The following is a 112,422-nucleotide window of genomic DNA, read 5'->3' on the forward strand; positions in this document are numbered from 1 at the left end:
TCAGAGTCACCTGCGGTTCGGTGAACGACGGCGCAACGATCGCGGCCAGCCGCGGTCGCAAGTTCGGCAGCAGCGCGAATCCCTCGGCCGCGCCGGCCAGCAACATCACCTCATCGTCGGACCGGTGGTGGCGGGCAGCGACGGCCCGAACCGCCGCGCGCTCGTCGGCAGCCGCCGGGTAGCCGGCCAGATCCGGCAGGCGGGCGGCCAGCCGCTCGACCAGCCACTGCGGCGGTCGGATGTCGCGGACATTGACGGCGAAGTCGAGCATCCCGGGTTCGGCGGCCTGATCGCCGTGGTAGCGCCCCGCCGCCAGCGGGGTCGGGTCCGGACTCGCCACCCTTGAAACACTAACGGTCCTGCCGACGGTGCAGGTGAGCACGTCGGAGACAATGGGACCGTGCCAGCCAGCCCTCCCCACATGGTGATCTTCGACCTCGACGGGACGCTCACTGATTCCGCGGCCGGGATCGTGTCCAGCTTCCGCCACGCGCTGCGCCATGTCGGCGCGGCGGTGCCCGACGGCGACCTGGCCGGCCGGATCGTCGGCCCGCCGATGCACCACACCCTGGCCGGCATGGGGCTCGGCGAGCACACCGACGCCGCGATCGCGGCCTACCGCGCCGACTACACCGCCCGCGGCTGGGCGATGAACAGCGTGTTCGACGGGATGGTGCCGCTGTTGGCGGACCTGCGCGCCGCCGGCGTGCGGCTGGCGGTCGCCACCTCTAAGGCCGAGCCGACGGCGCGACGCATCCTGGCCCACTTCGGGCTAGACGGGCATTTCGAGGTCGTCGCCGGTGCCAGCGTCGACGGCTCGCGCAGCAGCAAGGCCGACGTGCTGGCTCATGCGCTGGCGCAGCTGGCGCCGCTGCCGGAGCGGGTGCTGATGGTCGGCGACCGGGTGCACGACGTCGACGGCGCCGCCGCGCACGGCATCGACGCGGTGGTGGTCGGCTGGGGCTACGGCCAGGCCGACTTCGCCGACGACGCCGATGTGCCGCGCGTTGCGACCGTGGCCGAATTGCGGAGGGCGCTGGGTGTCTGACCGGCGGCTGCACATCACGTTCGTGTGCACCGGCAACATCTGCCGGTCACCGATGGCGGAAAAGATGTTCGCCCACCAGATCACCCAGCGCGGCCTGAACGACGTCGTGCGGGTCACCAGTGCGGGTACCGCCGGGTGGCATATCGGCAAGGCCGCCGACGAGCGGACCAACCGCGTGCTGCGTGCCCACGGCTACCCCACCGACCACTGCGCCGCCCAGGTCGACCTCGACCACCTCAACGCCGACCTGGTGGTGGCGCTGGCCCGTAATCATGTGTGGCCGTTACGGCAATTGGGCGTCGACGCGGGCCGGATCCGCATGCTGCGGTCGTTCGACCCGCGTTCGGGTGCCTACGCCCTCGACGTCGACGACCCCTATTACGGCGACCACGACGACTTCGAGGCGGCGTTCGTCGCCATCGAGGCCGCCCTCCCTGGCCTGCACAAGTGGGTCGACGAGCAACTGAACGGCCAGCAATGATGCGACGGCTGGGGTTTCTGTTGCGGCCGGGATGGCTGGCGCTGGCGGTGGTGGTGATCGCGTTCACCTATCTGTGTTTCACCGTGCTCGCGCCGTGGCAGCTGGGCAAGAACACCAAGACGTCGCGGGAGAACAAGCAGATCGAGCAGTCGCTGAGCACGGACCCGGTTCCGGTGAAAACCCTCTTGCCGCAGCAGGATTCGTCGGCGCCGCAGGCGCAGTGGCAACGGGTGACCGCGACCGGGCATTACCTGCCGGACGTGCAGGTGCTGGCCAGGTTGCGGGTGGTCGCCGGCGATCCGGCGTTCGAGGTCCTGGCGCCGTTCGTCGTCGACGGCGGTCCCACCGTGCTGGTCGACCGCGGCTACGTGCGGCCCGAGCAGGGTTCACGGGTGCCGCCGATCCCCCCGCCGCCTGCCGAGACGGTGAGCATCACCGCGCGGCTGCGCGACTCGGAGCCACCGGTGGCGGGTAAGGAACCGTTCGCCAAAGACGGTGTGCGACAGGTGTATTCCATCGACGTCGAGCAGATAGCGACGCTGACCGGGGTGCCGCTGGCCGGGTCGTATCTGCAGCTGGTGGACAACCAGCCCGGCGGGCTCGGCGTGCTCGGGGTGCCACATCTGGACGCTGGGCCGTTCTTGTCGTATGGCATCCAATGGATCTCGTTCGGCATCGCTGCGCCGATCCTGTTGGGCTACTTCGTCTACGCCGAGATCCGCGCGCGCCGCGCCGAAAAAGCGGCATCGGAGCAGGCGCCGAAGACCGTCGAGGAGAAGCTCAGCGACCGCTACGGGCGGCGGCGATAACCAACGCGCAAGCCGCGAACTGCACCACTCGCGACAGCTGCACCGCGCGGCGCAGGTCGGCCACCGTCGGCGCCGGCCCCTCGCCGAGGGTGGGCCGGATCTGCAGCCCGTATTGGTAGTGCGTGGGCCCGCCGAGGCGCACGCCCAGTGCCCCGGCGAACGCCGCCTCGACGACGCCGGCGTTCGGACTGGGATGCCGGGCGGCGTCGCGGTGCCACGCCCGCAGCGCCGGCGAAGGTGAGCCGCCGACGGCCGGTGCGCACGCCGCCACCAGCACCGCGGTCGCCCGCGCGGCCACATAGTTGGCCGCGTCGTCCAAACGTGCTGCGACCCAACCGAATCGGGCATAGCGCGGCGAGCGATGGCCGATCATCGAGTCCAGCGTGTTGATCCCGCGGTACACCAGCGCGCCGGGAACCCCGCCAATGGCGGCCCACAGCAGCGGCGCCACCTGCGCATCGGAGGTGTTCTCGGCGACCGACTCCACCGCCGCGCGGGCCAACCCGTCGGCGTCGAGCAGCTCCGGGTCGCGGCCACACAGCGACGGCAACAGCCGTCGGGCCCCGCCAATGTCGTCGCGGCTCAACAGCTCCGACATCGCCGATCCGGTGCGTGCGAGCGACGTGCCGCCCAGCGACATCCAGGTGGCCGCCCCGGTTACCGCAACGAACCACAGCGGACCCCGCCGCCCGGCCCAGCGCTGCGCCGTCGCACCGAGCAGGCCCAGCGCCCCGATCAGCACGCCCACATGCAGCGCGCCCGCAACCCGAGAATCGCGGTAGGTGGACCGCTCCAGCGCCGCGGCCACTGCGCCGAACCCAGCGACCGGATGACCGCGCCGCGGGTCGCCGAACACCACATCTGCCAGGTAGCCGGCCAGCACACCGACGAGCCGGGTCCGCCCAAACACCCCGGCAGCCTCTCACACGTGGTCTACTCGGGTTCATGAAGCGATCCGGTGTCGCCGACCTGCTGAACCCCGCCGCCCTGCTGCTGCCCGCCGCGAACGTGATCATGCAGCTGTCGTTGCCCGGCGTCGGCTACGGCGTCCTGGAAAGCCCGGTGGACAGCGGCAACGTCTACAAGCACCCGTTCAAGAGGGCCCGCACCACCGGAACGTATCTCGCCGTCGCCACCATCGGCACGGAACAAGACCGGGAGCTGATCCGCGCGGCCGTCGACACCGCGCATCGGCAGGTGCGCTCCCGACCGTCAAGCCCAGTGTCCTACAACGCTTTTGATCCGCGGCTGCAGCTGTGGGTGGCCGCCTGCCTGTACCGCTACTTCGTCGATCAGCACGAGTTCTTGCACGGCCCGCTCGACGACGCCAGCGCCGACGCCGTCTATCAAGACGCCAAGCGGCTGGGCACCACGCTGCAGGTGCGCGACGGCATGTGGCCGCCGGACCGAGTCGCGTTCGACGAGTACTGGAAGCGCACCCTCGACGAGCTGCACATCGATCCGCCGGTCCGCGAGCACCTTCACGGAGTGGCGTCGATGGTGTTCCTGCCCTGGCCGCTGCGCACGCTGGGCCGTTTCAACTTGTTCGCAACGACAGGTTTCCTGCCCCCGGAGTTCCGGGCGATGATGCGGCTGGACTGGTCGCAATCCCAGCAGCGACGCTTCGAGTGGCTGCTATCCGCGCTACGGGTGGCCGACGGGCTGATCCCGCACCCGGTATGGATATTCGGCTATCGGCTTTATCTGTGGGACATGCGATTCCGCGCGCGGCGCGGCTGGCGAATCGTGTAGCGGTTAGCCGAACATCACGAGCAGCACCATGGCGATCATGCACAGCACTGCCGTCCAAAACCACGGCTGCAGAAGGATGCGCTCGTTGGTTTCTTCGGTCTTGCGGGGACGGGACGTCGTACGTTCGGGCGTCAACTGCGAAGTCATACTAACTATCGTGACCGATTAGCCGACCTTAGTAAATGTGTTGCTGACCTCATCGTTCTGGGTTTGAGACCCAGGTCACATTTCCGAAAAGAGAGGCGGACCAGATGGCATTCCCTGCGCTCAACCACGTCGCAATCACCGTGCGCGACATCGAGGTCAGCGGCCCCTGGTACCGCCAACTATTCGGCACCGACCCGGTGCTCGACGAGCACACCGACGGCGGCTTCCGGCATCTGGTGTGGATGCTCGAAGGGGGCACGCTGTTCGGTGTCCATCAACACGAGCGTTCGGCTCCGGACGAGCGATTCAGCGAATTCCGCGTCGGCCTCGACCATGTCGGCTTCGGCTGCGCCAACCGCGCCGAGCTGGAGACGTGGCTGACCCGGCTGAACGAACTCGGCGCCCACCACGGCGGCATTGTGGACGCCGGCTACGGCTCGGGCCTGAGCTTTCGCGACCCGGACGGGATCGCGCTGGAGTTCTTCGCCCCGCCGGGCGCAGTGAAGGGGTAGCCCGCTGGCACGCCAAGATGAGGCCGTGGATCCCAGGCTGACGATGCGGGTGGAGGGACATCGGCGGATTCCGGTACTGGTATGGCGATTCGGCGAGCCGCGACTATGCATCTCGTCAGGCCCGCTCGGCGGCGGCATCGGCCCCCGGGACTGGTTGGTCAACGCAACGGTCGCTTTGGATTACGACCGGCTGGATCCCGACCGTCACCTGACCGAGATCGGCGCCGCGCTGGGCCTTCGCGGCACCGGCTGCGGTCTGCTCACCGCGGTCGACGTGACCCGCCACCACGTCGCCACCGACGGCGGCGTGCACGTGGCGGCCACCGTCGGGCTGTCCAGTCCGGCGTGGGCGGCGGCTCCCGACGGGCACTTCCGGCGCGAGGAGACCGCGAGCTACCGGCCGGGCACGATCAACGTCGTCGTGGCCGTTCCGACAAGGCTTTCCGAGGCGGCCCTCGTCAACGCCGTGGCAACCGCGACGGAAGCAAAGGTGCAGGCGCTGCACGACGCCGGGATACGCGCCACTGGAACGGCTTCCGACGCTATCGTCGTGCACTGTCCGACGGACGGGATCGCGGAGACCTATGGCGGGCCGCGCTCGGCGGTCGGCGCCCGGATCGCGCGAGCAGTGCATGCCGTCGTGCTCGCCGGCAGCCGATCCTGGATCTCGGGTCAGAACGGGGTGGGCGCGGACGGGATCGAACCGCCGACCGCTGGTGTGTAAAACCAGAGCTCTACCACTGAGCTACGCGCCCGTGCCGCGACAGGCTACACGGCTGCGCGAGCCGCGCCCAAACGCCGGCGATCGCTACGATCCTCACGCCTTCAGTGCTGCCAGCGCGTCGGTCCACAGCCGCTGATCGCGGGACTCGCCGGGCTGCTTCATCTCGGCGAACCGGATGACGCCGGACCGGTCGATCACGAAGGTGCCCCGGTTGGAATAGCCGGCGTTTTCGTTGAACACGCCGTAGGCCTGGCTGACCGCGCCGTGCGGCCAGAAGTCCGACAACACCGGGAACAGGAAACCGCTTCCGGCGGCCCACACCTTGTGGGTGGGCGGCGGGCCGACCGAGATCGCCAGCGCCACACTGTCGTCGTTCTCGAAGTCGGGCAGGTGATCACGCAGCTGGTCGAGCTCGCCCTGGCAGATCCCGGTGAACGCCAGCGGGAAGAACACCAGCAGCACGTTCTTGTCGCCGCGGTAGTTCGACAGGGTGACCGGCTGCTGGTTCTGGTCGCGCAGGGTGAAGTCGGGCGCCTCGGTTCCGACGCTCAGCATCAGCGCCGCCCAGCCCGCGACTTGGGCTGCACCAACCGGCTGGCGCTCCAATCCCCCAGGCTCACCGACGACGTCGGCATCAGGCCGGCGGTGGGCGCCGACTCGGCGATCTCGGCGGGCAGCACATGACCGGGTCGGCCGGTCTTGGGGGTCAACACCCAGATGACGCCGTCGTCGGCCAGCGGGGTGATGGCGTCCATCAGGGTATCCACCAGATCTCCGTCGCCGTCGCGCCACCACAACAGCACGACGTCGACTACCTCGTCGGTGTCTTCGTCGAGCAGTTCGCTGCCGCAGGCTTCCTCGACGTCGGCGCGGATGTCGTCGTCGGTGTCCTCATCCCAGCCCCACTCCTGGACAACCTGACCTTTCTGGATGCCCAGTTTGCGGGCGTAGCTCGGGGCGTCGTCCGCCGCCACCACCGTGCGCCTCCTTAGTCTTGTGCACCAACACGCCGTGCGATGGGCACTATCGTTGCACAGCAGTCGGCGTCACGAGTACGCAAGGCACGCCTTGACCGTTCTGGACTTGGTGTCGTTGAGCTGATCGACGCGCTGGTTGAACTCCGACGTCGGCGCGTGAGCCCGGATGGCCTTCGCAACGTCCCGGGTCGCATCGACATAAGCGTTCAGCGCCTCACGCAGCTCCTGCGACAACGGGTCGCTGATACTTCCGGCGACGACGTCGGCGCTGTTGTTGAGCGCGTCGATGGCCGGGCCTTCGGCCGCGGCGGTGTCGCCGCCCTGATTGAACGCCCCCACAAAGGCATTCACCTTGTCGATGGCTTCCTTGCTGCTGTTCGCAAACGACTCGCACGCCTTGACCACCGCCCGCGTCGTCAGCGACTGCTGGCGCTGCGTCTCGCGGATCCGTGAGGTCGCCGACGACGCCGACACCGATGCCGACACCGACGCCCGGTAGGCGGGGGCAACCGCGGTGTCGACGGTGGCGGTGCCCTCGGTGACGCTGGTGCACCCGACGATCGCCATCAACATCGCCGCGACACTGCCGAGTACCAGCAGGCCAATGCGCAATCGGACCAGCACACCGACTGACGTTACCGGTTCCGAAGGCCCCTACGCGGCAGGGGCTCGCGTGCGGCACGATAGAGGGACACAACCGAAAACAACACGGCGGGATGGGCCACAAGCTTGAACCGCCACACAAGGAGTAGTGCGTTGACTACCGAGTTCGTACGCCACGATCTGGCGAAAAACTCAAGTAACCCAAGCGAACACGACCGGGTGCGGGTGATCCGCGAAGGGGTGGCGTCGTATCTGCCCGACATCGACCCGGAAGAGACGTCGGAGTGGCTGGAGTCCTTCGACGAGCTGCTGGAGCGCTCCGGTCCGGCGCGGGCCCGCTACCTGATGCTGCGGCTGCTGGAACGCGCCGGCGAGCAGCGGGTCGCCATTCCGGCGCTGACGTCCACCGACTACGTCAACACGATCCCGACCGAGCTGGAGCCCTGGTTCCCCGGCGACGAGGACGTCGAACGCCGCTACCGGACATGGATCCGGTGGAACGCGGCCATCATGGTGCACCGCGCGCAGCGGCCGGGAGTCGGTGTGGGAGGCCATATTTCGACCTATGCCTCCTCGGCCGCGCTCTACGAGGTCGGCTTCAACCACTTCTTCCGCGGCAAGTCGCATCCGGGCGGCGGGGACCAGGTTTTCATCCAGGGCCACGCCTCCCCCGGCGTCTACGCGCGCGCGTTTTTAGAGGGTCGGTTGACTGCCGAGCAACTCGACGGCTTCCGCCAGGAACACAGTCACCCTGGCGGCGGCCTGCCGTCCTACCCGCACCCGCGGCTGATGCCCGACTTCTGGGAGTTCCCCACCGTCTCGATGGGCCTGGGACCGATGAACGCCATCTACCAGGCCCGGTTCAACCACTACCTGCACGACCGCGGCATCAAGGACACCTCCGACCAGCACGTGTGGTGCTTCCTGGGCGACGGGGAGATGGACGAACCGGAAAGCCGGGGCCTGGCTCACGTCGGCGCGCTGGAGGGACTGGACAACCTGACCTTCGTGATCAACTGCAACCTGCAGCGTCTCGACGGCCCGGTGCGCGGCAACGGCAAGATCATCCAGGAGCTGGAGTCGTTCTTCCGGGGAGCCGGCTGGAACGTCATCAAGGTGATCTGGGGCCGCGAGTGGGACGCGCTGCTGCAGGCCGACCGCGACGGTGCGCTGGTCAACCTGATGAACACCACGCCCGACGGCGACTACCAGACGTACAAGGCCAACGACGGCGCCTACGTGCGCGACCACTTCTTCGGCCGCGACCCGCGCACCAAGGCGCTCGTGGCCAACATGAGCGACGCCGAGATCTGGAACCTCAAGCGCGGCGGCCACGACTACCGCAAGGTCTACGCCGCCTACCGTGCCGCCGTCGACCACAAAGGCCAGCCGACGGTGATTCTGGCCAAGACCATCAAGGGCTACTCGCTGGGCGCCCACTTCCAGGGCCGCAACGCCACGCACCAGATGAAAAAGCTTGCGCTGGAAGACCTTAAGGCTTTCCGCGATTCGATGCGGATCCCGATCAGCGACGCACAGCTGGAGGAAGACCCCTATCTGCCGCCGTACTACCACCCCGGCTCGGAGGCCCCCGAGATCCGTTACCTGCTCGACCGCCGTCGCACCCTCGGCGGCTTCGTTCCCGAGCGCCGCACGAAGTCCAAGGTGCTGGCGCTTCCCGGTCGCGACACCTACAAGGCGTTGAAGAAGGGGTCGGGCAACCAGGAGGTGGCCACCACCATGGCTACGGTGCGCACCTTCAAAGAAGTATTGCGCGACAAGGAGGTTGGCCCGCGGATCGTGCCGATCATTCCCGACGAAGCCCGCACCTTCGGGATGGACTCGTGGTTCCCGTCGCTGAAGATCTACAACCGTAACGGCCAGCTGTATACCGCCGTCGACGCCGAACTGATGTTGGCGTACAAGGAAAGTGAAATCGGCCAGATCCTGCACGAGGGCATCAACGAAGCCGGTTCGGTGGCCTGCTTCACCGCCGCAGGCACGTCGTATGCGACGCACAACGAGCCGATGATCCCGATCTACATCTTCTATTCGATGTTCGGCTTCCAGCGCACCGGCGACGGGCTGTGGGCGGCCGGCGACCAGATGGCCCGCGGGTTCCTGCTCGGCGCCACGGCGGGGCGCACCACGCTCACCGGCGAGGGGTTGCAGCACGCCGACGGGCATTCGCTGCTACTGGCGGCCACCAATCCCGCAGTGGTCTCCTACGACCCCGCGTTCGCCTACGAGATCGCCTACATCGTCGAAAGCGGGCTGGCCCGGATGTACGGCGAGAACCCGGAGAACATCTTCTTCTACATCACCGTCTACAACGAGCCGTACGTGCAGCCCGCCGAGCCGGAGAACTTCGACCCCGAGGGCCTGCTGCGGGGCATCTACCGCTATCGGCCGGCCGGCGAGCGCCGCGCCAACACGGCGCACATCCTGGCCTCCGGGGTGGCGATGCCGTCGGCGCTGCAGGCCGCCGACATGCTGGCCGCCGAGTGGGATGTCGCCGCCGACGTGTGGTCGGTGACCAGCTGGAGCGAGCTCAACCGCGACGGCGTGGCCATCGAGCGGGAGAAGCTGCGCCACCCGGACCGGCCGGCCGGCCAGGCCTACGTCACCAAGGCGTTGTCGCAGGCGAGCGGCCCCGTCGTCGCGGTGTCGGACTGGATGCGCGCGGTGCCCGAGCAGATCCGGCCCTGGGTGCCGAACACCTACGTCACGCTCGGCACCGACGGCTTCGGTTTCTCCGACACCCGGCCCGCCGCCCGTCGCTACTTCAACACCGACGCCGAGTCGCAGGTCGTCGCCGTGTTGGAGGCGCTGGCCCGCGACGGCGAGATCGACCCATCGGTGCCGGTCGCGGCGGCACGCCAGTACAAGATCGACGACGTACAGGCCGCGCCGGGGCAGACCTCCGACCCGGGGGTGGCGTAACGGCTCGCCGAACGTGCGGCTGGCCGCACGCTGACTGCCGAGTGTGCGGCCAGCCGCACACTCAGCAAGCCGGTCCGGGCCGCGCTTGGCGAAAACATCCAGAAAAGCGGCGTAGCTTTTAGGGGTGGTCGACAAGGATAGTGGGCAGTTCGTGCTGCCGCGCACGACGCTGGGACTGCTGGACGCGGCGCCCGAGTCGCTGCTGCGGCGGCTCAAGCAGCTTTCTGGCCGGATAGCCACCGAGGCCGTCTCGGCCATGCAGGACCGGTTGCCGTTCTTCGCCGACCTGGAAGCATCGCAACGCGCCAGCGTGGCGCTGGTGGTGCAGACGGCAGTGGTGAACTTCGTCGAGTGGATGCGCGACCCTCAAAGCAACATCGGCTACACCGCGCAGGCCTTCGAGCTGGTGCCGCAGGAGCTGCGAAACCGAATCGCGTTGCGCCACACCGTCGACATGGTGCGGATCACGATGGAGTTCTTCGAGGAAGTGGTCCCGATGGTGGCCCGCTCCGAAGAGGAGGTCACCGCACTCACCGTCGGCATCCTCAAGTACAGCCGCGACCTGGCTTTCACCGCCGCCACGTCTTACGCCGACGCCGCCGAGGCCCGCGGCACCTGGGACAGCCGGATGGAGGCCAGCGTCGTGGACGCGGTGGTGCGCGGCGACACCGGCCCCGAGCTGCTGTCCCGGGCCGCCGCGCTGAACTGGGACACCACCGCGCCGGCGACGGTGGTGGTGGGCACCCCGGCGCCGGGCCGGGACGTGCACGCCAGCCAGGACGTCCGGGACATCGCCACCCGTCACGGCCGTGCGGCGCTCACCGACGTGCACGGCACATGGTTGGTGGCGATCGTCTCGGGCCAGCTCACGCCGACCGAGAAGTTCTTCGGCGACCTGATGGCCGCCTTCTCCGACGGCCCGGTGGTGATCGGGCCGACGGCACCGATGCTCACGGCGGCCTACCACAGCGCCAGCGAGGCGATCTCCGGCATGAACGCCGTCGCCGGGTGGAGCGGCGCCCCGCGGCCGGTGCTGGCCCGCGAACTGCTGCCGGAACGGGCGCTGATGGGCGACGCATCGGCGATCGCGGCGCTGCACACCGATGTGATGCGGCCGCTGGCCGACGCCGGACCGACCCTCACCGAAACGCTGGACGCCTATCTAGATTGTGGCGGTGCGATCGAGGCCTGCGCCCGCAAGTTGTTCGTTCATCCAAACACCGTGCGCTACCGCCTGCGCCGGATCGCCGACTTCACCGGACGCGACCCCACCCAGCCCCGCGACGCCTACGTGCTGCGGGTGGCAGCTACCGTGGGTCACCTCGCCTACCAGGCGCAGCACACCAGCAGCACAACCAACACTGTGACGCCGGTCACCACACCGGTGGCGAAGGACCTGGTCGAGCCCTCCGCCGGGCACCGCGTCGAGTGACCAAGTTGCGGCACGATATCAAACAGATCGCATCCAAAGCCGTTTTGTGGGGTCTCCACAAAAACCTAAGACAAGGTTCATAATCTGTTACACCCCGCAAAACCGTCTTCACAGTGTTCTCTTAAACACGTGATTGCGTTGCTTGCGCCCGGACAGGGATCGCAGACTCCCGGAATGCTGTCGCCGTGGCTGGAACTGCCCGGCGCGGCGGACCAGCTTGCCGCGTGGTCGACGGCCAGTGGCCTCGATCTTGCCGGGCTGGGCACCACCGCCTCGGCCGAGGAGATCACCGACACCGCGATCACTCAGCCGCTGGTCGTGGCCGCCACACTGCTGGCCCACCAGGAGCTCACCCGACGAGGGTTCGGCGCCGCCACCGTCGTGGCCGGCCACTCCGTCGGCGAGATCGCGGCCTATGCGATCGCCGGCGTGATCTCGGCCGATGAAGCTGTCTCGCTGGCCGCCACCCGCGGCGCGGAGATGGCCAAGGCCTGCGCCAACGAGCCGACCGGCATGTCGGCCGTGCTGGGCGGCGACGAAGCCGAGGTGCTGGCGCGGCTCGAGCAACTCGATCTGGTCGCCGCCAACCGCAACGCCGCCGGCCAGATCGTCGCCGCCGGCCGCCTGGACGCGCTGCAGAAGCTCGCCGAAGACGCACCGGCCAAAGCCCGGGTGCGCCCGCTGGCTACCGCAGGCGCCTTCCACACCGAGTTCATGAGCTCGGCGCTCGACGGCTATGCCGCAGCGGCGGCGAAGATCACGCCGGCCGAGCCCACCACGACGTTGCTGTCGAACCGCGACGGAGCACCGGTATCGTCGGGCACCGACGCGATGGAGAAACTCGTCGCGCAGCTGACCCGTCCGGTGCGCTGGGATCTGTGCACCGAGACCATGCGTCAGCGCAATGTCACGGCGATCATCGAGTTCCCGCCCGCGGGCGCGCTCGCGGGCATCGCCAAGCGTGAACTTCGCGGGGTCCCGACGCATGCCGTCAAGTCCCCCGCAGACCTGGACGGGTTAACGGAGCTCTAACGCCGGTCTCGCCGCCAGTACAACCGCATATCGCACGTTTCATCCAGTAACACAACACATTACGAAGGGAAGCTCACCGTGCCCGTCACTCAGGAAGAAATCATCGCCGGTCTCGCCGAGATCATCGAAGAGGTCACCGGCATCGAGCCGTCCGAGATCACACCGGAGAAGTCGTTCGTCGACGACCTGGACATCGACTCGCTGTCGATGGTCGAGATCGCGGTGCAGACCGAGGACAAGTACGGCGTCAAGATCCCCGACGAGGACCTCGCAGGGCTCCGCACCGTCGGTGACGTCGTGAACTACATCCAGAAGCTCGAGGAAGAGAACCCCGAGGCTGCCGCTGCCATCCGCGAAAAGATCGAGGCGGAGAACCCCGACAAGGTCGAGGCCGTCCGCGCCAGGCTGGAAGCAGAGAGCAAGTGACCAAACCTTCCACTGCTAACGGCGGTTTCCCCAATGTTGTGGTAACCGCCGTCACGGCGACGACGTCGATCGCGCCGGACATCGAGAGCACGTGGAAGGGTTTGTTGGCCGGCGAGAGCGGCATCCACGTCCTCGAAGACGAGTTCGTCTCCAAGTGGGATCTGCCCGTCAAGATCGGTGGACACCTCAAGGAGCCCGTCGACGACCACATGGGCCGGCTGGAACTGCGGCGCATGTCGTATGTCCAGCGGATGGCCAAGCTGCTGTCCGGCCAGCTGTGGGAGACCGCAGGCAGCCCCGAGGTCGACCCGGACCGGTTCGCCGTCGTGGTCGGCACCGGGCTGGGCGGCGCCGAGCGGATCGTCGAAAGCTACGACCTGATGAACGAGGGCGGCCCCCGCAAGGTGTCGCCGCTGGCCGTGCAGATGATCATGCCCAACGGCGCCGCGGCGACCGTGGGTCTGCAGCTGGGCGCCCGCGCCGGGGTGATGACCCCGGTGTCGGCGTGTTCGTCGGGTTCGGAGGCCATTGCGCACGCGTGGCGGCAGATCGTCATGGGTGACGCGGACATCGCCGTGTGTGGTGGTGTCGAGGGCGGCATCGAGGCGCTGCCCATCGCGGCGTTCTCGATGATGCGGGCCATGTCGACCCGAAACGACGATCCCGAAGGGGCGTCGCGCCCGTTCGACAAGGACCGCGACGGTTTCGTGTTCGGCGAGGCGGGCGCGCTCATGGTCATCGAGACCGAGGAGCACGCCAAGGCCCGTGGCGCCACGCCGCTGGCCCGGTTGATGGGTGCCGGCATCACGTCGGACGCCTTCCACATGGTGGCGCCGGCTCCGGACGGCGTGCGTGCCGGCAAGGCGATGCAGCGGTCGTTGGAGCTGGCGGGCTTGTCCCCCAAGGACATTGACCACATCAACGCGCACGCCACGGCCACGCCGATCGGTGACACGGCCGAGGCCAACGCCATTCGGGTCGCCGGGTGTGAAAACGCCGCGGTGTACGCCCCGAAGGGAGCGCTGGGCCACTCGATCGGAGCGGTCGGCGCTTTGGAGTCGGTGTTGACCGTGTTGACGCTGCGCGACGGCGTCATCCCGCCCACGCTGAACTACCACACCCCCGACCCGGAAATCGATCTCGACGTGGTGGCCGGCGAACCCCGTTATGGCGAGTACAAGTACGCCATCAACAACTCGTTCGGGTTCGGCGGGCACAACGTTGCACTCGCCTTCGGGCGGTACTGAGCACGACGTCCGGTGACGCTTCGGGCCGGAAACGGCCCGAAGTAGCGCCGGACTAGCACGAAAGGAAGTTTCGGAAGACCAATGGCATCGTTGGCCACGGGGAAGGGCTTCCCCAATGTCGTCGTCACCGGCATTGCCATGACGACTGCCCTTGCAACCGATGCGGAGACCACGTGGAAGCTGCTGCTTGACGGGCAAAGCGGGATTCGCACGCTCGACGACCCGTTCGTCGAGGAGTACGACCTGCCGGTTCGGATCGGCGGACACCTCGTCGAGGAGTTCGACAGCCAGCTGAACCGTATCGAGAACCGCCGGATGGGCTACCTGCAGAAGATGGCCACCGTGCTGGGCCGCCGGGTGTGGGACAACGCCGGCGCACCAGAGGTCGACACCAACCGGTTGGCGGTATCGATCGGCACCGGTATGGGTTCGACCGAGGAGCTGGTCTTCAGCTACGACGACATGCGGGTGCGTGGCATGAAGGCGGTCTCGCCGCTGGCCGTGCAGATGTACATGCCCAACGGCGCATCCGCGGCCGTCGGGCTGGAACGGCACGCCAAGGCCGGAGTGATGACCCCGGTGTCGGCGTGCGCCTCAGGCTCGGAGGGCATCGCGCGCGCGTGGCAGCAGATCGTGCTCGGCGAGGCCGACATCGCGATCTGCGGTGGCGTTGAGACCAAGATCGAGGCGGTGCCGATCGCCGGGTTCGCCCAGATGCGCATCGTGATGTCGACCAAGAACGACGACCCGGCCGGTGCCTGCCGCCCGTTCGACAAGGACCGTGACGGCTTCGTGTTCGGTGAGGCAGGCGCGCTGCTGGTCATCGAGACCGAGGAGCACGCCAAGGCCCGGGGCGCCAACATCCTGGCACGGATAATGGGCGCCAGCGTCACCTCCGACGGCTTCCACATGGTCGCCCCGGACCCCAACGGCGAGCGCGCCGGGCATGCGATGACCCGGGCGATCCAGCTGGCCGACCTGACACCGGCCGACATCTCCCATGTCAACGCGCACGCCACCGGGACCTCGGTCGGCGACCTGGCCGAGGGCAAGGCGATCAACAACGCGCTCGGCCCGGGTGGCGGGAACGCGGCGGTGTACGCACCGAAGTCGGCGCTCGGCCACTCGGTCGGCGCGGTCGGTGCGGTGGAGTCGATCCTGACCGTGCTGGCGCTGCGCGACCAGATCATTCCGCCGACGCTGAACCTGGTCAATCTCGACCCCGAGATCGACCTCGACGTGGTTGCGGGCAAGCCGCGACCCGGTGACTACCGGTACGCGATCAACAACTCGTTCGGATTCGGTGGACACAACGTAGCCCTGGCATTTGGCCGGTACTGATACCGAGGCGCCGCCTCGAGGAGGAGACCTGCGATGACGATCATGGCCCCGGAGGCGGTTGGCGAGTCGCTCGATCCCCGCGATCCGCTTCTGCGTCTGACCACGTTCTTCGACGACGACAGCGTCAAGCTGTTGCACGAGCGTGACCGCTCCGGGGTGCTGGCCGCCGCGGGCACCGTCAACGGGGTGCGCACGATCGCGTTCTGCACCGACGGCACGGTCATGGGCGGTGCGATGGGCATCGAGGGGTGCACCCACATCGTCAACGCCTACGACACCGCCATCGAGGAGCAGAGCCCGATCGTGGGTATCTGGCACTCCGGCGGTGCCCGGCTGGCCGAGGGCGTGCGGGCGCTGCACGCCGTCGGCCTGGTGTTCGAGGCGATGATCCGGGCATCCGGGTATATCCCGCAGATCTCGGTGGTGGTCGGCTTCGCCGCCGGCGGCGCAGCCTACGGGCCGGCGCTGACCGACGTGATCGTGATGGCACCGGACAGCCGCGTCTTCGTCACCGGTCCAGACGTGGTGCGCAGCGTCACCGGCGAGGACGTCGACATGGCGTCGCTGGGTGGGCCCAACACCCACCACAAGAAGTCCGGGGTGTGCCACATCGTCGCCGACGACGAGCTCGACGCCTACGAGCGCGGCCGCCGGCTGGTCGGATTGTTCTGCCAGCAAGGACATTTCGACCGCGCGAAGGCCGAGGCCCAGGACAGCGACCTGCATGCGCTGCTGCCGGAGTCGCCACGGCGCGCCTACGACGTGCACCCGATCGTGACCGCGCTGCTCGACGACGACGTGCCGTTCGACGAGTTCCAGGCCAAGTGGGCGCCGTCGATGGTGGTCGGGCTGGGCCGGTTGTCGGGCCGCACGGTCGGCGTGCTGGCCAATAACCCGCTGCGGCTGGGCGGCTGCCTGAACTCCGAAAGTGCCGAGAAGGCAGCGCGTTTCGTGCGGCTGTGCGACGCGTTCGGCATTCCGCTGGTGGTGATCGTTGACGTGCCCGGTTATCTGCCGGGTGTCGACCAGGAGTGGGGCGGCGTGGTGCGCCGCGGCGCCAAGTTGCTGCACGCGTTCGGCGAGGCGACGGTCCCGCGGGTCACCCTGGTGACCCGAAAGATCTACGGCGGGGCCTACATTGCGATGAACTCGCGGTCGTTGGGCGCCACCAAGGTGTTCGCCTGGCCGGACGCCGAGGTCGCAGTGATGGGCGCCAAGGCGGCCGTCGGCATCCTGCACAAGAAGAAGCTGGCGGCAGCGCCCGAGCACGAGCGCGAAGAGCTGCACAACAAGCTGGCCGAGGAGCACGAGCGGATCGCCGGCGGGGTCGATTCAGCGATCGACATCGGTGTGGTCGACGAGAAGATCGACCCGGCGCACACCCGCAGCAAGCTGACTCAGGCGCTGGCCGAGGCTCCGGCGCGCCGCGGCCGCCACAAGAACATCCCGCTGTAGTTCTCACCGGGAGCAGACGCAGAATCGCACTGCGCGGGCCTCCGGCGTGCGATTCTGCGTCTGCTCGCCACCCCCTAACGCGTGGTGTAGCCGCCGTTGGCGAAGATGGTCTGGCCCGTCACCCAGTGGCCCTCGTCGGCCAGGAACACCACCAGCGGCGCGATGTCCTCGATGCGGGTCAGCCGGTTGCCCATCGCCTGCGACTTGTGGAACTCGACTCGCTCCGGCGTCTCCTCCGGGTAGAAGAACGGCGTGTCCATCGGCCCGGGCGCGACGTTGTTCACCGAAATGCCGCGCGGCGCAAACTCTTTCGCCGCGGCGCGAGTGAAGTGCTCGACTGGGCTCTTGGCGCCCGCATAGGTGGAGTAGCCGTCGGTGAACGCGGCCAGCAGTGCCGTCACAATCGTGATCACCGAGCCGCCGTCGTTCAGCCGCTTCCCCGCCTGCTGCAAGAAGAAGTACGCCGCCTTGGCGTTGATGTCGAACATCGAGTCGTACTCGGCCTCGGTGGTCTCGATGATGGGTTTGCGCAACACCTTCCCGACGGTGTTGATCGCGATGTCGACGCCGCCGAAGGCGTCCGCCGCAGCGTCGAACAGTGCCGCCACGTTGGCCGGCTCGGTGAGGTCGCCCTGCACCTTGATCGCCTTGACTCCGGCGTCTTGCGCGGCCGCCACGGTCTTGTCGGCGTCGGGCTCGGACGACGCGCTGTTGTAGTGCACCGCGACGTTGACACCCCTCTCCGCCAACGTCGTCGAGATCAAGCCGCCCAAATTCTTGGCTCCGGCGGCCACCACTGCGGATTTTCCTGTCAGGTTGCTCATGGTCACAAATCTAGGCCGATCTACTACAAATGAGAAACAGTGATTGGTGGGCTTTTCACAAACAACGCTTGTGGCTAGGCTGGGCCGGATGTCGGACATTGCCGTCCCTGACCTTCGCCGCCTGAGTCATTTCGTCGCGGTGGTGGAAGCCTCCGGATTCACTCGGGCGGCCGAGACCCTGCACCTGTCCCAGCAAGCGCTCAGCAACTCGGTGCAGCAGCTGGAAAAAGAGATCGGCGCCGAGCTGCTGGTACGAGCCGGCCGCCGGATCTCGCTCACACCGGCCGGCCAAACACTGCTCGACGAGGGACGCGCGCTGCTTGCCGCTGCCAAAACCGTCGCCCGGCACACCCGCGCCGCCGCCAGCTCCCAACCCGACGAGTTCGTCGTTGGCCACTCCCCCGCGATCAGCAGCGGCGAGGTATATCGGCTACTGGAACCGGCGATCGCCGCGTCGCCCATGACATCGTTCACCGCGGTACAGCTCTTTCCGGACCGACTGGTAAGCGCAGTACAAGACGGCACAGTACAGCTCGGATTGCGCCGCGGCGTGGTCCCCCAGGAGCGGCTGGCCAGCGCCGTGGCCCGGTACGACACGCTTCGCGTCGCCGTGCGCAGCCAACATCGGCTCGCCACCCGTACGCACATTTCCATCGCCGATCTGGCGAACGAGGCCATCGTGCTGTGGGCACCGCCGGGGACGTCCTACTACAGCGATTTCCTCGTGAACGTCTGTCGCCGAGCGGGTTTCGAACCCCAGTACCGGGTCAGCCGCGTCCAGGGCTGCCCGCCGGAGGTGGCAGCGTTGACCGACGATGCCGTCGCGTTCGTCACCTCTTCACCGGGCCCGGTGATCGGTGGCGCCGTCACCGTTGTCGACATCGACGGTCCGGTGTTGGTGCCGTTGCAGGCCTTGTGGCAGCCGCATACCAGCTCGGCGGTGCGCGATCTGATCCTGGCGCAACAGTGACTACTTGACCAGCGCGGAAATCAGCGCCCTGCCCACTTTGGATTTGGCGCGACTGCGCAATCTGTACCAGGCATCGCCTGTGCCGATACTTGCCGGCTGATCGTCAAGCCGCAGAAGTCTTTCGGCGGTGCCGTGTGCGAAGCGCTCCTTGTCCTCGCGGGGTAGGTTGCACCGCGCGAGGAATTCCATCGCGGCGAAGTTGTCCTGGAATGGGTAGTCGACCGAGAACATCAGGTTGTCAAGACCCAACATTGCTCGGGCGCAATCGAACACCGGCACGTCGAACACCCCGCTGCTGGTGATGAAGACGTTGTTTCGCAAGTAGTAGCCGAGATGGTTGGTGGACTCCGCACCCCGCAGCCAACCCGCCATCGTCAGTCCCACGTTGAGCCTGGTGAAGCAATAGGGCAACAGTTCCCCCATGTGCCCGACGATGATCCGCAGGTTCGGATGACGGTCGAAGACACCGGCGCAGATCAGCCGCAGCAGATGCGTGCCGGTTTCCACCGGCCACCCCCAGGTCGGCACGAGGGCCGCATCGAACGGGGCGAAGTAGGTGTCGGTCACCGTTTGTGGCGGGTCGGTGGGATGGATGTAGATTGGGGCGCCCAATGATTCGGCTCTGGCGAGAAGAACCTCGTACGACGGGTCGTCGAGGTAGCGGCCGTTGGTGTGCCCGTTGATCAGCGCGCCTTTGAAGCCGAGCTCGCGAACGGTGCGCTCCAGTTCGTCGGCGGCATCGGCGGGCGCTTGAGTGGGCAGCATCGCAAAACCGGCGAACCGGGTCGGGTGCGCGGCGATCGCCTCGGCCAGCCAGTCGTTGACTTCGCGACTGACGGCGACGGCCAATTCGGCCTCGCCATCCGGGAGTATCTGGATACCGGGCTGGACATGCGAGAGCACTTGCAGGTCGATTCCCGCGGCGTCCATCAGCCGAACGCGCTCGGCCCCGACGTCGGTGAGCCGGGCTCGGACCGGTTCGTATTGCTGTTGCAACGACTCGGGATAAAGCTCCCAGACCCGTGGATGGACGAACGCCTCCTCCAGCGCCACCACTCGCGAAACCGGCTTGTGGGTCACCGGTGATCCCCCGGTTTGGTGGCGGTGACGGCGTGAGTGCGGATCAGCGGCAGACCCCACCAGGCACGCCAGCCGAGATCGCAGCGCTTGACGTCTGCCATACCGAGCTCGCGCAGTCGCCTGGCATACAGGCGGGTGAAGCCGATGTCGGCGATGACGACGCGCCCACCGGGGGTCAGCACACGGACAGCTTCGTCGATCGCGGCCCGCCGAGCGTTGTTGCCGGGCAGATTGTGGATCGCGAGGCTGCTCACGACGAGATCGAAGGAGCCGTCCGGGAATTGGAGGGTGGTCATGTCGCGGGTGTGCAGTTCGATTCGGTCGGCGACGCCCTCCGCGTCGGCGTTCGCCAGGGTCGCGTCCATCGAATTACCGGTCTGGTCGGCTCGCCAGATATCCACTCCGACAGCGCATCCGCGCGGGATCAACTTGGCCGCTGCCAACAAGACCGCGCCGCGCCCGCAGCCCAGGTCGAGGACGCGTTCGTCGCCGCGCAGCCCGACATCGGTGAGCAGGCGCGCCCAGACTTCGAACTTTCCACGCCGGCTGAATCGCATGATGCCAAGACCCGCGGCGATCAGCGCAACGGCAACCACACTTGCCGCGAGCCCGGGGGCAGTATGTCCGCTCGCCAGCCAGCCGATCGCCAAACCACAAGCGGTAAGGCACAACAGCGCATAACAGCCGAAGACCACGGGCGCCGGAATCAGCCGGTAGTCGCCGTCGACGCCGTATCGTCCTTGCGGGTGGGCAAGTTCAGTCATCGTCATCTCCATACGTCGCGGCCCGGTAGCTTCCGGCGAGTCGCTCGAGTATCGGAAGAGCTTTCGCCGCAGCGCGGTTCACCGCGGCGCGGCTCGGGGCTTTGGACGGTTCGAAAGCCCGCCGCACAGTGCCGGCGAGCTGGTCGGCCTTCTGTTCCAGCGTCAACGTGATCGACGGCGGGTGAAACGGTTCTGCGGCAAAGAAGCCGAAGACGATCGTGGGCAACGTGTAGTCGAGGTCTTCCACATTCAGGTCGGACCGCAGCATGTCCTCGGCCGCCAGCACACCCAGATAGTCGCGGTTCACACCGAGCTTGCTTTCCTCGAGTCGTTGATGACGCGCCGCGGAAAGAAAGCTGCCCAGGGTGTCGGAGTCGCGGGTGTAGAGGGCACGCAGCACTGGACGGTTCATCGCCTCGACGAACAACCGGCGCAGGTAGCGATGCAGCGCAACCTCGGCCGGGTCGTTGCGGACCGCGTCCACGATCGCGTCCGCCATCGCCGCCGCCTCGCGGGCGCTGACCGCGTGGAACACGTCCTCGCGAGACCGCCAGTGCAGATAGATCGTGCCCTTACCGACACCGGCACGGCGGGCCAGCTCGTCGATGGTCACGCGCCGATAGCCCCACGACAACAGCAGGTCGCGGCCGGTATCAAGAATCCGGTCGGCCCGTTCTCGCCGATCGGCACCAACGCCTTGTGCCGTCACGGAGTCCAGATTATGACCAAAATACGAATCTGGTCAACAGTCATTAGCCGACCCGGCCGAGGATCTGGGACATCACCTTGCGGAGGTGGTCTTCGGGTGATTGCGGGAGTTCGTCCGCACGCCAGGCGACGAAGTCGTCGGGGCGCACCAAAAGCGCGCCGCCGCGCGTGAGTCCCGTGACCTCCACCCACTCGTCGCTGCGGATGCACTGCACGGTCAGCGGAACGCCCAGGGACTTCGACACGATGGTGGCAGCTTGGGTCCATTCGTCGCCACCGGTGATTAGCGTGAATCCGGGACCGAGCAGGTCGAGGGTGGAGACGCGCTTCCCGTCGTCGACCACCCAGGCGTGCGGGACGCGGGTGCCCGGTTGTCCACGCAGTTCGTCGACCAAAGCGATGTCGGAACCTGCCGGTTCGTCGGAAACTACAGCCGCCGAGCGGTATTGGTAACCGGCGAGTAGCGCGAACATCGGCGCCTCCTCGTCCGGCGGTATTTGCGGCCGGCTGTCATCCAACTTCAGGTACGCCAGCGCCGGCCCGGTCAGCGACTGACGAGCATTGAACCGGCCCACTGGGTGTCGCTCGGTGTGGTAGGTGCCCAGCAGACCACGGCCCGCGGTGCCGTCCAAGACGGCCGCCAGCTTCCAGGCCAAGTTGTGCGCGCTCTGAATGGCGGTGTTGGCTCCGCCGGCCTTGAACGGTGGCATGGTGTGTGCCGAATCGCCAACGAGAAAGACTCGGCCGCTTTGGAATTGATCGGCCACCCGCTCGTACGGCTGCCATGCGGCGACGTCGACGATCTCGATGTCGATCCGCTCGCCTACTGCCTTGACCAGCATGTCGCGGCAGCGATCCGCGGTGAATTGTGCCGCTGTTTCGCCTTTGTCGGGAAAGTAGGTGGTGATGAACATGCCGAAGTCGTCGCGGACGGGTAGGAATATGCCTTCCACGTCCGGGTTTTCGACTTGTACGGCGTCGCCGTCGCCGAGCTGCGGGACGAACTTGCGCCAGGGCCCCCGAAAGTAGATGAAGACGACGTAGATGGGCAGTGCGCCGTAGCCGGAGGTCGGCACGCCAAGCGCGTCGCGGATCGGGCTGTGCACGCCGTCTGCGGCAACAAGGTAGTCGGCGCGCACCGTCTCCGAATCTCCCGAATCCCGGTCGCGCACAACGACGGTCACACCGCCGTCGTCATGGTCGAACGAGCACAACTCGGTCCCGTAGCGCACCTGGCTGCCGTTCCGGCGGATGTGCGCAAGCAGCATCGGCTCGAATTCGCTCTGTGGGCAGTATTGCCCGGCAGGTTCGGGACTCAGATCTTCGTACGGAGCGAAGATCGCGTTCACGTCAAACGCCTGCTTCTCATCCGCGCTGTTCAGCGCCGGCTTGGCGATCATGTCCGAAACACCTTCGGCCACCGCGTGGACCTCATCCGCCAGACCTAGTCCGCGCAGGATTTCTAGACTGCGAAAGCTCAGGTTGCGCGCCTTTGGATATATGAACACCTCGCGGCGCTTCTCGACCAGTAAGGACGGCACTCCATGCTTGGCGAGCAGGGCCGACGTGGTCAGTCCGGCCGCGCCGGCACCGACGATCAGCACCGGAACATGCGTGACGGCCATCGCCCACTCCCTTCTAGGCGGAACTGATTAGTTCCGTATATGGATTAGCGTGGCACGTCCCGCAGCAACGCGCAACTGTTACGGCGACGGCGCACCCGCGAGCGGCAACATCACGTCTTCGAGTACGCGCCGGACATAGACCCGGTCGATCGGCCGTCCCGTGATCACCCGCAGGACATTGAGACCCAGGGCGACGTCAGGTATCAGACTCAGGTCGCGGCCGGTCGGGATTTCCCCACGGGCCACCGCGCGGTCGAGCAGTGTCCGGATCGCATGCCGCGGCGGCGACAGCACAAGGTCGTCCATGGCAGCCGCCAGGACGGGATTGTGCATCGCTGCTGTCGCGACTCCGACAACGACTTGGATTGTGCTGGAATTAGTTTCATTGAACTCGGGCATGGCGGCAATCACTGCCTCGATGTCGCCGCGCAGGCTGCCAGTGTCGGGCGGCTCGACGGGCCCGAGTCTCCGTCTCCAATGGGCGATCGCTTCGGCCACCACCACGGCCTTCGACGGCCAGCGGCGATAGATCGCGGCCTTGCCGACGCCGGCGCGAGACGCGATGTCGTCCATGCTCAGCCGGTCGTAACCCTGTTCGGCCACCCCCGCCAGCGTCGCGTCGAGGATGGCCGCGTCAAGCGACCGATCGAGCCGCGCAGGACGCCTGCTGCGTGTCACCTTGCCGCCCCCCGTCCCAGCCGATACGGATCAGTTCCGTTCAGGGTATCAGCCGAAACGGCCCAAAAACTCCTCCGCCACACCCAGGACCCGATCGCGGTCGGCGGGCACCAGTCCGATGCGGGTTCGGCGGTCGAGGATGTCGCCGGCGTCCAGCGCGCCCTCATAAGTGATCGCGTATTCGAATTCCGCACGGGTGACGTCGATGCCGTCGCCGACCGGGTCGGTGGGCCGTTCGCAGGTGGCGGCCGCGACGACGTTCGCTGCTTCCGCTCCATAGCGGGCGATCAGCGACTCGGGCAGGTCGGTGGTCAGCGCGACGTCCGAGCCGGGATTTTTCAAAGCCCCGAGCAGCGGCAGGTCGTGGGTCCGGCAAGCGCCCGCCGTCAGTCCGCGTAACTCGACTGCGTGGTCCAGGACGTCTTGGGCCATGCGCCGGTATTCGGTGAGTTTGCCGCCGATGACGCTGACCACGCCGGAGTCTGACTCGACGATCGCATGGTCGCGCGAGACGTCGGCTGTCCGGCCTTCACCGGTGTCGATCAGCGGCCGCAGCCCGGCGTAGGTACCGATGACATCAGAGTCGTCGAGCGTGATTTCCAACGCGGTGTTGACTGTTTTCAGCAGAAAGCTGACCTCGTCCGAACTTGGTTGTGGCACATCGGGAATCTCACCGGGGGCATCTTCGTCGGTCAGGCCGAGATAGACGCGGCCCAGCTGCTCGGGCATGGCGAAGATAAAGCGATTGAGCTCGCCGGGTATCGGAATGGTCAGCGCCGCAGTGGGATTGCCGAACGTCTCGGCGTCAAAGACCAGATGTGTTCCGCGGCTGGGCCGTAACTTCAATGCCGGGTCGATCTCGCCGGCCCACACCCCGGTGGCGTTGATGACGGCGCGGGCCGTCACGTCGAACGATTCGCCGCTGCGCTGGTCGGTCAGCCGTACCGAGGTGCCGGTGGCCTCCGATGCGGCCACGTAGGTCAGGATGCGGGCGCCGTGCTGGGCGGCGGTGCGTGCGACGGCCACGACCAACCGGGCGTCGTCGATCAGCTGCCCGTCGTAGGCGAGCAGTCCGCCGTCGAGGCCGTCGCGCCGCACTGCCGCGCCCATCTCGATGACGCGCTGCGCCGAGATGCGCCGCGACCGGGGCAACACCGACGACGGCGTGCCCGCGGCCTTGCGCAGCACGTCGCCGGCCAAGAACCCGGCACGTACCAAAGCCCGCTCGGCGCGGCCCATCGACGGCAGTAACGGGACCAGCTGGGGCATCGCACGCACCAGATGAGGAGCGTTGCGGGTCATCAGGATTCCGCGCTCGACGGCGCTGCGCCGGGCGATGCCGACATTGCCGGTGGCCAGGTAGCGCAGGCCGCCGTGCACCAACTTGGAGCTCCACCGGCTGGTGCCGAATGCCAGATCGTGCTTTTCCACCAGTGCCACCGACAGCCCGCGGGAGGCCGCGTCCAGCGCGACGCCGACTCCGGTGATGCCGCCACCGATGACGAGCAGATCCAGCGGCGCGCCGTCGGCCAGGGCGGTCAGGTCCGCGGTGCGCCGCGCCGCGTTGAGTGCAGTCGACATCAGGACAGGTATCCGTTCAGGGCGTGGGTCAGCTCGGCGGCCAGCGCCTCGGCGTCCAGGATCGGCTCGACGATCTGGGCGGACTGGATCGTGGACTGGGTGATCAGCAGCACCATCGCGGCCAGCCGGCGCGGATCGCCGGGCCGGACGCTGCCGTCGCGTTGGGCGGCGCGCAGGTTGTCGGCGAGGCCGTCGATCAAGAGGCGTTGGCTGGTGCCGAGCCGCTGGGTGATGTAGACCATCGCCAGCTCCGAGCGCAGCACGGCCATCACCAGCTCGTCGCGGCGCAGCCGTTCGGCGACCGCCACCACCCGCTCGACCAGCGCCTCGCGGCCCTCGCCGCGGGCCGGCACGTCGCGCGCCGCGCCGGTGATGTGCCTGGTCAGCAGGTCGGCCAGGATCGAGCGGGTGTCGGGCCAGCGGCGGTACACGGTCGGGCGGCTGACGCCGGCGCGGCGCGCGATCTCGGCCAGCGCCACCCGCTCCACCCCGAAATCGCGCACACAGCTCGCGGCGGCCGCCAGGATCCGGTCATCCACCGCTGCGTTACTGATTGACAGCATGTGTAATACTGTAACGCATGCCTGACCCGTTGCTGCCGCCAATGAAATGGAATGCCTGGGGCGATCCCGCCGCGGCCAAGCCCCTATCCGAAGGAATCCGGTCGCTGCTCGAGCAGGCTCTCGGCGTCACCAATGCGCCCGTGGCCGAACTCGAACCCGACCAGGTGCAGCTGCGCCCGTCGGCGCTGGCCGAGTCCGACCGCGACGCGCTGGCCGCGATCACCTATTGCGTCACCGACGATCGCCACCGGTTGCTGCACGCCGGCGGCAAGTCGACGCTGGATCTGTTGCGCCGCAAGGATTCCGGTGTACAGGATGCCCCCGACGCGGTGCTGCTGCCTGGTTCTGAGGACGAGGTCACGGCAATCCTGGGGTACTGCGCGCAACACGGTATCGCCGTCGTGCCGTTCGGCGGCGGCACCAGCGTGGTCGGCGGACTCGACCCGATCCGCGGCTCCTTCAAAGCTGTTGTGTCACTGGATCTCCGGCGCTTCGACCAGCTGCTCGCTCTCGACGAAATCTCCGGCGAGGCCGAGTTCGGCGCCGGCGTCACCGGCCCGCAGGCCGAGCACCTGCTCGCCGAACACGGGTTCTCGCTCGGGCATTTCCCCCAGAGCTTCGAGTTCGCCAGCCTCGGCGGGTTCGCCGCCACCCGCTCGTCGGGCCAGGACTCGGCCGGATACGGCCGGTTCGACGACATGATTCGCGGTCTGCGCGCGATCACGCCGGCGGGCGTATTGGATCTGGGTCGGGCCCCGGCGTCGGCGGCCGGCCCCGATCTGCGCCAGCTGCTGATCGGCTCGGAGGGTGTCTTCGGCGTCATCACCCGGGTGCGGGTGCGGGTTCATCCGGTGCCCGAAGCCACCAGCTACGAGGCGTGGTCATTCCCCGACTTCGCCACTGGCACCGCCGCATTGCGCGCCGTCACGCAGACCGGCACCGGCCCGACCGTCATCAGGCTTTCCGACGAGGCAGAGACCGGCGTGAACCTCGCCACCACCGAGGCCATCGGCGAGCAACAAATCACCGGCGGCTGTTTGGCGATCACCGTGTTCGAGGGCACGGCCGAGCATGCCGAGAGCCGGCACGCCGAAACGCGGGCGGTACTCCAAGCGAACGGCGGCACATCCCTAGACGAAGCTCCCGCACGCGCCTGGGAGAAGGGCCGTTTTTCCGCGCCGTACCTCCGGGATTCGCTGCTGGCCGCGGGCGCGCTCTGCGAGACACTCGAAACGGCCACCACCTGGTCGAATATCGCGGTGCTCAAGGCAGCGGTCACCGATGCGCTGACGACTGAGCTGGCCGAATCCGGCACGCCCGCGTTGGTGTTGTGCCACATTTCGCATGTGTATGCCACCGGCGCGTCGTTGTACTTCACTGTGGTCGCCGGCCAACGCGGAAATCCGATCGAGCAGTGGCGCAAGGCCAAGGCCGCCGCGTCGGATGCGATCATGGCCGCCGGCGGGACGATTACGCATCACCACGCGGTGGGCGCGGACCACCGGCCGTGGATGCGCGACGAGGTAGGCGAATTGGGAGTTCGGATCCTGCAGGCGGTCAAGTCGACGCTGGATCCCGCCGGAATCCTCAACCCGGGCAAGCTCATTCCGTGACCCAGCGCCAGATCGCCCACGCGACACTGCTCACCAATCCGGCCTCGGGGCACGGCAATGCGCCGCACGCCGCCGAACAAGCGATCGCCCGACTGCAGCAGCGTGGCATCGACGTCGTCGAGATCGTCGGCACCGACGCCGACCACGCACGCCGGCTGCTGCGCGACGCGGTGGAGCGCGGCACCGATGCAGTGGTGGTCGCCGGCGGCGACGGCGTGATTGCCGACGCGCTGCAAGTCTTGGCGTGCACCGACATTCCGCTGGGAATCATCCCGGCCGGCACCGGAAACGACCACGCCCGCGAATTCCGGCTACCCACCAACGATCCCGGCAAGGCCGCTGACGTCGTCGCCGACGGCTGGGCGGAAACCGTTGACCTGGGCCGGATTCGCGACCAAAGCGGCACCACGAAATGGTTCGGCACCGTCGCCGCCGCCGGATTCGATTCACTGGTCACCGATCGGGCCAACCGGATGCGCTGGCCGCGCGGGCGGATGCGCTACAACCTGGCGATGCTCGCCGAGCTGTCTCAGTTGCGGCTCTTGCCGTTTCGGCTGGTGCTCGACGGACGCGAGGAGATCGTCACCGACCTCACCCTGGCCGCGTTCGGCAACACCCGCAGTTACGGCGGCGGAATGCGGATCTGCCCCAACGCCGATCACGCCGACGGCCAACTCGACATCACCATGGTGCATTCCGCGTCACGCCTGCGGCTGATCCGGTTGTTCCCGACGGTGTACAAGGGCACTCATGTCGAGCTCGACGCCGTAACCACCAAGCGGGCAACGTCGGTCGAGGTCGAGTCGCCGGGAATCAACGCCTACGCCGACGGCGAATTCGCCTGCCCGCTGCCCGCCGAGATCTCGGCTGTGGCCGGAGCGCTGAAAATCCTTAGCCCGGCGACGATGCAGAGCGCGTAGCGCGATGAGGAGGAGCCGGGCAAATCAAACTCAGCCCACGCCCCGGCTGAGCCAGGACACCTCGGCGCCGTCGCCGCCGTCGCGGTAGATCTCGAGCGCCTCGTCCCACGCCGTGCCCAGCGCCGAGTCCAGCTCGGCGGCCAGCGCGTCGGCGCCGTCGGCCATCATGGCCCGCAGCCGCATCTCCCCGACCATGATGTCGCCGTTGGCGCTCATCGTCCCGCTCCACAGTCCCAGCTGCGGGGTGTGGCTGAACCGCTGACCGTCGACACCGGGGCTGGGGTCCTCGGTGACCTCGAAGCGCAGCACCGACCACGAGCGCAACGCGTTGGCCAACCGCGCGCCGGTGCCGACGGGCCCGACCCAGTTGGTGACCGCGCGCAGCTGCCCGGGCATCGCCGGCTGCGGAGTCCACTTCAGGTTCGCCTTGGCATTGAGGGTCGACGACAGCGCCCACTCGACATGCGGGCACACCGCGGCGGGCGACGCGTGGATGTAGACCACGCCGGTCGTCGCGTCGGCGAACTGGTTCGACGCACGCATCTGCTGCTCCTTCGGCTCCACGAGGGACGTCTTCCCCAACGACCTGGTGAACCCGACGAGCAGTATTCGTGTGTCTTGCGTGTCTATTGTGCCTTGTGAGACCCCTGTTGCGCTAGTCTGCGCGGTGTTCTGATATCACGGCGTCGGACAGCGCCGGCCAAACCGGCAGCGACCACTCCCCGAAATCGCGGTCGGTGAGCACCACAAGCGCCAGCTCGGCCTCCGGATCAGCCCAGATGAAGGTGCCCGATTGCCCGAAATGGCCGTAGGTTCGCGACGAGTTTGCCGCCCCCGTCCAGTGCGGTGACTTGGAACCTTTGATCTCGAATCCCAGCCCCCAGTCGTTGGGCCGCTGCACGCCGTAGCCGGGCAGCACGCCGTCCAGGCCGGGGAACTGCACGGCGGTCGCCTCGGCGTGCATCGGCGCCGACACCGTCGTCGGGCGCAGCAGATCGACGGCGAACACGGCCAGATCGGCAACCGTCGACGTCACACCGAAGCCGGCGGCCTCCGCGCCGCCGTCGAGCCGGGTGGCGGCCATCCCCAGCGGCTCGAAGACCGCTTCGGTCAGGTACTGGGTGAACTCGATGCCGGATGCCTGTTCCACCGTCTCGGCCAACACCGTGAATCCCTGGTTGGAGTACATCCTGCGGGCGCCGGGCTTGGCCAAGATGTGGTCGGAGTGCATCGCCAGCCCCGAGGCGTGCGCGAGCAGGTGGCGAACCGTGGACCCGGGCGGGCCGGCCGGGGTGTCGAGTTCGACGACCCCTTCTTCGACCGCGACCTGCACCGCACGCGCCACCAACGGCTTGGTCACCGACGCCAACACGAACGCGCGTCCGGTGTCGCCATGGTTGGCCAAAACGCCCGACGGCCCGACGACCGCCGCGGCGGCCGTCGCAACCGGCCAGTCGTCGAGCGCGTCGAGTGCAGGCATCGCGCAGCAGCCTATCGAGGGCGCGGTTGACTCTGCGTCCACCATGCAGAAGTGCGAGTAGGTCACATGGTGACCGCAGAATCAACGCCAGTAAGTTCAGAGCCATGAGTCAGACAGTGCGCGGCGTGGTTTCACGGAAGAAGGGTGATCCGGTCGAGGTGGTCGACATCGTCATCCCCGACCCCGGCCCGGGTGAGGTGGTGGTCGACGTCATCGCGTGCGGGGTGTGCCACACCGACCTGACCTACCGCGAGGGCGGCATCACCGACGAGTATCCGTTCCTGCTCGGCCACGAAGCCGCGGGCACAGTCGAATCCGTCGGGCCGGGCGTGACCGCGGTGGCGCCGGGCGACTTCGTGATCCTCAACTGGCGCGCGGTGTGCGGCCAATGCCGCGCCTGCAAACGCGGCCGGCCGCACTTGTGCTTCGACACCTTCAACGCCGAGCAGAAGATGACGCTGACCGACGGCACCGAGCTGACGCCGGCGCTGGGCATCGGGGCTTTCGCCGACAAGACGTTGGTGCACCAAGGGCAAGCCACCTTGGTCGATCCGCAGGCCGACCCTGCAGTGGCCGGCCTGTTGGGCTGCGGGATGATGGCCGGCCTAGGCGCGGCGATCAACACCGGCGGCGTCACCCGCGACGACACCGTCGCGGTGATCGGCTGCGGCGGTGTGGGTGACGCCGCGATCGCCGGGGCGGCCCTAGTCGGCGCGCGGCGCATCATCGCCGTCGACACCGACGACACCAAGCTGGACTGGGCGCGCACGTTCGGCGCCACCCACACCGTCAACGCCCGCAACCAAGACGTCGTCAAAACCATTCAGGACCTCACCGACGGGTTCGGCGCCAACGTGGTGATCGACGCCGTCGGGCGACCGGAAACCTGGAAGCAGGCCTTCTATGCCCGTGATCTCGCGGGAACCGTTGTGCTGGTGGGGGTTCCGACGCCGGACATGCAACTCGAGATGCCGCTGCTGGACTTCTTCAGCCACGGCGGGGCGCTCAAGTCGTCGTGGTACGGCGACTGCCTGCCCGAGCGCGACTTCCCCACCCTGATCGACCTGTATCTACAAGGCAGGTTGCCACTGGAGAAGTTCGTCTCCGAACGCATCGGCCTCGGCGACGTCGAGGAGGCGTTCCACAAGATGCACAGCGGCAAGGTGCTGCGCTCGGTGGTGATGCTGTGATACAGCGAGTGGTCACCCACGGCACCTTCGAACTCGACGGCGGCAGTTGGGAAGTCGACAACAACATCTGGATCGTCGGCGACGACTCCGACGTTGTGGTGTTCGACGCCGCGCACACTGCGGAGCCAATTGTCGAAGCCGTCCGCGGGCGCAATGTGGTGGCGGTGGTGTGCACCCACGGCCACAACGACCACGTGACCGTTGCGCCCGAGCTGGGTAAGACGCTCGACGCGCCGGTGCTGCTGCACCCCGGCGACGATGTGCTGTGGCGAATGACTCACCCGGACAAGGATTTTCGAACGGTTGCCGACGGGGATACCGTGCAAGTTGCCGGTACGGAGCTGCGCGCTCTGCACACTCCCGGCCACTCGCCGGGATCGGTGTGCTGGCATGCGCCTGAGCTGGGCGCGGTGTTCAGCGGCGACACGCTCTTCCAGGGCGGGCCGGGTGCGACCGGGCGCTCGTTCTCCGACTTTCCGACGATCCTGCAGTCGATCTCGGGCCGGCTCGGCACGCTGCCCGGTGACACCGTGGTGTATACCGGCCACGGCGATACCACCACCGTCGGCGACGAGATCGTGCACTACGACGAGTGGGTGGCCAGAGGGCACTGAGCCCTTGGCGCGAGCATGCGCAGAATGTCACCCCTATCGGCGTGTCGGCGTACAAACGCACGGTCGCGCAGACGGGGGAGCCCAATTCGCGAGACAACCCGCGCAGCACTCATCCGCGCAGTTCGGCACGATTCGCCGCGGCCGCCGCGCCAACCAACCAAATGGTCCACGGGCGAAAACCCAGGCCGAGTATCTCTACCATGAAAGCCAGACATTCAAGGAGTGATACTCATGGGCACCGATCTCGTTGCCAGCGTTCCTGATCTGTCCGGAAAACTCGCCGTCGTCACCGGATCCAACAGCGGCCTGGGCTTCGGCCTGGCCCGCCGGCTCTCGGCGGCCGGCGCCGACGTCGTCATGGCGATCCGCAACCGCGCCAAGGGCGAGGCCGCCATCGACCAGATCCGCGCCACCGTGCCCGACGCCAAGCTGACCATCAAGCCCCTCGACCTGTCGTCGCTGACCAACGTCGCCGCCCTGGGTGAGCAGCTGAACTCCGAAGGCCGCCCGATCGACATCCTGATCAACAACGCCGGCGTGATGACCCCACCGCAACGCGACACCACCGCCGACGGATTCGAATTGCAGTTCGGCAGTAACCATCTCGGGCACTTCGCGCTCACCGCGCACCTACTCCCCTTGCTGCGCGCCGCCGGCAACGCACGCATCGTCTCACTGAGCAGCCTCGCCGCCCGCCAGGGCCGCATCCACTTCGACGACCTGCAATTCGAGAAGTCCTACTCGCCCATGCAGGCCTACGGCCAATCGAAGCTGGCCGTGCTGATGTTCGCCCGCGAGTTGGACCGCCGCAGCCGCGACGCCGGCTGGGGCATCGTGTCCAACGCCGCGCACCCCGGCCTGACCAAGACCAACCTGCAGAGCAGCGGCCCCTCGCACGGCCGGGCCCAACCGTCGATCATGGAACGGCTCTACAAGATCTCCTGGCGGCTGACCCCGTTTTTGTGGCAGGAGATCGACGAGGGCATCCTGCCTGCGCTGTATGCGGCGACCAATCCGCAGGCCGAGGGCGGCGCGTTCTACGGGCCGCACGGGATCTACGAGGCCGCCGGCGGCGGCGTGACAACAGCCAAGGTGCCTGCCCGTGCCCGCGACGACGCCGATGCCCGGCGTCTGTGGGAGGCCTCCGAGCAGCTCACCGGAGTCAGCTATCCCGATGCGTGAGTCGAGCATCGTCGTCCGGCCCGAGCCGCAGGAAAGCGCGACCTACACTCCGTCGTCGCGACTGCAGGCCGCCGGGCTCGCGCCGGCCATCGCGCTGTTCGAGCAGGCCGCCGCGGAGGTACCGCTGGCAGCGCCGCCGCAACCCATCGTCATTGCCGACTACGGCGCGGCGACCGGCCACAATTCGCTGCTGCCGGTGTGCGCGGCAATAGCGACGATTCGCGGTCGCACTCGCCCCGAGCACGCCGTCCTTGTCACCCACACCGACTTGCCCGGCAACGATTTCACTGCGCTGTTTCGCACCCTGTCCGAGGATCCGGACAGCTATCTGCACAAGGACGCGGCGAGCTTCGCCTCCGCGATCGGCCGGTCGTACTACGAGCAGATTCTGCCGTCGGGCAGCGTCACCCTGGGCTGGACGTCGTGGGCGACCATGTGGCTGAGTCGGACACCGACCGACCTACCGGACCACGTCCAGGTCGCCTACAGCAGCGACGACGCCGCCCGCGCCGCATATGACCACCAGGCCACCCAGGACTGGCAGGCCTTCCTGGCGTTCCGCGGTCGCGAATTGTGCCTCGGCGGGCGGCTTGTGGTGCTGACGATGGCCGTCGGCGACGACGGCGAATTCGGCTACCGACCGTTGCTCGACGCGATCGTGGCCGCACTGGACGATCAACACCGCGACGGCCTCTTGAGCGCGGAAGAGTTGCGGCGCATGACAATTCCGGCATTCGCGCGCGCCGAGAAGGACTTTCGCGCGCCGTTCGCACCCAAGGGCCGCTTCGAGGGCCTGTCGATCGAGCACCTGGAAGTGTTCGACGCCGAGGACCGGTTCTGGGCCCAATTCCTTGTCGACCACGACGCCGCCGCGTTCGGCGCACAGTGGGCGGCATTCGCAAAGACTGCGGTGTTTCCCTCGCTGGCCGCCTGGCTCGACGGCGGCCCCGGCGACCCGCGCGCCGCCGAGTTCGTCGACCATCTCGAAGCCGCGGTCGCCGAGCGGCTGTCGGGCGCCCCGGCGCCGATGCAGATTCCGCTCGCCTCCGTGGTGCTGGTCAAACACGGACGATCGCACTGATCAAAGCGTTTCAAAGCGCCTGCGCAGCGGGTAATAGTCCGGGTTATGGATGCTCAGGATGAGGAACAAACCGGTGGGGAAGACCGCGGCGCCAACCAACAGCAGAGCGAGGCCCCCGAGGTCACCGATGAACACAAGGAAAAGGCCGCCGAAATGCGGAAGTCCTACGACGACCAGCGCCCGACGGCGGTGATGCCCGGAACCGACCGGACGATCACCGGGACCGCCGTCAACGAGTGGCTGGACGACGAGGGCAACCCGAAATTCGGTGACCCCGACGAGAAACCACACGCCGACGACAATCCGCCCGAAACGCAGGAGCCACCCGACTAACCGGACTAGCCGCCCGGCGGCGCCGGCTGTGGCTGGAACCGCGGGATGCCCGGGATCCGCGGGATTGTCGGCACCACCGGCGCCTGTGTGGTGGTAGGCGCCCGTGTGGTGGTCTCCTGCGTGGTAGTTGTCGGCGCCTGAGTGGTTGTCGTCGGTGCGGTGGTGGTCGTGGTAGTGGGCGCCTCGGTCGTGGTCGACGACGGCGGTGCGGTCGACGACGGGGATTCGCTGCTTGGCGACTGGGTGTCCGTGGGCGACGACGGGGCCTGGCTTTCGGTGCCGGGCGCGGACGTTCCCGGGGCCGGCGTGGTGCTCACGCTGGGCGCCGGGGCGATCGGTCCGCCGCCGGAGGTGTGGCGCATCGCGATCATCACGGCGGCGATGATCGCCAGCACCACCAGCGCGGTGCCGATGACGACTACCGCCGGCCGGCGATACCACGGCACCGCGGGCGGGCGGGTGTCGACGGCCCGCTCGTCGCGGTCGAGGGTCGGCTGCGGGCGGGCGGACGTCGTTCCGGTGGTGGCCGCCGGGTATTCGCCGGTGCGCAGCGGCATGATGCCGGAGTCGTCGTCGGCCTCCGACCAGGCCAGCGCCGGTTCGGGGCTGGGCTCCGGCGCGATCTCGGCCATCGTGGTGGCTTCGACGACCGGTCCCGCCTGCGTGGCGGCCGGCGCCAGCGCGGTCGCGCTGTTGTCGGCCGGGCCGCGCACAGCCTGCAGCGCCGCACCGATGGCAGCGGTCATGTGCGGCCGCGGGGTGGTGATGACCGGTACCCGCAGGTGCTCGGACAGCGTCGTGGTGATCACCGGGATGCCGGCCCCGCCACCCACCGAAGCGACTGCGGCCAATTCACGAATGCCGTTGCGCTGCAACGCTTCCTGAACAACAGCGATGAACCCGGCCAACGGCCGGCGGATCGCCTCGTCGAGTTCGGTTCGGGTGACGCGGACATCGCCGCGATACCCGGGCAGCTCAGCAGTCAGGGTGGTCGCCGTGGTCGACGACAGTTCCTCTTTGGCGCGTTGGCACGCGCCACGCAACCGGGTGAACGAACCGATCGCCGAAGTGGCCCCTGTGTCGACCGCGCCGGCCGACGACAGATCCGCCATCACACGGGCCAGCAGCGCCTGGTCGATCCGGTCGCCGGAGAAATCGGTGTGCCGCACCGTAGGTGCGACGGGCTGATGGCCGGCGGCGTCGACCAGGGTGAGGCTGGTGCCGCTGCCGCCGAAATCGCACAGCGCGATGATGCCCCGGGTCGGCAGCCCGGGATTGTTCTGCAGGGCGGTCAACGCGGCCGTGGAATCTGGCAGCAGCGCGACCCCGTCGCCCGACCATTCGGGCACCCGGCTCACGGCGGCGTCCAGTGCACCCACCGCCGCGTGTCCCCAGTGGGCCGGATGGGTGACCGCGACTGCGTCCGGCAGGGCCCGCCCGTCGGTCGCTGTGTAGGCCAGTGCCCGCAACGCGTCGGCGAGCAGCGTCTCGCTGCGGTGCGTCGAGCCGTCGGACGCGACGATGCCGGCCGGGTCGCCCACCCGGTCGACGAAGTCGGTGATCACCAGCCCGGGCTCGGTCAGCTTCGGGTTCTCCGACGGCACACCGACTTCGGGTGGCCGCTGCCGATACAGGGTCAGCACCGGCTTGCGGGTCACCGCGCGACTTGCGGTGACGGCAGCGAGGGTGGTGGCCCCTACTGAAAGCCCTAGCGCCGATCGCAAGCGCGGCGGAGCCGGGCGCAGCGGGTCGGCGCGCGACAACCCTGCCTGCCGTTCTGCGTCTGCCATGTCGTCCTCCCACGGCGTACGCCCCGCACGCCGGGAACTAATGTAACGGGCTTAGCGGATGGTGCCCGCCCCGGCGATCAGCGGCAGATCCAGCGCGGTCACCCAGCCCGGGGACAACTCGTTGACGGCGGGCACCGCGTTGAGTGCCCGCATCCCGGTGGCCAAACATCCGGCGGCGGCCGCGTCGCGCCCGGAGCCGTCGGTGAACCGAAATGCCGTCTCCTGGAAGATGCTTGGCGTTCCCTCGATGTCGACGCGGTAGACGTCGTCCTTGGTGCCCGAGGGCCAGTCCGGTGCCGCGTCGTGGCCGATCCGGTTGACGTGTTCGAGTTGGATGCGCGTCTTGCCTTGGTAGATGCCGTTGATGGTGAACCGCACCGCAGCGACGTGTCCGGGCTGGATGACGCCCTTGGCGGTCTTGCGTTCGGTGGGCGTCACCCACTTGTCCCAGGTGGTGGTGATCTCGTCGAGCATGATGCCGGCGGCGTGCGCGATCATCGGGACGGTGGCGCCCCAGGCGAAGATCAGCACGTCGCGGTTTTCCAGCACGGGCCGGAACTCGGGCTCGCGGCCGATGCCCATCTCGTTTTCGTAGTCGCCGGTGTAGTTGGTGTAGTCGAGCAGCTCGGAGGCCCGCACCGTGCGTACTTCGGAGCAGACGCCCATCAGCGTCATCGGGAACAGGTCGTTGGCGAAACCGGGGTCGATGCCGGTGGTGAAGCACGACGACTCCCCCAGCTCGCACGCCTCGGTGATCGGCTGGATCCAGTTGGGCGGGTTCAGGTGCATGGTCGGCCACACCCAGGGCGTCATCGCGGTGGAGCAGACGTCGATGCCGGCGCGCAGGAATCGCGTCATCAGCGCGATGTTGTCCTCGGCGTGCGCGGCGGTCGGCCCGTAGTGGACCAGCGCATCCGGTTTGAGCGCGATCAACGCGTCGACGTCGTCGGTGGCGGTGATGCCGACCGGCTCGGGTAACCCGCAGATGTCGCCGACGTCGCGGCCGACCTTGGCCGGGTTGCTGACGCCGACACCGACCAACTCGAACAGCGGATGCTTGACGATCTCGGCGATCACCATCTTGCCGACGAAGCCAGTACCCCAGACCACGACGCGTTTGGACATCACGCCACCCTATCGCTCGCTGCGAAGCCCGTGGCAAACGCGCTCTGCGCCAAGGTTTTTAACGCCACCCCGGGAAATTTCACACGCATGCAATAGCATGCGACGATCACGAGGTCATAACGAAAAGCTCGCGTTTCTATCACGATCGTTCGTTCCCCGCCCGTCGCCTTTCGCCGTCAATACGCTCCCGGTATCTGCGGTCTTTGCCGGTTTTTCGTCGCGAAAGGGGCCTGAAGATGCCGAGCACACATTGCGTTCCCCTGCACCGCGGCCGGATCTTCGCGGCTGTCCTCATGACGTTGGCCACCACCGCCGGAATCAGCGGTATCAGCGCAGCCAACGCACTCCCGACGCTGCCAAAGGTTCGCTACCAGATCAGCGGTCCGCCTGTGGCCGAATACATCTCGTATCAGGCGGACGACGGTCAGCATCAGGAGGCCAACGTCAAGTTGCCCTGGTCGAAGCAGTTCACCGCGTTCGGCACCGAAGTGTTCGTGATCAGCGCGCAGGGACCGGGCGCAATCACCTGCACGATTTCACTGGACGGCAAGGTGGTCAGCAGCGCGACTGCGCACGGGCAGCCCGCGAGAACCGTCTGCACGCAATAGGACGAGCGAGCGGGCCATACTCGGTGAATGGCTTTCACAGTGTGGCTCGGTGGCGACCAGGGCGCCGCCGACTGCGGCGACGGCGACACGTATGAGTTCCTGACCGGCGGCGTGCTCGGTGTGCACTATGCGAAGCCGGGCCAGTGGTCCGACTACTACCCGCCCGGCGCCTGGACGCGCGTCGCGGCCGAGCCCAATCATCGTCCCGGCGAGCCGCAGGACCGGTCGATCGGGCCGGACTTCGAATAGGCGCCGTCGGCGCCCGAAGATGGTTAATATCCTGCGGGTGAAGACATTGGCTCTCGGCGTGGCGCTCACCTCGGTCGCGGTGGCCCTCGCCCCGGTCTCGCGGGCCGAGATGCTGGTCGGAAACTACGCGGTGCACACACCGCGCGATCCCGGCCACGCATGGATCTGGGCGGTCCGCCCCTGTAATACACCCGAGTGCGTGCACGTCCAGGCGATACCGCAGCCCAACGGGCAGGCAGCCCCCTACGACGGGGACGCGCACCTTGCTAACGGCCGGTACACGATGAGCGTCGACGTTCCTGATGGCGTGCGCTGCGTGGTGTACTTCCTTCCTTCGCACGACACCTACTCCTGGGATGCCGCGACGCTGACCGGCTCGGTGGAGTCCAGCTACGACTCGAGCTGCGGTGGCGGCCCGGGCGGCACGGAGTCCTACCCGTTCAGCCTGGTTCGCTGGTAGCTGCGACGCGCCGGCGCTTGATTGCAGACCCACAGCACTGGATTGAGTTCACCGAGGTCGACCGCCGGATACTCGCCGTAGACGCCGGCCGGATTGCCCTGCAGGACTTGAGCGTGCTGGCGATCGGCCCTGGCGCACAACGCATCCCGAGTAGCGCGCCGGGCGGCGGCAACCTCGTTGTGGTGTTCGACGACCCGCTTGCCGATCTTGATAGCCAGGTATACGACAACGCCCAGCACGATGAACGGCCACACCACCTGTAGCACCGCAACGACGAGCGCCACTGCGAACAACCAGCCGATGAGTTGCGCCATGGCCGGTCCTCCTCTCGTCAACTGCGAGAGTAGGACTGGGCACCGACAAGTCAGTCGGAGAAGATTTCGCGGTTGACCGTGTGCAGGTACGGGATGGCCAGGAACGGCGTGATGTAGAAGATGTCGTAGAGCCACCACCCGACGACCGGAAGCACTACCCCGGCGAATCGCACGTCGGCGTACATCGTCATGTTGAACACGTAGCCGATCCAGATCACCGCACCCATCCAGCAGGTGATGATCATCCACTGGTGGCCCCACCGCTTCATCTGCAGGAATCCGATCGCCGCGGCGATGCGCATCGTGAACACCGTGAGGATCAGCCCTACCTCCCAGCCCTTTTCACCGGGGCCGGCCGCACCGCCGATCCATAACTCGTTGTAGTGCCAGAAGTAGCCGGCGTCGAAGAAGTTGCCCCAGGCGGTCAGAATCACCCGGGTCAACAGTGCATGGTTGGCGATCAGGTCGATCGACCAGCCCAGCGTATTGAGCCCGGCGTCGAGGATGATCAGGTAGCCGAGCACGGTCACCATCACCGGCCGGACGGACAGGCCGGATTGCTGAGCACGCCGCTGCAGCCACACTCCGCGCAGGAACAGCGGTAAGCCGACGAAGCCGATGATCATCGTGCCCATCAACAGCGTGCCGGCGATCAGCCATCGGTCGGCCTGCCGCTGGGCCAGCCGAGACTCTTCCACCTGCTCGTCGTAGCCCAGTCCGTCGCGCGACGCCTCGTCGCCGTGCCGCAGGTTGAACGTCGGCAGATTCACCGTGCCTTTGTAGCGCTCCGACGGCGCGCATGTCAATGACTCTAATCAGTGAATATAGCCAAGCAGTGCCACTGCTTCACGTTAGATCGTTGTATAACAGGGCTCCTCATGCGCATACAAACTCTTCTTCAGCGCGCCCGTTGACTTCAATCAGTCAGTAGGTTAGAAAGGTCGCACGATGACACGAGTGCAGGACAAGCCGTCCGGCCGTGAGGCGCAGCGGCTGCAGACGCGGCAGCGCATCCTTGGCGCGGCGGTTGCCGAGTTCAAGCGGTCCGGCCTCGCCGGCGCGGACGTCGGCGCAATCGTGTCGGCCGCGGGCGTAGCGCACGGCACCTTCTTCTTCCACTTCCCCACCAAGGAACATGTGCTCCTTGAGGTGGAGGCCCGCGAAGAAGCCCGGATGGCAACCGAATTGGCCCGCTACCTCGACAAACCACACGACCTGGCCGCGACGCTGACCGAAGTGGTGCGGCTGGTCGCGGGGCTGGAGAAACGCCTCGGCGATCTTTTGTTCAAAGACTTTCTGGCGCTGCACTTCTCGTCGACCCGACCACCCAACGAGGAGTGGAGCGACCACCCGTTGATCGTGCTGGTGGTCGCCGAGATCGAGCGTGCCCGTGACCGTGGCGAGACCTATCCCGAGGTGGATGCCTTCAGCAGCGCGGTGTTCTTCCTGCTCGGCCTCTACGCGGTGCTGACCACCACTCACCACATGACATCAATTCGCGACGACCTGCTCGAAAAGTTCGTCGCCACCACCCTTCGCGGGCTTGAAGCGCGTTAACCGATCGAAATATGGAGGTCTGGTCGTGTGGCAAGACATCGTGCGCTACATCGCTGCCTGGGGCGGCACCGGCGCAGTGATCGCTTTCTGGTACTGGATGTTCGCCAACATCGGCACCTTCTGAGCCATGGCTGATGCGGGGGCGTTGTCGCTCGAGCGCAGTTGCGCGGTGACGGCGGTCGTGTTCTCCGGCGGGCGTCGCGACGACGCCCGGCTGGTCACCGGTGAGCACCGCAGCTTCGGATTGAGTCGGAACCGGCGCATCGTCCACGTGCCATACCCGACACCACCCGACTGGACGCGGCGAACCCTGACCTGCGGTGTGGCGCTGCAGTGTTCACCGTCGAAGGACCGGATCGCCCACTACCCGCTACATCAACTGTCGGCGCGCGAACGCGGCGCGCTCACCCTCGTCGAAGCCGGTGTCGGCCTGGGATGGATCGCCATCAGGTGGCCCGGCCTGCTACCGGAACTGCGGCGGATCCTGCCAGATCTCGAGATCGCGCCGCACGACCTCGACGCAACCGTAATGCTCGAGCACGCCATCGCCCTGGCCCGGTCGAGACAACCGTTGGCGTGTCATCCGCTACTGGGCGCCCTGCCGCTTGCCGCTCCGGTGCGCAACGGACTGATCTCTGCCGCACGCCGCCGGTTCGGCCGGATGCCGTGGAGCAGCACGCGCAAGGACACCCCGCGTGCCTATTCCGTGCCCGTCGGCGGCGACGGCGGCGTACGAAACCCCAACCTGCCGCCACCAAGCCGGCCCGAGGACGACGACATCGAAATCCGCCCGGACCAACGCCCGGGCATCCCCTACCCGGAGTGGAATGCTTGGCGGAAAAGCTTTCTCGCCGACCACGTTGCGGTCCTCGAACGCAAGTACACCGCGCAGCGGCAGACCAAACCGGTCACTGCCGATCTGCAGCGGTGGTTCGAGGAACACACCCACCGCGCGATGACCAACCGTCTGGAGGACGGCTGTGATCTCGACGTCGACTCCTACGTCGGTCACTACATCGACACCATCACCGGACAGGCATCGGAACCCCGGGTGTTTCGCGACCTGTTGCCGGCCTGCCGCGACGTCACAACGGCTCTGCTGCTGGACGGCAGCTCGTCGCTGGGCGTGCACGGCGGGCGGCTCTTCCAATTGGAACTCGCGTGCGCTGACGCTCTGTCGCGAGCGATGACGCTCGCGCGCGAGCGGCATGGCATCTTCGTGTTCAGCGGCAACACCCGCCACCACGTTGATGTCCGCTGCCTCAAGGACTTTGGCGACAGCCACTTCGTCGCGCCGAGCGGCGTGGGTCTGGTGACCGGTGGCTACACCCGGCTCGGCGCCCCGCTTCGCCACCTGACCAGCCGGCTGCTGGCGCAGCCATCCGAACGGCGGCTGCTGATCGTCATCGGCGACGGGCTGATGTCCGACGAAGGCTACGAGGGCCGCTACGCCTGGGCCGACGTCGCCCACGCCGCCGAGGAAGCACGCCAAGCCGGGGTCGCCGTCTACTACCTCGGCGTCGGCCCCACTCGCGTCGACCCGCTCCCCGAAGTGTTCGGACCCCGCCGCTCCCAACGTATCCGGCGCGTCGACGAACTACCCCGCGTGCTGGCGCACGTTCATCGAGAGTTGGTGGCCGCATGACTGATCAGTTCTATTACGCCAATGGAAACGAAGTCGCCTTGTTCGAGCGGGCCTTCGAGCGACGGCTGCCGGTAATGCTCACCGGGCCAACGGGTTGCGGCAAAACCCGGTTCGTCGAACACATGGGCCAGCTACTGGAGCGCCCGGTCGTCACGATCAGCTGCCACGACGACCTGACCAGTTCCGACCTGGTCGGCCGGTTCCTGGTCACCGGCGGCGACGTCGTCTGGACCGACGGACCACTGACGCGAGCGGTGAAGGACGGCGCGATCTGCTATCTCGACGAGGTGGTCGAAGCGCGACACGACTCGCTGGCCATTCTGCACTCGCTGACCGATCACCGCCGCTCCTTGTACCTGGACCGCGCCGGCAAGGTGGTCCATGCGCCCGACTCGTTCATGCTGGTCTGCTCCTACAACCCGGCCTACCGCAGCTCGCTCAAGGAACTGAAACCCTCGTTCCGGCAACGGTTTGTCACGATCGCGATGAACTACCTGCCACCCGAGCGGGAAGCCGAGGTGCTTGTCACCGAATCGGGCATCGACATGTCGGTCGCCCACCGGCTGGTCGGATGCGCAACCAGCATCCGCACCGCCGACGACGTGTTCCATTTCGAACCGCCGTCGACCAGGGTGCTGGTCACCGCTGCCCAACTGATCGCCGCCGGCGCAACCGAAATCGAAGCCGCCGAGGCGTGCATCCTTGCGCCGCTCTCCACCGACGGAGCGATCACCGACGGTCTGCGTGAGGTCGCTGCCGCCAGCCTCCTTGACGCGCAATCACTGTGAGAAGGGAGCGCCACCCAATGAACGAACAAGACCAGCGACGCAAGCGGGCCATGATCGTCTTCCAGATCTTCATCTACGGCTACCTGCTGCTGATGTTCGCCATCCAGCTGTACATGTCGTTCGCCCGTGGCTGGTGGCACCTGTGAACGTGCCAGTGGCGCAAGCACACTCACAGAGCAGCTACGACCAGCACCACGAGGAGAGCCGCGCGGCCCAGCGGCGCGCCGACAAGTGGCTGATCTCCGGAACCGTCCTGATGGGAACCTGGGCCCTCGGCCTGGTCGGGTTGCCGGTCTTTCTGCGCGGCGTCTGGCTGCAGCGCCAGGCCCAACGTGCTGGGCTGTCGGTTCGGCCGATGATCGTGACGCTGATCGGCTATCTGGTCCTGATCGACAGCGCGCTCAACAGCCTGGGCTGGTCGCTGGACCTCGTCGCCAACCACACGCTGATCGACCGCGTGCTGATGACGGGGTGGGGCAACATGTTCGACGCCGGCTACTTCTGGCACTACAACGAGTTGTGGATCGGCGGTGCGGCCGGCCCCGGTGAAAAGGCTTGGGAGGTAGGGCTGATCCTCACCGTCTTCAGCATGCGAATGGCCGCCGCGATCGGCTTTCTGCAGATGAAGCGGTGGGGCCACCAGTGGATGATCATCACCTGCTGGATGGGCGTAGTGATCTGGATTGGCTACGTGTTCAACATGACCATGTACGCCGACGTGCGCTACGCAGGCGTGGTCTTCCCAGTCGTCGGCTGGTGGCTCTACGACATCTTCTACATCACGCCGTTCCTGGCCATCCCCTACCTGCACACCGTCAACCGCGAAATCTTCTCCGACTAGAAGGAGTATTGCCGTGACTACATCCTCAGACGACCTTCCGTTGGGCACCACACCGACGTTCGCGCGCATGCACAAGTGGCTCAAACGCGGCGTGTTCGTGTGCCTGGTCGCTCTGGTCATCGAAGGCGCCTTCACCCTGCCGTTCATGGCGGTCTACTACGGCTGGCCGACGCTACCGCTGCGCGACATCTGCAGCGAGCTGATGAAGGTCCGCTACTCCGACGACTCCCTGGAATGCAAGTACCCCTACCCGCTGTCCGGCGCGCCGTTCGGCGGCGCGCCCGAAGCCGCCGGCCAACACACCGCGCGGGACAAGTGGGGAGTCCAACCCGTTCCGCAGTACCACCGGATCGGGTTCCGCGAACTGGTCAAGATCCACGACCAGCGACTCGCCCGCCAGGGCGAGTCCTAACGTGCGCGCTGCTGCAGCCAGGCAACAAGCTGAAACGGCACGGCAACAAAGATCGTGCCGCCGATGAGATTGCCCACCGTCGTGACGCACAGGTTCGTGGCCAGACCATGACTGCCGAAGCCCCAACTGATCACGGTGTGCGGCGCCGAGGCGTGGAAAGCCGACAGCAGCAACGGCAGTCCGATGAAGCCGACGTTGGCGATGACGTGTTGGGTGCCGCCGATCACGAACGCGAACGGACCGTAGAACGCGAAACCCATTCGCGCAACGTCGCTTCGCGCCTTGAAAAACAGGCACATCGAGGTTTGCAGGAACCAGGTGCACAACACGGCGAGCAGAAGTGCGGTCCACAAGGGCTGACCGGACTTCAGCACGCCGACGGCTGCGGCCCGTTCGGCGAAACCGCCCAGGTACGGGCCGCCGGCCGCCGCACAGATGGTCACGAACACTAGTGCACCGATTGTGTTGCCCGCCAAGCCGATCAGGATGATCCGGCCGTAGCCGGCGACGCTCAGGCGCCGCTGCAGCACGGCAAGTAGCCCGGCGGACATGTCGGCGGTGATCAGCGACATGCCGGACACCAGGATCAGCGCGAACGACATGCCGAACGCCAGACCCATCAGCAGGCTCGCTACCCCAGGCGTTTTGACTCCCGTGCTCACGACCAGCGACAGCAGCACCCCGAACGCCACCATCGCGCCGCCGACCAGCGAACGAATCAGGAATGCCCACGGGTGAGATGCCTTGTCGACCGCCATGTCGGCGATGCGGCGCACCATGGCGCCGACACTCAACAGCTCGAACGGGTCGTCCGTCGGGCCGGGGCCGGGCGCCTCCGCAGGGGCGCGAAAGTCTTGCGGCAGCGAAACGATCTGAGACATCAGTGCACCTCTCGGAACCCGGTGAGCGCGTTGAGGACTCCGCCGATGTGCTCGTCGCTGAGTTTTTCACCGTCGAAGACGTGGTTGAGCAGAGTCCGCAGATCACGCATCTGCTGCAGGTAGATCAGGCAGGGCGGGCAGTCCCGAAGATGCTTGGTCACCACTGCCGCCCACTGGTCGGGCGGTGAGTCGAGAAGGTCCTCGACGAGCAGGACGAAGTCGGTGCAGTCGATCGCCGGCACCAGGTGGTCTTGGTTCACGGGCATTCCAGAAAGCGCCTCTCCAGTTCGTTACGCAGGTTTCCGCGGGCGCGGTACAGCAGAGCGCGCTGGGCCGGCCCGGACACGTCCACAATCTCGGCCGCCTCCTCGGGCGTCATCCCGACGAGATCGCGAAGGATCACGAGTTGACGTTGCCGCGCAGGCAATGCCGCCACCGCAGCTCGAACCTGCCCCACCAGCTCTCGGGTCACGGTCTCGTCCTCGGGCAAGAACCGCCTCGACGGCGGCACGCTCCAGTGGCCGGCATCGGGATGCCCCGGCGGATGCATCCGCCCGCTCAGCGGATCGGCGGCTTCCTGAGCCAGCAGCTCGTGCTTGCGGATCCGTGATTCATGGCGACGGTGCCGCGACGCGGTGTTCTTCACGATGGCGAACAACCACGTCGCCACCGACGAGCGGCCCTCGAACGAATGCGCCGACTGCAGGATCTGCAGCCACGCTTCCTGTACGGCCTCCTCGGCAGCCGCGGGTGAATCCACCATCGTGCGAGCGAAATTCACCATCTGCTGGTGAAAATCGCGCACCAAGTCGGCCAGCGGAATACCGCCCACGTGCGGCTCGGTGTGCTCGAGGGGAACAGACACCGACGTCATGCGCATCGACCGAGTTCCCATCTCAGTTGGGCCTCGGACGGGGACTGGACCGGAATAAAGGCCGCTTCCCGGTAGCGCCGACTTGCCGAGGTACTGCTGGCATATCCCTTGCCGCCAGCGGTCCTGATCTCCAATGCGGCACTGGCGCTGGCGATTTCGGCCGCATCCAGCCTCAGCGAAAGCAGGTCCTTCTTCGGCGGCTGATTCGGGGTGCCCACCGCCGCGGCAAAGCTCGCCAGCGTCGTCTCGGCCAGCGCGAGCCTGCCCACGAGTGAGTCAACCTCGGCGGCGAACACCGAATTGACCCCGGCCAACCCGAGCCGGCTCTGCTCCAAGCTGGTAGAAGCCAGGCCCAGGCACATCGCGGACTGCAGGACCAGGAAGCTGGGCCGGACCGCGCTGAGAAAATCCGCGAAGTCGGTCGACAGCACCTGCTCATTTGCGATTCGGACGCTCTTCAGCTTCAGATACGACGAAGCGGTGCTGCCGAGCCCCAAGAGATCGAACCGGTCTCCCACGGTGATGCCGGGCGTGTCGAGTGGCAGTGCGACGACGAGCTTTTCGCCGTTCTCACAGCGCGCCGCCGTCACCAGCAGGGAGTCAGGGTAGAGGTTGCTGGCCCACCTGATGGGGCCATACAGTTCGTATCCCCCGTCGACCTGTGCTGCCCTGAGCTCAAGGGCTCCGCAGCCTGCCGCATCCTTGAACGCGGACGCCATGGCCGTCACACCGAGCGCCTGCCCCTGCAGCAGCGGCCCGACTACCGTTGTGCTGTAGGCGGTTTCGGCGGTCAGCAGGTATTCCACCACCATCCTGTTGGCCCATACGGAGAACGCTGTGCTCATGCACTGCGCGGCGATCTCGCCGATGACCGTTGCCATCGCAGGCAGCCGACCATCGGTGTTGCCCGGAGCGCCCAGACCGAGCAGTCCCGCCTCGCCGATGGCCGCGAAACTGCGCCGCGAGCTCTCCTCGCCGAGATCCAGAGCCGCCGCGTGCGCGGCGATGTCGGAAAGCAACGCGTTGTCGAGGCCACTTGCCGGTGTGCCGGCGGTCGCTGTCGGGGCTCTCATGAGGTGGCGAGCGTCGACTCGACGATCGCAGGACGCCGGAATGTGTTGACGACAGGCGACCAGGTGATGGCGTTGTCGTGAATCTGCTGAAGCGTTTTCTCGTCGGTGTCGCCGGCGAGGGTGACCTTGCAGCGGACCTCGGTGAAGCCCGGGATTTTGTCGTCCGGCGTGTCACCGACGCCCCACACCGCCGAGATGTCGATGTCGCCTTCCATCTCGACTTCGATCTTTGTCAGCGTCACGCCGTGGTGAGTGGCGTTGGCCAGCATGCCGACCGAGATGCAGGAACCCAGTGCGGCCAACGCCGTCTCCGACGGATTGGGGGCCGAGTCGTCGCCCAGCAGGGCGGGCGGCTCGCCGACCAGCACCGGCGACAGGTTGCGGACGTACGTCAGGTTGCGGAAACCCGCCTCGCACACGGTCTTGGCTTTCAGGGTCTTCCTGCCGGTGCCGGGCTCAGCTCTGGCGCTGCACGAAAGCCGGTCAAGGCCCGCGGCGTCGATGACAAGACCATCGGTCATGAACGTCCTCCCAGTGACGTGATTTCTGCCTTCCGTCGGTTTAGTGGTCGGCAAGCACCGTTGCGTGATGGCGGCTGAAAATCATTAACCGCCGGGACACGAATCGTCACACCACCGAAACGCACCGGGCGCGGGACGTCTACGTGCACGTTCGGTGCGGTCGACGCAGATCGTGCGCTCGGTCTGCAGCGTCGTCGAGCTTTTGAATCGCGCTGAAGAAATGCCGGTCCTGCAACAGTGATTCGATGCAGGGCATCGCAGCGGGGTATGGCACGATAAAAGCCATGCGAGGACGTAATACCGCTCGATTCCTTTGTGGTGCAGTCGTATCGACGGGGGTGCTGCCGGGCCTCGCCGTTCCGTCGGCATCCGCCCAACCGTGCCCCGACGTGCAGGTGGTGTTCGCCCGCGGTACCGGCGAGCCGCCCGGCGTTGGTCCGACGGGCCAGGCTTTCGTCGATAACCTGCACAACCGCATCGGCGCAAGGTCGTTCGACGTCTACCCGGTCAACTACCCCGCTAGTGACGAGTGGGCGACCGGCCTCGACGGTATTCGCGACGCGGGCGCTCACGTCCTGTCGATGGCGAATACCTGCCCCAACACCAAGATGGTGCTCGGCGGATATTCGCAGGGCGCGGCCGTTACGGGCTTCGTCACCTCGGCCGCAGTTCCCGACGGCGTCGACCCGGCGACCGTGCCGAAACCGCTGGACCCCAAGGTCGCTGACCACGTCGCCGCCGTCGTGCTCTTCGCCATGCCCAATGTCCGGGCGATGAACTTCCTCGGCCAGCCGCCGGTCGTCATCGGCCCGGCCTACCAGGCGAAGACCCTCAAGTTGTGCGCACCCGAGGATCCCGTTTGCTCCGACGGGATGAATTTCGCGGCCCACGACACTTACGCAGGCGACGGGGCGATGATCGACCGCGGCGCGGCGTTCGCCGCGAATCGCTTGGGCCCGCCACCGCCAGGCCAGAACGCACCGCCTCCGCCGGCACCGGCACCCCCGCCACCGCCGCCGGCCGACGACCAGGAACCAGGTGCGTGAATCTGGTTGTGCGGGCTGGCCGCAGCGGCATCGCTGACCGCTGACGGGGTCGGCCCGCCGGCGAAAACCCTGCGACTGATTTCGCGGCGCGCTATGGTGCTGGCACGTTGCTGAAGGGTTGCTCGTTGCAGGGAACTTCGTTCGGAAAGTACCGGCTCATCGAATTGCTGGGCCGCGGCGGCATGGGCGAGGTGTGGCGAGCCTACGACACGTCGATCGACCGGATCGTCGCTCTGAAGATCCTGCCCGCCGAGATGTCCAAAGACGGGGTGTTCCAACAACGGTTCCGGCGGGAAGCTCATGCGGCCGCGCGGCTGAACAGCCCACACGTCATCCCGATCCACACCCACGGGGAAATCGACGGGCGGCTCTTCGTCGACATGCGGCTGATCGAGGGCCGCGACCTACACTCCGTTCTCGCCCGCGGTCCGCTGCCGCCGGAGCGGGCTGTGCGCATCGTCGAACAGGTCGCCAAGGCTTTGCACGACGCGCACAAGGTCGGGCTGCTGCACCGGGATGTCAAGCCCTCCAACATTTTGCTCGACCACGACGACTTCGCCTATCTGATCGATTTCGGAATCGCCCGCGCCACGGGCGAACTGGGCTTGACGGCGGCCGGCGACGTGGTCGGCACCTACCATTACATGGCCCCGGAACGGTTCAACGCCGGACAGGTCGACGCCCGCTCGGACATCTACTCGCTGGCCTGCGTGCTGTACGAATGCCTGACCGCACGGCACCCGTTCCCCGGTGACAGCCTCGAGCAGCAGATCACCAACCACCTCTCGACTCCCCCGCCGCGGCCGTCGATCACCAAGCCCGGATTGCCCGGCGGCTTCGACTCGGTCATCACCCGCGGCATGGCCAAAGACCCTGCCGCGCGGTACCGCACCGCGGTGGAGCTGGCGCGCGCAGCGCGGGAGGCCATCACCACGCCGGTCGTTGCGCCACACCCGTCGGCGCCGACACAGCCGAGGATTCCCCACCGCGAACAGGCGCGGACCCCACCACCGCAGGCGCCGCCAACGCCGTGGTGGCGCCGCAAACCCGCCGTCATCTCGACAGCCGCCGCGCTCGTCGTCGCCGCGGTTGTCGCCGGCGTGGTTCTCGCTGTCGGCCATCACGGCCCGGCAGCCAACGGCCAGGTGACGCTGCCGTTCACCGGGCTGCGGGAACCGCAAGGTGTGTCGGTGGATATCGGCGGCACGGTGTACGTCGCTGACACGCCGCACAACCGGGTGCTGGCATTGGCGGCCGGCTCGACCAGCCCAGCCGTGCTGCCGTTCGACGGCCTGAACTACCCGACCGGAGTCACCGCGGACAACACCGGCACGGTCTACGTCACCGACGCCGGCAACAAACGCGTGGTGGTGCTGCCGGCCGGCTCGGGCACCCAGATCCAGCTGCCCTTCAGCGATCTCGGCAACCCGACCGGTATCACGGTGGACAGCAGCCGCACTGTCTACGTCACCGACACCGCCAAGAACCGGGTGGTCGCGCTGCCGGCCGGCTCGAACCGGCAGACCGAGCTACCGTTCTCCGGCCTCAGCGCTCCCACCGGTGTCGTCGTGAACAGCAGCGGAACCATCTACGTCGCCGACGGCGGCAACGACCGGGTGCTGGCATTGCCGTCGGGCTCGAATACCCAAGCGGCACTGCCCCTCACGGGCCTCAAAGAACCCGGCGGTGTGACGGTGGACAATCAGGGCGCCGTCTACGTCACCGACAGCCAGAACAACCGCACGCTGAAACTCCCCGTCGGATCGACGACGCAAGTCGAACTGCCCTTCACCGGACTGGACAATCCGTGGGGCCTGGCGGTCGACAGCAACGGCACCGTGTACGTCGCGGGCCACAGCAACCAGGTGGTGGCGCTGCGGCAAAACTGACCGCCGCGCAGCACCCAGCGCGCCATACAGGAAGATGTCCTGGTGTTCGGGCTCGTCGTCGTCGTAGCGCTGTTTGCCACCGTCGTCTTGGGGACGGTGCTCGGCAAGCGGTATCGGGTCGGTCCCCCGGTCCTGCTGATCCTGTTGGGCGCCCTGCTGGGCCTGATCCCCCGCTTCGGCGGAATCCGGCTCGACGGCGAGATCGTGCTGCTGCTGTTCCTGCCGGCGATCCTCTACTGGGAAAGCATGAACACCAGCTTCCGCGAGATCCGGGCGAACCTGCGCGTGATCGTGTTGATCAGCGTCGGCCTGGTGATCGCCACCGCGGTCGCGGTGTCGTGGACAGCGCGAGCGCTCGGCATGGAGTCACACGCCGCGGCGGTCCTGGGCGCCGTGCTGTCGCCCACCGACGCCGCCGCGGTGGCCGGGTTGGCCAAACAGCTGCCGCGCCGGCCCCTTACCGTGCTGCGCGCCGAGAGTGTCATCAACGACGGGACCGCACTCGTGCTGTTCGCGGTGACCGTCGCCGTCGCGACCGGCAGTCCCGCGATCGGCCCGGCCGCCTTGGTCGGCCGGTTCGTCGGGTCCTACCTCGGCGGTATCGCCGCCGGGCTGCTGGTCGGCCTGGCGGTGACGATGCTGCGCCGCCGACTCGACGCGCCGCTCGAGGAGGGAGCCCTGAGCGTGCTGACGCCGTTCGCGGCGTTCCTGCTCGCCCAGTCGGTTCACTGCAGCGGTGTGGTCGCGGTGTTGGTGTCCGCTCTGGTGCTCACCTACGTCGGCCCGAGGGTGATCCGGGCCCGGTCTCGGCTGCAGTCGTTCGCGTTCTGGGACATTGCGACCTTCCTGATCAACGGTTCGCTATGGGTGTTCGTCGGGGTGCAGCTGCCGAGCGCGGTTCGCGGCATCGCCAACCTCGACGGCGGCCTGGACCGCGCGGTGTTACTGGCGCTTGCCGTCACTGGTGTCGTCGTCGCGACCCGGATTGCCTGGACCGAAATCACCACCGTGCTGCTGCGCACGCTGGACCGCCGCGAGGTGCAGCGCGCCCGTCGCGTCGACTGGCGTCAGCGCGCGGTGTCCAGCTGGGCGGGATTCCGCGGCGCGGTGTCGCTTGCCGCAGCGCTTGCCGTCCCGCTGACCACGCGCAGCGGCGCGCCGTTCCCGGACCGCAACCTGATCATCTTCGTGGTGTCGGTCGTGATCCTGGTGACCGTCCTGGTGCAGGGCAGCACGCTGCCGATCGTCGTTCGCTGGGCCCGGCTGCCCGAAGACGCTGCGCGCGCGGACGAATTGCAGCTCGCCCGCACTCGTAGCGCCGAAGCCGCCCTCGAAGCACTGCCTCAGGTGGCCGCCGAACTCGGGGTCGGCGACGAGCTGTTGGGCCGTTTGCAAAAGGAATACGAGGAACATGCCGCGCTCGTCATGGCCGACGCCTCGGTGCCCAACGGCGCGGCCGAGCAGAACGATCTGGTGCGACGGGTCCGTCTGCGTGTGCTCGAACACAAACGCCGTGCCGTGACGGAGCTTCGGGACCGAAATCGCATCGACGACATCGTGCTGCGCGAGCTGCAGACCGCGATGGACCTCGAAGAAGTACGACTTCTCGATCCCGCCGACACCGAATAACCTCGAATACCCTGCACTGTGGTCCGGATATAGTTCGGCGATGACTTTGCAGCAAAAGAGCAGCCAGGCAATGAGGATTTCACTGATGGCGGCCACCGGAGCCGCTGTGACGGCCGCACTGGTGGCCGGCTGCCACAGCAATTCGAAGTCTTCGACAGCCACCTCGGGATCAGCCACGCCGACCGCAACCAGCCACGCCTCGGCGCCGGCGCAGGCCACCGACTACACCAAGCTGCTGATCGGGCCGAAAGACATCAACGCACCCGACACGTTCACCGCCGGCCCGCCGACACCGAACCCGAATGGCCAGCAGGGGGCGGCGATCACATTCACCGACGACGACGGCAGCCACGTCATCCGGGACACCATCGTGATCCTGCCGGACCCCGCCGCCGCGGCGAACGCGCTCGATGCGGCGAAGGCGGCGCCGCCCGGTGCCATTACCGGACCGCCCGTCGCGACGGACGTCGGCGCCGGCGGTACGACGATCTCGGGGGATGCACCCGACAAGTCAAAGGGAATCACGGTGTTGCTGTTCACCGAGGGCAAGGCGTTCGTCACGCTGGAATTCGACGGCCCCGCCGGTATGTCAGCGCCGCCGGATTTCGTCAGCGACGTCGGCAAGAAACAAGACGACGCGATCAAGCAGAGGCTGCACGCCTAAAGGCGTTACCGCAACGGCACTTTCGCGGCGATCTGCTTAGCGAGGTCGACGGCCGAGTTTTTCGGGTCCGGGCTGCAGGTGTTGACGTCGACGATGACGTTGTTCTTCAGCGCCAGCGCACGTCCGCAGGCCCAACCACCCTCCTTGGCATCTTGTTGCGTCGCAACCACGCTCAGTATGTCGTCGGCGTTGGATATCGGTCCGGCGGTCCACTCCGTCCCGGACTGGATGTGGCGGTACTGATGGCAGGCCGGCCATTGTTTGGCCGAGTTGTTGAAGAAGGCGGCGGCCTGCTTGGCGGTCGGAAACAACACCACCGCCTCCTCGGCGTAATGGGTGAAGTTGTCGCCGTCGTTGAACGCCTGATCGCGGATCGCGGTGAATCCGCTGTCCGCATAGACCTGGGCCTGCGCCGAGCTGTCGACGGCCAGGCATTCCCTGGGTTCCATCAGGGCGCTGTCGTCGGACATCGCGTCGTGTTTCCTGGTGAGTTTCAGTTCGGTGGCGCCCATGATGGGGTTGATCTGCTCGGGCGGGAGCAGCAACCCGTCCAGCTCGCGCTCGACGACGGGACGCGGAATGAGCGTCGTAGTGGTGGTGGTCGTCGTCTTGGCGGCCTGGTCTCCGCCGCCGCAACCTGCGGTGAGAATGCAGATGGCTGCGACGGCGAACGCTGTCGCCAAATAGCGCATCTGCGCACCCCCATTCCTGCCGTTGCAAAAACAGATTTCTGCTGCGCCGACCAGAACTTGCGTGCCGTCGAGCCTACCGCGAACTGTGGGGGCAAATGCCAGCGAATCGCCGAATATCCCCGTCCGCCAGGTGCTCTCAGCGGGTTCGAATTATGTGCGGGAAACGCCTTGATTCCCGCCGTCGGATTGCGATTCGTCAGGAGTCCACGCTGTCGGCGGGGCGGGCTGACCAGGGAACAAGAAGTCGACGAACGCCGCGGCCGTGGGTTGCGGCTCGTGGTTGGCCAGGCCGGGTCGCTCGTTGGCCTCGATGAACGCGTACTCCTCGCCGGTGACGTCGGGAACCACCAGGTCGATGCCGGTCACCGGGATACCGATCGCCTCGGCCGCCGCCACCGCCACCCGGCACAGTTCGGGGTTCACCTCGGCGGTGACGTCGCGAATGGTGCCGCCCTGGTGCACGTTGGCGGTGCGGCGCACCCGAAGCCGGGTTCCTTCGGGCAGCACGTCGTCCATGTTCCAACCCGCGTCGACGACCGTCGCCTCGGTGACCTCGTCGAGCGGGATGCTGGATTCGCCGCCGGTGGCCTCCGAGCGCCGTCGGCTCTCGGCCGCGACCAAATCCCGCACGCTGCGGTCGCCGGTACCGATGACCTCGGGCGGCAACCGCAGCGCGGCAGCCACCACCTTGCCGTCGATCACCACCAGGCGAAGGTCGTCGCCGGCCACGCGCTGCTCGATCAACACCTCGGGGTGTTGCTCGCGCGCCCGGGCCAGGGCGTCCGCGAGCTTGTCGGGCCCGTCCTCGGCGGTGATGCCGACCGTGATTCCCTTGCCCTGCTCGCCGCGCGTCGGTTTGACGACGACCTCGCCGACCTCGGCCAGGAACGCATAGTCGTCCTCGTCGAAGGTGGCCAAGCGGGCTCGCGGCACGGTGATGCCCACCTCTTTGACGAGCCTGCGGGTTAGCCGCTTGTCGTCGCAGCGGCTCATGGCGATCGCAGAGGTGTACTCCGACAGCGACTCGCGGGTGATCACGCTGCGGCCGCCGTGGGTCAGCCGCATCTCGCCGGTCTCCGCGTCCAGGACCTCCACCTGGATGCCGCGGCGCAGCGCCTCGTCGGCGATGATCCGGGCATAGGGGTTGAGGTCGTCGATCGTCTCCGGCCGCGGGGTGAACAGCGGCTCGTTGATCGGGTTCTTGCGCTTGATCGCCATCACCGGAACTCGGCGGAAACCCAGCTTCTCGTAGAGCGCGATGGCCGCGTCGTTGTCGTACGCGACCGACAGGTCCAGGTAGGCGCGGCCCTTGCGGCGGAAGTGCCCGGCCATCGCCCGGGCCAGGGCTGCGCCGACCCCGGGAAGCGCCGCGGCCGGGTCGACGGCCAGGGTCCACATACTCGACCCGCGCTCCGGATCGGAGAACAGCACCTCGTGGTCGACGCCGGTGGCGGTCCCCACCACGGCGCCGTCCTCGTCGCGCACCGCGACCAGATAGGTCACCGCCTCGGCATGCAGGTGGTTGTCCCAGGTGACGTCGACCGGCGCCGGGACCATTCCGCAGCGCACGTAGACGCGGTTCATCGCGTCGGCGTCCGCCCGGTCCTCCAGCGTGCGCACCGTCACGCCGGGCGGCGACGTGCCTTCCTCGTGGGAGTCGGTGAAGCGCAGCCGATATGTGTGGCTGGGATCGATGAACAACTCGCTCGGCGATTGCGCGACGACGACGTGTGGCTCGCGCGGGTAGATGCAGATGTCGCGCCGCCCAGGCTCTTCCCGGCGCAGCGCTTCGGCCAAGCTGTCGGAATCGGCGAAGGTCTGGCCGAAAATGAGTCGGCCCCAACCCAATTCGAGTTCGACGTTCTTGGCCATCGCGTCCATCAGGTGAGCCGGCGCAGTGTCATGCAGGCCCAGCGTGATCGCCTCGTCCGAGGGATCGACGGTGCTCATTCGCCTTGTCTACCCACTTCGCTCAGAGGCCGAACTGGTCGTCGATGATGCCGAGCCAGATCCGCGCGGCGTCGATCGCGACCTTTTCGCTGATGAAGGCGTGCTGAGTTCCGGTGTACATGTCGCGGAATGCCCGCTCGAAGCGGCTGCCCTCACGGATCGCGGTGGTGCCGGCCGCCAAATGTGCCCATTCCGCGCAGCTTCGGGCGGTGTCGGTGGCGTGCACGGCGGCCACCCGCATGTCGGCCCGCAGGGTCGGGGTCAACTGTCCACCGGAGGCGACGGCAGCCTCGGCCGTGCCGAACGCGTCGAGAACCAGCAGACGGGCGGCGCGCCACGCCGCGACGTGCTGGGCGAGGCCTTTCTGGAACGTCGGGCGGCTGGCCAGCGACTCCCCCATGTCGCTCATCCGGTATTTGGTGGCCGCCAGTTCGGTGACGTCGTCGAGCATGCTCTTGGCGACCCCGAGCGCCCACGACGCGTGACCAGCGGCGGTCACCGACATCAGACCCATGCGGGTGGCCGGCGACGAGCCGCGGTACGGCTCGCGGCGAAACAACGGGAATGTCCGGCTTTCCGGCACGAACACGTCCTGGGCGCTGTAGTCGTAGGATCCGGTTCCCTTGAGCCCCTGGACATACCAGCCGTCGTCCAGCGAGATGTCGTCGCGCGCAACGACGGCCACCTGCATGTCGGGTACACCGTCGCTGACCCAGCGCATTTCGCCGTCGTCGAGCGGTAAGAACCCGGCCGCAATGTATTGCGAATGTCCAATGCCCGAGCCGAAATTCCACGACCCGCTCAACCGGTAGCCGCCGTCGACGGCAATCCCTTGCCCGTTGGGGAAGAATTGGCCGCCCAGCGTGACGCGGTTGTCGTGCGCGCTGAACACCTCGGCGAAACCGTCGTCGGGCAGATAGCACGCCGCGGCGAACGTCGACGGCAGGTTCGCGATGCCCACCCAGCCGAACGACCCGTCCTGCCAAGCCATTTCGATCCAGGTCTCGATCATCTCGGCGAACGACGGTTCGACACCGCCGGCCGCGGCGGGATTGAACGCCGACAGCAGCCCGCTGGCCCACATCCCCTCGACAATCGGGGCGGTCAGTGTGCGCCGGCGCTCCGATTCGGCGGCCTCGGCGCGCACCAGCTCCCGCATGCCCCGGGCCAACGCCACAAGTTGGCCACTCTTTTCGGCCGTCGACGTCATCGGGCGGCTAGCCTTCCAGCGCCTTCGCGCAGCCGGCCAGGATCGCGTCGAAGCTCGAGCGGAGCAGCCGCGCGCTGACGGGCTCCATCAGCCTGCCGCCGAAATACGCCGGGTGGGTGTAGCGGGTGAGCCAGTCGACGTGCGTGCCGTCGCCGCGGGGAGTGAACGTCAGTGTGCCGCCGTCGTGCACGAACGGCGGAAACGAACGGAGGATGAGGTAGGAGTAGCTGCGCGGCGGGTCGTAGGCAGTGATCTCTTCGCGAAACCAAGTGCCCAGCCCAATTACCCGTCGCACCGCGCCCTCGCCGGGGGCCGTCGCGCCTTTCTCCCAATAAGACCGGAAGATCGGCGGAGCGGCGGTCAGACTGGCCGGGTCGGCCAGCCAGTCGAAGACCCGTTCGGTGGGCGCGGCGATTGTCCGTTCGACTCGAAGCTCGACCATGAGGCCTCCTGTCTGGCAGTAGCCGTGTCGGCTATGACATTACGACGGTCCGGGATCGGCAAACGCTGCAGAGGCGGCGGGCCCGCCGCGGGCGACCACGAGCGGCATCGACGTGGCCGCATCGGTGCGCAGGATTGTGTGCACCACTTCGATGAGGTCTTCGACGGGCATCAATTTGCCGGGCATGCAGCCGCGCGACATCCACAGCGGCACAGCCTGTTTGGCGAGTTCGGGATCCCAGCCCACGCTCATCCCCGTCTGCGCGTCGCCTTCACCGCCCGGGCACTCCCCCACGATCAGGCAGGTGAAGCCAATCTCGGGGTGTTCGGCGCGCCAGGCTTCCACGAGTCGCTCCAGCGCCGCCTTGCTGACGCCGTACGCGCCGAGGCCCGGCCACGGCGGCCCGAAGGTTCCCGCGTCGGACGAGAGGTAGACCGCCTTGCCGACGGAGGCCATCAGATGCGGCATCGCCGCCGCGGTCGCCAGCGCCGCGCCGATGACATTGGTGTCGAAGACGCGCCGCCACGTGGCGGCGTCGGTGTCGACCATGCGGACCAGCGGCCCGACGGCGGGCGTGTACACCAAGTGGTCGATGCCGCCGAGTGCTTCGGCGGCATTGTTGATCGCCGCCCGGCAGGACGCCTCGTCGGTGACGTCGCACTCGATGGCGGTCGCGCCCGGGCCGGCCTCCTTGGCCGCGGCTTCGATGCGTTCGCGACGCCGGGCGAGCAGTGCGACCTGAGCGCCACGCTGCGCAAGGCCGACGCCGATGCAACGCCCGAGTCCGCTCGAGGCGCCGATCACTACTGTCCTTGACATATTCGCCCTCTCTTGTAACGCCTGCTGCAGGCACAGCGTACAGATCACGATGGGTGTCAGTACCGTGAGCGATATGAAATATCTGGACGTCGAGGGAATCGGCAAAGTCAGCCGGATCGGACTGGGCACCTGGCAGTTCGGCTCGCGGGAATGGGGGTACGGGGACCAATACGCCTCGGGTGCTGCGCGCGAGATCGTGCAGCGTGCTCTTGCGTTGGGAGTCACGCTCTTTGACACCGCTGAGGTGTACGGATTCGGCAAGAGCGAACGGATTCTCGGCGAAGCGCTCGGCGACCAACGCACCGACGTGGCGGTGGCCAGCAAGATCATGCCGGTCGCGCCGTTCCCCGCGGTGGTCAAGCAGCGCGAGCGCGCCAGTGCGCGACGGCTGCAGCTGGACCGTATCCCGCTCTACCAGGTTCACCAACCGAACCCGGTGGTCCCCGATTCGGTGATCATGCCCGGGATGCGCGATCTGCTCGACAGCGGCGCCATCGGCGCGGCCGGCGTGTCGAACTATTCGCTGGCGCGATGGCAGAAGGCCGATGCCGCGCTCGGCCGGCCGGTGATCAGCAACCAGGTGCATTTCTCGCTCGCATACCCCCGGGCGCTGGACAACCTGGTGCCGTTCGCCGAGCGAGAGAACCGCGTCGTGATCGCCTACAGCCCACTGGCGCAAGGACTTCTGGGCGGCAAGTACGGCGTCGACAACCGGCCCGGCGGTGTCCGGGCGATCAACCCGTTCTTCGGCACCGAAAATCTGCGCCGCGTCGAGCCGCTGCTGCAGACGCTGCGCGCCGTCGCCGCCGACGTCGACGCCAAGCCGGCGCAGGTGGCGCTGGCCTGGCTGGTCAGCCTGCCGGGCGTGGTTGCCATTCCCGGCGCATCCAGCGTCGAGCAACTCGAGTTCAACGTCGCGGCCGCCGACATCGAGCTGCCCGCGGATTCCCGCAATGCGCTGACCGACGCCGCCCGCGCGTTCCGACCGGTCTCGATGGGCCGCTTCGTCACCGACACGGTCCGCGAGAAGCTTCTGCGTCGCTGACGATGCTTGACCGCAATGTGCTGGGCGGCCCGCTGGAACAGTGCGGCACCGAACCGCTCACCGGCTTCTACCGCGACGGCTGCTGCGCCACCGGGCCCGAGGACATCGGCCTGCACACCATCTGCGCCGTGGTGACCGCCGAATTCCTGGAGCACCAGCGCTCGATCGGCAACGACCTGGTGACGCCGCGGCCCGAGTACCGCTTTCCCGGCCTCACGCCAGGCGACCGGTGGTGCGTCACCGCGCTGAACTGGCTTCGCGCCCACCACGACGGCTACGCAGCCCCGGTGGTGCTGGCGTCCACCCACGAGCGCACGCTGGAGGCGGTGTCGCTGGAGGTGCTGCGGGAGTACGCCGTCGACGTGCCCGACGACCTGGGCGAGTTGTAGGGACGTCGCACCCGGCGCGAGCCGGGACCGGTAAACTCGCCGTCAATTACGCAAGGAATGACCTCGGCACCTACGCCGAGTTATGGAGGATCATGAAGCATCTTGTATCGAACGCGTTGCGCGCGGCGGTGTTCGCAGTCCCGGTGGCGGTGATGATTTCGGGTGCACCACTTGCCAGCGCAGTCACGGACATTGAGGACAACTGTCGGGGTGCCGGCGGTGACTACACGTCGCAAGAGGTACAACCGCATTTTGGCGCCGCCCCGGTTCGCATCGAGACGTGTTGCACCGCAGGGCAATGCGTTACGTACCGAGATGGCGTAAAGGGACCCACTTACGGAGGGGGTTAGTCCGCGGGACGCTCCTTACCGCTATGCCGCGTTCATTCGACATCTCCGCCGAATCGCCCGCCAGCGTTGAAGAGATCCATGCGGCGTTCGCCCGTGAAGACTATTGGCGGGCGCGCATGGCGGCCGCCGATGCCACCACGACGCTGGACGCGCTGGTAGTCGATGCCGACGGCACGGTGACAGTGCGGGTCACCCAGCACGTGGCCCGCCAGCTGTTGCCCGGACCAGTTGCCAAATTCGTTCCGGGCGACCTGAAAATCCGGCATAACGAGACATGGGCGCCTGTCGGCGACGGCCAGGTACGCGGGCAGGTCATTGTCTCGATTCCCCGGGGGTTGGGGTCAGGCCACGCGGAAGCCTGGCTGACCCCCAGCGGCGACGGCTCCCAGTTGCGCTTCGCCGTGAAAGTGGAACTCAAAATCCCATTGGTCGGCGGCAAATTCGAGAAGTTGATCGGCGAGAGTCTGGCCGTGAGCATTCCCGCGGTGGAGCGCTTCACCACTACGTGGATCGCCGAGCATGGCGGCAACTGAGACAGTGCAACCGCTTTATTTGCTGGCGGACAGCCAGCTGCTCTTCTGGAAGCGGCACGGCCGACTGCTGCTGGATGCAGCGCTCGATGGATTTGCTTGGGACACACCGTTTAGCGCGGCCTACATCGGTGCCTCCAACGGGGATCGTCCGGAGTTCTACGAGATCTTCGAAGCGGCGGTCGACGCGATCGGCATCACCGACCGTCGCATGATCGATTCGTCGTTCGCGCCCGACGACCGCGAATTCCTGGAGCGCGCCGAGTTGATCGTCCTCGCCGGCGGCGATGTGCGTCGGGGCTGGAACACATTCGAGAAAACCGGCATGAAGGATGTGATCCTGGACCGCTACGCGCAAGGTGCGGTCCTGGTGGGCATTTCGGCCGGCGCGGTCCAACTCGGACGGTATGCAATTGTCGAGGAATCCGAGTTGCTCGATGTGTTCAGGCTTGCCCCGGTGGTCATAGACACGCACGACGAGCGATCCGAATGGGCGCGGTTGTCACGCACGATCCAGTCGCTCGAGGGAGGGGCCACCGGGGTCGGACTGCCCGCCGGCGGTGGCGTCGTCGTGCACCCGGATATCACCATCGAGCCGCTCCGGCGTCCCGCGCACGAATTCCGTTTCGACGGCACCGGCGTCACGCACTCGCTGTTGTACGCCGAAGAAGACACCTGACTGGCTCGGCGGTGCACACTTGTCGCATGGAGAAACGCACCGGTGGACCTGAGCCCGAGCCGCGCCGCACGCTGAACGGCATCTCGGATGTCCGTGCGTTCTTTCACACCAACGCCGTACCGCTGTATTTCATCTCGCCGACCCCGTTCAACCTGCTCGGCATCGATCGCTGGATACGAAACTTCTTCTACCTCACGTACTTTGACTCGTTCGAGGGTGAACATCCGCGGGTGTTCGTACCGCGGCGGCGCAACCGCATGGATTTCGACTCCATGGAGGATGTGTGCAATTACCTGCTGCGCGATCCCGAGACGCTCGATTTCATCGCGCATCGGGGGCCCGGTGGCAAGGCCTGCTTCGTGATGCTCGACGAGGGAACGCACGCTCTGGCACGCGAGGTCGGACTCGAGGTCATGCAGCCGTCGGCGGAGCTGCGCCACCGCCTGGGCTCCAAGATCGTTATGACGCGGCTGGCCGAGAAGGCCGGGGTGGCCAGCGTGCCGCACGTGATCGGGCGGGCCGGCTCCTACGACGAGCTGTCAGCGCTCGCGCACGATGCCGGCCTGGGCGACAACCTCGTTGTGCAGGCCGCGTACGGCGACGCCGGCACCACGACGTTCTTTGTGCGCGGTCAGCGTGACTGGGACCGACACGCCGATGTCCTGGTCGGCCAGGAACTCAAGGTGATGAAGCGGATCCGCAATGTCGAGGTGTGCCTCGAGGGCGTCGTGACCCGGCACGGCACCATGGTCGGTCCCGCGATGACGAGTCTCGTCGGCTACCCGGAGCTGACTCCGTACAAGGGCGGCTGGTGCGGCAATGACGTGTGGCGCGGTGCGCTGACACCCGAACAGACGCACACCGCACGGGAAATGGTGCGAAAGCTGGGCAACCGCCTGCGGCGCGAGGGCTACCGCGGCTACTTCGAGGTGGACCTCCTGCACGACCTGGACTCCGACGAGCTGTACCTCGGCGAGGTGAACCCGCGGCTGAGCGGCGTCAGCCCGATGACGAATTTGACCACCGAGGCCTACGCAGACATGCCGCTCTTCCTGTTCCACCTGCTCGAGTACATGGATGTCGAGTACGAGCTCGACATCGACGAGATCAACGCGCGCTGGGAGCGGGGCTACGGCGGTGACGACGTCTGGAGTCAGCTGATGATTTGGGAGACCTCGCCGCATGTCGAGCTGATGACTGCGACGCCGCGCACCGGTGTGTGGCGGCTGCACGACGACGGGCGCGTCTCGTTTGCGCGCTCCGCCAACGACTGGGCCACGCTGAGCGACGAGTCGGAGGCGTTCTACATGCGGATCGCGGCCCCCGGCGACGTGCGCTGCAAGGGCGCCGAACTCGGCGTACTCGTCACCCGCGGGCACATGCAGACCAAGGACTACAAGCTCACCGAACGCTGCCGGCGCTGGGTCGAGGGCATCAAGGGGCAGTTCGCCTCGACACGGCTGACGCCGGGTGAGCCGATCGTGCCGCGGCTCGTCGCGCGGGCGTGATTGTTGCGCCCCTAGTCGCGGGGGCCTGGTGTTGCTGGCCAGCTGGCTCAGCCAGGCACAATAATGAGCTTGCCCCGCTTGGCGAATCCGTTTTGTTCGAGTTGCGTGAGGGCTGAGATTGCTTGCGATAGTGGCACCGTTTTGGCGATGGGTAGCCGCAGCACCCCTTCGCCCGCGGCCCTCGCGACCGCCTCGATATCGGTTGTGACCGCCTTGGCGATCACGACGTGGAATGGGCCAGGCAGGACGCTCCTGATCATGTTCGCTGGACTCGGCTTGACGCTGACGATACGACCGTTGGGCGTCAACATCTTTCGGGCATTTTTGACCGGTAACGTGCCGGCGGTGTCCAGGACGACATCGAATCGGCGTGTGAGGGCGGTGGGATCGAAGTCGAAGTCGACGATCGGATCGATACCGAGCTCGCGCGCCTCGTCCGCCGAGCCGGCCCGGCAGCTTCCCGCCACGGCCGCCCCGTGTGCCAACGCGAGTTGTACCGCCGAGCGACCCACTCCCCCAAGGCATCCGTGCACGAACACCGACTCGCCACGCTGCAGCTTGCCCTTATTGAACAGGGCTTGGTACGCGGTCAGACCGGCAGTGGGAACGGCGGCCGCCGCCTCGAACGTCAAGGCCGCGGGCTTCGTGACGACACCCTTCTCTTCGGCGACGACGACGTCGGCGAACGCGCCTGACCACTTGATCGGCGGTCCCCCGAGCACTTCGTCACCCACACGCACCCGGGTCACGTCGTCGCCGACAGCCTCGACGATGCCGGCGAAGTCGTAGCCCATCCCACGTGGGAAGGTTCGGCCGGTCACCATCTTCATCGCGCCGTTTCGGATCACGAAGTCCATCGGGTTAGCAGCGGCCGCGCGCACCCGGACGAGAACATCGTGGGCGCGGAGTTTCCTGGGCTCGAAGTCTTCGAGCCGCATGACGTCCGGTCCACCGTAGCGGTGGTACTGAATTCGCTTCATTGTGGGCATGTGAGTTCTCCGATTAGTGGTGTCGTGTGTCAACGGGATAGGGGCATTGCCAGAACAGATTCGAGGAATGCCAACGTTGTGTGATGCAGCGGAGCCGCGTTGAAGTGAGCAGACCCGTGGTCGCCGTCGACGATCTCCACCAGGTCCGCCCGGACCCCCACGGCTGCGAGTGCGCGATGCAGGCGTCGGCTCTGCTCGATGCCGACGCGACGATCCCTGTCCCCGTGGGCAATCAGGAAGGGTGGCGCGCCGGGATGTGCCAGGCGGCACAGGTTTCCCCGCTCCACCACCTGCGGTTGGCTGGATGGCACGAATCCGAAGAAGCGCGCCAGTGTGCTGTCGGGACCTTGCATTCGTTCGATGGCGTCGGGGTGTGCGTCCTCATCGTGTTTGAGGAAATCGGTGGGTCCGTAGTGCTCCACGACAGCGGTCAGACCGCAGGACACCTCCGAGGAGGGTTCGGTGCTGCTCACCAGGTCGCTGTCGTCTCCGGCGAGCGCAACGGCACTGATGAGGTAGGCGCCTGCGCTGGAACCGAAGCCCACGATGCGCTCAGAATCCAAGCCGTAGCGATCGGCGTTGGTCCGCACCCAGCGCACGGCCGTAGCGACATCTTGGATGGCGGCAGGAAAGACGGCCTCGCCACTGAGCCGGTACTGGACCGACACCACCGCCAGCCCGGCCTCGAGCAGAAATCGCCATGGGCCCATTTGCTTGCTGCCGGTGAAAAAGCCCCCCGGATGTGCGTACACGATCACGGGAACCGGTGCGGCCGCAGGCTGGTGCGGGATGTGCAGATCCATGGTGAGTTGCCGAAATCCGATGCGAGTGGCGTACGGGCGATCCAGGTAACTCGCTACCCCGGGGAAGACTTCGACCGGTGCCAGAGTGTCGAATTCGGGCCGGAGCACTGCCGAGAGCATCTCGGCAGGGATATCGACTGGCATGCCGGGAATGTGCAAGGGATGACTCCTCTCGAAATACGCTGCAGTAGAGGCTATTTGCGCCTCATGACCCATGCGGCGCGGGCTCGATGAGAGCGCGGCCGAGCAGCCAGCCGAACATCTTGGCCGACAGGGATCGCGGAATCAGGTGTTTAACCAGAAGATCCCCAGCGCTGTTGGTGAGGCCTGGGATGACGCGCGCCCGTGCGCCCAGGCTGTTCAACGCCGCCTCGGCAACCTGCGACGCCGCCATTCTTGGGCCGCTGATCTTCTGAGGGTCAAGGCCAAAGGATTTTTCGGTGATTTCGGTCTTCGTCATCCCAGGCGAGAGGACCAGGACGTCGACGCCGTCTTTTTTCAGTTCGTAGTGCAACGCCTGGCCCAGTGAGGAGACGTACGCCTTGGCCGCGGCGTAGTTGGCCACGTAGGGCACGGCGCTGGCGTCGAGGCTGGACGCCACCAATACGATGGCTCCGCGACCCCGCCGGACGAACGCATTGCCGAAAACGTACGCCATCTGCAGTGGCACCACCGCATCAAGGGTGAGGACTTCGAGTTCGTAGGCAAGCGAACTGTTGACCAGTGGTCCTGCAGAAGAGATGCCGGCATTGGCCACGACTAACCCGACGTCGAGATCATTGACCCGACGGGCCAATTCGTCCACTGCACCCTCGGCAAGTAAATCCAGGGCGAGCACGACACTCTCGGTGCCGTGTGCACGGGAGAGCTCGGTGGCCAAGGCGTCCAGACGGTCTTTGCGGCGCGCCACCAAGATGACGTTGACGCCCGCCGCACTGAGGTGGCGTGCGAATTGCTCTCCGATGCCTGAGGACGCCCCGGTCACGAGTGCGTACTGTCCGTAGGCTGCGCGAAGATCCTTCATTCCGATTCCTGTCTGCGCCGAGGGTCCTATTCCGGCGCCGAGAGCACGACACCAAGTGTCATCACACTACACCAATACGGCACTTGGTGTCATCACTCGTCTTCGCGCTTTAGAATGCGGATATGGGTCGGTGGGAACCCAACGCGGCCGAGCGATTGGGAGCCGCGGCGGTGGAATTGTTCGCCGAGCGCGGATATGAGGACGTCACGGTCGTCGAGATCGCTGAGCGCGCGGGATTGACCAAACGGACGTTCTTTCGTCACTTCGCCGACAAACGCGAGATTCTATTCCGCGGCCAGGATGCCTACCGCGACATGTTCGCCGACGCCATCGCCGGTGCGCCCGACGAAGCCAGCCCCATGGAAGCGATCGGGGCCGCACTGACCGCGTTCGCCGCCGAATTCACAGACGACCGCCGCGAATTTGTGGCCAAACGTCAAGCCGTCATCGACGCCAATCCCGAACTCAAAGAGCGAGACCTGCTCAAATCCGCCGCCCTGACAACGGCGATAGCTGACGCGCTGGTCGCGCGCGGGGTAGAACCGCCTGTCGCGAACCTGGCCGCCAACTTCGGCGCACTCGCCCTCAACGATGCCTTCCAAAGTTGGCTGCAACCCGGAAATCGGAAATCCATGACCACGCTTGTCCAGCAAGCGCTCCGAGACCTCGACACCGCAATAGCAGCGCTGCGCAGAGGCCCTTGACAGTACTAGCGCGAATCCAACGAGATCACCGTGCCTCCGCTGAACTAGCCGAGATGGCCCCGATTGCCGCTGTTTAACCACTTACCGGCACTCCTGCTAGGGCGTGAGTTCTAGCGCGGCAGCGACGATGGGCTTGGCCCAGTCCGGTGTGGCGGCCAAATCGGACGGCCCGGCAATCCGGCCGCGCTGCATGTGCAGGACCAAGAGCGGCTTCGGTGCCTGCCCGGCTGCGAGGTCGGCGGTCGCAGAGTTGTCATACACCCGTAGTTCGGTGAGCACAGGGAGCAATGTCACGAGATTGATCAGGCTGTGGCGATAGCGACGGCGGATGTCGGCTTCGGGAATGTCATGTCCGCCGGCGCGGACCCTTTGTCGCACCCGCTGGATGTGGGCGTCGGCGCTGCAGAGTCCTACGTAGAAGACGCGGACCTCGATGCCACGCTCGGCGGCCTGGGCCAGCAGTGCGCGAATCGTGTTGCCGCCGAGGGTGGTCTCAAAGGTGAAGTCGAGGTCTTGGTCAATCGCCCGCTCGAGCAGCTTTCGACCCTGTTGCCACGCCGCTGCGTTAGCCTCGGTCTGGCCCAATCCAGGGTTGACCGCCATGATCTCGCGGGCGGCCTCATCGGGGTTGTAGTACTCACCGCCCTTATCGCGGATGGTCGCGCCGACGATGCTGCTCTTGCCGGCGCCGTTGACACCCGCCAACACGTGGATCTGTGCGGGGATCCTGGTTTTGCGAACCATGGGCCGCGACGGGTCACCGCCGCCGCGCGCCGCGCGCCGCTTTCACCGCGGCGGCGCCCAGTTCCTCCGGTGTGGCGTCGAATGCCGCAGCGACTCCCGCCTTGGCCTTCGGTGTCTGCATGGTGGCCAGCAGCTTGTCGAAGCGCTCGGTGAGATCGTCGAGCACCGGTGTGGCCGATGCGGTCAGAGCCTCGAATTCGGCGTACGACAACAGCACCGCCCTGGGGGTGGCGTGCTTGGTGATCACCACAGCCCCATTGGCTGCGGCCTCCTCAAAGACGGTGCCGAACTCGTTTTTGAGACGGCTGGCGGTAACGGTGGGCACATCGACCAGCTTGCCGTCGCGGTTGCGGAACGAGACTGCGGACATGGGTGCTCCCGTCGGTAGTATCAGCGCGCCACCCAGTCTAGCTGTTTTGTCTAATCTGGTCGATTAGGACATATCGTCCACTAGGTCGGGGACAGGCTCCGCGTCCGTCAGCCAGTGGCGCCCGACCCGGCGGGCGGTTTCCCACTTGGGGATGCTCACCGCATCATCCTGGCCGAGGTCTTCCGGCGTCGGGCCGATGCGTTCGGCCAGTGGAGCCAGCGCGCCCAGATCGAAGTTGTACACCTCGGCTGCTGCCAGGCCCAGCATCTGACGGGTCTCCTCGATGGGCACGTCCCAGAAGGAGCGACGCAGCCAGTCCCGGGTGTGCGGCCACGTCCCCTCCGGATGGGGAAAGTCGTTGCCCCACAACAAGTTCGATACACCGATCTCGTAACGCCGCGTCAGCTCCCTGCGCTCGGTGGTGGTGGCCCCGATGAAACAGTTGCGGTCGAAGTACGCCGAGGGCGGCATCGTCAGATCGCCCTCCATCTGATGGCTCATCTTCTTGGCCGAGTGCTCGCGCAGGTAGCGCGTGTCCATCAGCCAGAGAAGATCATTGGCCCAAAACGCACCGCACTCCGTGACGCCCCATCGCAGCCGAGGGAAGCGCTCAAAGACGCCCGACCACAACGCGAACCACATCGGCCGGGCCCCCCACCAGCGCACCTCGGTGACATAGATGCCCAGGTGCCCGCCGTACTCCTCCTGCGGGGCAGGACCGGAATGGGTATGCACCGGCATCTGCAGGTCCTGGCAAGCGGCCCAGACCTTGTCGTAGCGACGGTCGTGATAGGGCGGGTAGCCGACCCAGCGCGCCGGGATCAGGATCCCGCCCCGCAGCCCGGACTCTGCGGCCCGGGTGATTTCGGCGACCGCCGCGTCGACGTCCGCCAGGATCGGCACCACCGCGACGCCGGCACGCCGCTCCGGATTGTGGCTGCACAGCTCGGCCAGCCAGCGGTTGTGGGCCCGCGCCCCCGCCATCGCACGGCCCGGGTCGAGGTCGCCCGACTGGCCGAGCCCGGCGCCGAACGGCGCCCCGGCGACCCCGGTCACCGCGTCGGCGTCGGGAAAGATGACTTCGCCGACCACTCCGTCGCCGTCAAGTTCCTTGTCGCGCAGGCCGACATCCCATCCGCCGGCAATACCCTCGCCGTGCTCGGAGAACCACTGCTCGGCGAACTCCTCGTCGATGAACCCGCCGGCCCGCGCCGCCGCCTCCTTCTCGGCCAGGTAGGCCTCGAAGTCCTCCCGGTATTCCGGGTCGACGTACTCGCGGTACTGCTCGGTCGGCAGCTCGGCGTGACAGTCGGCGGAGATGATCAGGTAGTTGTCCACTTCGGTCCTTTCGCTACCAGGCACGGATGGGGTCGGGTTCGAAGACGGTGCTGCGCGCGTCGGCGGGCACGGCCGGCAGCGGCTCGGCGACCTCAGCTATGGTCGGGCCGATGCGCTCGACAAGCGGGGCAAGCGCCTCGAGGTCGAAGCCGTATACGGCCGCCGCATTCCCGCCGACCATGGCCGCCACCTCGTCGGTCGGGACGCAGGAGAAGGTGTGCCGCAACGCTTCTCGCGTGTAGGGCGCGGTGCCCTCGAAGTGTGGGTAGTCGCTTCCCCACAGGATCTTCTCGACGCCGATCCGGTGGCGCTCGGCACATTCGACGGGTCGCATGAAGCTGGCGCCGACGTAGCACTGGCGGGCCCAATACTCGCTGGGCTTAAGGGAAAGCGTGCCGGCGGTGGGCCCGGCGAAGCGGGCGATCGCCGAGCTCGCCCGCGCGTAACGCGCCGCCGCGACGTCGAGCGAGTCGAGGGTCGCCGGTATCCACCCCGCGCCCTGCTCGGTGAAGACCACGGTGAGGTCGGGATAACGATCCAGTGCGCCACTGAAGATCAAGTGCCACAACGCCCGATGGGCCCACCAGTGCGTCTCGTACACCCACACCGCGAACGAGCTGCCCCACCCGTCGGTGGGGCTCGGTCCGGCGCTGCCGCCGTGGTGGTTGACCACCACGCCCTCTTTCTCGCACGCCGCCCACAGCGGCTCCCAGTGTTCGGCGTAGAGCGGGGGGATGCCGGTACCGGGGACGACGCCGGGCAGCAGGACACCGCCGCGCAGCCCCAGTTTCGCAATCTGCGCTATCTCGGCGACGGCCTCGTCGAGGTCTCCGAGCAGGATCTGGCCTACCCCGGCGCGCCGCTCGGGCGAGGCGGAGCAGAAGTCGGCCAGCCAGCGATTGTGCGCCCGCAGGCCGGCCCAGCGCAGTTCGAGCTCCCGGGCGGTCTCCGGTGGCGGCGCCGCCAGGCTGGCCTGAGGAAAGAACGGCGGCACCGTATTGGGGTAAATGACCTCCCCCGCAATGCCTTCGCGATCCAGGTCGGCGTTGCGCCGGTCGCTGTTCCAGTTGCGTTCGGCGTCGGGCTCGGTGAGGTCGCCGAACGGGTTGACGTATGTCTTTGCCCAGCCGTCGAATTCGTCCCGGTATTGCGGGTCGAGGTACTCGCGGTAGTCGAGCAGGTCCGCGCCCGCGTGGCAGTCGGCCGAAATGACTGTGTACCGCTCCATGGTCTACACCCGCGCCGGCTCGGGCCCGGGGGCGGCCAGCAGTGCCACGTCGTCGTAGCGCTGGTGAACGTACGGCAGCAGCCATTCCGGCGGCACTTGCGCTGCGATCCGCCCCACTTGGACAGTGCGCCTGCGACACCAGGTGATCGACGTGATCTGGCGAATCACGATGTCGGCCACCGGATCCAGCGGCGACTCTCCCAACTCGAGTGTGCCGTCGATGTTTTCCAGCAGCTCGTAGTGGCGGTGGTATTCGCCGTAGACCAGGTGGGGGTCGGTGATGCCGCTGCCGTCGGGGGCACGCAGGAACTTGAAGTAGAACTCGGTGTTCACCTGGTCGGGCGGTAGCTCCGCCGGGCCGGTGATCTGCCCGTTGAGTCTGATGAGCTGATAGTCCAGCCGGTCGACGGTGGCGCTCACGTGGTCTTTGTCGCGTTCCACCTCGATGTGGGCTAATTTCTTTGGCTCGCCGAATGTTTCGCGCCCGCCAGTGACCGACTGCTCGGTGGACTGCGGCATGAACAGCGGATAGTCGCCGTGGATTTCGCCGTGGCGGGCGGTCACCGAAAACACCGCCGACCCGAACGGCGGTCTGCCCTCGATCCGGACTCGCTGAAGCTGAACCCGCACCAAAGGCTCGGCCGCCGGCTCCAGTGGCTTGGGCAGTACGGCTGCGACGATCTCCGGATCGGTGAGGTACGTGACGGTCACCGCTTCGGTGGCGATGGGCGCCTTGGTGGCGTCGATTTCGTGATCAACCTGCGCCTCGGGTGCGCGGGGACCGTAGCGAATCATGGTGCTGCTCCTTCGGTTTGCGCCTCGGCGCTCTGTCCGAGAACGTCGACCAGGTAGTCGGGGTTGCTGCGGGCGAGGATCGATGCCGCCTTGCGGCTCACGACGTCGTCGGCCGGGGTAGGCGGCCCCATCATCCAGAAGCGGTTCGCCCGGATACCTTCCACCACTTGGTCGGCGACCGTCTCCAGCGGAGTGAATTCGACACGTGCGCCGGCGTTTTCGAAGCGTGCCACGACGTCTGCCAGCGTGTGTGCGGGTGTGCGACGTTCTTGGGTTGCGGCGTAGCGTTCCGGTCGGTATCGCCACGACTCCCAGATGCCGGTGTTCAGAAAGCCGCTGGGAAAAAGGACGTGCGCTTCGACCCCCGTTCCCGTCATCTGCAGGTGGCTGTAGAGGCTTTCGGTCAGGCAGAGCACCGCGGCCTTGGTCATCGGGTAGACCGCCGTGGCCGGTCCGCCCATGGCTCCCTTGGCAATTGGCGCGAATCCGCCGTTGCCCGAGCAGGTGTTGACGACGTGTCCCTCGCCCTGCTCGAGCAGGATCGGCACGAAAGCCTTGATGCCATGGATGACGCCCAGCACGTTGACGTCGATCCCCCAGCGCCAATCGGCGAGGTCGTGTTCCCACATGTAACCCTCGGAGACCGCGCCGGTGCCGGCGTTGTTACAGACCACGTGCACGGCGCCGAAGCGATCGAGCGTCTCCTTGGCGAGCGACTTGACCGAGGAATAGTCGGTGACGTCGGTAACGACTCCGACCGCCTCGATGCCCTCGTCGGCGAGTGCCCGGGTTGCCTCGTCAAGCGGTTCTTTGAGGACATCGGCGAGCACAACCTTCATGCCCTCCTGGCCGAAACGGCGCCCCATGGCCCGGCCGATGCCACCGGCGCCACCGGTCACGACCGCCACTCTGTCCTGAAGGTCAGTCATTGTGGTCATCGTCACATGGTCGCGGATATCACCGCAAGCAGTCGCATTATGCGACCATTGCTCCTATGGCGCCGCGTCCCTCCCCTCAAACCGAGCGAGTAGTGAAGCTGCTCGAGCATTTGGCGGGTGAGGGAAGCCGGGGCATGACATTGGCGGACGTATCGCGCCACTTGAGCGTCCACAAGGCCAGCTGCCACTCGATGCTGTCCGAACTGCTTCAGGCCGGCTGGCTGCTGCGCGACCCGGTTCGCAAGACCTACCACCTCGGTCCCGCGCTGGTACGGCTCGGCCGAGAGGCCGAAAGCCACTATCCGGCCCTGGTTTTGGCCCGCTCTGCGATGGCGGAGCTTTCGGCCGCGACAGGCGCGCACTGTATCGCGTTCTCGGTCAGCGACGACCACTCCACCGTCGTCGATCAAGTCCGAAGCCCTCACGGCGGCGGTCACCCGATGCCCATCGGTACCCAGTTCCCGCACCGCCCGCCCTATGGGGCGTCGATCGTTGCCTGGGCCGGTCCGGATGCTCAGGAGCGCTGGCTGGCTGCATTGCCCGAGGACGTCCGCGATCGCTATCGCCAGGCACTGGCCGCCGCCAGCCAACGCGGCTATGCCGTTGGGCTGCATATCCTTCCGGACCTGCGCCTGCGGGAGCTAGCTCAGATCGTGCGTAGCGCCGAAGTACGTTCCACTCGGCTGAGCCAGCTGGCGCAGGCGTTGACCGACGAACTCATCCATCAAGAGGAGTGGTTTCCGGTCAGCCTGGACCCGAACCGCACCTACGAGGTGAGCCACATCGACTCGCCGATCCTCGAGCAGGGGTCACGCATCGCCCTGATGCTAAGCCTGGTCCCCAGCGCCGAGCCGATGAGCGGTGCGGCAGTCACCCGCTTGGGGGTGCAGCTCTGTTCTGCGACGCGCCGACTAAGTGCTGCCTTGACCGGATAATTTGAGAGCTTTATGCGAGCATCGGGTCGATCGCTGATCGGGGCACAAGCACCTGCGGCGCCCCGGCTGAGTCGGGCAGCAGCGCACCCTGGTCGAAGAAGAAGATCACCCCGTCGTTGACCACCGCGAAATTCTGGTAGTTGTCCGGGTTGTACAGCGCGCCGGGTGCGATCGGCAGGGCCGGAGGCGGCGCCGTCGTGGCCGCTGCCGGCTGTCCCGGCTGCGCCGGCGGCGGTGGCGGTGCCTGCTGTTTCTGCAGTTCAGCCTGGACGATCGGCCCGACGGTCTTGAGCGGATCGTCGACCCGCCACAACGGCGTGTGTTCTTTGTCGTCCGAAGCGGCCGTGTAGGTGATCTCCTTGCGATAGGTCTGGTCCCAGTTGAACGCCTTCCACGTCGTCTTCGGGCTGCCGACGTTTTGGTACACCTTGAACACGACGGCCTGCGTGCCGCGCGGCGGAATCGCCGAGTTGTATTCCGTCGGCTTGATCTTCAGCTCATACGGTGTATCGCGGGGCGCGCCCGACTTGGCCGTGTTGAGGAATCCGTCGCGGGTCTGGGAGATGTATTCGGCGACCGACTTCTGGTCCGGGTAGTCCAGCGGGATGCTGATGTCGACGTTGTACCCGGCGTCGGACTGCTGGATCTCACACGTGCGGCCGGTATTGGCGCCCTTGAGTTCGGCGCAGTAGTCCTTCGGGGCAGCTGCGGCAATGCCGGACGAGCCGAAGATGGCGGCGGCAGTGACGAGCACGGCCATGCTGACGAAGCGCATAAGTCGAATCCCTCCAAGCAAACGCAACACCGCGCCGCGGACGAGAGACGGGCGGAGTTACCGCTGCATACCGTAGTCGAAACCCCAGCTTCGGGTGACATGGCGCATTCCCGACTGGAACAGAACATTACATCACTAGATGTAGGATGATGTCGTGCGCACGCAAATCACCCTTACGGACGAGGAGATCGAGCTTCTCGATCGCGCCGCCAAAGCAAGCGGTGCGTCGCGCTCCGAACTCATTCGTCGGGCAATTCGCGCCACGTACAGCAGTGGAAGCAAAGAAGACCGGACGGCCGCGCTGAAGCGAAGTGCCGGCAGCTGGCGTAGACGCGACTTCACCGGCGCCGAGTACGTCGACGCGGTTCGCGGCGACCTCAACGAACGCCTCAGCCGGCTCGGTCTGGCGTGAAGCTGCTCGACACCACGATCGCTGTCGACCACTTGCGCGGCGAGCCGGCCGCTGTCGAGTTACTCGCGACGGTCCTCGAGAGCGGCGAAGTCTTAGTGGCAAGCGAATTGGTCCGATTCGAGCTCCTTGCAGGCGCACGTGACAACGAACTCGATGCGCTCGAGGAGTTCTGCTCCGCCCTGCGTTGGGCCGCGGTAACCGAGGAAATCGCCCGCGTTGCCGGGCAGCTGGCCCGTCGCTACCGGAGAAGCCACAGCGGTATCGGTGCTGTCGATTACTTGATCGCTGCCACCGCAATCGTCATCGACGCCGAACTGGTCACGACGAACGTGCGCCATTTTCCGATGTTCACCACGTTGGAGCCGCCGTACTGACCTCGTCCGCGCACTAGTGCGGCGAATACGTTTCAGCGCGCGGCCTTCGGTGAAACCTAGCCAGATGGACACCAGCGCTTTCATCGAACGGCTCAACGAGGATCTGGCCACCGAGTATCAGTCGATCGTGCAGTACACCCAGCACATCGCAACGATCAAAGGACCCGAATACCACTCGATCACCGAGGAACTGGATAGGCACGTGGCCCAGGAGCTACAGCACGCCAAGATCCTTGCTCAGCAGATCGATTTCCTCGGCGGTACGCCGACCGTGAAAGTGCCCGACGTGCCCGACGTGACCGACGGCGCGTCGGCGTTGAAGGCCGATGTGGAACTGGAACGTCGTCAGCTCGACCGTTACCGCCAGCGCGTGATGGAGGCGACCGACTTGGGATTGCCGGATGTGGCTGAGGCACTACGGCCCTTGTTGCAGCAAACGCAGGACCATGTGCGGGAACTGGAAGACGCACTCGGCAGCTGAATTGTCTTCGAGCCCATCGACTTATGCCTGACGAATTCGGCGACGACCGCATCGACGAGGTCACACCTGGCGACATGATCGCCCTCGACCGTGGTTCTGGCGAACGACTCTACAAAGTGGTGTTCAAGGACTCGGGCGACGACGGCTACGTCGTCACACTCGAGGACGACGGCGGGGAAACCTTCCAGGTCGAACTAGCGGCGGGCACCTTGGTACGGCGGTCTCTGGAATCGAAGTGGGAATCACCGCAAAGTCCTACACCGCACGCCGAAGGCTAGCCTCCGTGGATCGACAGCGACGCCATGCGTGGGTAGAGGATTGCTGGACCGAGCCATCGCGCAACAAAACGGCGTAGTGCGACTCCGTCGCGCTGCTGCGGACCGGGATCGGTGAGGAGCGATTGCACGGTGCGCAGCGTCATTTCGGCAAGGTCACGCAGCGCGGCGGCGTCGAAGCCATGAAGCTTCCAATCGACGTCGAGACGGTGAAAGACCGACATGCAGAATGCGATCGCCGTGTCGGAGGTCAGCGAGGTGACTGCTTCGCCCTCATCTCGCCGGGTCAGTAGCGTCTCCAGCTGCGGATCGCCGGAGAGGTTCTCGACCCCGAACGCAACGCATTCGACCAGCGCAGTGACCGGATCGCTAAGCCCACTGGCGTGGTCTGCGACCTGGTCGATGAATCCGTTGACGGCGCGCATTGAGCTGGCGATGAGCAGCGCGTCAGCATTGGGAAAGTAGCGGTACACCGTCTGGCGAGTGACACCGAGCCTGCGGGCGACGTCGGCAAGGCGTATCGCCGATCCGTGCTCAGCGACCTCTTCGTCTACCGCAGTCAGAATTCGCGAAATCGCTTCCTCGTCCGATGAGGGTGTCACACCTGCCCAGCCACGACTACGCATCCGCCGTCACAAGCCTTTCGCAGGTGAATTCGATCGGCAAAGTTGTCGGACCGGTCATTCCCAGCAGGGATTTCCACGGTGCCGGACCGACGCGATGGGTGGCGGACAGGCGGCGGGTGAGGACTGTGAGAGCTTCCGCCAGTTCGCGGCGTGCGAGGTTCGCCCCGAGACAGTAGTGCGCGCCACCGCCGAAGGTCAGAATTGCCGGTACGTCCTTGCGCGCGATGTCGAAGCGATCAGCATCGTCGTAGATTGCTGGATCGCGGTTGGCCGCAAAGGTGTTCGCGAGCACGAAAGTCCCTGCCGGAAACAGGTAGCCACCGAACTCGACGTCCCCGCCGGCGACTCGCGGCACGATGCAGGCCGCGGGCGAGTGGCGCATGCTCTCCTCGACCGCCTGCATGGCAAGTTCTGGATGCTCGCGCAGCTTCGCCCATTGGTCCGGATGCTCGCAGAGCACCTGCACCGACGCGGCTAGTTGGTTCCGCGTCGTATCCGTGCCCGCCATCAAGAAGCCGGCCACCAGCATGCGCAGTTCGTCGAGATTGAGACGGTCACCGTCGCTTTCAGCGCGGATGAGTTCGGAGAGCAGATCATCGGTCAGGCTCTTTCGGCGCGCGGCCACCATGTCGTCGACGTAGGCGTCGAGTTCACCCCATGCGCGCATGATCGCGGACTCGTCGAAGGTGGCATCCGGCTGGAAGTTGAGGGCTTTGAAGATCTCCTCCGTCCAATCCGCGAACAGCTGCCAATCCTCGCGAGGCGCACCGAGCAGCGCGCACATGATCGGGGTGGGATAGGGACGCGCGATGTCGGTCACGACGTCGCACCGTCCGGCGTCCGCCACCCGATCGATCAGTTGGTTCACCACCTCGCGGATCGTGTCTTGTAGACGTGATGTCGCGCGCGGAGTGAACGCCTTGGAAACCAGTTTGCGTAACCGGACATGTGGGGGTCCATCCAAGCCCAGGAGACTGTTCGCCATCTTGTCGTACAACGGCCCCGAGATGATGCCCTGCGCTGCCAGGGTGATACCGGGCGGCACACGGAATCTGTTGTCGCGCAATATGTCCCGAGCCAGATCGTAGGACAGGATTTCCGGACCGAGTGGACCGATGGCAATGGGCGCGCACGATTGCGCCCTTCGGACATCCTCAAGGATGTCGTGCGGAGTGGCGGTGAGGCCGTAATTCAGCGTGGGGAGGCCAGCGTCGAAGACGTTGGAAGCGGTGCTGGTCACGTTCATCATGTCTCAACTTCCGTTGCGCCCAGCCAGGCGATGGTACGGACATGTATGCCATAAATGTATGACCATCACTCAAATATCGTCAATTGGACCGCGTATTCCCAGGTAAACAGACCTAACGCTTGGCTAAGGCCATACGATTTGTGGCTTGGCGTTGTATCACGACAGCCGGGGCGACTTCGCCGGCGCGAGACGCGCGCAGGGCTGTTAGCTAGCGATCGGCCGATAAGATGGCCGAACCTCCTCATATATGAACCGTGAGGGGGGATGCGCCGGTGTTCAGATTGCACCCGACGAACGAAGGCGCTCCATTGCGGCCGCGTCGTAGCCTGCCAGGGCGCCGAGCAACTCTTCCGTATGCTGCCCAACGCGCGGCGCTGCTGGCGGTGCGAATCCGTCGTCGGGATTGGTCTTTATGCACGTGCCCACCATCGTCTTCGAGGTCCCGTCAGGCTGTGCTTGCTCATAGACGAGTCGGCGAGCCTTCGTGTGGTCGTCGTCGAACAGATCGGCGCCCAAAAACGCTGGCGCACCAGCGATATCGGTCGCGAGAAAGAAGTCGGTCCATTCCCTGCGAGTGCGGGCCTTAAAGATCGCCGTCAACTCCTCGCGCAGCCGGGCCTCTGCCTCGACATCTGCACCCGGCTCCCGGCGCCCCGGTTCATAGAGATCCATCCTGTCGAGTGACTCGCAGAATCTCCGCCAGAACTTGTCCTCCAGGGCGTTGAACACCACGTAGTTGCCGTCGCTCGTTTCGTAGTACTGGTAGCGAAGCGAAGCGCGGATTCCCTCGCCGTAGGTGGGTTGACCGTTCGCCAGCGCTGTGAGGTGTTGAAAGTTCCAATTGATCGCAGCATCGACCTGCGCTACTTCGACGTACTGCGGCTTGCCGTCGCGTCCGGCGGCGTGCAGCGCGGCAAGTACGCCCATTGCTGCGTACAGCGGCCCCGCCAGAACACCTGTCGTCCCTGTCGCCGCCCCCGAAAGGCGTGGCGTTCCATCCGCATCGATGATCGGCGGGCTTAAGCCGGCGAAACAGTCGAAGGAAAGCCCGTGTGTGGCTAATCGGGTGTAGGGCCCATAGCTGCCCATGCCGTTGAGCATGCAGTACACAACTGTCGGGTTGACTGCGACGATGTCGTCGTAGCTGAAGCCGAGCCGGTGCGCAGTTCCGTAGCGTAGCCCGTCGATCACCACCGCCGATGTCGCGGCCAGCCGGCGGAATGCCTCTTGACCCTCAGGGGTTTTCAGGTTTATCGCCACACTCTTTTTGCCGCGATTCCAGTGCGAGTCCTGCAGTTCGCCGCCGGAAACCGCCGCTCCGCGGAAACCGCCGCCGCCAGGCGGCTCCACCTTGATCACCTCTGCGCCGAGGTCAGCCAGATGCCCGCCCAGTGCATCCGCGGAGAAGAGGGACACCTCGAGGACTCGTACATCTTTGAGAAGTTCCATCACGCGACCTTTCCAACCCCAAGTCCCAACGCGGATCCGCGCCACGTCATCGAAGGTGCAGCGCCCTGCTACATCATGGTGATCGACTTAAGTTCGGTGTATTCCTCGAAGCCCCAGCGCCCCTGCTCTCGGCCAAGGCCACTTTGCTTGAACCCACCGAAAGGCCCCCCGCCGTTGAACATGCCGCGCACCGGCAAAGACCAGCCGGGGCCCTGCCCTCCCCCTGGATTGGCTCCTAGATCGACACCGGGTGCGACAGTCTGCACCATGATGGTGCCAGTTCTGACCTGCCTCGCGACGTTGAATCCCTTTGCGGCGTTGCGAGTCACTACCAGGCCTGCCAAACCGTAGATGGAGTCGTTCGCGATGCGGATGCCTTCGTCTTCGGAGCGATAGGTCATCACCGCCAGTACGGGCCCGAACACCTCCTCCTGGCATAAGCGCATGTCGCTGCGGCAGTCGACGAATGCCGTCGGTTCGTAGTAGAAGCCGCGTTCGAGGTGTTCGGGACGTTTGCCACCGACCACCAGCCGCGCGCCGTCTTGTAGGCCCGCCTGAACGAAGGATTCAACTCGTTGACGCTGCTGATCCCTGATAAGCGGACCGACGACAGTGGCTGGATCACGCGGGTCGCCGACCGTGATCATTGGGGCCATGGCTTTGAGGCCCTCGACATACGCGTCGAGCAGGTGCTCGGGCAACAGAAGTCGCGAGGTGACGGTGCATGCTTGTCCGGCATGCATCAGCACCTGCCCGAATCCTATTCCCGCGACGTCGCTTTCGGTGACGTCGTCGAGGACGATGTGCGCGCTCTTGCCGCCGAGTTCCAGCTGTGCGCGTTTCATGGTTGCCGCCGATAGTTCGCGGATGCGTCGACCGGTCGCCGTCGAACCGGTGAACCCGATCATGTCGACGCCTCGGTGCGTACACAGCTCCTCTCCCGCGTCGGCACCGCCCACGACCACGTTGAACACTCCCGGCGGGAGGCCCGCTTCCTCGCCAACCTTGGCCAGCTCCAGGGCGTTCATCGGAGTCCATGGGTGGGGCTTCAGTACCACAGTGCAGCCGACGGCCAACGCGGCCAAGCACTTCTGAATGTTGATCGAGAAAGGAAAGTTGAATGGCGTGATGACGCCGACCACCCCGACCGGTTCACGCACCACCGTCACGCCGCCCAGGCCAGTCGGCGAAACTACAGGCCCGCCCGGTGTCTCCACCCACGTCACATCGTGTTCGACGAACTCGCCGTAGTAGTGGGCCGCCTCGATGGCGCGGCCAACCTGAATCAGGTCCGTGATGAAGCCGGTCGAGCCGATCTCGGCGACGACTAGCTCCCTAAGCTCTGCTTTGCGCTCATCGAGGATCTCAGCGAACCGCTTGATGATCTTCGCCCGCTCCCGGACGGACATCCACGGCCACGGGCCTTCGTCGAAAGCCCGCCTGGCAGCCTCGATCGCCATTGCCGCCTGCTTTGGTCCACCATCGACGACTCGGCCGATCAACTCCTCGGTGGCCGGATCGATGACATCGATTGTGCCGAGGGCGTTGTCGCTCAACCACTTACCGTCGATGAAGCTCTGGTACTCCCGCATCATCCGAATCCGTCAGCCGTTGACTACGTCAGCGCCGGATACGGAGCAGGCTCAAAGTCGAAGACCCGGCGAGCATTACCCTGCAGCACCTTGTACTTGTCGAGGTCGGACCGGCCGTCGAGTGCCTTGTGAGCGGCCTGAAGGGAGTTGGGCCAGAGGCTGTCGGTGTGCGGGTAATCCGTTTCGATCATCACATTGTCGACGCCGATGAAGTCGAGATTAGCCGCCCCGAAGTCGTCCTCGATGAAGCAGCCGTACATGTGGTCGCGGAAGAGCTGGCGCGGAGACTCCGGGAAAATTTCAGGATCGGTGGGCACCGGGGTTAAGCGCATCGTGGCGGGGTCAACCGCCCAGTTGTTGGCGCGCAGGTACTGGTAGTCGGCGGCGACATGTTCAGCACGCTCGATGAGGTACGGGATCCAGCCGATGCCGCCCTCGGCCAGCACGATTTTCAGATCCGGGTATTTCTGCAGCTTGCCCGAGAACAGCCAGTCGGTGGTTGAGTTCGCCAGATTGAGGTTGATGTTGACCGCCTGAACGCCGAAAGGTGCGTCAGGTGATGTGGTTGGGCTAACCGAGGAAGATCCGATGTGTGTGCACAGCGGCATCTTCGTCTCGTTTACCACCGCGAAGAAATCGTCCCATGCTCCCGAGTGAATGGACGGAAATCCCAGCGGGTGCAAGTTCTCCGAGAAGGCGATGGCTTTGACGCCCTTGCCGGCGCACCGCAGCGTCTCCTCGACTGCCAGTCGGGTATCCCACAACGGGACGATGACCATGGGGATGTAGCGACCGGGCGCCGCCGCGCACCACTCATCGATGACGAAGTCGTTGTAGGCACGCACGCACTTGAGCCCGAGGTCGCGGTCACCGAGGTGGGCGAACATCTGGCCACAGAACCGGGGGAAGAACGGAAAGTTCAGTCCCGCGATCACGTGATCCTCGTCCATGTCAGGGATGCGGGCAACCGGGTCGAAGTAAGCACGGGGCATCTCGTCGTAATTCACTGGCAGCGGGGAGTACTCGGCCGGCCTTTGGTGAGCCGCGACCAAGATGCCCAACACCGACGCGCGCGCTTGGTCGTAGATCCATGTATCGACGCCGTCGATGCGCTCCACGTGTGGCACTCGATCGCGGTCGGCGGCCGATGCGCGGTCGACCCATAGGTTCGGGGGCTCGATGATGTGGTCATCAACGGAGATCATCCACTGAAGATCTTGCTTGTCCACGGGTTCCTCCCTGATTTCGCTAATACGTTGGCTGCGAGACGATATCGGCGGTCGCATGCCGCCTCTCACCGGCCGATGCGGGCACCCGGCGTGAAGACGACGGGCAGGGCGCGATAGCCCCGGGTGACTGAGTTCCCGTGAAAATCAACTTTTGCCCCAGGGGGGATGGCGTAGTCGGGTATCCGATTCAGGGTCTGTTCGACGCCCACCCGAAACTCGAGCCGGGCGAGATTGGAGCCCAGACAGCGATGGACGCCGGCTCCGAACCCGAGGTGGCGGTTTGTCTGCCGGTCGAGAATGCACTTATTCGGCTCGTCGAACTCGCGCGCGTCGCGGTTGGCGGCCGCATAGTTCACGACGACTGTCTCACCGGGACAGAACTTGTGGCCGCTTAGTTCAACCTCTTCCGCGACTGAGCGATGCAGTCCGTGGACCGAACCGGCAAACCGGATGAATTCCTCTATCGCCGCGGGCATCAACCCGGCTTCGCTTACGAGTCGGTCGCGATCCGCGGGATGGGTGCCCAGATAGAAGAAGGCGAACGACATTGCACTGGAGGTCGTTTCGAGCCCCGCTTGCACCAGCAGCATCACATTCGCGACAACATCGTCGAAGCTCAATTTCTCGCCGTCGATCTCGGCGGCGAGTAGGACGTCGATCAGGTCATCACGCGGCGGTTCACCACGACGCTTGTCGATCTCCTCGCGTATGCGGAGGTACAGATTGGTCATCGAACTGTTTCGGATCTCTTCGCTCTCACCATTGATCGCGAGGTCGGCTGTCTCGATGTAGAGCGGCACGTCCTCAACGGGCATGCCGAGTACGTACCGGAAGAACACGATTCCAGGTTGCTGCCATGCCACGTCTGCGAGATCGCCGCTGCCCATCTCGATGAAATTGTCGATCAACCCATCGGTGACCGCGCGCACCTGGGGTTCCAGCTCCTTCATCCGGCCCGGAGAGAAATACGGATTGAGAACCTTGCGAAGCTGTTGCTGCCGTGGGGGATCCAAGGTGATCACGATGTCGCCGAACGACATCGGGTTGCCCTCGAGTCCCAGGGGCTTGCTGGAGAAGCTGCGCCAGTTCCGCAAAATCTCGTAGCAGTCGTCGTAGCGGGTGGCGATCCACGCGCCCCCCGGCGTGGCGCCCAGGAATGGCACGTCCTGGTGACTGAACGGTCCGTTCTCCCGCATCACCGAGTAGACCTCGTAGAGGAATTCTTGATCATTGAAATCCTCGTGACGAAGGTCGAGGTTCCGGGCGTGTTCCTCCGGTGATTTGCTCACCATGGGTAGTCCTTTCCGTCCCCGCCGACCTCGAGACACCGCCAGCGCTCAGCCCGGCCGGACAGCCACCACCGAGGGGCCGACCACATTCCAGGCACGCCGCAATCGTGCCGCCGTCCATGTGCCATCTGCCCCGGCCCTCGGATTTCTTCGCACACACCGAAATTCGCTTTGGCAGCACAGTAAATCGTCGACCGCCGCGGAGTCAAGTCGCACTCGATAACTACCTGAACGCACTTCGGATCGACGCGCCCGCGTAGTGCGCGCGAACGGGCGGCACGCGTGCAGGCTTCCCCTCAGCCGACGGCTGCTCGCTAAAATATGTGTGATGACCACAGGCGCGCGGCGGCGAGTTCGCGACAAGGACGGCAAACAACGAGCCCTCCTTGAAGCAGCCGCTGAGGTGTTTGCCGAAGCGGGATACGCGGCCGCGGCGACGAAGGAGATCGCCCGTCGCGCGAACTGCTCGGAGGCGATGCTGTTCCACTACTTCGTAGACAAGCGAGGCATCTTCGAGCAAGTCGTTTCTCGACAGATCGCGGACCTGGTCAGCGAGGCAGAAGAGCAAGTCGTAGCGGACCTGCCTACGCGCTTCGAGGACTATATCGAGCAGCTTTTCTTTGCGAGATTAAGGATCGATGACCGGGACAGCGGCGTTCCCGGCTGGGACATCTCCGGTCGGGCGTTGTCAGATCCCGACTTCTCGCTGCGGGTGCTGCAACCCAATCACGCACGCCGTACGGCCGTGATTGCCGAAGGTCTTCGCCACTACCAGGCCGCGGGGCAGATCCGGGCCGACGTCGACGCCGACCTGTTCGCCGAGCTGCTGGCCAATTTCATCATCTTCACGACGAGCCTCGGACCACGCTGGTTTGGTACGGCCGAGTCAGATATCCACGCTCAGATCGAACTGGGTTCGCAAATCCTCGCCAAAGGGGTAGGCACGTCGACTACGAAGCCGCCCGCCAAACGCCGCGGGCGGGTCCAACGGTCCCCCAAGGTGCGTGCGGCCGACTGAAAGCCCCAACGACTCAACCGCGGCCAGAGTTATCGAGTCGCACTTGACATGTTAGCTTTCCCGTCGCTAGCGTCGTTGCCAACCAAGCCGCAGCCATGCGGATGCAGAACACCCTGCTCGATCGGCACGAGCGTGAGGACAGGAAGCGGCGTGTGTGCACTCATCGGGATGAGTAACTCACTTCAGCAGACATTGACGCGGAAAGCCGCACGATGACCGCTCTGCGTGGGGTTCGTGTCGTCGAGTGGGCGACGGAAATTTCGGGCCCGTACTGCACCAAGTTGTTCGCCGACCTCGGAGCAGAGGTCATCAAGATAGAAGCCCCAGGCGGGGATCCGTTCCGCCGCAGAACGTTTGGCGCTCAGAGCGACGCCGATGCGCTGTTCAAGTTCTTGAACGCCGGCAAGCGTTCAGTAGTTGGCACTTCGCTGGCCGACCTGGAGGCGCTGATCGTTTCCGCCGATGTGTTCGTCGATTCTCTCGGCCCTGGGGCACTCGACCGCGACGCCCTCCTACGGCGCGCGCCACACCTGGTGATCGTGGCATTGACTCCGTACGGATTGACCGGACCGTACCGGGACCGACCCTCGACGGAGTTCACGATCCAGGCCGAGAGCGGAACCCTGGCGTTGCGAGGCCGCCCGGACCAACCGCCCATTCAAGCGGGTGGTCGAGTATTCGAATGGGTCATGGCCAGCTACGCCGCCGTCGGGGCGCTTGGCGCATTGCGGCGGGTCCAACTCGGCGGTGCTGGTGAAATCATCGACTGCTCGTTGCTGGAGACTTGCCACCTCAGCGCCAGCGGATTCGCCGACCTCTACCACGAGTTGGCCGGTCGTCCCCCTTTGACCGTGCCGGCCCGACAGGTTGAAATCCCTTCCATCGAACCGACCGCGGACGGATGGGTGGGCTTTAACACCAATACTCGCCAACAATTCGAGTCGTTCCTGGCGATAATCGACCGACTGGATCTGCTCGACGATGACCCTGCGTGGGCCCTCGCCACGACGCGGTGGGAACGGCGGGAGGAGTGGAATCAGATTGTGCGGGAATGGACGACGCAGCGTTCCACAGACGAGATCGTCGCGTTGGCCTCCGATCTGCGGATCCCCGTCTCACCGGTCAACAATGGCCAGACCGTGTTGGACCACCCTCAGTTCGCGGCGCGCGGTGTGTGGAGCACGTATGCCGACGGCAGCTTCACCCACCCGCTGGCGCCCTACCAGATCAATGGCCGACGACCCGCCCCAACAGCCGGTGCTCCTTTGCTCGGCGAAATGGCAAAAGCGCCCAGCCACAGCAGGATTGCGACTGCTGCCGACCGTGCACCGCGACTTCCTCTGGAAGGCGTACGCATTCTCGACGCGACAGCGTGGTGGGCAGGCCCCTCCTCGACGCACATTCTCGCCGCACTAGGCGCTGAGGTCATTCACCTGGAGTCGACAAAACATCCTGACGGCGCGCGGATGGCCGCCGCAGCATTCGCCGATCAGACTCAGTGGTGGGAACGGTCGGGGATGTACCTGGCGACTAACACCAATAAGCGAGGGCTCACCCTCGACCTGTCCTCTCCCGAAGGCCGGGGGCTGTTTTTCAGACTCGTCACGCACTCGGACATTCTGGTCGAGAACTTCTCGCCCCGCGTCTTCGACAATTTCGCCATCACGTGGGAGGCCGTCAGTGAGCAGAACCCCCGAATAGTGATGGTCCGCATGCCTGCGTTCGGCCTCGACGGGCCGTGGCGCAACAATGTCGGTTTCGCGCAAACAATGGAACAGATGACCGGAATGGCTTGGGTGACTGGCCACGAGTACGACCAGCCGCGAATCCCGCGCGGCCCCTGCGACCCACTGGCAGGAATGCACTCCGCATTCGCGATGCTCGCAGCACTCCGGCAACGTGACCAGACTGGCCAAGGATCATTCATCGAAGTATCGATGGTTGAGTCCGCGCTCAACGCAGCCGCCGAGCAGGTTGTCGAATTCACTGCGTACGGCAACCTGATATCGCGACTAGGAAATCGCAGCCGTGACGCCGCCCCACAAGGGCTCTATCAATGTGCGGGGACCGAGCGGTGGCTGGCGATTTCGGTCGCCACGGACGAGCAGTGGCGCCAACTGAAGTTGGCTCTGTGTGAACCGGATTGGGCGAGTGACCCCACGTTGGACAACCACGAAGGGCGTGTGCGGGCACACGATGTGATCGATAAGCATCTCGAGGAGTGGGCCGGCCACCACGATTCCGCGGCCGCGGCAGAGTTGCTCGTTGAATATGGTGTTCCGGCTGCGGATTTGGGGGACGCCAGGGTCGGTTCGATGCACCCTCAGCTGGCCGCACGAGGCTTTTTCGAGAGCCTCGACCATCCCGTCGTGGGGCGGCATCACGTGCCGGCGATTCCCTTCAAGTACCGCAGCGTTGACAAGTGGTATCGGTCAACAGCGCCGACGTTGGGGCAGCACAACGCGACCATCCTCGGCGACCTACTCGGTCTCGACGTCTCTTCGATAGCGGCGCTGGCAGAGCAGGGTGTCATCGGGATCAGACCGGGCGGATTGGACTGAACGGTGAAGCTTCGAGTCGACGCAGAGTTGTGCCAGGGCCACAGCCGTTGTTACGCAAGGTATCCCGAATTGTTCGACGTCGACGACGAGGGGACCGCCTTCGTCACCGTGGAAAATATTCCTCCCGGATGGGAAGACCGGGCGCACAACGCAATGGCGAACTGCCCCGAGCGTGCAATACATATCGTCAAGGAGTCGCCATGAAGACCAATGGTGCAGTTCTGTGGGGGCTGAACGAGAAGTGGTCGGTCGAAGAGATCGAACTCGATCCGCCGCAGGAAGGCGAGCTGCTCGTCCAGTTCGAAGCCACCGGCCTGTGCCATTCCGACCACCACATCCGCACCGGTGACATGTTCGGAGTGAGTTTTCCCTTGATAGGTGGACACGAAGGGGCAGGCATCGTTCAAGAGGTTGGTCCGGGAGTGCGCGATGTAGCGGTGGGAGACCACGTGGTCACATCTTTCCTGCCGGCGTGCGGTCGCTGCCGCTGGTGCGCCACGGGTCGTCAGAATCTCTGTGATTCCGGCGCGACCATCCTCGCGGGAGTCCAGGCCGACGGCACCTTCCGGCGCCGAACCAAAGGACGGGGCATCGGAGCCCTCTCGGGCGTCGGCAGTTTCGCGCAATGGGGCGTGTTGTCGGAAGCCTCAGTGGTCAAGATCGACAACGATGTACCGCTATCGCGCGCATGCCTTCTCGGCTGCGGCGTAACCACCGGCTGGGGTTCGGCCGTCAACACCGCGAACATCAGTCCCGGCGACGTGGTACTCGTGGTTGGCTGCGGAGGCATCGGCAGCGGCGCCATTCAGGGCGCGCGGCTGGCGGGTGCGGAGCAAATCGTCGTAGTCGATATTGAGCCGAGCAAGCGCGACAAAGCTTTTCAGTTCGGAGCCACTCACTTTGCCACCTCGATGGAGGAAGCAACCCAGTTAGTTGGCGAGATTACGCGTGGAGTCATGGCAGACTCGGCCATTCTTACGCCAGGCGTGCTCGAAGGCGCGATGATCAACGACGCGCTCAACGCGGTGCGGAAGGGCGGTGCCGTGGTGGCCACCGCCCTGGCATCGATGTCCGACGTGACGCCGACGCTGCCGCTGACGTTGTTCACGCTGTTCCAGAAACGCCTGCTGGGCAGCCTGTACGGCGAAGCCAACCCGCGGGCCGACATCCCTCGACTGATCAGCCTCTATCGAAGCGGCAAGCTATTGCTCGACGAAGCCGTCACCACCGAGTACAAGCTCGACGACATCAATGAGGCCTACGACGACATGCTCGCCGGCCGCAACATTCGCGGGGTGATCATCCACGAGCACTGATGTGTCGAGAGGCAGATCCGCATCGTCTTCCAACCCGCGCAGTTGATTCACCTACGCGCAGTGAAAGGATTCGTTTCATTGTCTTCGCCAGCCGATATCGTCCGCCACTTCTGCGCTTTGATGGAGAATCGGGACGCCGAAGCGTTACGTCCCCTCCTCGCCGAAGGGGCTGTTTATCAGAACGTGGGAATGCCTGCCTTCACCGGACCGGACGCCATCGTGGAGAACATGGCGGCCCAGTTCGCTATGTTCCCGGACGCCTACGCGTTCGAGATCGTGAACCTCGCCAGCGAGGGTTCCGTGGTGCTCACCGAACGCCTGGACTACATCCAGACTCCCGATGGACGCAAGCCGGCCATCCCCGTAATGGGAACCTTCGTCGTCGATGGCGACGGGAGGATCACACGCTGGACCGACTACTTCGACCTGAATCTGACGATCAAGCTGCTTCAAGGCGAGGACATCAGCGCCCTGGTGCCCACGACCGCATGAGTTGGCACGTCGATGATTTGAACCTAGCTGAGAATGAGGAGCCATGCGGGTACCAAGGGCCGTCGCCAAATTCAATCGTCGAGTCACCAATCCAGCGGCTCGGTCGATCACGCCGTGGCTTCCGTTCCAAGGGACGCTCGAACATGTCGGACGCAAATCAGGCCGGCGTTATCGAACGCCGCTGTTGGTCTTTCCCACCCCCGACGGCTTCGTCATCCTCATCGGGTACGGGCTGCATTCGGACTGGGTGAAGAATGTTTTGGCCGGCGGACAGGCGGTATTGCACAGGCGCGGCAGAAGTATCGCGCTGGTCAATCCCCGTCTTGTGAGTAAGGCCGAGGGCGCAGCGATCGTTTCGGGGTCATCAGGGATGTTCTACCGCCTGTTCCCGTACAACGAAGCGGCGATGGTGTTGACCAAGGCAGATTCCACGCAGTGTTAAGCATCAGCCGAGGTCATACACCTCTGCGGTGGGGCGGGCGGGGCTCGAACCCGCGACCAACGGATTATGAGTCCGCGGCTCTAACCAACTGAGCTACCGCCCCCTGCATCAGCTAGGTGCAGAGTAACCGGCGCGGCAGAACCGGAAGCCGAGGGGATAGCCCCGGGCCGCGGCCATGCCCCTCGGGGCTACCCCAACCGTCCCTGATCGGGAACGCTCGTCGACACCGCCGCATACGCCGACGCCAGTGCCTCCAGGACCGTCTCGGTCAGGGTGTGTTCGTGTTCATGTTTGTCCAGCGTCGCCACGATGGCCCTGAACAAAGCTTCGGCCGCGTCGTGCTGCGCTTGTTTTGCTGACATATTTTCTGGTGGCCCAACTTTCGGTAGTGCGGTTCGCACCGCAGTGTTTCACATCCCGAAAGTTGCCGCATGCCAACGACATGTAGTCCTGGCCTCATCCGGCGCCCGCCGCGAATAGGCCGTCAGCTGAACACCGTCTGCCCGTCCGCACCGATCAGATACTCCTCGGTGCCCTGCTCCACCCGCGGCGCGTCGGCGCCCAACGACACGGCGACCTTGTTGCTGGCATTGCGCATCACGTCGAACGTCAGCTCGACAGCCTCAGTTTCGGAGAAATGTGCACGCACCGCAGCTGCCACGCTGCGGTCGATGTGGGCCGGCGACCAGATCAGCGCGTCGACATACCGCAGCGCCGCCTTCTGACGATCGGTCAGCAGCGTCGACGCCTCGAAGCGCTCGATGTCGCCGTACAGCGACTCCGACCCGCCGGCCTCCAGCGCCGTCGTCTCCCGCAGCGACTTGCACAACCGGCAGTTGTGCTGCGCCGCCCCGCGCAGCCGGACCAGCTCCGACGTCAGCGCATCGAGCTCACGCATCCGCGCCACCGCCGGCAGAAATCCGTTGAACACGGCGTCGGCCGGATCGGTGGAGTGATCCCAGGCAATCGGCTCGGATACCCATCCGAGATGCTCCTGGCCTACTCCCAGCACCTCCAGCCCGGCCCGCACCCGAGGGACGAAGTCGGCGATATACATCTGCACCACGACGCCAAACGTCTTGTCCCCCAGCGTGGATGACAATCGCGACCGGTGCTCGTCGCCGATCATCGACACGTCGATGCTGAATTGTTCGGCGAATTCGGCGACCGCGGGTTCGACATCTGACACGTCCGTCTCGGTCGGCAGCGGCGGCAACGACAACGCCCTCGCGCAAACACCTCGTACTACAGCTCCACCGGATAACGCCACCAACGGCGCCAACAATCCGCCCATCGCAGAATTATTGCGCCTGGCTGACCGACGACATGTGAAAGTCCGGAATCCGCAACGACGGCATCGCCGCCCGGGTAGCCCAATCACCCCATTCCCGTGGCAGCGTCACCTCGCTGGCGCCGACCTGGCTGGCCCGCCGCAGCAGATCCAGCGGGCTCTCGTTGAACCGAAAGTTGTTGACCGCCGCGACTACTTCACCGTCGGCGACCAGATAGACGCCGTCGCGGGTCAGCCCGGTCAGCAGCAGCGTGGTGGGGTCCACCTCGCGGATGTACCAAAATGTGGTCAGCAGCAGCCCGCGCTCGGTCTCGGCGATCATGTCGGCGAGCGTGGAGTGGCCGCCGGTCATCAGCAGGTTGTCGGCGGCGACCGCGACCGGGGCGCCGAATTCGGCCGCCGCCGCCCGCGGGTAGGCCAGCGCATTGATCACGCCGTCGCGCAGCCAATCCACCCGTCGGATGTCCATGCCGTTGTCGAAGATCGACACCGTCTCCGACGAACTGGTGGCGGCGACGAACGGCCCACACCCCAGCCTCGGTGCAAAGGGGTCGGAGTACAGGGTCAGCGGCATGTCGGTGAGCCGCTCCCCCACCCGGGTTCCGCCCCCGGGCTTCGAAAATGCGGTGCGGCCCTCTTGCGCGCCGCGGCCGCTCATCGTCCAGCCCAGGTAGATCATCATGTCGGCCACGGTCGACGGCGGCATGATCGTCTCGTAGCGACCCGCGGGCAACTCCATAGTTCGCTCGGCCCAGCCCAGCCGGGTGGACAGCTGCTCCAAAAGCAAATCCGTTGGCACATCGGCAAAGTCAGGCGTACCGACGCCGGCCCAGGCGCTGGCTCCGCCGCGCTTGGCGTTGATCTCCACCGATCCGGTGGGCTGCGTGTAGCGCCGGCGCAACCCGGTGGACGTCGCCACGAACGTTGTCTGCAGCTCATGGCGGGCGAAGCCGTACAACTGGTCCGCGCCGCCAAATCCCCGCCGCAACGCCCCCGCGACGTCGGCGAACACCTCGGCCCCGGTCGCGGGAACCGGGGCATCCCAGTCGTCGGGCACGCCGGTACCGGGCAGCAGCGGGGCCGCATCGCGGGACTCCGGCGCCGAGCGGGCGGCCTCGGCCGACTCCTCGACCAGCCCGGGGATCAGCGACGGGTCCACCTCCGCGGTGCTGAGCGAGCCGACACGGGCGCTGTTACCTTGACGCGCAATCGAAATCACCGTTGTTTTGCGGCTGGTCGACACCCCGTTGGTGGTCATCGAGTTGTTCGCCCAGCGCAGCGACGCCTCACTGCGGTCGCTGACGATCACGATCGTCTCGTCGGCACGCTTCGCCGCACCCAACGCGGCATCGACAACCTGCTGAGCACCGATCATCGGCCTGCCTCCGCCCGAGTGTTGAGCACGTTGACTCCGCGGAACAATGCCGACGGACAGCCGTGGCTGACGGCGGCCACCTGGCCGGGCTGGGCCTTGCCGCAGTTGAACGCCCCGCCCAGCTGCCAGGTCGACTGTCCACCAACGGCTTCCATCGAATTCCAAAAGTCGGTCGTGGTGGCCTGATAGGCAACATCGCGCAGCTGACCATCCAGCCGCCCGTTGCGAATCCGGAAGAAGCGTTGGCCGGTGAACTGAAAGTTATAGCGCTGCATGTCGATTGACCAGGACTTGTCGCCGACGATGTAGATGCCGTCGTCGACCCGGCCGATCAGATCGGCGGTGGAGAGCTCGTCGGTGCCCGGCTGCAGCGACACGTTGGCCATCCGCTGGATCGGCACGTGGTGCGGCGAGTCGGCATACGAGCAGCCGTTGGACCGCGGCTGCCCGAGCCGCGGCGCGAACACCCGGTCGAGCTGATAGCCGACGAAGATCCCGTCGCGCACCAGATCCCAGCTTTGCGCGGCCACGCCCTCGTCGTCGTACCCGATGCTGGCCAAACCGAATTCGGCGGTGCGGTCAGCGGTGACATTCATCACCGGCGAGCCGTAGCGCAGACTGCCGAGCTTGTCGGGTGTGGCGAAAGATGTTCCGGCATAGGCGGCTTCGTAGCCGATGGCGCGGTCGTATTCGCATGCGTGCCCGATGGACTCGTGGATGGTCAGCCACAGGTTGGTCGGGTCGATCACCAGGTCTTTACGGCCCGGCGTCACGCCGGGCGCCTTGACCTTCTCGGCCAGCAGCGACGGGATCTGGGCCAGCTCGTCGCTCCAGTTCCATACCTCGTCGCCGGCCACCACCTCCCAGCCGCGGGCCGTCGGCGGCGCCAGCGTGCGCATGGTGTCGAAGCCGCCCGCCGCGGCGTCGACGTTGACCGCCTCCAATCGCGGCAGCAGCCGCACCCGCTGCTGGGTGATCGTCGACCCGAACGTGTCGGCGTAGAAGGTCTGCTCCTTGACCGCGGTCAGCCCGGCGGTGACGTGGTCGACCCCGTCGGCGGCCAGCAACCGGCCGGAGTACTCCGCCAGCACGGCGACCTTGGCCGCGGTGGACACCGTGAACGGGTCGACTTCATAGCTCGACACCCAGCTGGCGTCCCGGTACACCGGCTCGGAGGCCAGCTCGATCCGCTCGGCGTTCAGCGGCGCCAGCGCGGTGGCCACTGCTACCGCCCTTCGCGCGGTCTCGGCGGCGACGGGCGCGGACAGCTCGGCGTGCGAGGCGAATCCCCAGGTGCCGTCGACGATCACCCGCACCGCCAGGCCGAGCTCGCGGCTGATGACCGCCGTCTCCAGCTCGCCGTCGCGCAGCCGGATGACTTCGGTGATGATGCGGTGAATCCGCAGGTCCGCGTGGCTCGCCCCTGCTGCGGTGGCCGCCGACAGCGCGGCATCGGCCAACTCATGGCGGGACAGGTCGAGAAAGTCCTCGTCGATTCCCCGGTTCGGCGTCACGACTCCACCGTAGCGAGCGGCTTTAATACACCCATGGCGCGACGGTCGACTGCGCTGGGGTATGCCCTACTGGCACCCAGCCTGTTCGGCGTGGTCACGTTCCTGCTGCTGCCGATCCTGGTCGTGGTGTGGCTGAGCTTGCACCGCTGGGATCTGCTCGGACCCATCGAGTATGTGGGACTGGGCAACTGGCGCTCGGTGCTCGGCGACTCGACGTTCGGCAACTCGCTGCTGGTGACGCTGATCTTCGTGGCGATCGTGGTGCCGGCGCAGACCGTGCTCGGGTTGGCTGCCGCGGGGTTACTGGCGCGTGAGCTGCCCGGCACCGGCGTGTTCCGCACGCTTTACGTGCTGCCCTGGATCTGCGCGCCGCTGGCGATCGCGGTGTTGTGGCGCTGGATCCTGGCGCCGACCGACGGGGCGGTCAGCACGGCGTTGGGGCATCGCATCGAATGGCTATCCGATCCCGGTCTGGCGTTGCCGGTGGTGTCGGCGGTGATCGTGTGGACCAACGTGGGCTATGTCGCGCTGTTCTTCGTGGCGGGGATCCTGGCGATTCCGGCCGAGATCCATGCCGCGGCTCTGACGGACGGTGCGACGGCTTGGCAGCGGTTCTGGAGGATCACGTTGCCGATGCTGCGGCCCACGATGTTCTTTGTACTGGTCACTGGAATCGTCAGCGCCGCACAGGTTTTCGACACCGTGTACGCGCTGACCGGTGGCGGTCCGGCGGGGCGCACCGACCTGGTTGCGCACCGCATCTACGTCGAGGCGTTCGGTGCGGCGGCGATCGGGCGGGCCGCGGTGATGGCAGTGGTGTTGTTCGCGATCCTGGTCGGCGTCACCGTCGTCCAGCACCTGTACTTCCGGCGGCGGATCAGCTATGACCTCGTCTAGGGCCGCGGCCGTCTACGCCGGACTGGGGCTCGGCGCGCTGATCACGTTGGCGCCGTTCGCTCTTGGGTTGCTGACGTCGTTCACGTCGGCTCGACAGTTTGCGACGGGCACACCGCTGTCCTGGCCGCGCCCGCCCACGCTGGCCAACTACACCGACCTGGGCGGCGCGGGTTTTGGCCGGGCGCTGGCGGTCACCGCGTTGATGACCGCGGTGATCCTGCTTGGCCAGCTGAGCTTTTCGGTGCTGGCCGCCTACGCGTTCGCCCGGTTGCGGTTCCCGGGCCGCGACGCGCTGTTCTGGGTCTACATCGCGACGTTGATGGTGCCGGCCACCGTGACTGTGGTGCCGCTGTATCTGATGATGGCCCAAGTGGGTCTGCGCAACACGTTCTGGGCTCTGGTCTTGCCGTTCGTGTTCGGCTCGCCGTACGCGATCTTCCTGTTGCGCGAGCACTTCCGCGCGATTCCCGACGACCTGATCAACGCGGCGCGCCTGGACGGCGCCAACACGCTCGACGTGATCATGCATGTCGTGGTGCCCGCGAGCAGGCCCATCCTGGTCACGCTGATGCTGATCACGGTTGTCTCGCAGTGGAACAACTTCATGTGGCCGCTGGTGATCACCAGCGGCGCCAAGTGGCGGGTGTTGACGGTCGCGACGGCCGCGCTGCAGTCCCGCTACAACGCCCAGTGGACGCTGGTGATGGCGGCGACGACGGTGGCGATCGTACCGCTGATCGTGCTGTTTGTGGTGTTCCAGCGGCACATCGTGCGCTCGATCGTCGTCACGGGGCTCAAATGACTGTCGAGATTGCGCTGAGGGCTGTGGTTTTCGCCGATTCACGACCCTGGACGCAATCTCGATGACCGCGCCCAGGCGTTCCACGCTGGTGGCCGCGCCCAGGCGTTCCACGCTGGTGGCCGCAGCAGTGGTACTGGTAGCGGTGCTATTGGCCGCGTCGGCGGTGCTGCTAGATATTTCGGCCACGCCCCGCGGCGGCCGCACCGTCGTGACCGTGCGACTGTGGGACGAGCAGGTCGCCGCGGCCTACCGCCAGTCATTCCAGGCGTTCACCCGCGCCCATCCCGACATCGAGGTGCACACCAACGTGGTGGCCTACGCTACCTACTTCGACACGCTGCGCACCGACGTGGCCGGCGGCAGCGCCGACGACATCTTCTGGCTGTCCAACGCCTACCTCGCCGCGTACGCCGACAGCCGGCGGCTGATGAAAGTCGAGGCCAAGCCGGATTGGGAACCCTCGGTCGTCGGGCAGTTCACCCGCGACGGAACGCTGTGGGGTGTGCCGCAACTGACCGACGCCGGCATCGCCGTGTACTACAACGCAGACCTGCTGGCGAAGGCCGGCGTCGACCCTTCGCGGCTAAGCACCGTGCGATGGAGCCCCGACACCAGCGACACGCTGCGGCCGCTGCTGGCCGGGCTGACTGTCGACGTCGACGGGCACGCCGCGGGCACACCGGGTTTCGATCCGCGGCGGGTGCGCCAGTGGGGCTACAACGCGGCGAACGACCCGCAGGGCATCTACTTGAACTACATCGGATCCGCCGGTGGCGTGTTCCAGACCGGCGACCGGTTCGCGTTCGACAATCCCGGTGCCCGTGCCGCGTTCAATTACCTTGTCCAATTGATCAACGACGATCATGTCGCACCACCAGCCTCGGACACCAACGCCAACAACGACTTTTCCCGCAACCAGTTCCTGGCCGGCAAGATGGCACTGTTTCAGTCCGGCACCTACAACCTGGCGGCGGTGGCCGGCCAGGCCGGTTTCCGCTGGGGAATCGCGATGCTACCGACCGGTCCGAAGGGCCGGGTCAGCGTCACCAATGGCATTGCCGCTGCCGGTAATTCGGCGTCCAAGAATCCCGACGCGGTACGCCAAGTGCTGGACTGGATGGGCAGTAAACAGGGCAACGAATACTTGGGCCGCAGGGGCAGCGCCATTCCCGCCGTGCGGTCGGCTCAGCGGGTGTACTTCGACTACTGGGCGGGCAAAGGCGTCGACGTCACACCGTTTTTCGCGGTACTGAACGGACCGCGGATCCCGGCGCCCGGCGGCGCCGGCTTCCCTGCCGGCTACCAGGCTCTTCAACCGTACTTCGACGAGATGTTCCTCGGCCGCGGCGACGTGGCGACACTCTTGCGCGAAGCCCAAGACGCGGCCAACGCCGCCGCCCGCCGTTAGGCGCCGAGCATCAATTCCGCTGCCAGTGCAGCGCCGCACACCACGGCCGTGATCGAAAGCGCCACCCAGTCAGCCAGCTTCGGCCGCGACGGGACCGCCGAGATCTGACCGGTGCCGCCGCGGGCGGTGATCGCATCGCCCATCTCGTCGGCGCGGCGCAGCGTCACGGTGACGGCCGTCGCGAGCAGGTCGACCAGCTCCACCCAGCGGCGCCGCCGACGCCCGCGCCGGGTAGCCGGTACCTGCCTGGGCCGCAACCGGCGAGCGGCATAGAGCACCCGGAACTCGTCGATCAGCATCGGGAACGCCCGCAACGCGAGCGCCAACGCGACGGCCCACTCGTCGACCGGAATCCGCAAGAACCGCAGCGGACGGCCCAATGTCGCGACAGCAGGTGCGATTTCGGCGACATTCGTGGTCCAGGAGACCATTGCGCCCAAACCGAGCAACACGATCGACAGCGCGGTGACGCGCAAGAAGTTCAACAGCCCGCCGAGCCCCAGGTCGACGGTGCCCAGGTGGACCACCGGGTCACCGCCGGCCAGCGCCGCGGTGATGCCGCCGAACGCCAGCAGAATCCATAGCCAGGGCGGCACCGACGGCAACGCGCCACGCGGAATGCGGGCAGCCCGGGCCGCCGCCAGCACCAGGGCGGCCACCAGCGCGATCGACGCCCATCCGGGATAGAACGTCATCAGCACCGAAATGCCGAAGACCACAATCAGTTTGGTGCCGGCCCACAGGTCGTGGATGGGCGATCCGTGCGGCACCGGGCGCAACAACACCACCGGGCGCGACGGCCGACGTGTTGGCGCAGCAGTCGTCATGACACTCCCCCCGCCGTCGCCGACGCCGCCTCGAGCATGCCGTCGCGCAAATGAAGTGTGCGCGGGCACAACTCCTCCATGCCGGCGAAATCGTGCGAGATCACCACCACCGTCAGGCCGTGCTCACGGCGCAGATCCTCCAGCAGTCGCAGCAGTCCGCGCTGGCTGACGGCGTCCAGCCCGGCGAGCGGCTCGTCGAGGATCAACGCCCGCGGTGACCGGGCCAGCAGGCCGGCCAGCACCACGCGGCGCATCTGGCCGCCGCTGAGTTGGTCGATACGCCGTTGTGCCAGCGTGGCATCCAATCCGACGACGGCCAGCGCGGTCGCGATCCGGTCGTGGTCGTCCGGTGAGAAACCGGCCGCCGAGGCCACTTCCCGATCCACCCTGCTCCGCATCAACTGCAGTCTGGCCGCCTGGAACGACAGCGCCACCGCGCCGACCTGCTCGTGGGTGGGTCGCCCGTCCAGCAGGCAGGTGCCGGTGGTGGGCACCGTCAGCCCGGCCATGATCCAGGCCAGCGTGGACTTGCCGGATCCGTTGCCGCCGTGGATCAGAACCCCGTCGCCCTGATACACCGAGAAGCTGATGTCGCGCAGCGCGGTCTTTTGCCACGGTGTGCCGCTGCCGTATTCGTGGCCCACGCCGGCCAGTTCGAGCACCGGGGTGGCGTCCGCGTGGTCGATCGGCACGCTGGCCTGTGGCGCGGCAGTTGTCTCGACCATCTCGGTGTTGTCCGGCGAATCGCTGAGATTGATTGTGCGGTCGGCGGATTGGGCCTCGTCGTGGTAATGCGTGATGTGAATCAGGGCAGTGCGATGCCGTTCGGTCAGGCCGGACATGATGCCCAGCAGTGCTTCGCGGCCCTGCTGGTCGACCATGCTGGTGACCTCGTCGGCGATCAATAGCGCGGGCTCGCGTGCCAGCGCGGCCGCCATGGCCAGCCGCTGCAGTTCGCCGCCGGACAGGCTTCCGGTGTCGCGCTCGGCGAGCCCGTCCAGCCCGACCTCGGCCAGCAGCCGGTCCACGTCGGTGGTGGTGCCCGGCGGCAGTCCCCAGACCACGTCGTCGCCGACGCGGGTGCCCAGCACCTGACTTTCCGGGTGCTGCATGATGACCGCGGTTCCGCCGAGCCGACCCAACCCGACCGCACCCGGACGTTCGACGCTGCCCGACGTCGGCTCCCGCCCGGCCAGGATCAGCATCAGGGTGGTCTTGCCCGAGCCGTTGGCGCCGGTGACCGCAACGTGTTCGCCGACGTCGACCTCCATGCTCACCGGCCGCAACGCATCCTGCTGGGTGCCCGGGTAGCGATAGCGCACCCGGTCCAGCCGCACGGGAACCGGTGCGATGGGCCCGGTTTCGGCCAGCTCGTCGAGCTTGTGGACGTCGGGAACGCCACGCATCCGGTCCAGCACCCGCGACAGCGCCCACCAACCGATCAACGACACGATCATGATCATGATGACGAAGTTGGCCAGGAGCAGCCACGGCCAGTAATGCGCCGCGGCCGCGAAAAATCGCTTGAGCTCCGCCGAGGGCTGCTCCAAACCCGACCGCGCCATGACGGCAGCGATCCCGTCGACGTTGGCGGTGATCGCGGCGAAGATCAGGCGCCGAAGCCGGGCCAGCACCGCCAGCGCGGCCACCACCGCCGCCCCGAACACCGCGCCGGCCACCAGCGACGCGGCGATCACAGTCGGCGTACCGCGGCGTCTGCGCTTGACGATTCCGCACAGCCCGCCGATGTAGGCGCTGTGGACGACGGTCATGAAGCCACCCATGCCCGCGATCAGGAAGGCGATGATCCCGGCGGCCACGGTCGCCGCGATCAACACACGCAGCCGGTAGCGGTAGGCCAGCAGGCCCATCGGGACGGTGCCGAGCAGCGCCAGACCGGCCGCGAACGGGACGACCACCGCGATGATCGCGGTCGCGGCGCACAGCGCGGCCATCACCGACGCCTGCGCGAGTTCGCCGGGGCGCAGCGATCGCGCCCGTCGCGCTGGATTCGCTGTGCTGGCGGCGGTCATTTCATTGATTCTGCCAGTAGTCGGCGGGTGTGCCGCGTTCGCACGCCGTGCGGTCCGTCCGGTGTTTGCCGCCGCGAAGCCGCCCAACAAGTGGTGTATATAGCCAAGCTATGCAATTATGGAGGCATGACGTCATCCGCGACCGCACGGCCCGGTCCGGCCCGCGACTCCGGCGAAGCCGTCCCGGGGCTGGGTGCTGATTTGCTGGCCGTGGTCGCCCGGCTCAACCGCTACGCGACCCAACGGATCCAGATGCCGTTGCCGGCGGCGCAAGCCCGGCTGCTGTCCACCATCGAGGCCCAGGGCGAGGCGCGAATCTGCGAACTGGCCGCGGTCGATCATTGCTCGCAGCCCACGATGACGACGCAGGTACGACGGCTGGAAGACGCCGGCCTGGTCACCCGCTCCGTCGACCCCGGCGACGCGCGGGCGGTCCGCATCCGCATCACCCCGGAGGGCGTGCGAACCATCAACCGGGTGCGGGCGGATCGGGCCGCCGCAATCGAGCCGCAGCTCGGCCGGCTCGACCCTGCCGACCGGCAGACGCTGGCCGAGGCCGTCGCAGTCCTGCATCGGCTTCTCGACGACGCCGCGCCGCCGACCCGCCCGCGCTGACCGCCCTGCCGGTTCTCGGCGCATGATGGCGGGTAGACAAACCGTTGATCGGCCCACTGGGTGCGAAAGGTGGTGACCATGCGGCCGGAGGCGCAGGCTTCCCCGTTGACCGTCTGGGTCGGATCGAAGCGCTACACCTTCCCCGCCGGCCGCGACGTCACCGTCGGCCGCGACAGCCGCTCGGATATCCAGCTCGACGGCACGGAGCACACCACCTCGCCCACCCACTTGGTGCTGCACCACGACGGCCGGCAGTGGGTGGCTTTGGACCGCAGCCAACACGGCATCTACGTCGACGGCGTGCGCATGTCGACCGTGTTCATCCGCGACGGCCGGGCGATCACGCTGGGTGACCCGCGGCATGGCCCGCGGCTGGTCTTCCAACTCGCCGCGCCTCCGCCTGCCAGGGGCGCGCCAGCGCCTCCGCCGCGCGGTCGGCCCATGTCACCTCCCCCGCCCCGCAAGCGGCCCGCACCGCCGCGGATGCCCGCACCACCCGGACCGCCGCGGGTCCAGCCGCCACCGCCCCCCGACCAGCCGAAAAGCCCGCCCTCCCAAGCGCCTACGCAGCGATTCCGCCTGCCGCGGCCACGGCAGGTGCCGGTGCCACCGCCGTCGCCCGAACCGCGACCGGCCACGCCGAAACCGCCATCCCAATTGCCCACCACGCGTTTTCAGGCACCACCGCCGCAGCCGCCTCCACCGTCAGGCCCGCCACCACCGCCTGCACCGCCACCACCGCCTGCACCTCCGCCTAAGCCGCCGCCACCCGAGGCTCACCCGAAACCTCCTGAGCCACAACCGGAATCGCCGCCGTCGTGGCCGCAGGTGGCCCAGCGCAAGGGGCAGGATCTGGTCGGCCGCATGACCGGAGCCATGCAACGGCTGATCCCCAGTCGGGCGGAGCCCCGGCCACACGAGACGGCGCCCACCACTCGGCTACCGCGCGCCGGCTCCGAGGCCCCGCCGCAGCGCCCCGCAACGCCGTCTGGTGCGCTGCACGCCCGAGGGCTGTGCCTGAGCATCGAAGGCCAACCGGTGCTCTCCGACGTGTCGTTCACGGCGCAGCCAGGCAGCCTGACAGCGATCGTCGGGCCGTCACCGGCCGCCGGATGCGCGCTGATCGATCTGCTCGGCGGCGCCGTGCGGCCGACCGACGGCACCGTCACTGTCGGCGGCCACGATGTGCACGACGAGTACGACGCGATGCGGCCCTACATCGGCATCGTGCCGCAGGACGACTTGGTGCACCCGCAACTCACCGTCGAGCAGGCGTTGGGCTACACCGCCGAATTGCGGTTGCCGCCAAGCGCTTCGGCTGACGAGCGCCGCAGGATTGTGGACAGCGTCATCGGCGAGCTGGGACTGAATTCGCGGCGCACCGTCCAGGTCGGCGAGCTCTCGATCGAACAGCGCAAGCGTGCCTCGCTGGCCTCCGAACTGATCACCGAACCGTCGCTGCTGGTTCTCGACGAGCCGACCGCAGGCCTCGATCCCGCCGGCCAACAACAGATTTTGGTGCTACTGCGCCGGCTCGCCGACGCGGGCCGCGTCGTGGTGCTGTCGACGACGGCGGTCGATCACCTCGGCGTGTGCGACCAGGTGGTGTTGCTCACCTCGGCCGGCACCACGGCGTTCGCCGGGCCGCCGGCAGAGATCGACGCGAGCTGGTCGGAGATTTTGGCTCAGGTGACCAGCGACCCCGACGGCGCCCACGAGAAATTCCTGGCTCGCCGGCAGGAGCTGCCCCCCGACACGAAAACCGTTGAGGCTCTTGGCCCGCCGGAGCACGTCGGGGTGTGGCGGCAAATCGTCGTCGCCGCGCGACGGCAGGCCTGGCTCCTAGTCGGCGACCAGCGCTATTTCATCTTCCTGACCATCCTGCCGTTGCTGTTCGGCGCGTTGGCGTTAGTGGTGCCAGGACATGCGGGCTTCGGGCAGGCCGACCCGTACGGCGACAGCCCGGACGAGGCCGTCGAAATTCTGGTGGTGCTGAATTTCGGTGCGGTCGTGATGGGTACGGCGCTGGCCATCCGCGATCTGTTCCGCGAGCGCCGCATCTTCCAGCGTGAGCAGGCCGACGGATTGTCGACGTCTGCCTACCTGGCCGCCAAGATCATCGTCTACGGCATCGTGGCGCTGGTGCAGACCGCGATCATCACCACCGCCGCGGTCGCAGGCAAGGGCGCGCCGGTGAAAGGCGCTGTCCTGCTGGGCAGCCCGGCCTTCGAGCTCTACGTCGCCCTGGCGGTGACGGCGATTGTGTCGATGGTCGTCGCGCTGGTGCTCTCGTCGCTGGCGAAGTACACCGAGCAGCTCGTGCTGATGACCGTGGTGGTGGTCCTGCTGTCATTGTTGTTCTCCGGCGGGGCTTTTCCGCTGGCTGGCCGCTTCGGGTTGGAACAGCTCGCCTGGCTGGTGCCGTCGCGATGGGGCTTTGCGGCGGCGGCGTCCACCGTCGACGTGCATGCGATCAATCTGCTGGCCGATTTCGACGAGTCCTGGAGCCATTCGGCAGGCTGGTGGCTGCTCGACATGGCGATCCTGATCGGTTTCGGAGTGCTCGGCGTCCTGTTCCTGTGGTGGTGGCTGCGGCCGTCACACCACCATGCCGATGAGCTTCCCGACGACATGGGTGGCGGCAATCGCGACCGCACCGAACAGTAGCTGCCGCGACGCGCCCCACCAGAGCGGCTTGCGGGTGAACCGGGTCGCTAGACCGCCCGCGATCAGCAGCCCGACGCCCGCGCACACCAGTCCGGCCGCCAGCGATTCGAAGCCGAGCAGGTAGGGGATCAGCGGGATCACCGCGCCGACGGCGAACATCACGAACGACGACAGCGCCGCCAGCCAGGGTGACGGTTTTTCGCTGGGATTGACGCCGAGCTCCTGTGCGAGATGGAACGTGATCGCCCCCTTCTCGTCGCGGTGGATCTCGTCGGCGGCGACTTCGGCGGTGTGCTCGGTCAGGCCCAGCTGCGTCAGCATGTCGACCAACTCGGCGTGCTCGGCCTGCGGGCGGGTGCGCAGCGCGCGGCGTTCGACGTAGACCTCGGAGTCGATCTGCTCGTTGGCGGTGGTCACCGACGTGTACTCGCCGAGTGCCATCGAAAACGCGCCGGCCAGCAGACCGGCGATACCGCTGAGCACAACGGCCTGGGTGCCGGCGCTCGCGGCCACCCCGGCGATCAGCGCGGAGTTGCTGACCAGGCCGTCCATGGCGCCGAAGCTGGCTGCCCGCAACCAACCGCCGCTCACGTCGGAATGGGTGTGACCGACGTCGTACTGCGTCATGGCGATATCTAAGCTCACCGGCCTGTCGGCGCCTCGATCGCGTTACGGTCGGGGGTATGACCACGATTGCCGAACATCTGCGCAACACCCTCGACGGGCGCTGGCGCGACGTGAAGAACCAGATGCGAGAGCGGCTCACCGGCGAGATCTTCGCCCCGCACTACACGCCCAACACGGTGATCGCCCGTACCAAAGTGGCGGAGCAGATGAAGATCATGGCGGACGCCGGCGCCGCCGACGACGGCTTCCGCAAGGAGCACGGCGGCACCGGCAACGTCGGCGCGGCGATCACGATGATCGAGATGCTGGCCATGTCGGACCTGTCGCTGATGGTCAAGGCCGGCGTGCAGTGGGGTCTGTTCGGCGGGGCCGTGGAGAATCTCGGCACCGAACGCCATCACGAGCAGTACGTGCCGAAAATCATCAACCTCGAACTGCGCGGCTGCTTCGCGATGACCGAATGGGGCCACGGCAGCGACGTGCAATCGTTGGAGACCACCGCCACCTACGACCCGAAGACGGAAGAGTTCGTCATCGACTCCGCGACCCCGTCGGCGCGCAAGGAGTACATCGGCGGCGCTGCCGAAACCGCCACCATCGCAGCGGTATTCGCACAGCTGATCACAGGCGGCGAAAACCACGGCGTGCACTGTTTTCTGGTGCCGATCCGCGACGCCGACGGCAACGACCTGCCCGGTGTGACGACGTCTGACAACCACTACAAAGGCGGGCTGCCCGGCGTCGACAACGGCCGCATCGTGTTCGACCACGTGCGCGTGCCGCGGGAGAACCTGCTGAACAAGTACGGCGACGTCGCGCCGGACGGCACCTACAGCTCGCCGATCGAGAACCCGGGTCGCCGGTTCTTCACGATGATCGGCACGCTGATCCGCGGCCGGGTCTGTGTGGGCGGCAGTGCCGGCAACGCCGCTCGGCTGGCACTGGACATCGCCACCCGGTATGCGTTGCAGCGCAAGCAGTTCAGCGCTCCCGACGACGAGCATGAGGTGCTGATCATGGATTATCTGGTGCACCAGCGCCGGCTGCTCCCGCTGATCGCCAAGTCCTATGCGCTGCAGTTCGCGCAGAACGAGCTGGTGTCCAAATGCCATGATCTGCAGACGGCCGACGCTCCCGATGCCGAGGAGCAGCGGGAGCTGGAGTCGCGGGCCGCCGGGTTGAAGGCGGCCAACACCTGGCACGCCAGCCGGGCCATCCAGGAAGCGCGCGAGGCGTGCGGCGGCGCGGGCTACATGGCCGAGAACCGGCTGATCGCGCTGCGGGCGGACACCGACGTGTTCACCACCTTCGAGGGCGACAACCACGTGCTGACTCAGTTGGTGGCCAAGGAGCTGCTGACCGCCTACGCCGACGACATCCGCAGTATGAGTCCGGTGGAGTGGGTTCGCTTCGCCGCCAACGCCGTTGGCGATCGGGTGATCAAACGCACTGCGGCAGAGGCGATCATGCAGCGGATCATCGACGCCCGCCAGGACAGCGAGGAAGAGGGCAGCCTGTTCAACCGCGGCACTCAGGTCAAGATGTTCGAGGATCGCGAAGAGTATCTGCTGTCCTCGGTGGCGCGCCGGCTACAGGCCAAGTCCAACGAGATGTCGGCGTTCGACGCGTTCAACGCGGTGCAGGACCACGTGCTGCATGCCGCGTCCGCGCATATCGACCGGGTGGTGTTGGAGGCCTTCGTCGCCGGCATCGACTCGTGCGAGGACGAGAAGGCCCGGGAGATCCTCGATCTGGTGTGCGACCTCTACGCGCTGACGGTCATCGAAGACGACAAGGCCTGGTACATCGAGCACCGGTATCTGTCGACCGAGCGAGCCAAGGCGGTCACGCGCGGCATCAACGACCGGTGCCGGCGGCTGCGGCTCTACGCCGAGACGCTGGTCGACGGGTTCGGGATCCCCGAGCCGCTGCGCTACGCCGAGATGCTGCACCCGGAGAACCTGCCGGACTAATCGTGGCGAGCAGACCTTGACGAAAACTGTGAATCTGCCGGGGGTTTGGTGAATCCTCTGCAGCGATCCGCCAGCCGAGTCCGCATCGGCGGTAGGTTGAGTATGCAACCGCTCAGCTGGGGTTAACTCGCGGTTTCGCGCCGATCACCACGGCGCTGCCGCGCCGGCGAGAAAGCCGTAAAGCCTGTGCAATCTCGCCTCACCGATCTCGAAACAACCCCGCTGCACGCTGGTGCGCAACTGCCGACTGCACATCGAGGAGGACGCACGCGTGGCTGCCGAGCCGGACACTGTCGACAGCTTGTGCGCCTACTGCGGTGTGGGATGCGGCATGGTCCTGCAGGTCGACACGGATCCACAGACCGGCCGCCGACGAGTAGCCAAGTCGACCGGGCAGAAAACACATCCGACCAACTTCGGCCGGTTGTGCACCAAGGGCGCAACCACCGCGGAGATGCTTGCCGCGCCGGGCCGGATGGACTCGGCTTACCGGCGGCCCCACCGCGAAGAGCCGATCGAGGCCATTGACGTCAATGCCGCGATCACCCAATGCGCGCAGCGACTCCGCGCGATCATCGACGAACACGGGCCCGACGCCGTCGCGCTCTACGTGTCCGGCCAGATGTCGCTTGAAGCACAATACTTGGCGAACAAGCTCGCCAAGGGGTTCATCGGCACCAATCAGATCGAGTCGAACTCGCGGCTGTGCATGGCCAGTGCCGGTTCCGGTTACAAGCAGTCCCTGGGCGCCGACGGGCCGCCCGGCTCATACCAGGATTTCGACCACGCCGACGTGTTCTTCGTCATCGGCGCCAATATGGCCGACTGCCACCCGATTCTGTTTCTGCGGATGATGGACCGCGTCAAGGCCGGCGCCAAACTGATCGTCGTCGACCCACGGCGCACCCCGACCGCGGAGAAGGCCGACCTGTTCCTGCAGATCGCGCCGGGAACCGACCTCGCGCTGCTCAACGGGCTGCTGCACCTGATCGTCGAAAACCGGCATACCGACGCGGAGTTCATCGACGAGTTCACCGAAGGCTGGGAGGTGATGCCGAGTTTTCTGCAGCAGTTCGCGCCCGACGTGGTGAGCGAAATCACAACTATCCCCGAGGCGGACATCCGCACGGCCGCCCGCTGGATCGGTGAGGCCGCCAACTGGATGAGCTGCTGGACCATGGGCCTCAACCAGAGCACGCACGGCACCTGGAACACCAACGCGGTGTGCAACCTGCACTTGGCCACCGGTGCCATCTGCAAACCCGGCAGTGGGCCGTTTTCCCTCACCGGCCAGCCCAATGCGATGGGCGGACGCGAAATGGGCTACATGGGACCGGGTTTGCCGGGTCAGCGATCCGTCACCTCCGATGAGGACCGTACGTTCGTCGAGGACGTCTGGCGCGTTCCCCGCGGAACGTTGCGCACCGAGGTGGGCGGCGGCACCGTCGACATGTTCTCACGGATGGCCGACGGCCAGATCAAGGCATGCTGGATCATCTGCACCAACCCGGTTGCCACGGTGGCGAATCGGAAGACGGTACTGGCCGGTTTGGAGCGGGCCGAATTGGTGATCGCCCAGGACGCGTTCTTGGACACCGAGACCAACGAGTACGCCGACGTCCTGCTGCCGGCGGCGTTGTGGACCGAATGCGACGGGGTGATGGTCAACTCCGAGCGCAACCTCACCCTGTTCCAGCAGGCGCTCGAACCGCCGGGACAGTCGTTGCCGGACTGGCGCATCATCGCCCGAATCGCCTGCGAAATGGGGTATGGCGAGGCGTTCAGCTACGACTGCGCCGAGGACGTGTTCGAGGAGATCAAGCAGTTCTGGAATCCGGCGACCGGCTACGACCTGCGCGGCATCAGCTACGACCGGCTGCGGCAGACCCCGGTTCAGTGGCCGTGCCCGCCGGGCAGCTCGGCAGACCGCAACCCGATCCGTTATCTCAACGACGGTGTGAGCCAGACGCAGCTTGTGCGAGACGACGGCACTGTGCCCCGCTTGGCGTTTCCGACACCCAGCGGTCGCGCGATGTTCTTCGCCAGGCCGCACTTGCCGCCGGACGAGATGCCCGACGACGACTACCCTTTTCTGCTCAATACCGGGCGTCTGCCGCACCAATGGCACACGATGACCAAGACCGGCAAGGTTGCCAAGCTCAACAAACTCAATCCCGGCCCGTTCGTCGAAATTCACCCCGACGACGCCTCCCGGTTGGACATCCGCGACGACGATCCGGTCGAAATCGCCTCTCGCCGCGGCCGTGCTGTGCTGCCGGCGGTGATCACAGATCGGGTCCGGCCAGGCAACTGCTTTGCGCCGTTTCACTGGAACGACGCGTTCGGTGAATACCTGTCGATCAACGCCGTCACCAACGACGCTGTCGACCCGGTGTCGCAGCAACCGGAGTACAAGGCCTGTGCGGTCACCCTGGCGAAAGTCGCCGCGGGTTCCGAACCTCGCAGTCCAGAGATGGCCGAAACGCCGCCCACAGAGGAGATCAGCTTGTCGCAAGTGGACACCCTCGCCGAACTCCTCGGCCAGACCGAGGAATTCGCGATCGAGTTCGATGCGATGGAACGCCGCTATCTCGCCGGTCTGGTGACCGCGCTGCGAACCGAGGTCGGGCGCCGAACGCCCGGGGTGCCGACTCTGCCGCTGAGCGCGCCGTTCGAGCCGGGCAAGCGGATGTGGGTGGACGGAATGATGGCCGGCCTCTTCTCCCGCAGCCCGGTACCCGGTGCGGTTTCAGCGCCTCCGCGCGGTACGGGGCCCATCGATCCGACACCTGCCGAACCTGAAGAACAGCAGCGGGATTCGATCGTGGTGTTGTGGGCGTCGCAGACCGGCAACGCCGAGCAGTTCGCCGCCGAGTGCGCCGCGCAACTCGACGCGGCCGCAGTGCCGGTGACGCTGCGCGCGATGGACGAGTTCTCAGTGGCCGACCTGGCAAGGACCAAAGAGCTGCTGGTGATCACCAGCACCACCGGCGACGGGGAACCACCGGACAACGGCGCCGCGCTGTGGGAGAACCTGTCCGCCGACAACGCTCCCCGGCTTGTCGACACCCGTTACGCGGTGCTGGCTTTCGGCGACTCCAGCTATGCCGACTTCTGCGGCTACGGCCGCAAGCTCGACACCCGACTCGCCGAGCTGGGCGCCACTCCCATGCTTGACCGTGTCGACTGTGAACCCGACTACGAGGAGGCCGCCGTCGGGTGGCTGACCGCGGTCCGCGAGGTCCTGACCAAAACGCCGATGCTCGTCGGGGGTGGTGCCAGTGCGCCCGCAAGCACCGCCGCCGTCGTCGCGCCCGCCAAACCGGAACCACAGCTCTACAGCCGCAAGAGGCCGCTGATCGCGCGACTGGCACGCAATGCCCTTCTCAGCGGTGCCGGTTCGACCAAGGAAGTGCGCCAGTTCGCGTTCGAACTACCGGAGGGCACGCTGAGCTACCACGCCGGTGACGCGCTGGGCGTGTGGCCGCGCAACAACCCCGCGCTCGTCCAGGAGTGGCTGGAGGTCACCGGCCTGGACGGGGACACCACCATCGAGGTGCCCAACCACGGGGCGATGCGGCTGCGCACCGCTCTCACCGAACGGTTCGAGATCACCCGCATCACAGGTGATCTGCTGCGGTTCGTCGCGCAACGCAGCGGTGATGCCGAATTGGCCACCTTGGTGAAGCCGGAGAACAAGACGGCGCTCGCCGACTGGATGTGGGGCCGACAAACGGTGGACGTGCTGGCCCGATCCCCTGTCACCGCGAGCGTGGACGAGTGGTTGTCGGTGCTCAAACCGCTTGCACCGCGGCTGTATTCGATCTCGTCCGCGTCGATCGACAATCCCCGCGAGGTGCACCTGACCGTCAGCGCCGTGCGTTACGAGTGTGAAGGTGTCCCGCGGGGCGGGGTGTGCTCGACGTATCTGGCCGATCACGCCGACAGCGACGAGATCGGGATTTTCGTTCAGCAGGCCAACCACTTCCGGCCGCCAACCGATCCGGATACGCCGATGATCATGATCGGCCCCGGGACCGGGATTGCACCGTTCCGCAGTTTTCTGCATCGGCGCCGCGTGCTGGGCCACCCCGGGCCAAACTGGTTGTTCTTCGGAGAACGCAACGCCGCCACCGACTTCTACTACCGCGATGAGGTCGAGGAGATGTACGCCGACGGTTTCCTCACCGAACTCGACCTGGCGTTCTCGCGCGATCAGCCGGAGAAGGTGTACGTGCAGGACTTGATGCGTCGGCGTGGCGCGGAATTATGGCGCTGGCTACAGGCCGGTGCGCACCTCTACGTCTGCGGCGACGCCAATCAAATGGCTAAGGAGGTCGACCGTGCGGTCCACGACATCGTGGAATGCTACGGCGCGCTGGACCCCGACGCCGCCAATGCCTACGTGCGAAACCTCTCCGCCGAGAAGCGCTACCAGCGCGACGTGTACTGAGGTAGCGCGAGCAGATTGCCCAACGTCGTCGGACGCAAACCAGCAATCTCCGTGGTAAACAACAACCAAGAGCGTGATGGCTGCCTGCCGTCTTGCCTGCGTTATGTCGCGGAAGGACTCGAACCTTCAACCGTTCCTGGTGAGTGAGCAGGACTGGGTGCTGCGCCACTGCGGCCCGAACGGTGCTGGCCGCCTGCGATAGGTGTTTTCCGACGGACCGATACACCTCGCGGTGGGCGTTTCGGTGGGTCGGAACTGCCGTACCGCCGCACGGTGCTCAGATGATGGCTTGGCCTGGCCAGTGGTTTGCCCGCATCGGTCCTCTGTCCGGTGCGGGGCCCTGCCGGTCGTCGCCGGATTGCCAATCCGAGACCACGCCTGCCGATCGCGGCCGCCGCCCCGTGATGGGACGTAACGGTGGCCGGGTCGGAAGTTTGCTGCCGCAAAGGCTGGATCCAGTGCTGGGCACCCCAGCGGCTCGTGTAAGCCGCATCGACCCCGATCACATTGATGCCCCTGCGAGCGGCCATGCCGATCAGACGTCTGCGGAAGTTCGCGGTGGGAATACCGGACACGGTGCGCCGCAACCGCTTTCCACGCTTCCCCCTGCCGAGGGTTTCACGGCCAATGGTGCGGCTGTCGTTGAAGCCGAGATTCTCAATCACGACGGCACGGCAATTGTGCTGCTGCGCCAAATTCAGAAGTGTGACGATGGCTGCGCGCATGCGCCCGTCGCGGTGAGATGCGGTCAGCCCCGCGGTTACGACCTCGATGCTATTCGGTTCTCCTATCAGGTTCCCCGACGCGTCGAGTACACAGCAGGCCAAATGGTCGGCGTTTAAATCCACTCCCAGCACGTGCCCGGCGCGCAACTCCTCGAGGCTGGGCAGCGGTTTGGGGCTGGACCTCCACGACGCGTCCAAATACCAGCGGCCCCTCTTGGTATCGAAATGGATGTCGTAACGCACTGCCTGCCGGGCTGTCATCCGGTCTGCCCATTCATCGCCGCGGTAAGCAAAACGCACCGGTCGTTCGATCACCACATGCGAGCCAAATTCCGCGGTCAATGCCACAGGGACCTTGATGCGCAGGCGGCCTTCCGGATCGACGCGGATCGTCTCGTTGCCACCGACCTTGCCGGTCTCGCCGTCGGCTGTGATGAACATCCGGACCGCATCCCATTGGTGCCGCCATTGCAGCTCAGTCAAGTCGGAGTGAACAAGATTGTGGCGCTGGCGCCAGAGGCGTTTGCCGCCAACCACAATCGCGGGGCGACCCCCTGCTAATGCCTCCTCCGCGGCGCGCACACGTTGCCGCAGCACAGCGAGTCGGCGTGTCTTGGTGAACCGCTCCGCCTTGCTGCGATAACCCCGCCGCACACCACTCCGGCGAGCCGACGCGAGACAGCCATGATCCACTTCTGCGGTGCTGTGTTCACCGGGATTCAGCGCGCACCGCTCAGACAACACGTTCACCGCCGCATTAAGGTCCGCAACCTCGGCTGTCAAACCTCGCATACCCAGCTGAAACTGGTCCTCCACGGCCCGGGTAATCGTCCCAGCCCACCGCGAAGAGGACACAAGGGTGACTGCGCGCTTACGCTCGGCCCGCCAAGCCGCTCGGGCCGCGCGATCTAGGACACCGCAGCGGATGCGGGCCGCCAGCTCAGCTCGATACACGGACCCAAGGAATGCCCCGATTGCGGTCAAAGCCACAGCCTCGTCCGCGCTCACGTGAATTCTGGTACGAACGCGCACACCGCTCGGAGCTGCCGCCACCGTCGGCTCAGCCATCCGCCGTAACCGTGCAGGTTTGCTCATGCACAACATGCTGGCAGCAGCCACTGACAACATCGGTGCGGTCGAAATGCGATGTGGATCCAGCGACAACGCAGGCCTTCGGTGGCTCCCCCGGGTGGACTCGAACCACCAACCCTTCGGTTAACAGCCGAATGCTCTGCCAATTGAGCTACAGGGGATTGCCCGTGCGACGAGGGATGACTCTAGCTTACGGGCCCACGGCTTCGCCAAGTCACCGCCGCCAGCCGACGCCGGTCTGGACACGTGAGGCAGGATGGAGCCACGCACCGTTTCTGGAGGGGGCCGTTTTGATCCGGTATTTCGTCGTGCTGGGACTGGGCTACGTGTTGGGCGCTAAGGCCGGCCGCCGCCGCTACGAGCAGATCGTCGGCACCTACCGCGCTCTGACCAGCAGTCCTGCCGCCAAATCGGTGATCGAGGCGGGGCGACGCAAGATCGCCAACCGGGTCTCGCCCGACGCGCGGATGGTGACGTTGACCGAGATCGACGAGGCGACCAGCGTCGTCGAGCCGCAACGAAACGCTCGCTAGGCCGTCAGGTCGTCGCCGCTGGTCTGCTCAAGCAGGCATCGACTGTCCTTCCGATCGCAACGCGACCACCGTGCGGAAGGCTGCCAAAACAGCTGCCGCCAATTGGGAATAGGCGGCCCGACCAACGCGCGAGCGAAATGCCTCCAGCTCGAATACCGGGATGGTCGGTGGATGGCAGTTGGTCATCAGCTCTGGCGTTCCATGGCGGCGCGGATCCGCGCGCAAGCCGCAAACTGAGACGCTCAGGCCGTCAGGTCGTCGCCACTGGCCTGCTCGAGCAGGCTGCGCCGATAGGCCTCCATCGCGACCAGGTCGCCGAACAGCGCGTGATACTCGTCGCCCTGCTCCACCGGTGACATCCGCTGCAGCTTGGACTTGACCTCGGCGATCTGCCGGCCCACCCAGACCTCCTGCAGCCGGGCCAGCACCCCGGCGATGTAACGCGGCAGCTTCTCGTCGTCGTCGACCCGGATGGTTTCGACGCCCAGCTCGCTGATCAGCCCGGCAGCCGCCGGCGACGGGGCCTGCTGGCGCACCGCGTCCAACCACTGTCCCCCGGTGATGCCCGCACCGGTGCCGCCGGCCGCGTCGATCGCTTTGCGCACCGCGGCATAGCCGGGATGGGTGAAGCTCTCGACGGTCAGTGCGTCGAACACCGGCCCGGCCAACGCCGGATACTGCAACGCCGACTTGAGTGCCTCGCGCTGCGGCCACAGCGTCGGGTCGCGCGGGTCAGGTCGAATCGCGGCGGGCTCGGCCGACTCAGCCGCAGGAGCGCGACGACGGGACCTACCGCCGCCTTTTGCCTCCTCGCGCACGCGGCCGACCACCTGCGCCACATCCGCCCAGCCCACCCAGCCCGCGAGCCGGCGCCCGTACTCGTCGCGCAGCATCGGATCTTTGATCTGGGCGACCATCGGCACGCAGCGTCGCAGCGCGGCCACCCGGCCCTCGGCGCTGTCCAGATCGACTTCGGCGAGCGCGCTGCGGATCGCGAACTCGAACAACGGCGTTCGGCGCGCCACCAAGTCGCGCAGTGCGACGTCGCCATGGGCCAGCCGCAGGTCGCAGGGGTCCATGCCGTCGGCGGCGACGGCCACGAACGACTGGCCGGCCAGGTGCTGCTCGCCCCCGAACGCCTTGAGCGCGGCGGCCCGGCCCGCCTCGTCGCCGTCGAACACGTAGATCAGCTCGCCGCGAAAGAAGTTGTCGTCCATCATGAGTCGGCGCAGCATCGCCAGATGCTCGTCGCCGAACGCGGTGCCGCAGGACGCGACGGCCGTGGTCACTCCGGCCAGGTGCATCGCCATCACGTCGGTGTAGCCCTCGACGACGACGGCTTGATGCCCCTTGGCGATGTCGCGCTTGGCCAGGTCGAGGCCGAACAGCGCCGACGACTTCTTGTAGAGCAGCGTCTCGGGGGTGTTGACGTACTTGGCTTCCATCGGGTCGTCGTCGAACAGTCGGCGCGCACCGAAGCCGATCACTTCGCCGGCTGCGCTGCGGATCGGCCACAGCAGCCGACGATGGAACCGGTCGATCGGGCCGCGGCGGCCCTCCCGCGACAATCCCGCCGCTTCCAGCTCTTTGAACTCGAAACCCTTGCGCAGCAAGTGCTTTGTCAACGAGTCCCAGCCCGATGGCGCGAACCCGCAGCCGAAATGGCGGGCGGCGTCGCCGTCGAAGTTGCGCTCCTTCAGGTATTGGCGGGCCGGCGCGGCCTCTGCGGATTCCAGAGTCTCGGCGTAGAACTGCTGGGCCGCGGCATTGGCGGCGATGAGCCTGCTGCGGCTGCCGCGGTCGCGCTGCACGCTGGTGGCCGCCCCGGTGTAGGTGATCGTGTAGCCGATCCGGTCGGCCAGCAGCTCGACCGCCTCGACGAAGTTGACGTGCTCGATCTTCTGGACGAACGCGTACACGTCGCCGCCTTCGCCGCAGCCGAAGCAGTGGAAGTGACCGTGGTTGGGCCGCACGTGAAACGACGGCGACTTCTCGTCGTGGAATGGGCAAAGGCCCTTCAGCGAGTC

At 66.4% G+C, this 112,422-nt stretch carries 114 protein-coding genes and 3 tRNA genes (2 of these 117 only partly in view); 59 read left to right on the forward strand and 58 right to left on the reverse strand.

Going from position 1 to position 112,422, the window contains the following annotated elements:
- On the reverse strand, positions 1-340 hold the start of the coding sequence (gene cobC, locus MFM001_RS06520; protein WP_116374456.1) for an Rv2231c family pyridoxal phosphate-dependent protein CobC. The gene continues 692 nt to the left of window position 1, outside the view; only the first 340 of its 1,032 coding nucleotides appear in the window; the start codon lies at positions 338-340; the stop codon falls past the left edge of the window.
- An 81-nt stretch (positions 341-421) separates the two neighbouring features.
- On the opposite strand from cobC, the gene MFM001_RS06525 reads away from it, so the two are divergent.
- Genes MFM001_RS06525 through MFM001_RS06535 form a run of 3 tightly spaced genes read left to right on the forward strand, consistent with a single transcriptional unit; the run spans position 422 to position 2,338 of the window.
- Entirely contained in the window at positions 422-1,048 is a 627-nt protein-coding gene (locus MFM001_RS06525; protein WP_116374457.1) for an HAD-IA family hydrolase, read from the forward strand.
- Positions 1,041-1,529 (forward strand): low molecular weight protein-tyrosine-phosphatase, encoded by a 489-nt coding sequence (locus MFM001_RS06530; RefSeq protein WP_116374458.1) that lies wholly within the window; start codon positions 1,041-1,043, stop codon positions 1,527-1,529. Before MFM001_RS06525 ends, MFM001_RS06530 begins: the two co-directional genes overlap by 8 nt.
- Complete coding sequence (locus tag MFM001_RS06535) at positions 1,529-2,338, forward strand: SURF1 family protein (RefSeq protein WP_116374711.1); 810 nt, start codon at positions 1,529-1,531, stop codon at positions 2,336-2,338. The genes MFM001_RS06530 and MFM001_RS06535 overlap by 1 nt, the downstream gene beginning before the upstream one ends.
- On the opposite strand, the gene MFM001_RS06540 is transcribed toward MFM001_RS06535, so the two are convergent.
- Positions 2,310-3,248 (reverse strand): cobalamin biosynthesis protein, encoded by a 939-nt coding sequence (locus MFM001_RS06540; RefSeq protein WP_116374459.1) that lies wholly within the window; start codon positions 3,246-3,248, stop codon positions 2,310-2,312. The two genes, MFM001_RS06535 and MFM001_RS06540, sit on opposite strands and share 29 nt — an antisense overlap.
- Positions 3,249-3,283: 35 nt before the next feature.
- Between MFM001_RS06540 and MFM001_RS06545 the strand changes: the two genes are divergently transcribed.
- Positions 3,284-4,090, forward strand: coding sequence for an oxygenase MpaB family protein (locus MFM001_RS06545; protein ID WP_192886869.1), 807 nt, complete (start codon positions 3,284-3,286; stop codon positions 4,088-4,090).
- Between the two features lie 3 nt (positions 4,091-4,093).
- Here MFM001_RS06545 and MFM001_RS24470 read toward each other — a convergent pair whose 3' ends face one another.
- The gene (locus tag MFM001_RS24470) at positions 4,094-4,237 is read right to left on the reverse strand and encodes a hypothetical protein (protein ID WP_160117997.1); all 144 of its coding nucleotides are present in this window, start codon (positions 4,235-4,237) and stop codon (positions 4,094-4,096) included.
- 104 nt (positions 4,238-4,341) lie between these two features.
- Between MFM001_RS24470 and MFM001_RS06550 the strand changes: the two genes are divergently transcribed.
- On the forward strand, positions 4,342-4,749 hold the full coding sequence (locus MFM001_RS06550; protein WP_116374460.1) for a VOC family protein: 408 nt from the start codon (positions 4,342-4,344) through the stop codon (positions 4,747-4,749).
- Between the two features lie 49 nt (positions 4,750-4,798).
- Positions 4,799-5,473 (forward strand): adenosylcobinamide amidohydrolase, encoded by a 675-nt coding sequence (locus MFM001_RS06555; protein WP_116374713.1) that lies wholly within the window; start codon positions 4,799-4,801, stop codon positions 5,471-5,473.
- Here MFM001_RS06555 and MFM001_RS06560 read toward each other — a convergent pair.
- The 4 genes from MFM001_RS06560 to MFM001_RS06575 all read right to left on the reverse strand — a co-directional run bounded on the left by MFM001_RS06560 (position 5,433) and on the right by MFM001_RS06575 (position 7,023).
- Positions 5,433-5,504 (reverse strand) — tRNA-Val (locus MFM001_RS06560). The genes MFM001_RS06555 and MFM001_RS06560 overlap by 41 nt on opposite strands.
- Before the next feature lie 62 nt (positions 5,505-5,566).
- Positions 5,567-6,028, reverse strand: coding sequence for a peroxiredoxin (locus MFM001_RS06565; protein ID WP_116374461.1), 462 nt, complete (start codon positions 6,026-6,028; stop codon positions 5,567-5,569).
- Positions 6,028-6,450 carry a DUF3052 domain-containing protein gene (locus MFM001_RS06570; RefSeq protein ID WP_045378191.1) on the reverse strand — a complete coding sequence of 141 codons (423 nt, stop codon included), beginning with the start codon at positions 6,448-6,450 and terminating at the stop codon, positions 6,028-6,030. Before MFM001_RS06570 ends, MFM001_RS06565 begins: the two co-directional genes overlap by 1 nt.
- A gap of 69 nt (positions 6,451-6,519) precedes the next feature.
- Positions 6,520-7,023: a hypothetical protein gene (locus tag MFM001_RS06575; RefSeq protein ID WP_238159006.1), complete on the reverse strand. Its 504-nt coding sequence runs from the start codon at positions 7,021-7,023 to the stop codon at positions 6,520-6,522.
- Positions 7,024-7,206: 183 nt separating this feature from the next.
- On the opposite strand from MFM001_RS06575, the gene aceE reads away from it, so the two are divergent.
- The 7 genes from aceE to MFM001_RS06610 all read left to right on the forward strand — a co-directional run bounded on the left by aceE (position 7,207) and on the right by MFM001_RS06610 (position 16,929).
- A complete protein-coding gene (gene aceE / locus MFM001_RS06580) occupies positions 7,207-9,996 on the forward strand; it encodes a pyruvate dehydrogenase (acetyl-transferring), homodimeric type (protein ID WP_116374463.1) in 2,790 nt (929 codons plus the stop codon).
- A 124-nt stretch (positions 9,997-10,120) separates the two neighbouring features.
- Positions 10,121-11,428: a CdaR family transcriptional regulator gene (locus MFM001_RS06585; RefSeq protein WP_116374464.1), complete on the forward strand. Its 1,308-nt coding sequence runs from the start codon at positions 10,121-10,123 to the stop codon at positions 11,426-11,428.
- Positions 11,429-11,557: 129 nt separating this feature from the next.
- Entirely contained in the window at positions 11,558-12,460 is a 903-nt protein-coding gene (locus tag MFM001_RS06590; RefSeq protein ID WP_116374465.1) for an ACP S-malonyltransferase, read from the forward strand.
- A 78-nt stretch (positions 12,461-12,538) separates the two neighbouring features.
- The gene (gene acpM, locus MFM001_RS06595; protein ID WP_045378203.1) at positions 12,539-12,886 is read left to right on the forward strand and encodes a meromycolate extension acyl carrier protein AcpM; all 348 of its coding nucleotides are present in this window, start codon (positions 12,539-12,541) and stop codon (positions 12,884-12,886) included.
- Positions 12,883-14,133 (forward strand): 3-oxoacyl-ACP synthase KasA, encoded by a 1,251-nt coding sequence (kasA, locus tag MFM001_RS06600; RefSeq protein WP_116374466.1) that lies wholly within the window; start codon positions 12,883-12,885, stop codon positions 14,131-14,133. Before acpM ends, kasA begins: the two co-directional genes overlap by 4 nt.
- An 81-nt stretch (positions 14,134-14,214) precedes the next feature.
- On the forward strand, positions 14,215-15,474 hold the full coding sequence (gene kasB / locus MFM001_RS06605; protein ID WP_116374467.1) for a 3-oxoacyl-ACP synthase KasB: 1,260 nt from the start codon (positions 14,215-14,217) through the stop codon (positions 15,472-15,474).
- Positions 15,475-15,507: 33 nt separating this feature from the next.
- A complete protein-coding gene (locus MFM001_RS06610; protein WP_116374468.1) occupies positions 15,508-16,929 on the forward strand; it encodes an acyl-CoA carboxylase subunit beta in 1,422 nt (473 codons plus the stop codon).
- 74 nt (positions 16,930-17,003) lie between these two features.
- Here the strand turns inward: MFM001_RS06610 and MFM001_RS06615 are convergent, their stop codons facing one another.
- Complete coding sequence (locus tag MFM001_RS06615) at positions 17,004-17,753, reverse strand: SDR family oxidoreductase (protein WP_116374469.1); 750 nt, start codon at positions 17,751-17,753, stop codon at positions 17,004-17,006.
- A gap of 88 nt (positions 17,754-17,841) precedes the next feature.
- Between MFM001_RS06615 and MFM001_RS06620 the strand changes: the two genes are divergently transcribed.
- Positions 17,842-18,723: a LysR family transcriptional regulator gene (locus tag MFM001_RS06620; RefSeq protein WP_116374470.1), complete on the forward strand. Its 882-nt coding sequence runs from the start codon at positions 17,842-17,844 to the stop codon at positions 18,721-18,723.
- Here the strand turns inward: MFM001_RS06620 and MFM001_RS06625 are convergent, their stop codons facing one another.
- From MFM001_RS06625 to MFM001_RS06655, 7 genes are all read right to left on the reverse strand, one after another.
- Entirely contained in the window at positions 18,724-19,803 is a 1,080-nt protein-coding gene (locus MFM001_RS06625) for an amidohydrolase family protein (protein ID WP_116374471.1), read from the reverse strand.
- Positions 19,800-20,567, reverse strand: a complete 768-nt coding sequence (locus MFM001_RS06630) for a class I SAM-dependent methyltransferase (RefSeq protein WP_371685337.1) — start codon at positions 20,565-20,567, stop codon at positions 19,800-19,802. Before MFM001_RS06630 ends, MFM001_RS06625 begins: the two co-directional genes overlap by 4 nt.
- Complete coding sequence (locus MFM001_RS06635; RefSeq protein ID WP_116374473.1) at positions 20,560-21,276, reverse strand: TetR/AcrR family transcriptional regulator; 717 nt, start codon at positions 21,274-21,276, stop codon at positions 20,560-20,562. Before MFM001_RS06635 ends, MFM001_RS06630 begins: the two co-directional genes overlap by 8 nt.
- Positions 21,277-21,319: 43 nt before the next feature.
- Positions 21,320-22,900 (reverse strand): FAD-dependent monooxygenase, encoded by a 1,581-nt coding sequence (locus tag MFM001_RS06640; RefSeq protein WP_116374474.1) that lies wholly within the window; start codon positions 22,898-22,900, stop codon positions 21,320-21,322.
- Between the two features lie 78 nt (positions 22,901-22,978).
- A complete protein-coding gene (locus MFM001_RS06645; RefSeq protein ID WP_116374475.1) occupies positions 22,979-23,578 on the reverse strand; it encodes a TetR/AcrR family transcriptional regulator in 600 nt (199 codons plus the stop codon).
- Between the two features lie 48 nt (positions 23,579-23,626).
- Complete coding sequence (locus tag MFM001_RS06650; RefSeq protein WP_116374476.1) at positions 23,627-25,159, reverse strand: glycerol-3-phosphate dehydrogenase/oxidase; 1,533 nt, start codon at positions 25,157-25,159, stop codon at positions 23,627-23,629.
- A complete protein-coding gene (locus MFM001_RS06655) occupies positions 25,159-25,722 on the reverse strand; it encodes a TetR/AcrR family transcriptional regulator (protein ID WP_116374477.1) in 564 nt (187 codons plus the stop codon). Before MFM001_RS06655 ends, MFM001_RS06650 begins: the two co-directional genes overlap by 1 nt.
- Positions 25,723-25,763: 41 nt before the next feature.
- Here MFM001_RS06655 and MFM001_RS06660 point away from each other — a divergent pair, with 41 nt between their 5' ends.
- Positions 25,764-27,335, forward strand: coding sequence for an FAD-binding oxidoreductase (locus MFM001_RS06660; RefSeq protein WP_192886881.1), 1,572 nt, complete (start codon positions 25,764-25,766; stop codon positions 27,333-27,335).
- A complete protein-coding gene (locus MFM001_RS06665) occupies positions 27,332-28,255 on the forward strand; it encodes a diacylglycerol kinase (RefSeq protein WP_116374479.1) in 924 nt (307 codons plus the stop codon). Before MFM001_RS06660 ends, MFM001_RS06665 begins: the two co-directional genes overlap by 4 nt.
- A gap of 30 nt (positions 28,256-28,285) precedes the next feature.
- Here the strand turns inward: MFM001_RS06665 and MFM001_RS06670 are convergent, their stop codons facing one another.
- Entirely contained in the window at positions 28,286-28,798 is a 513-nt protein-coding gene (locus tag MFM001_RS06670; protein WP_045378414.1) for a DUF3145 domain-containing protein, read from the reverse strand.
- Positions 28,799-28,910: 112 nt separating this feature from the next.
- The gene (locus tag MFM001_RS06675) at positions 28,911-29,735 is read right to left on the reverse strand and encodes a serine hydrolase (protein ID WP_116374480.1); all 825 of its coding nucleotides are present in this window, start codon (positions 29,733-29,735) and stop codon (positions 28,911-28,913) included.
- Between the two features lie 104 nt (positions 29,736-29,839).
- On the opposite strand from MFM001_RS06675, the gene MFM001_RS06680 reads away from it, so the two are divergent.
- The 5 genes from MFM001_RS06680 (at position 29,840) to MFM001_RS06700 (ending at position 34,135) form a co-directional block, all read left to right on the forward strand.
- Positions 29,840-30,925 (forward strand): S-(hydroxymethyl)mycothiol dehydrogenase, encoded by a 1,086-nt coding sequence (locus MFM001_RS06680; protein ID WP_116374481.1) that lies wholly within the window; start codon positions 29,840-29,842, stop codon positions 30,923-30,925.
- A complete protein-coding gene (locus tag MFM001_RS06685; protein ID WP_116374482.1) occupies positions 30,922-31,539 on the forward strand; it encodes an MBL fold metallo-hydrolase in 618 nt (205 codons plus the stop codon). The genes MFM001_RS06680 and MFM001_RS06685 overlap by 4 nt, the downstream gene beginning before the upstream one ends.
- A 231-nt stretch (positions 31,540-31,770) precedes the next feature.
- On the forward strand, positions 31,771-32,721 hold the full coding sequence (locus tag MFM001_RS06690; protein WP_116374483.1) for an SDR family oxidoreductase: 951 nt from the start codon (positions 31,771-31,773) through the stop codon (positions 32,719-32,721).
- Entirely contained in the window at positions 32,714-33,802 is a 1,089-nt protein-coding gene (locus MFM001_RS06695; protein WP_116374484.1) for an SAM-dependent methyltransferase, read from the forward strand. Before MFM001_RS06690 ends, MFM001_RS06695 begins: the two co-directional genes overlap by 8 nt.
- Before the next feature lie 45 nt (positions 33,803-33,847).
- The gene (locus MFM001_RS06700; protein ID WP_116374485.1) at positions 33,848-34,135 is read left to right on the forward strand and encodes a hypothetical protein; all 288 of its coding nucleotides are present in this window, start codon (positions 33,848-33,850) and stop codon (positions 34,133-34,135) included.
- Positions 34,136-34,140: 5 nt separating this feature from the next.
- On the opposite strand, the gene MFM001_RS06705 is transcribed toward MFM001_RS06700, so the two are convergent.
- Both MFM001_RS06705 and MFM001_RS06710 read right to left on the reverse strand, forming a co-directional pair.
- Complete coding sequence (locus tag MFM001_RS06705) at positions 34,141-35,925, reverse strand: Hsp70 family protein (protein WP_116374486.1); 1,785 nt, start codon at positions 35,923-35,925, stop codon at positions 34,141-34,143.
- 51 nt (positions 35,926-35,976) lie between these two features.
- On the reverse strand, positions 35,977-37,050 hold the full coding sequence (locus MFM001_RS06710) for a dihydrodipicolinate reductase (RefSeq protein ID WP_116374487.1): 1,074 nt from the start codon (positions 37,048-37,050) through the stop codon (positions 35,977-35,979).
- A gap of 236 nt (positions 37,051-37,286) precedes the next feature.
- On the opposite strand from MFM001_RS06710, the gene MFM001_RS06715 reads away from it, so the two are divergent.
- Genes MFM001_RS06715 through MFM001_RS06725 form a run of 3 tightly spaced genes read left to right on the forward strand, consistent with a single transcriptional unit; the run spans position 37,287 to position 38,367 of the window.
- The gene (locus tag MFM001_RS06715) at positions 37,287-37,658 is read left to right on the forward strand and encodes an MmpS family transport accessory protein (RefSeq protein ID WP_238158978.1); all 372 of its coding nucleotides are present in this window, start codon (positions 37,287-37,289) and stop codon (positions 37,656-37,658) included.
- A gap of 27 nt (positions 37,659-37,685) precedes the next feature.
- Positions 37,686-37,907, forward strand: a complete 222-nt coding sequence (locus tag MFM001_RS06720; protein ID WP_116374488.1) for a hypothetical protein — start codon at positions 37,686-37,688, stop codon at positions 37,905-37,907.
- A 19-nt stretch (positions 37,908-37,926) separates the two neighbouring features.
- Positions 37,927-38,367 carry a hypothetical protein gene (locus MFM001_RS06725; protein WP_116374489.1) on the forward strand — a complete coding sequence of 147 codons (441 nt, stop codon included), beginning with the start codon at positions 37,927-37,929 and terminating at the stop codon, positions 38,365-38,367.
- Here the strand turns inward: MFM001_RS06725 and MFM001_RS06730 are convergent.
- Positions 38,340-38,681 (reverse strand): hypothetical protein, encoded by a 342-nt coding sequence (locus MFM001_RS06730; RefSeq protein WP_116374490.1) that lies wholly within the window; start codon positions 38,679-38,681, stop codon positions 38,340-38,342. The genes MFM001_RS06725 and MFM001_RS06730 overlap by 28 nt on opposite strands.
- A gap of 50 nt (positions 38,682-38,731) precedes the next feature.
- The gene (locus tag MFM001_RS06735; protein ID WP_116374715.1) at positions 38,732-39,430 is read right to left on the reverse strand and encodes a hypothetical protein; all 699 of its coding nucleotides are present in this window, start codon (positions 39,428-39,430) and stop codon (positions 38,732-38,734) included.
- 199 nt (positions 39,431-39,629) lie between these two features.
- Between MFM001_RS06735 and MFM001_RS06740 the strand changes: the two genes are divergently transcribed.
- The 6 genes from MFM001_RS06740 (at position 39,630) to MFM001_RS06760 (ending at position 43,924) form a co-directional block, all read left to right on the forward strand.
- On the forward strand, positions 39,630-40,238 hold the full coding sequence (locus MFM001_RS06740; RefSeq protein WP_116374491.1) for a TetR/AcrR family transcriptional regulator: 609 nt from the start codon (positions 39,630-39,632) through the stop codon (positions 40,236-40,238).
- Between the two features lie 127 nt (positions 40,239-40,365).
- Complete coding sequence (locus MFM001_RS06745) at positions 40,366-41,883, forward strand: nitric oxide reductase activation protein NorD (RefSeq protein WP_116374492.1); 1,518 nt, start codon at positions 40,366-40,368, stop codon at positions 41,881-41,883.
- A complete protein-coding gene (locus MFM001_RS06750; protein ID WP_116374493.1) occupies positions 41,880-42,671 on the forward strand; it encodes a CbbQ/NirQ/NorQ/GpvN family protein in 792 nt (263 codons plus the stop codon). Before MFM001_RS06745 ends, MFM001_RS06750 begins: the two co-directional genes overlap by 4 nt.
- A 17-nt stretch (positions 42,672-42,688) precedes the next feature.
- Complete coding sequence (locus MFM001_RS25075; protein ID WP_255422177.1) at positions 42,689-42,817, forward strand: hypothetical protein; 129 nt, start codon at positions 42,689-42,691, stop codon at positions 42,815-42,817.
- Entirely contained in the window at positions 42,814-43,512 is a 699-nt protein-coding gene (locus tag MFM001_RS06755) for a hypothetical protein (protein ID WP_116374494.1), read from the forward strand. The genes MFM001_RS25075 and MFM001_RS06755 overlap by 4 nt, the downstream gene beginning before the upstream one ends.
- Positions 43,513-43,579: 67 nt before the next feature.
- On the forward strand, positions 43,580-43,924 hold the full coding sequence (locus MFM001_RS06760) for a hypothetical protein (protein WP_116374716.1): 345 nt from the start codon (positions 43,580-43,582) through the stop codon (positions 43,922-43,924).
- Here MFM001_RS06760 and MFM001_RS06765 read toward each other — a convergent pair.
- The 5 genes from MFM001_RS06765 to MFM001_RS06785 are packed head-to-tail and all read right to left on the reverse strand — an operon-like array spanning position 43,921 to position 47,273.
- On the reverse strand, positions 43,921-44,805 hold the full coding sequence (locus MFM001_RS06765) for a formate/nitrite transporter family protein (RefSeq protein WP_116374495.1): 885 nt from the start codon (positions 44,803-44,805) through the stop codon (positions 43,921-43,923). The two genes, MFM001_RS06760 and MFM001_RS06765, sit on opposite strands and share 4 nt — an antisense overlap.
- Positions 44,805-45,065: a hypothetical protein gene (locus MFM001_RS06770; RefSeq protein ID WP_371685346.1), complete on the reverse strand. Its 261-nt coding sequence runs from the start codon at positions 45,063-45,065 to the stop codon at positions 44,805-44,807. Before MFM001_RS06770 ends, MFM001_RS06765 begins: the two co-directional genes overlap by 1 nt.
- On the reverse strand, positions 45,062-45,679 hold the full coding sequence (locus tag MFM001_RS06775) for an RNA polymerase sigma factor (protein WP_116374497.1): 618 nt from the start codon (positions 45,677-45,679) through the stop codon (positions 45,062-45,064). Before MFM001_RS06775 ends, MFM001_RS06770 begins: the two co-directional genes overlap by 4 nt.
- Positions 45,676-46,752, reverse strand: coding sequence for an acyl-CoA dehydrogenase family protein (locus tag MFM001_RS06780; protein ID WP_116374498.1), 1,077 nt, complete (start codon positions 46,750-46,752; stop codon positions 45,676-45,678). Before MFM001_RS06780 ends, MFM001_RS06775 begins: the two co-directional genes overlap by 4 nt.
- Entirely contained in the window at positions 46,749-47,273 is a 525-nt protein-coding gene (locus MFM001_RS06785) for an OsmC family protein (protein WP_116374499.1), read from the reverse strand. The genes MFM001_RS06780 and MFM001_RS06785 overlap by 4 nt, the downstream gene beginning before the upstream one ends.
- A 284-nt stretch (positions 47,274-47,557) precedes the next feature.
- On the opposite strand from MFM001_RS06785, the gene MFM001_RS06790 reads away from it, so the two are divergent.
- From MFM001_RS06790 to MFM001_RS06805, 4 genes are all read left to right on the forward strand, one after another.
- Positions 47,558-48,319, forward strand: coding sequence for a cutinase family protein (locus MFM001_RS06790; protein WP_116374500.1), 762 nt, complete (start codon positions 47,558-47,560; stop codon positions 48,317-48,319).
- A 182-nt stretch (positions 48,320-48,501) separates the two neighbouring features.
- The gene (locus MFM001_RS06795; protein ID WP_238159009.1) at positions 48,502-50,208 is read left to right on the forward strand and encodes a serine/threonine-protein kinase PknD; all 1,707 of its coding nucleotides are present in this window, start codon (positions 48,502-48,504) and stop codon (positions 50,206-50,208) included.
- A 42-nt stretch (positions 50,209-50,250) separates the two neighbouring features.
- Positions 50,251-51,837, forward strand: a complete 1,587-nt coding sequence (locus MFM001_RS06800; RefSeq protein ID WP_116374501.1) for a Na+/H+ antiporter — start codon at positions 50,251-50,253, stop codon at positions 51,835-51,837.
- 70 nt (positions 51,838-51,907) lie between these two features.
- A complete protein-coding gene (locus tag MFM001_RS06805) occupies positions 51,908-52,501 on the forward strand; it encodes a hypothetical protein (RefSeq protein WP_116374502.1) in 594 nt (197 codons plus the stop codon).
- Positions 52,502-52,506: 5 nt separating this feature from the next.
- Here the strand turns inward: MFM001_RS06805 and MFM001_RS06810 are convergent, their stop codons facing one another.
- The 5 genes from MFM001_RS06810 to MFM001_RS06830 form a co-directional block, all read right to left on the reverse strand.
- Entirely contained in the window at positions 52,507-53,193 is a 687-nt protein-coding gene (locus tag MFM001_RS06810) for a sensor domain-containing protein (RefSeq protein WP_116374503.1), read from the reverse strand.
- A gap of 150 nt (positions 53,194-53,343) precedes the next feature.
- Positions 53,344-55,143 (reverse strand): N-acetylglutaminylglutamine synthetase, encoded by a 1,800-nt coding sequence (gene ngg / locus MFM001_RS06815; protein WP_116374504.1) that lies wholly within the window; start codon positions 55,141-55,143, stop codon positions 53,344-53,346.
- A 22-nt stretch (positions 55,144-55,165) separates the two neighbouring features.
- The gene (locus tag MFM001_RS06820; protein WP_116374505.1) at positions 55,166-56,353 is read right to left on the reverse strand and encodes an acyl-CoA dehydrogenase family protein; all 1,188 of its coding nucleotides are present in this window, start codon (positions 56,351-56,353) and stop codon (positions 55,166-55,168) included.
- Positions 56,354-56,360: 7 nt separating this feature from the next.
- Positions 56,361-56,795 (reverse strand): SRPBCC family protein, encoded by a 435-nt coding sequence (locus MFM001_RS06825; RefSeq protein ID WP_116374506.1) that lies wholly within the window; start codon positions 56,793-56,795, stop codon positions 56,361-56,363.
- A gap of 39 nt (positions 56,796-56,834) precedes the next feature.
- Positions 56,835-57,614 carry an SDR family oxidoreductase gene (locus MFM001_RS06830; protein WP_116374507.1) on the reverse strand — a complete coding sequence of 260 codons (780 nt, stop codon included), beginning with the start codon at positions 57,612-57,614 and terminating at the stop codon, positions 56,835-56,837.
- 73 nt (positions 57,615-57,687) lie between these two features.
- Here MFM001_RS06830 and MFM001_RS06835 point away from each other — a divergent pair, with 73 nt between their 5' ends.
- The 5 genes from MFM001_RS06835 to MFM001_RS06855 all read left to right on the forward strand — a co-directional run bounded on the left by MFM001_RS06835 (position 57,688) and on the right by MFM001_RS06855 (position 62,115).
- Positions 57,688-58,659 (forward strand): aldo/keto reductase, encoded by a 972-nt coding sequence (locus tag MFM001_RS06835; protein ID WP_116374508.1) that lies wholly within the window; start codon positions 57,688-57,690, stop codon positions 58,657-58,659.
- Between the two features lie 2 nt (positions 58,660-58,661).
- Complete coding sequence (locus MFM001_RS06840; RefSeq protein ID WP_116374509.1) at positions 58,662-59,048, forward strand: DUF2237 family protein; 387 nt, start codon at positions 58,662-58,664, stop codon at positions 59,046-59,048.
- Between the two features lie 373 nt (positions 59,049-59,421).
- Positions 59,422-59,931, forward strand: coding sequence for a DUF2505 domain-containing protein (locus MFM001_RS06845; protein ID WP_116374510.1), 510 nt, complete (start codon positions 59,422-59,424; stop codon positions 59,929-59,931).
- The gene (locus MFM001_RS06850; protein ID WP_116374511.1) at positions 59,918-60,607 is read left to right on the forward strand and encodes a Type 1 glutamine amidotransferase-like domain-containing protein; all 690 of its coding nucleotides are present in this window, start codon (positions 59,918-59,920) and stop codon (positions 60,605-60,607) included. Before MFM001_RS06845 ends, MFM001_RS06850 begins: the two co-directional genes overlap by 14 nt.
- A 26-nt stretch (positions 60,608-60,633) precedes the next feature.
- Positions 60,634-62,115: a biotin carboxylase gene (locus MFM001_RS06855; RefSeq protein WP_116374512.1), complete on the forward strand. Its 1,482-nt coding sequence runs from the start codon at positions 60,634-60,636 to the stop codon at positions 62,113-62,115.
- A gap of 47 nt (positions 62,116-62,162) precedes the next feature.
- On the opposite strand, the gene MFM001_RS06860 is transcribed toward MFM001_RS06855, so the two are convergent.
- The 3 genes from MFM001_RS06860 to MFM001_RS06870 all read right to left on the reverse strand — a co-directional run bounded on the left by MFM001_RS06860 (position 62,163) and on the right by MFM001_RS06870 (position 64,931).
- Positions 62,163-63,095 carry an NADP-dependent oxidoreductase gene (locus MFM001_RS06860; protein WP_238158980.1) on the reverse strand — a complete coding sequence of 311 codons (933 nt, stop codon included), beginning with the start codon at positions 63,093-63,095 and terminating at the stop codon, positions 62,163-62,165.
- Positions 63,096-63,133: 38 nt separating this feature from the next.
- The gene (locus tag MFM001_RS06865) at positions 63,134-64,051 is read right to left on the reverse strand and encodes an alpha/beta hydrolase (protein WP_160117999.1); all 918 of its coding nucleotides are present in this window, start codon (positions 64,049-64,051) and stop codon (positions 63,134-63,136) included.
- 61 nt (positions 64,052-64,112) lie between these two features.
- Positions 64,113-64,931: an SDR family oxidoreductase gene (locus tag MFM001_RS06870; RefSeq protein WP_116374515.1), complete on the reverse strand. Its 819-nt coding sequence runs from the start codon at positions 64,929-64,931 to the stop codon at positions 64,113-64,115.
- 122 nt (positions 64,932-65,053) lie between these two features.
- Here MFM001_RS06870 and MFM001_RS06875 point away from each other — a divergent pair, with 122 nt between their 5' ends.
- A complete protein-coding gene (locus tag MFM001_RS06875; RefSeq protein WP_116374516.1) occupies positions 65,054-65,635 on the forward strand; it encodes a TetR/AcrR family transcriptional regulator in 582 nt (193 codons plus the stop codon).
- Between the two features lie 96 nt (positions 65,636-65,731).
- On the opposite strand, the gene MFM001_RS06880 is transcribed toward MFM001_RS06875, so the two are convergent.
- The 6 genes from MFM001_RS06880 to MFM001_RS06905 all read right to left on the reverse strand — a co-directional run bounded on the left by MFM001_RS06880 (position 65,732) and on the right by MFM001_RS06905 (position 71,039).
- Entirely contained in the window at positions 65,732-66,379 is a 648-nt protein-coding gene (locus tag MFM001_RS06880) for an AAA family ATPase (protein WP_192886870.1), read from the reverse strand.
- 13 nt (positions 66,380-66,392) lie between these two features.
- The gene (locus MFM001_RS06885; protein WP_116374517.1) at positions 66,393-66,749 is read right to left on the reverse strand and encodes a type II toxin-antitoxin system prevent-host-death family antitoxin; all 357 of its coding nucleotides are present in this window, start codon (positions 66,747-66,749) and stop codon (positions 66,393-66,395) included.
- Between the two features lie 63 nt (positions 66,750-66,812).
- Complete coding sequence (locus MFM001_RS06890; RefSeq protein WP_116374720.1) at positions 66,813-68,087, reverse strand: amidohydrolase family protein; 1,275 nt, start codon at positions 68,085-68,087, stop codon at positions 66,813-66,815.
- 13 nt (positions 68,088-68,100) lie between these two features.
- Entirely contained in the window at positions 68,101-69,315 is a 1,215-nt protein-coding gene (locus MFM001_RS06895) for an amidohydrolase family protein (protein WP_116374518.1), read from the reverse strand.
- A gap of 3 nt (positions 69,316-69,318) precedes the next feature.
- On the reverse strand, positions 69,319-70,110 hold the full coding sequence (locus MFM001_RS06900) for an acetoacetate decarboxylase family protein (RefSeq protein ID WP_116374519.1): 792 nt from the start codon (positions 70,108-70,110) through the stop codon (positions 69,319-69,321).
- Positions 70,107-71,039, reverse strand: a complete 933-nt coding sequence (locus tag MFM001_RS06905; protein WP_116374719.1) for an SDR family NAD(P)-dependent oxidoreductase — start codon at positions 71,037-71,039, stop codon at positions 70,107-70,109. The genes MFM001_RS06900 and MFM001_RS06905 overlap by 4 nt, the downstream gene beginning before the upstream one ends.
- Before the next feature lie 65 nt (positions 71,040-71,104).
- On the opposite strand from MFM001_RS06905, the gene MFM001_RS06910 reads away from it, so the two are divergent.
- A complete protein-coding gene (locus MFM001_RS06910) occupies positions 71,105-71,983 on the forward strand; it encodes an IclR family transcriptional regulator (protein WP_116374520.1) in 879 nt (292 codons plus the stop codon).
- A gap of 10 nt (positions 71,984-71,993) precedes the next feature.
- On the opposite strand, the gene MFM001_RS06915 is transcribed toward MFM001_RS06910, so the two are convergent.
- Positions 71,994-72,758 carry an esterase gene (locus MFM001_RS06915; protein WP_116374521.1) on the reverse strand — a complete coding sequence of 255 codons (765 nt, stop codon included), beginning with the start codon at positions 72,756-72,758 and terminating at the stop codon, positions 71,994-71,996.
- 154 nt (positions 72,759-72,912) lie between these two features.
- Here MFM001_RS06915 and MFM001_RS06920 point away from each other — a divergent pair, with 154 nt between their 5' ends.
- The 4 genes from MFM001_RS06920 to MFM001_RS06935 all read left to right on the forward strand — a co-directional run bounded on the left by MFM001_RS06920 (position 72,913) and on the right by MFM001_RS06935 (position 74,303).
- Positions 72,913-73,170 (forward strand): CopG family transcriptional regulator, encoded by a 258-nt coding sequence (locus tag MFM001_RS06920; protein ID WP_116374522.1) that lies wholly within the window; start codon positions 72,913-72,915, stop codon positions 73,168-73,170.
- On the forward strand, positions 73,167-73,544 hold the full coding sequence (locus MFM001_RS06925) for a type II toxin-antitoxin system VapC family toxin (protein ID WP_116374523.1): 378 nt from the start codon (positions 73,167-73,169) through the stop codon (positions 73,542-73,544). Before MFM001_RS06920 ends, MFM001_RS06925 begins: the two co-directional genes overlap by 4 nt.
- A 64-nt stretch (positions 73,545-73,608) precedes the next feature.
- Entirely contained in the window at positions 73,609-74,025 is a 417-nt protein-coding gene (locus MFM001_RS06930; protein ID WP_116374524.1) for a ferritin-like domain-containing protein, read from the forward strand.
- A 23-nt stretch (positions 74,026-74,048) separates the two neighbouring features.
- Complete coding sequence (locus MFM001_RS06935) at positions 74,049-74,303, forward strand: hypothetical protein (RefSeq protein WP_116374525.1); 255 nt, start codon at positions 74,049-74,051, stop codon at positions 74,301-74,303.
- On the opposite strand, the gene MFM001_RS06940 is transcribed toward MFM001_RS06935, so the two are convergent.
- The 6 genes from MFM001_RS06940 to MFM001_RS06965 form a co-directional block, all read right to left on the reverse strand.
- Positions 74,300-74,926: a TetR/AcrR family transcriptional regulator gene (locus MFM001_RS06940; RefSeq protein ID WP_116374526.1), complete on the reverse strand. Its 627-nt coding sequence runs from the start codon at positions 74,924-74,926 to the stop codon at positions 74,300-74,302. The genes MFM001_RS06935 and MFM001_RS06940 overlap by 4 nt on opposite strands.
- The gene (locus MFM001_RS06945; RefSeq protein ID WP_116374721.1) at positions 74,919-76,172 is read right to left on the reverse strand and encodes a cytochrome P450; all 1,254 of its coding nucleotides are present in this window, start codon (positions 76,170-76,172) and stop codon (positions 74,919-74,921) included. The genes MFM001_RS06940 and MFM001_RS06945 overlap by 8 nt, the downstream gene beginning before the upstream one ends.
- Positions 76,173-76,451: 279 nt before the next feature.
- Entirely contained in the window at positions 76,452-77,624 is a 1,173-nt protein-coding gene (locus MFM001_RS06950; RefSeq protein ID WP_116374527.1) for a CaiB/BaiF CoA-transferase family protein, read from the reverse strand.
- Positions 77,625-77,692: 68 nt separating this feature from the next.
- Positions 77,693-79,216, reverse strand: coding sequence for an aldehyde dehydrogenase family protein (locus tag MFM001_RS06955; protein WP_116374722.1), 1,524 nt, complete (start codon positions 79,214-79,216; stop codon positions 77,693-77,695).
- A 23-nt stretch (positions 79,217-79,239) separates the two neighbouring features.
- A complete protein-coding gene (locus tag MFM001_RS06960) occupies positions 79,240-80,445 on the reverse strand; it encodes an amidohydrolase family protein (RefSeq protein WP_116374528.1) in 1,206 nt (401 codons plus the stop codon).
- 65 nt (positions 80,446-80,510) lie between these two features.
- A complete protein-coding gene (locus tag MFM001_RS06965; protein ID WP_192886871.1) occupies positions 80,511-81,737 on the reverse strand; it encodes a cytochrome P450 in 1,227 nt (408 codons plus the stop codon).
- 325 nt (positions 81,738-82,062) lie between these two features.
- Between MFM001_RS06965 and MFM001_RS06970 the strand changes: the two genes are divergently transcribed.
- The 6 genes from MFM001_RS06970 (at position 82,063) to MFM001_RS06995 (ending at position 87,563) form a co-directional block, all read left to right on the forward strand.
- A complete protein-coding gene (locus MFM001_RS06970) occupies positions 82,063-82,752 on the forward strand; it encodes a TetR/AcrR family transcriptional regulator (RefSeq protein WP_116374529.1) in 690 nt (229 codons plus the stop codon).
- A 212-nt stretch (positions 82,753-82,964) separates the two neighbouring features.
- On the forward strand, positions 82,965-85,313 hold the full coding sequence (locus MFM001_RS06975) for a CaiB/BaiF CoA-transferase family protein (RefSeq protein WP_116374530.1): 2,349 nt from the start codon (positions 82,965-82,967) through the stop codon (positions 85,311-85,313).
- 3 nt (positions 85,314-85,316) lie between these two features.
- Positions 85,317-85,517, forward strand: coding sequence for a ferredoxin (locus MFM001_RS06980; RefSeq protein ID WP_116374531.1), 201 nt, complete (start codon positions 85,317-85,319; stop codon positions 85,515-85,517).
- Positions 85,514-86,629, forward strand: coding sequence for an NDMA-dependent alcohol dehydrogenase (locus tag MFM001_RS06985; RefSeq protein ID WP_116374532.1), 1,116 nt, complete (start codon positions 85,514-85,516; stop codon positions 86,627-86,629). Before MFM001_RS06980 ends, MFM001_RS06985 begins: the two co-directional genes overlap by 4 nt.
- Before the next feature lie 60 nt (positions 86,630-86,689).
- Positions 86,690-87,121: a limonene-1,2-epoxide hydrolase family protein gene (locus MFM001_RS06990; RefSeq protein WP_238158982.1), complete on the forward strand. Its 432-nt coding sequence runs from the start codon at positions 86,690-86,692 to the stop codon at positions 87,119-87,121.
- Between the two features lie 43 nt (positions 87,122-87,164).
- On the forward strand, positions 87,165-87,563 hold the full coding sequence (locus MFM001_RS06995) for a nitroreductase family deazaflavin-dependent oxidoreductase (protein ID WP_116374533.1): 399 nt from the start codon (positions 87,165-87,167) through the stop codon (positions 87,561-87,563).
- Positions 87,564-87,592: 29 nt separating this feature from the next.
- On the opposite strand, the gene MFM001_RS07000 is transcribed toward MFM001_RS06995, so the two are convergent.
- From MFM001_RS07000 to MFM001_RS07015, 5 genes are all read right to left on the reverse strand, one after another.
- Positions 87,593-87,666: transfer RNA gene (locus tag MFM001_RS07000), tRNA-Ile, on the reverse strand.
- An 85-nt stretch (positions 87,667-87,751) separates the two neighbouring features.
- Positions 87,752-87,925, reverse strand: a complete 174-nt coding sequence (locus MFM001_RS24605; protein ID WP_192886872.1) for a hypothetical protein — start codon at positions 87,923-87,925, stop codon at positions 87,752-87,754.
- A gap of 122 nt (positions 87,926-88,047) precedes the next feature.
- Positions 88,048-88,857: a carboxymuconolactone decarboxylase family protein gene (locus MFM001_RS07005; protein WP_116374534.1), complete on the reverse strand. Its 810-nt coding sequence runs from the start codon at positions 88,855-88,857 to the stop codon at positions 88,048-88,050.
- Positions 88,858-88,864: 7 nt separating this feature from the next.
- Positions 88,865-90,229: a TldD/PmbA family protein gene (locus MFM001_RS07010; protein ID WP_116374535.1), complete on the reverse strand. Its 1,365-nt coding sequence runs from the start codon at positions 90,227-90,229 to the stop codon at positions 88,865-88,867.
- Positions 90,226-91,743 carry a TldD/PmbA family protein gene (locus tag MFM001_RS07015; RefSeq protein ID WP_116374536.1) on the reverse strand — a complete coding sequence of 506 codons (1,518 nt, stop codon included), beginning with the start codon at positions 91,741-91,743 and terminating at the stop codon, positions 90,226-90,228. Before MFM001_RS07015 ends, MFM001_RS07010 begins: the two co-directional genes overlap by 4 nt.
- 33 nt (positions 91,744-91,776) lie before the next feature.
- Here MFM001_RS07015 and MFM001_RS07020 point away from each other — a divergent pair, with 33 nt between their 5' ends.
- The 3 genes from MFM001_RS07020 to MFM001_RS07030 all read left to right on the forward strand — a co-directional run bounded on the left by MFM001_RS07020 (position 91,777) and on the right by MFM001_RS07030 (position 94,850).
- On the forward strand, positions 91,777-92,640 hold the full coding sequence (locus MFM001_RS07020; protein ID WP_116374537.1) for a carbohydrate ABC transporter permease: 864 nt from the start codon (positions 91,777-91,779) through the stop codon (positions 92,638-92,640).
- Positions 92,627-93,442, forward strand: coding sequence for a carbohydrate ABC transporter permease (locus MFM001_RS07025; protein WP_116374538.1), 816 nt, complete (start codon positions 92,627-92,629; stop codon positions 93,440-93,442). Before MFM001_RS07020 ends, MFM001_RS07025 begins: the two co-directional genes overlap by 14 nt.
- Positions 93,443-93,530: 88 nt before the next feature.
- Positions 93,531-94,850, forward strand: a complete 1,320-nt coding sequence (locus tag MFM001_RS07030) for a sugar ABC transporter substrate-binding protein (protein WP_116374725.1) — start codon at positions 93,531-93,533, stop codon at positions 94,848-94,850.
- Here the strand turns inward: MFM001_RS07030 and MFM001_RS07035 are convergent.
- Both MFM001_RS07035 and MFM001_RS07040 read right to left on the reverse strand, forming a co-directional pair.
- The gene (locus MFM001_RS07035; RefSeq protein ID WP_116374539.1) at positions 94,847-95,677 is read right to left on the reverse strand and encodes an energy-coupling factor transporter transmembrane protein EcfT; all 831 of its coding nucleotides are present in this window, start codon (positions 95,675-95,677) and stop codon (positions 94,847-94,849) included. The genes MFM001_RS07030 and MFM001_RS07035 overlap by 4 nt on opposite strands.
- Positions 95,674-97,710 carry a DUF2232 domain-containing protein gene (locus tag MFM001_RS07040; protein WP_116374540.1) on the reverse strand — a complete coding sequence of 679 codons (2,037 nt, stop codon included), beginning with the start codon at positions 97,708-97,710 and terminating at the stop codon, positions 95,674-95,676. Before MFM001_RS07040 ends, MFM001_RS07035 begins: the two co-directional genes overlap by 4 nt.
- A gap of 126 nt (positions 97,711-97,836) precedes the next feature.
- On the opposite strand from MFM001_RS07040, the gene MFM001_RS07045 reads away from it, so the two are divergent.
- Positions 97,837-98,325: a MarR family winged helix-turn-helix transcriptional regulator gene (locus MFM001_RS07045; RefSeq protein WP_116374541.1), complete on the forward strand. Its 489-nt coding sequence runs from the start codon at positions 97,837-97,839 to the stop codon at positions 98,323-98,325.
- A gap of 78 nt (positions 98,326-98,403) precedes the next feature.
- Positions 98,404-100,992 carry an ATP-binding cassette domain-containing protein gene (locus tag MFM001_RS07050; protein WP_142760675.1) on the forward strand — a complete coding sequence of 863 codons (2,589 nt, stop codon included), beginning with the start codon at positions 98,404-98,406 and terminating at the stop codon, positions 100,990-100,992.
- Here MFM001_RS07050 and MFM001_RS07055 read toward each other — a convergent pair.
- Positions 100,924-101,619 (reverse strand): VIT1/CCC1 transporter family protein, encoded by a 696-nt coding sequence (locus MFM001_RS07055; protein ID WP_116374543.1) that lies wholly within the window; start codon positions 101,617-101,619, stop codon positions 100,924-100,926. The genes MFM001_RS07050 and MFM001_RS07055 overlap by 69 nt on opposite strands.
- A gap of 56 nt (positions 101,620-101,675) precedes the next feature.
- Between MFM001_RS07055 and MFM001_RS07060 the strand changes: the two genes are divergently transcribed.
- Positions 101,676-103,592, forward strand: a complete 1,917-nt coding sequence (locus tag MFM001_RS07060) for an acyl-CoA dehydrogenase (RefSeq protein ID WP_116374544.1) — start codon at positions 101,676-101,678, stop codon at positions 103,590-103,592.
- Positions 103,593-103,923: 331 nt separating this feature from the next.
- Complete coding sequence (locus tag MFM001_RS07065) at positions 103,924-108,045, forward strand: bifunctional nitrate reductase/sulfite reductase flavoprotein subunit alpha (protein ID WP_116374726.1); 4,122 nt, start codon at positions 103,924-103,926, stop codon at positions 108,043-108,045.
- Positions 108,046-108,146: 101 nt separating this feature from the next.
- On the opposite strand, the gene MFM001_RS07070 is transcribed toward MFM001_RS07065, so the two are convergent.
- Together MFM001_RS07070 and MFM001_RS07075 are read right to left on the reverse strand one after the other, a co-directional pair.
- On the reverse strand, positions 108,147-109,586 hold the full coding sequence (locus MFM001_RS07070) for a hypothetical protein (RefSeq protein ID WP_202864131.1): 1,440 nt from the start codon (positions 109,584-109,586) through the stop codon (positions 108,147-108,149).
- A 361-nt stretch (positions 109,587-109,947) separates the two neighbouring features.
- A tRNA-Asn gene (locus MFM001_RS07075) sits at positions 109,948-110,023 on the reverse strand.
- A 129-nt stretch (positions 110,024-110,152) separates the two neighbouring features.
- On the opposite strand from MFM001_RS07075, the gene MFM001_RS07080 reads away from it, so the two are divergent.
- Complete coding sequence (locus MFM001_RS07080) at positions 110,153-110,395, forward strand: hypothetical protein (protein ID WP_062541263.1); 243 nt, start codon at positions 110,153-110,155, stop codon at positions 110,393-110,395.
- Between the two features lie 242 nt (positions 110,396-110,637).
- On the opposite strand, the gene dnaG is transcribed toward MFM001_RS07080, so the two are convergent.
- On the reverse strand, positions 110,638-112,422 hold the 3' portion of the coding sequence (dnaG, locus tag MFM001_RS07085) for a DNA primase (protein WP_116374546.1). 102 nt of this gene lie beyond the right edge of the window; 1,785 of the gene's 1,887 nt are visible here — the last part of the coding sequence; its start codon lies off the right edge, out of view; it ends in the stop codon at positions 110,638-110,640.

Source organism: Mycobacterium sp. MFM001 (assembly GCF_003402475.1).
Classification (GTDB): Bacteria; Actinomycetota; Actinomycetes; order Mycobacteriales; family Mycobacteriaceae; genus Mycobacterium.

Coding starts and splice junctions, on each gene's coding strand:
- MFM001_RS06655 (WP_116374477.1), bottom strand. CDS start 25,722: ATGCTGTCAATCAGTAACGCAGCGGTGGATGACCGGATCCTGGCGGCC.
- MFM001_RS24605 (WP_192886872.1), bottom strand. CDS start 87,925: ATGTCAGCAAAACAAGCGCAGCACGACGCGGCCGAAGCTTTGTTCAGG.
- MFM001_RS06745 (WP_116374492.1), top strand. CDS start 40,366: ATGGCTGATGCGGGGGCGTTGTCGCTCGAGCGCAGTTGCGCGGTGACG.
- MFM001_RS06700 (WP_116374485.1), top strand. CDS start 33,848: ATGGATGCTCAGGATGAGGAACAAACCGGTGGGGAAGACCGCGGCGCC.
- MFM001_RS06630 (WP_371685337.1), bottom strand. CDS start 20,567: ATGACTGAACTTGCCCACCCGCAAGGACGATACGGCGTCGACGGCGAC.
- MFM001_RS06705 (WP_116374486.1), bottom strand. CDS start 35,925: ATGGCAGACGCAGAACGGCAGGCAGGGTTGTCGCGCGCCGACCCGCTG.
- kasB (WP_116374467.1), top strand. CDS start 14,215: ATGGCATCGTTGGCCACGGGGAAGGGCTTCCCCAATGTCGTCGTCACC.
- MFM001_RS06985 (WP_116374532.1), top strand. CDS start 85,514: ATGAAGACCAATGGTGCAGTTCTGTGGGGGCTGAACGAGAAGTGGTCG.
- MFM001_RS06680 (WP_116374481.1), top strand. CDS start 29,840: ATGAGTCAGACAGTGCGCGGCGTGGTTTCACGGAAGAAGGGTGATCCG.
- MFM001_RS07040 (WP_116374540.1), bottom strand. CDS start 97,710: ATGACCGCCGCCAGCACAGCGAATCCAGCGCGACGGGCGCGATCGCTG.
- MFM001_RS06795 (WP_238159009.1), top strand. CDS start 48,502: ATGGGCGAGGTGTGGCGAGCCTACGACACGTCGATCGACCGGATCGTC.
- MFM001_RS25075 (WP_255422177.1), top strand. CDS start 42,689: ATGAACGAACAAGACCAGCGACGCAAGCGGGCCATGATCGTCTTCCAG.
- MFM001_RS06860 (WP_238158980.1), bottom strand. CDS start 63,095: ATGAAGCGAATTCAGTACCACCGCTACGGTGGACCGGACGTCATGCGG.
- MFM001_RS06895 (WP_116374518.1), bottom strand. CDS start 69,315: ATGGAGCGGTACACAGTCATTTCGGCCGACTGCCACGCGGGCGCGGAC.
- MFM001_RS06995 (WP_116374533.1), top strand. CDS start 87,165: ATGCGGGTACCAAGGGCCGTCGCCAAATTCAATCGTCGAGTCACCAAT.
- MFM001_RS06710 (WP_116374487.1), bottom strand. CDS start 37,050: ATGTCCAAACGCGTCGTGGTCTGGGGTACTGGCTTCGTCGGCAAGATG.
- MFM001_RS06670 (WP_045378414.1), bottom strand. CDS start 28,798: ATGCGTGCGTCGAACCAGTTCGCCGACGCGACGACCGGCGTGGTCTAC.
- MFM001_RS06905 (WP_116374719.1), bottom strand. CDS start 71,039: ATGACTGACCTTCAGGACAGAGTGGCGGTCGTGACCGGTGGCGCCGGT.
- MFM001_RS24470 (WP_160117997.1), bottom strand. CDS start 4,237: ATGACTTCGCAGTTGACGCCCGAACGTACGACGTCCCGTCCCCGCAAG.
- MFM001_RS06740 (WP_116374491.1), top strand. CDS start 39,630: ATGACACGAGTGCAGGACAAGCCGTCCGGCCGTGAGGCGCAGCGGCTG.
- MFM001_RS07060 (WP_116374544.1), top strand. CDS start 101,676: ATGACCACGATTGCCGAACATCTGCGCAACACCCTCGACGGGCGCTGG.
- MFM001_RS06695 (WP_116374484.1), top strand. CDS start 32,714: ATGCGTGAGTCGAGCATCGTCGTCCGGCCCGAGCCGCAGGAAAGCGCG.
- MFM001_RS06940 (WP_116374526.1), bottom strand. CDS start 74,926: ATGCGTAGTCGTGGCTGGGCAGGTGTGACACCCTCATCGGACGAGGAA.
- MFM001_RS07020 (WP_116374537.1), top strand. CDS start 91,777: ATGGCGCGACGGTCGACTGCGCTGGGGTATGCCCTACTGGCACCCAGC.
- MFM001_RS06820 (WP_116374505.1), bottom strand. CDS start 56,353: ATGACGTCGACGGCCGAAAAGAGTGGCCAACTTGTGGCGTTGGCCCGG.
- MFM001_RS06765 (WP_116374495.1), bottom strand. CDS start 44,805: ATGTCTCAGATCGTTTCGCTGCCGCAAGACTTTCGCGCCCCTGCGGAG.
- MFM001_RS06935 (WP_116374525.1), top strand. CDS start 74,049: ATGCCTGACGAATTCGGCGACGACCGCATCGACGAGGTCACACCTGGC.
- MFM001_RS06965 (WP_192886871.1), bottom strand. CDS start 81,737: ATGGTGAGCAAATCACCGGAGGAACACGCCCGGAACCTCGACCTTCGT.
- MFM001_RS06865 (WP_160117999.1), bottom strand. CDS start 64,051: ATGCCAGTCGATATCCCTGCCGAGATGCTCTCGGCAGTGCTCCGGCCC.
- MFM001_RS07065 (WP_116374726.1), top strand. CDS start 103,924: ATGGTCCTGCAGGTCGACACGGATCCACAGACCGGCCGCCGACGAGTA.
- MFM001_RS06785 (WP_116374499.1), bottom strand. CDS start 47,273: ATGACCGATGGTCTTGTCATCGACGCCGCGGGCCTTGACCGGCTTTCG.
- MFM001_RS06930 (WP_116374524.1), top strand. CDS start 73,609: ATGGACACCAGCGCTTTCATCGAACGGCTCAACGAGGATCTGGCCACC.
- MFM001_RS06835 (WP_116374508.1), top strand. CDS start 57,688: ATGAAATATCTGGACGTCGAGGGAATCGGCAAAGTCAGCCGGATCGGA.
- MFM001_RS06725 (WP_116374489.1), top strand. CDS start 37,927: ATGGTTAATATCCTGCGGGTGAAGACATTGGCTCTCGGCGTGGCGCTC.
- MFM001_RS06975 (WP_116374530.1), top strand. CDS start 82,965: ATGACCGCTCTGCGTGGGGTTCGTGTCGTCGAGTGGGCGACGGAAATT.
- MFM001_RS06715 (WP_238158978.1), top strand. CDS start 37,287: ATGCCGAGCACACATTGCGTTCCCCTGCACCGCGGCCGGATCTTCGCG.
- MFM001_RS06790 (WP_116374500.1), top strand. CDS start 47,558: ATGCGAGGACGTAATACCGCTCGATTCCTTTGTGGTGCAGTCGTATCG.
- MFM001_RS06660 (WP_192886881.1), top strand. CDS start 25,764: ATGAAATGGAATGCCTGGGGCGATCCCGCCGCGGCCAAGCCCCTATCC.
- MFM001_RS07050 (WP_142760675.1), top strand. CDS start 98,404: ATGCGGCCGGAGGCGCAGGCTTCCCCGTTGACCGTCTGGGTCGGATCG.
- MFM001_RS07010 (WP_116374535.1), bottom strand. CDS start 90,229: ATGATCGGTGCTCAGCAGGTTGTCGATGCCGCGTTGGGTGCGGCGAAG.
- MFM001_RS06620 (WP_116374470.1), top strand. CDS start 17,842: ATGTCGGACATTGCCGTCCCTGACCTTCGCCGCCTGAGTCATTTCGTC.
- MFM001_RS06610 (WP_116374468.1), top strand. CDS start 15,508: ATGACGATCATGGCCCCGGAGGCGGTTGGCGAGTCGCTCGATCCCCGC.
- MFM001_RS06650 (WP_116374476.1), bottom strand. CDS start 25,159: ATGTCGACTGCACTCAACGCGGCGCGGCGCACCGCGGACCTGACCGCC.
- MFM001_RS06575 (WP_238159006.1), bottom strand. CDS start 7,023: ATGTTGATGGCGATCGTCGGGTGCACCAGCGTCACCGAGGGCACCGCC.
- MFM001_RS06845 (WP_116374510.1), top strand. CDS start 59,422: ATGCCGCGTTCATTCGACATCTCCGCCGAATCGCCCGCCAGCGTTGAA.
- MFM001_RS06565 (WP_116374461.1), bottom strand. CDS start 6,028: ATGCTGAGCGTCGGAACCGAGGCGCCCGACTTCACCCTGCGCGACCAG.
- MFM001_RS06855 (WP_116374512.1), top strand. CDS start 60,634: ATGGAGAAACGCACCGGTGGACCTGAGCCCGAGCCGCGCCGCACGCTG.
- MFM001_RS06775 (WP_116374497.1), bottom strand. CDS start 45,679: ATGACGTCGGTGTCTGTTCCCCTCGAGCACACCGAGCCGCACGTGGGC.
- MFM001_RS07005 (WP_116374534.1), bottom strand. CDS start 88,857: ATGGGCGGATTGTTGGCGCCGTTGGTGGCGTTATCCGGTGGAGCTGTA.
- MFM001_RS06750 (WP_116374493.1), top strand. CDS start 41,880: ATGACTGATCAGTTCTATTACGCCAATGGAAACGAAGTCGCCTTGTTC.
- MFM001_RS06900 (WP_116374519.1), bottom strand. CDS start 70,110: ATGATTCGCTACGGTCCCCGCGCACCCGAGGCGCAGGTTGATCACGAA.
- MFM001_RS06880 (WP_192886870.1), bottom strand. CDS start 66,379: ATGGTTCGCAAAACCAGGATCCCCGCACAGATCCACGTGTTGGCGGGT.
- MFM001_RS06840 (WP_116374509.1), top strand. CDS start 58,662: ATGCTTGACCGCAATGTGCTGGGCGGCCCGCTGGAACAGTGCGGCACC.
- MFM001_RS06870 (WP_116374515.1), bottom strand. CDS start 64,931: ATGAAGGATCTTCGCGCAGCCTACGGACAGTACGCACTCGTGACCGGG.
- MFM001_RS06545 (WP_192886869.1), top strand. CDS start 3,284: ATGAAGCGATCCGGTGTCGCCGACCTGCTGAACCCCGCCGCCCTGCTG.
- ngg (WP_116374504.1), bottom strand. CDS start 55,143: ATGAGCACCGTCGATCCCTCGGACGAGGCGATCACGCTGGGCCTGCAT.
- MFM001_RS07025 (WP_116374538.1), top strand. CDS start 92,627: ATGACCTCGTCTAGGGCCGCGGCCGTCTACGCCGGACTGGGGCTCGGC.
- MFM001_RS06915 (WP_116374521.1), bottom strand. CDS start 72,758: ATGCGCTTCGTCAGCATGGCCGTGCTCGTCACTGCCGCCGCCATCTTC.
- MFM001_RS06950 (WP_116374527.1), bottom strand. CDS start 77,624: ATGGAACTTCTCAAAGATGTACGAGTCCTCGAGGTGTCCCTCTTCTCC.
- MFM001_RS06550 (WP_116374460.1), top strand. CDS start 4,342: ATGGCATTCCCTGCGCTCAACCACGTCGCAATCACCGTGCGCGACATC.
- MFM001_RS06810 (WP_116374503.1), bottom strand. CDS start 53,193: ATGCGCTATTTGGCGACAGCGTTCGCCGTCGCAGCCATCTGCATTCTC.
- MFM001_RS06720 (WP_116374488.1), top strand. CDS start 37,686: ATGGCTTTCACAGTGTGGCTCGGTGGCGACCAGGGCGCCGCCGACTGC.
- MFM001_RS07045 (WP_116374541.1), top strand. CDS start 97,837: ATGACGTCATCCGCGACCGCACGGCCCGGTCCGGCCCGCGACTCCGGC.
- MFM001_RS06780 (WP_116374498.1), bottom strand. CDS start 46,752: ATGAGAGCCCCGACAGCGACCGCCGGCACACCGGCAAGTGGCCTCGAC.
- MFM001_RS06760 (WP_116374716.1), top strand. CDS start 43,580: ATGCACAAGTGGCTCAAACGCGGCGTGTTCGTGTGCCTGGTCGCTCTG.
- MFM001_RS06910 (WP_116374520.1), top strand. CDS start 71,105: ATGGCGCCGCGTCCCTCCCCTCAAACCGAGCGAGTAGTGAAGCTGCTC.
- MFM001_RS06850 (WP_116374511.1), top strand. CDS start 59,918: ATGGCGGCAACTGAGACAGTGCAACCGCTTTATTTGCTGGCGGACAGC.
- MFM001_RS06875 (WP_116374516.1), top strand. CDS start 65,054: ATGGGTCGGTGGGAACCCAACGCGGCCGAGCGATTGGGAGCCGCGGCG.
- MFM001_RS06615 (WP_116374469.1), bottom strand. CDS start 17,753: ATGAGCAACCTGACAGGAAAATCCGCAGTGGTGGCCGCCGGAGCCAAG.
- MFM001_RS06885 (WP_116374517.1), bottom strand. CDS start 66,749: ATGTCCGCAGTCTCGTTCCGCAACCGCGACGGCAAGCTGGTCGATGTG.
- MFM001_RS06640 (WP_116374474.1), bottom strand. CDS start 22,900: ATGGCCGTCACGCATGTTCCGGTGCTGATCGTCGGTGCCGGCGCGGCC.
- MFM001_RS06535 (WP_116374711.1), top strand. CDS start 1,529: ATGCGACGGCTGGGGTTTCTGTTGCGGCCGGGATGGCTGGCGCTGGCG.
- MFM001_RS06525 (WP_116374457.1), top strand. CDS start 422: ATGGTGATCTTCGACCTCGACGGGACGCTCACTGATTCCGCGGCCGGG.
- MFM001_RS06690 (WP_116374483.1), top strand. CDS start 31,771: ATGGGCACCGATCTCGTTGCCAGCGTTCCTGATCTGTCCGGAAAACTC.
- MFM001_RS07055 (WP_116374543.1), bottom strand. CDS start 101,619: ATGACGCAGTACGACGTCGGTCACACCCATTCCGACGTGAGCGGCGGT.
- MFM001_RS06805 (WP_116374502.1), top strand. CDS start 51,908: ATGAGGATTTCACTGATGGCGGCCACCGGAGCCGCTGTGACGGCCGCA.
- MFM001_RS06830 (WP_116374507.1), bottom strand. CDS start 57,614: ATGTCAAGGACAGTAGTGATCGGCGCCTCGAGCGGACTCGGGCGTTGC.
- MFM001_RS06825 (WP_116374506.1), bottom strand. CDS start 56,795: ATGGTCGAGCTTCGAGTCGAACGGACAATCGCCGCGCCCACCGAACGG.
- MFM001_RS07035 (WP_116374539.1), bottom strand. CDS start 95,677: ATGACGACTGCTGCGCCAACACGTCGGCCGTCGCGCCCGGTGGTGTTG.
- MFM001_RS06675 (WP_116374480.1), bottom strand. CDS start 29,735: ATGCCTGCACTCGACGCGCTCGACGACTGGCCGGTTGCGACGGCCGCC.
- MFM001_RS06955 (WP_116374722.1), bottom strand. CDS start 79,216: ATGCGGGAGTACCAGAGCTTCATCGACGGTAAGTGGTTGAGCGACAAC.
- MFM001_RS06730 (WP_116374490.1), bottom strand. CDS start 38,681: ATGGCGCAACTCATCGGCTGGTTGTTCGCAGTGGCGCTCGTCGTTGCG.
- MFM001_RS06970 (WP_116374529.1), top strand. CDS start 82,063: ATGACCACAGGCGCGCGGCGGCGAGTTCGCGACAAGGACGGCAAACAA.
- MFM001_RS06945 (WP_116374721.1), bottom strand. CDS start 76,172: ATGAACGTGACCAGCACCGCTTCCAACGTCTTCGACGCTGGCCTCCCC.